We start from the raw sequence: 115,343 nt of genomic DNA on the forward strand, positions 1-115,343 counted from the left end.
CCGCGCCAGCGCCGTGCGCGTGCGCCGCCTGCCGCTGATGAAGGAACTGCTGCGCCTGCTGTGAGTGCGGCAGGACGGGATCCGCGGGACCGGCACCCCGATGGCGAAGGCTGCAGGAAAACGGGGCCGTCCGATGGCGGCCCCGTTCCGTCTGACTCGCCGAAGCCGTCCGGCCTGCACGGCCGGACGGCGCATCGGGTTACTGGCAGGTCGGGAACTTGAACGACGCGATGCGCGTGTTCCAGTTGAACGAGCCGGTGCTCTTCAGGTACTCGGTGGTGTACCAGAACGTGCAGTCGTCGACCGGGTCGACGGTCATCGCGCTGTAGTCGCCCCAGCGCGACAAGTTGTTGCCGCTTTGCGAACCCAGGCCCTCGATGATGCTGCTCTCGGCCTGCATCGTGCTCAGCGTATCGGTGCTCAGGCGGCCGGTGTAGCGGACCGCCGGGTGCAGCGCGCTGCTGGACGTGCTGTAGCCAAGCGCCATGTCGCCCATCTTGTCCATCGCCACCGAACCCATCCAGCGGTAGCTGGTGTCCGGCGAGAAGGTCGACTGCTGGTAGACCACCGGCGTACCGCCCGGGCTGCGGATCTCGTACCAGCGCACCCCGGTATACGGGTTCTTGTGCGTGGTGCCGACCTGGACCGAATGGCTGACCACCAGCGACTCGTGGTCGCCGAAGTTGCGGTAGGCCAGGCGGAACATCAGGCGATCGGCCAGCGAATCAAGCTTCTGAGCCGTGCCTGATTGCGGGATGCAAGTGCCGCCGCCGCAGGCCGCGGCGAACGAGGCCACCGGGATGCTGACCGGTCCGGTCAGCGTGGTGTTGGCGGTGTTCGCCCAGTCGACATGGAACTTCCACAGGTTCAGCTTGCTCGAGCCGAAGTTCATCAGGTAGTTCGGCGAACCGGCCGGCGGCGCGGTGGCGCCGTCGAGGTCGGCCGGCAGCACGCCGCCGAAGCTGCTGGACAGCTGGAAGCACTGCTGCGTGGCTGCGGCGCCGCTCAGCATCGCGTTGCGGTCGTAGGCGCACAGCTTCGCCCCGGCGAACGTGTTGCCGTTGAACATGTTGAACGTTTCGTAATAGGCATCCGGCCAGACGCCCATCTTCGGGTAGTCCGGAAAAATGCTGCCGTACGGGAACGCGTAGCGATAGTAGGCACCGGTGGCATCGCTGGTCGCCGATACCGCAACACACTGGTAGTAAGGTGCGGCAGTCACCGCAAACTGGGAGACGATCCAGCGGCCGGCCGCCTTGTCGTACACCACCGTGGCATCGCCGTCATTGTCGGCTTCGCACGGGCCGCCGAAACCGGACCACAGCGTGTTCGTCGTCACCGGACCGTAGGTCACGGCCTTGGTCGACTTGTCGAACACCGCGAACGCGCTGTTGACTATCTGCACGTACTGGGTGGCGCCGACGGCACCGTTGGTATCCGGTGGGGCGCTGTTGACGGTGAACGTGCCCTGCGGGCCACTGAAGCCCTGGCCCACGCCGTCGAAACCGGCGCCGAGCGCGGGTGCGAAACTGCCGGTGGGACTGCTCTGCACGGCGCCGTCGGTCTGGTTGCCCGGACCGTCGATGAAGGGCAACGGGTGGGCCGGATGCGCATGCGAGTTCTTGGCGAAATCATCCGGACGCGGCATCACGCCGCGCAGCGAATGCAAGGTGTCGTGCTGCACCGCCGGCGTGACCTCGGGACCCGTGGTGACGGTGGCCTGGACACTTCCGGCGATGGCAAGACTGACGGCGGCACACAGCGCGAGGCTGAGGCCGCCGGGCTTGGGCAATGACATAGGTTTCTCCCTCCAGAAAACAGCGTTGGCTTTCTCCGAACCGGATGTGCATGCGGCGAACCGGATCCTGCTGCAGCCGGGTCGCAAGCCCATACCGGTGACGCCTCTCCGCCTCGCGGCATGCGATGCCGCGCCCCCGCGAAGAGGTGCCGGCATATGGCGCCACGCAACTTCCAGCAACCTTTCAATCGGCCGCAATTTCATGCGAATGAGCAGAATGCGCTGCGCAGGCGGACGGTGGTCACAGAAACAGAGGAAGCCGCGCCACAGCCAACCTGCCCTTCGGCAAGGTACCGGTCGCATCGCCAACAAATATGCAGCGCGAAGCGGTGGACAACGGATCAGACCACCCTAACGAGAACCTGACTAACAAGATGTACGTCCAAACGGCGCTTCGGCCGATCCCCGGGCGCTGGACAGTCCGATGGACGAACGAGGTCTTCGGGTGCGGTTATACCCAGGTCCGCATCAGCCACACCGATGCAACAAGACCGTTTATGACCGAAGGAAATCCCCTTGCGGGACGGAAACGCAGTCTGACAACGTTGGACACCACAACACTGACACACACGACGCAACAGAGAGGGCGAAACGATGACCAGCAAAAGCCTGAAAGCTCGAGGCAAGAGCATCAAACGTGCGGTATTGATCGGAAGTCTCCTAAGGAAATGTTAGGCCGCAGTTTCGTCCACACACTCCACTTCGAATTTCCCAGGCTTGCATTGATTCACTCACGGCTAAACCGCACGAGAACCAGCGACTTCATACGCAGTGAAGCTTCGCTCCAGCAACCCACACTTATTCGCCGCCGCACGCCATGGTTCGATGTGAGGCGCTTGGAGATGCCGATTCAAGCTCGCTTGATCGGGCCACAGTTCAGAAAACCTGACAAGGCCAAGATCAAACGGATCTTCCGCCACATCGTAGGCGAGACACCCGTCACTGTTGTATGTAGCCTCGATGAGAGCTCTCAAATGCGGAAGAACGTCGGCAATCCTTTCCGGCGGAAATCTAAGTATTCCGAATACGGCGACTTTTGGATTCACGGGCTCTCCTTTCGTCTGCATGTGCTTGTTCTGCGGCCTAACGCTCATGCCTTCCAGTTTCTCTACTGTAGTCGCCGAGAATCCGGCGCGCATGCCCGATAACGCTTTGGTGTCAGCAGCACCGCTATTTAGCAGGGGCCGCACGCCGGACCTCACACCCTGTTCCCTCAATGCCGTGCCGCAGATATTGCGGAGCCAACCACCCTGCCGCGCTTCAGTGAAACTGGTCGCTCGCCGGCACCCACGAGCTGGATGACGGCGCGGGGCCGGCTGGCTTCACCGGCAGCATGATGCCCTCGCAGCCGGGCGGCGGCGGGCTGCCGGCGACGCGGGCGGCGGCGCATTCGGCGCTGTTGTCGAACCTGACCATCGGCGCCGGGGCGACGCTGCTGGCCGCCGGTACGGGTGTTGCCACGGGATTGGCCGGCGCCAGGTGCAGGCGCTCGTAGACTTTGTCGTCGACCGGCTTCGCGGGGGGATCGGGGTTGTCGCAGCCGAACAGGGCGATCGGCAGCAGCGGCATCACCGTGCATTCCACGCGCACGCCGCGCGGCAGGTGGAAGGTGTGGCTGACCGCGGTTTTCTCGACGGCACGGCGCAGCGCGGTGTCGATCGAGCTTTCGCCTTCGGGCGCCCAGTCCTTTTCGAAACGGGTCGGCTGGTAGCCGATGTTCGGCGTGCCGTGGCTCATGATCTCGGTGTCGCCGCTCGGCTTCAGTTGCACGTAGCTGCCAAGCGCGCCCTGCTTTTCGCCCTGCTCCGCACCGGGCTGGTTGCCGCCGGGCTGGTTGCCGCCGGGCTGGCCCTCGCCCGGCTGCTTGCCGTTGCGGCCCTGGTCGCTGCCTTGGCGCGCCGCGGGTTGTGCGGTGGCGGTGCTGGTACTGGCGCTTTCCGGTGCGGCAACCACGCCTTCGGGCTTGCCGGGCGTGGCCAGGTCGCTGCCTTGCGGCGTGGCGTCGGGGGCGCGGCTGACGTCGCGCCCGCTGCCGGTTTCGGTCGGGCTGGGCGCAGCCTGCTCGGTCGTCGCGGGCGACGACGACTCCGCCGGCGGACTTGTTGCTGGCGGGGCCGGCGTGGCGGCGGCAGCGACGGCGGGCGGCGCACTCAACTGCGGTCGCTCGATGGACGGCTGGACGGCTGTTTGCCGCGCCGTGTCGGCGACCTCGATCTTCGCACTCGGCGCCTGCGGTTCGACCCGCGCCGGGGCTGGCGGCGCCAGCGGCACGGCCTCGAGTTCCGCTTCGGCCACGGCGACCGCCGGTGCCTGCACCTGCGGCTTCTCGATCGGCACGGTCGGCGTCGGCACGTTCAGTGGCGCCTGCACGTTCACGCTCGGCGAAGCCTGCGCGGGCAGCGGGACGGGCTGCAATTCGGGTACCGGCGGCGCGGCGGGAAGCTGCGCACGGGCCGGCGTCACGCTGGCCGGCACGCTGGACTTGGGCACCTCGGTATTCAGCGCGATGCTCGATACGGCGATCGGCGGCGCTGCCTGCGGCGGTACTTCCGGCAGCGCCAGCGACGGCGGTGGCGGCATCGGGCGGTTGCCTTCCAGTTGCGGCTTGCGTACCGACTCGGGCTGGAATTTCGGCGGCACCGGCGGTTGCATGGCCGGCGTCGGCAGCGTCACGGCCGGCGGCTCGCCGGCCAGCGGGATGGGCTGCAGTTCCGGCGTCGGCGCCGGTTGCGGCAGGCTCACCGGCGCCGGCGGGGCAGCGACCGGCTGCGGTGTCGGCGCGTGCGCCTTCGCGGCCTTCGCGATCACCGGCGTCGCTGTGGCCGCAGCCGGCTTCGGCGCGATCACGGCCGTGGTGTTCGCACTGCGTTCGCTGCTCGGTGCGGGTCGGCTGCTGCGGCCCTGGTGGCGCGGGCCGCGCTCTTTGGGCGGCGTGCCGCGCACCGGTGGCGGTGGCGGCGGTTCGGGCGGCTCGATCAGGCGTACCTGCAGCAACTGCTGCCGCGATTCCGGCGGCGGCGCCAGCTCGTACGCCGGGCCGAGCACGAAGCCGAACAGGAAGATCAGATGCACCAGCAGCGCGCCCGCCATGGCGAGGATGCGCAGGCCGCGTTCGCGCGGGCGCGGACGGGTACGCTGGTGATAAACCCGGGCCCGCGTGGCCGCCGCCAGCGGCGAATTCAGCATCACCCGCGCAGGATTGACGGGGCGGCCGGCGGCGGGTTGATCCGGGGGTGGCAAGGGCATGCGGCCAGTGTAATGGGCGCACCTGCTTATTAGTGTTGCCGGGCGGCTCCGGCGGCGCGTTCGCGCAGTTCGGCGTCGACCGCGCGATTCGGCGTGTCGACTGGGCAGCCCCATGCCAGCGGTTTGCCGGCACGGTACATCGCGATGCACGCTTCTTCGCTGGGTTTCGGCGGCGCATGCGCGTCGCCGGCCAGCGGCTTCGCCGGCGCCATGCTGAGGCGCTCATCGCCGTCCTTGGCCGAAGGCGCTGGCGGCGGGTCGCCGCCGCAGCCGCCGGCCAGCATGGCGAGCGAAACGCCACAGTGGATGCGCACGCCGCCGGGCAGGCGGATGGTCTTCTTCACCGTGGTCTTGTCCACCAGCTTCTGCAACGCGCTGTCGATCGCATTGCCGTTGCTGTTCCAGTCCTTCTCGAAGCGGGTGGCTTGATAGGTGACCGGGCTGCGGTGCTGCATGATCCGCGCGTCGCCCTGCGGCAGGTGCTGCACGTAGTCGGGCGCGGGCGCGCTGGCAGCGGCCGCGGGCAGCAGCGGCTGGCCATGTTCGTCATACAGGCGCGACGCGGCCGGTGCCGGCGTGGGCACCTGCAGAGTCATCGCGCTCTTCGTCGGCGGCTCGTGCGGACGGGGCGGCACGCGGAGCCTCGGTGGCGCCGGCGTGGCCGGCGGTGGCGGTGCGGCCGCGGTGTCCGGTGCGCGCGTGATGAAACGCACTTGCAGCACGTCGTCCGCTTGCGTGCGCACCGTGGTCCGGATCGTCGGCGGCCGCATCTGCTGCCAGATCACCAGCACGAACAGCGCATGCAGCAGGCCGGCCACCACCAGCGCCAGCCAGTGCTGGCGGCGCTCGTGCCGCGGCTCGCGCCAGCGCCGTTGCCGCAGCAGCGCCCGCGCCGCGCCGTCCAGCGGACTCAGGCCGCGACCCGGCAACTGGCCGGGTTCCGGATCCGGCGGTGGGCGGTGCTGGGCAAGCTGCTGCGGACGGACGATGACGGTGCCTCGCGGAGGGTGACGACGGACAGGATGGCCGATGGCGCTTGAACCTCCGCCGAGCGACAGGCGGCTGGCGGGCCACGACGTCTGATTGAGACCGCCGCGGCGCGGCGCCGGTTCCCCGCACTGCAGCTTGACCGCACCGGTGGTTCGCTCAAGGCTAGGCGGACGGTGCCACGCGCCGTCTCTCCGCCATGACCGCCCTTGCCCGGTGCACGCCACGCCCTGCACAAGCGCAAGACGACCATGACGGCCCGCCATCGTCAGCCGCCAACGCGCGGCCTCGTGCGGCGCCGTTCATGCCACGAGGCCACGCCCTGCATGGGAGGGTCGCATCGTGACGTATTCCACGGAAAGCATCCGCAACATCGCGCTCGCCGGACACGCCGGCGTGGGCAAGACCACGTTGTTCGAAGCGCTGCTGCTGGCCGGCGGCGTGATCCAGACGCCGGGTACGGTCGAGCGCGGCAATACGGTGTCGGACAGCGACACGCAGGAAAAGGCGCGCGTCCACTCCATCGACAGCTGCATCGCGCACCTCGATCATGGCGACTGCCGCCTCAACCTGATCGACACCGCCGGCTACGCCGACTTCCGCGGCGGCACGCTGGCGTCGCTGTCCGCCGTGGAAACCGTGGCGGTCGTGGTCAATGCGGTCAACGGCATCGAGCACGGCACCCGACGCATGATGATGCACGCGAAGGCGCGCGGCTTGGCGCGCGTGCTGGTGATCAACAAGATCGACTACGACGGCGCCAAGCTGGCCGCACTGGTGGACGCGCTGCGCGAGGAATTCGGCAACGAATGCCTGCCGGTGAACCTGCCCGCCAACCGTGGCAACCGGGTACTGGATTGCTTCTTCCACACCGAGGGCGCCACCGATTTTTCCTCGCTGGCCCAGGCGCACCAGCGCATCCTGGACCAGGTGGTCGAGGTCGACGAAACCGTGATGGACCGCTACCTGGAGGCCGGCGAAGGCGCGCTGACGCCGCAGCAGCTGCACGACGCGTTCGAGCAGTGCCTGCGCGAAGGCCACCTGGTGCCGATCTGTTTCGTCAGCGCCCGCACCGGCGCGGGCGTGCCCGAACTGCTGGACGTCGCCGCGCGCCTGCTGCCGAACCCGGCCGAGGGCAACCCGCCGCCGTTCGCGCGCGGCGACGGCACGCCGCTCAAGGTCAGCGCCGATCCCGCGGCCCACGTGATCGCCGACGTGTTCAAGATCGTCAACGATCCGTTCGTGGGCAAGCTCGGCGTGTTCCGCGTGTGGCAGGGCACGATCCGCCGCGACAGCCAGCTGCTGGTCGACGACGGCCGCAAGCCGTTCAAGGTCGGCCACCTGTTCCGCCTGCAGGGCAAGACCCACGTGGAGATCGAGGCGGCGATTCCCGGCGACATCGCCGCGGTGGCGAAGGTGGAGGAGATCCATTTCGACGCGGTGCTGCACGATTCGCACGACGAGGACCTGATCACGCTGGCGCCGCTGGCGTTTCCGTCGCCGATGTTCGGGCTGGCGCTGGAGCCGCGGCACAAGGGCCAGGAACAGAAACTCTCCAACGCGCTGGGGCGGCTGGCCGAGGAAGACCCGTGCTTTCGCGTCGAGCATCACAAGGAGCTCAACGAGACGGTGGTGCGCGGCCTGTCCGACCTGCACCTGAAGGTGATGCTGGAGCGCATGCGCGAGCGCTACGGCGTCGAGGTGGACTCGCACCCGCCGCGGATCGCCTATCGCGAAACCATCGCCGGCCAGGCCGAAGGCCACCACAAGCACAAGAAGCAGACCGGCGGCGCCGGCCAGTTCGGCGAGGTGTTCCTGCGCATCGAACCGCTCGAGCGCGGCGCCGGTTTCGAGTTCGTCGACGCGGTGAAGGGCGGCGTGATCCCCGGCCAGTTCCTGCCGGCGATCGAGAAAGGCGTGCGCCAGGCGATGGAACACGGCGCCGTCGCCGGCTATCCGCTGCAGGACCTGCGCGTGACCGTGTACGACGGCAAGTACCACCCGGTCGACTCGAAGGAAGTCGCCTTCATCAGCGCCGGCAAGAAGGCGTTCCTCGACGCCGTCGGCAAGGCGAAGCCGATCGTGCTGGAGCCGATCGTCAATGTCGAGGTGGCGATCCCCGAGAACAGCGTGGGCGACGTCACCGGCGGCCTCGCCGGCAAGCGCGCGCGCATCCTGGGCACCGACACCCAGCGCGGCGGCGAACTCGTCATCAAGGCGCAGGCGCCGCTGGCGGAGTTGATCGACTACCCCACCGAACTGAAGTCGATGACCGGCGGCCGCGGCCGCTACAGCCTCGACCTCAGCCACTACGAGGCGGTGCCGCCGACCGTGCAGAAGCAGCTCAGCGAGGCGTGGAAGCCGCACGCGGAAGAGGATTGAGGCGCGGCGGTGTTCTCCGCACTGGCGCTATGTGACGTTGCAGAAAACGTAGCGCCTTCTGAAGTCGTCATTCCTGCGAAGGCAGGAATCGCTCTTGTCCCTCGCAACAACAGACATGAACGTATGGCCAGGCGCAAAGGAATTCCTGCCTTCGCCGGAATGACGACAAGAGGGAATGACGGATGATGGTGACGAATAGCGAAGTCGATCGGAGAACGTGAAGTTTGCTACAGCCGGCTGCTGCGCTTCACGGCGAGATAGCGCTCGATCAGCGCGCCGGACAACTCGCTGCAGCTGACGTCCAGCGTGTTCACGCCTTCGCGGCGCAGCGCTTCGTGCACGCGTTCGCGCTCGGCCAGGTAGTGCATCGCGGCGGCGCTGCGGATACCGCTTTCCAGTTCGTCGCCAGGCTCGACGGCGGCGCGGTCCAGCGCCAGTTCGCGCAGGCTGACCAGCATCACCAGGTGGCGTTTCGACAGCATGGTCACGGCCATACGCAGCTCCACGTCGTCCTCGTCGCGCACGTTGGTGATCAGCACCACCAGCGCGCGGCGCTGCTGGTGCGCCTGCAGCGCGCTGGCGGCGGCGAGATAGTCGGTGGCCAGCGGCATCGCCTGCAGGTCGTAGCCGGCGCCGAGCAGCATGTCCATGCCGCCGCTGCCCTGCTGCGGCGGCAGCCAGCGCTGTTCCTGGCCGGTGCAGGCCAGCAGGCCGACCGCGTCGCCCTGGCGCAGCGCGATGCTGGCCAGCGCCAGCGAGGCATTCAATACGTGGTCGAAATGCACCAGCTGATCGTCCTGCGCCAGCATGCGGCGGCCGCAGTCGAGCATCAGCACCACTTGCTGGTTGCGCTCGTCGCGGTACTCGCGCGAGATCAGCCGGCTGCTGCGCGCGGTGGCCTTCCAGTCGATCTTGCGCAGGCTGTCGCCGACGCGGTAGTCGCGCAGTTCCTGGAACTCGGTGCCTTCGCCGCGGCGCCGCTGCAGCCGCGCGCCCACGCTGCGCGAAGCCAGCTCGACGCTCAGCCCGGCCAGTTCCGCCAGCGCGGCAAAATTCGGATACACCCGCACCGTCGACGCCGCGCCGAGCACGCGGTGCGAAGACCAGCAGTGCCACGGCGAACGCAGTTGCACGTGGCAGCCGTCGAACGTGAACTGGCCGCGCGCGTCGGGGGTGACCGCGTAGTCGAGCAGCACGTCGCTGCCCGACGACAACGACACACTGCGCGGCACGCCGCGCACCGCCCAGCCGCTCGGATGCAGGTCGTGCAAGCGCAGCTTCTGCGCACGCGCGGTGGCGCCGCGCAGACGCAGGCCAACCCGAGCTTCCGGACCCAGCGGCATCACCGGCGCCACCTCGCGCTGCACGCTGGGCGACGGCATCCGCCGCAGGCGCCAGCCATCGATCAGCGCCAGTGCCGCGATCAGCCCGCCGCCGGCCAGCCATGCCACGAGCGGCAGCCGGCCGAGGCTGGCCAGCACGCCGAGCACGGTCCAGCCGAGCAGCAGCCACAGCAGGGCGGGCGCGGGTCGCATCATTCGCGCGGTGCCGGCACCTTGTGCAACAGCGCCTTGAGCACGTCGTCGGGACGCTGGCGTTCGAGCAGCGCCTCGGGCGCCAGCAGCAGGCGGTGACGCAGCGCCGGCAGCGCCACCGCGCGCACGTCGTCGGGGGTGACGAAATCGCGTCCGTCGATGGCGGCCTGCGCGCGCGCCAGCCGCGCCAGCGCCAGGCCGCCGCGCGGGCCGGCGCCGCCGATCACGCCCGGCCATTCGCGCGTGGTGCGCACGATGCGCACGGCGTAGTCGGTCACCGCGGCGTCCATGCGGATCGCGGCGACGCCCTGCTGCAGGGCCACCAGCCCGGCCTGGTCCAGCACCGGCTTCACCTGCGCCACGTCGAGGTCGGAAGCGACCTTGCCGTTGACCACGCCGGCGACCATGCGGCGTTCGTCCTCCAGCGTGGGATAGCCGATCGTCACCTTGATCAGGAAGCGGTCGAGCTGCGCCTCGGGCAGCGGATAGGTGCCTTCCTGCTCGATCGGATTTTGCGTGGCCACCACCATGAACGGCGCCGGCAGCGCGAAGCGGCGGCCCTCGATGGTCACCTGCCCTTCCTGCATCGATTCGAGCAGCGCGGCCTGGGTCTTCGCCGGCGCGCGGTTGATCTCGTCGGCCAGCAGCAGGTTCGCGAACACCGGACCACGGCGGATCTGGAAGCGCTCGGTCTTCGGGTCGTAGATCGCGTGGCCGGTGACGTCGGCCGGCATCAGGTCGGGAGTGAACTGCACGCGCCCGAAGCTGCAGCCGACCGACGCGGCCAGCGCGCGCACCAGCAGGGTCTTGCCCAGCCCGGGCACGCCTTCGATCAGCACGTGGCCGGCCGCCAGCAAGGCCAGCAGCACCTGGTCGAACACCTCGGCCTGGCCGATGAAGGCGCGCGCCACCTGCGTGCGCAGGGCGCGTGCGTGCTCACCGAGCTCGGCGATCGAAAGCGGTGCCGGCGGCGTGGCCGGAGCGGCGAGGGTCTCGGTGGTCATGGGCGGCTCCTGAGTCGGGCCAGGGTGATGATGGAAGCGCGAAACGCCGGCGCGTTCGCGGGTGACTGGAAGGCCTGGGCGATCTGCGCGGCGTCGAGCTCGCTGCGCTCGGCCAGGCGCGCGTACAAGGCATCGCCGTTGAGCATCGCGCAGGCCGGGTCGCGCCGGCGCAGGCGCGCCAGTACCGTCTGGCAGGCCAGGTTGTGCAGGCTGCGGCCGCCGTCGCGGCGATACAGGAACTCGCCGGCGGCCTGCACGTGTTCGAGCAGCGCGCGCCGATGCAATGCCGGCGCCGGCATCAGCGGACCCAGCCGTGCGCTGCGCATCGCCATCCACGCGGCCAGCAGCACGGCCAGCGCCAGCAGCGCGGGCCAGCCCTTGACCGACAGCCATGCCAGGAAGGCGGGTCCGTCCAGCGCGTAGACCAGGTAGATCACCCCGTGTCCGCGGTTCGGCGCCAGCAGGCGCCAGGCGAACTGCTGCGCCGCGGCCTGTTTCAGCTGGTTGCGCGAGAGCGCGCTGAAGCTGCTCAGCACGCTCACCGTGCCCTTGCCCAGCCGGGTGCGCGCGAACAGATAGCCGTCCTGCGCGTCGCCGATCGCCGCATCCACCGCCGCGCCCGCCGGCTCGAGCCGGAAGCGCTGGCCGCAGAGCGAAACGCCACCCTTGTCATCCGCGGCCGCGGCCACGCGGAGCGTGCGGCAGACGTAATCTGCCGGGCGCGGATCGAGCAGGCCCAGCGCCTCGAACAAAGGCGTGCGCATGGCCGCCGCGGTGGTTCCCGGCGACAGCAGCAGATGGCCACCGCCATGCACCCACGCGGCGATCCGTGTGGCATCGTCCACATCGACCCGCGCCACGTCGTCGCCGAGCAGCAGGGTGTCGCCGGGCTTCAGCGGCATCTTCTGCGGGTCCAGCGTGGTCAGCGAACGCGTCGGCAGGTTCAGTCGGTTCAACGTCCGGTCCAGCGCGAAGAAACGGTTGTAGCGCGCCTCGCCATGCGCGGCCACCGGCTCGGTGACGTCCTTGCGCTCGAACGTGGCAAAGAAGCCGCCGACCAGCAGCAGCGCGCCCAGCACCAGCAGGCTCGCCAGGAGCGTCTTGCGATTCATGCCGGCGCCCCCGCCTGCGCCGGCCAGCCGCTCAGCAGTTGTTCGATCGCGGCATCGTCCGGATAGCGTCCCGCATACGCGGCGAACTGCCAGGTGCGCACGATCGCGATGACGCGTTGCGCGCGTGCGGGGTCCTCGATCGCCGCGGCTCGGCGCAGCCAGTCCGCCTCGGTCGCATCGGCCGACAGCGGCAGTTGCAACAGCTGCGCGGTGCGCTCCACACAGCCGCGATACAGCAGCGCCAGCGCCTCGCGCCGGTGTCGCGCCTGCCACAGCGCGCGGATCGCGCCGGCCAGGTCGGCCGGCAGCGGGGCCGACGCCACGGCACTCGCCTGCAGGCCGTGCGCCAACGCCGGTGCCGGCTCGTCCGCTGCCGGCGCCAGCCGCCCGCGCCGGCGCCAGGCGAACCACGCCAGCGCACCGGCAGCGCCGATCAGCAGCAGCCACAGCAGCCCCTTGAACACCGCCGCCAGCACGCGAGCCAGGATCGGGAACGGCATCTCCTGCACGCGCGTGTCGGGCTTCGGCGTGTACTTGAACATCCAGCGGCGGACCTTGTGCTCGCCGCCGAAACACGGGTCGCGATAAACCTCCGCCACGGCTTCGGCGAAGCGCAGGTCCGCACTGTCCGGTGCCTGGCCGAATACCTTGTCCAGGCTGGACACGACCGGCTTCGGCGGTGCTTCCGCGGCCGCCGCACGCACGGACAGCGGCAACGCGCCGGCGCACAGCAGCAGCACGCCGAGCACCTTGCCCAGCCCCTGCAGCCGCGCGCGCAGGCGGCGAAACGCCAGGTCGATGTCCCACGCCTCCAGTTGCGTGCGCCGGTTCAGATACAGCGCGAAGCCGCAGGCCACGTACAGCGGCTCGATCGCGCTCATCGCCAGATAGGCCACGGTCGCACCCAGTAGGATCCAGCGGGTCAAGGCGTCGTGCACGTCGCGGCCGAAGAAATCGGACAGCGATTCCGGCCGCCATTCGTGCGGTATCAGCAGCAAGGCCAGCAGCCAGACGCTGAGGAACAACACCAGCTCGAACTGCAGGCAGCCGTAGGTGAGCAGGCTGGTGTCCGCCACGATGCGCCGGCGCAGCACCTTCCAGCGCGCGGAACGTTGCTTGCGCGGCGCGCCTTCGAGCAGGTCCAGCGGCAGGCGCAGTGCGCGGCTGCTGTCGACGCGCAGCCAGGTCAGCCCGGCGATCGTGCTGCGCCAGCTCCACTGGCGCTGGCCGCGCAGGGTTTCGCGCCAGGTTGGCGCGCGGTCGAACACCGCGCGCGACAGCACATACAGCGGCAGGCGATCGAACAGCGGCTTCAGCCACCACACCAGCACCAGTCCCAGCCACGGCAACCCCAGCAGCACGCCCAGCGCATTGCACAGCACGAACACCGGCGCGGTGAACGCGAACCAGGCGGACCACACCGCCGCCGCATTCGCGCGCAGCATCGCGGCGCCCAGGTCCAGCGCCTCGCGCGGCGCGCGCGGCCGCAACACCACGCTGATCCGTTCAAGCTCCATGCGTGCCCGCCCTGCCGCCGCGCCACAGCCAGCCCAGCACCAGCACCCACATCAGCGCGCCGCTGCCGAACTTCAGCGCATCCGGCAAGGCCGCGATCGACGACCAGTACGCCTCGATGAAGGCCGCCACCAGCAGCATCGCGAACGCGCCCAGCGCCAGTTGCGCGCCGACCCAGCCGGCCGCGACCAGGGCCGGGCCGCGCCGCTGCCGCCCCGGCGCCAGCAAGGTCAGGCCGAGCTGCAGGCCGGCGCCGCCGGCGATCACCAGCGCGCTCAGTTCGAACGCCGAATGGCCCACCACGAAACGCCAGAACGGACCGCCGTAGCCGATCGCGGTGAGATGCCCGGCGACGCCGCCGATCAGCACGCCGTTGGCGCCGAGCACGTAGATCGCGCCGACGCCGAAGAACAGCCCCGAGGCGAACGTGCGGAACGCGATGCTCACGTTGTTCATCACGTAGTAGCCGAACATCTGCAGGTCGGTGCCGCTGCTGCGACCGATGTGCGCGTTCGCCGGGTCGTACATCTTCTCGAACTGCGCCAGCTGGGCGCTGCTGAAGAGCGTGTGCGCCAGCTCCGGGCGCAGCTGCAGCAACACCAGGACGAACAGCGCCGGCAGGTAGAACAGCGCCGCCGCCGCGGCCATGCAGCGCCACTGCGCACGCACCAGCCGCGGAAATCCGGCCACCAGGAAACCCGCCACGCGATGCCAGCGCGGCGCCGGCGGCCGGTACAGCACGCGATGCCCCTGCTGCACGATGCGCTGCAGCCGCTCGGTGACTTCATGGCTGTAGCCGCGCCCGCGCGCCAGCGCCAGGTGGTGGCACAGGCGCCGGTACGACGGCGCGAAATCCAGCGTCTGTTCCTGCCGCAGGGTGCGTCTTGGCTGCCGGTCCAGTGCACTCAGCCACGACTGCAGGCTGTCCCACTCACGACCGTGCAGGGCCACGAAGCGCTCCTGCTTCATGCGCGCCCCAGCAGCCAGTTGGCATGCGCGACCAATTGCCGTATCGCCGCGGTGTCGCGCTGCCCGGTCAACGGCGTGAGCAGGTTGGCCAGTTCCTCCTGCCGCTGCACGGTGAGCTGGCCGGCGCGCTCGGCAAACTCCACCAGCGCCGCCTGCTCGTCGGCCGCCAGCACCAGCGGCAACGGCAGCGCGGCCAGCATCGGCACCTGCTGGCCGGCCGGCAGGTCCTGCGCGTGGATCACCATGGTGCCCGCCACGATGTCGCCGAGCCGGCGCGCATGCGGGTCGATCAGCGTACTGGCCAGGCCCACGCCGTACACGCCGGGCAGCGCATCCACCACGCGCAGCAGGTTGCGCACCACCGACGGCAGCCAGGTCACCGGCGTGCCGTCCGCGTTGACCACGCGCAGGCCCAGCGCGCGCTTGCCCAGGGTCTGCCCGTCCAGCCACACCTCGCACACCACCGAGTACGCCCACAGCAGCGCGAACATCAGCAGCATGGCCAGCCCGTTGCCGCCCTTGCCGAACAGCGACAGCGGAATCATCGCGATGAAGAACACCGCCAGGCGCAGGAACAGGTCGACCGTCCACGCCTGCGCGCGCGGCAACGCGCCGGCCGCACGCAGGCGCAGCGAGACGCCTTCGGGCGTCTCGATCTCGCGCACGGTGTCGATCATCAGATGTCGACGACGATGGTGTCGGCGACCAGGTCGTGCAGGCAGCGGCGGTCCTTGCCGAAGATCAGCAGCGGGTCGACCAGGCCGATCAGCCTGCCCACGAACGGGATCACGCCGATCAGGCCGATCGGCACCACCCGCAGGAAGATGTAGCGGGGCAGGCTGACGCGGTTGCCGTCGGTGCGCACCACGGCGATGTCCAGCGCGCGCTTGCCGATGGTCTGGCCGCTCCGGTGCAGCATCAGGCAATTCACCACCACCACGCCGATCATCAGGGCAAGGCCGAGCAGGATCACGCCCACCATCGGCGCGGAGGGCTTGAGCCCCTTGCTGACATCGCCGGCCATCGTGGCGCCCCAGATCATCGGGGCGAGCCAGATGACGTTGACCAGGCCATCCAGCAGCGCCGCGCCGAGGCGCTTGCCGCGCCCGGCCTTGCGGTTTTCCAGATCGTACGCATCCCACGCGGCCACATCGTCGACCACGGCCGCCGGCGCGGCATACGGATTGGTTTCCATCGCTTCCTTCCCCTTGTTGCCGTCCTCGCCGCCCTCCCCCATGTCGGGCAACGTTGGCGAGTATAGAAGCGAATTTTGACCGCTGGCTACCGCTTCGGCTTGAGCAGGGTGCCGCTGCATTTCGGCGACCCGCACAGGCACTTCCACAGCTTCTTCAGGCGCGCCGTGTGCGGCACGTCGAGCACGATGCCGTAGTCGTAGGTGAGCTCCTCGCCCGGCTTGATGTTGCGGAGCGCCTCGATCACCACGCGGTCCCGGCGCGGGTCGCCGCTGGCGCTTTCCTCGACCAGTGCGCGGCAGTTCGGCGCGCAGCTGTGGTTGATCCAGCGCGCGCTGTTGCCGCCCTGGTTGGCGTCGATGATGTAGTCGTCGTTCAGCGTGAACAGGAAGGTGTGCCCGGTCTCGCCGCCGTCGCCGTACAGATCATCGGCCTGCGCATGGGTCAGCAGCTTGCCCTTGTATTCGATGATTTCCTCGCCCTTGGCGATCGGGGCGGTGGCGAACACGCCGTTGCCGTGGATCGGCGAGCGGCGTGCAACAAAGCGTCGTGACATGCGGCGGAACCCTGCGGATGAAAGTGGAGGCGGCGATGATGCCCGTTTGCGGGTGGCCGCGAAACCTTCGCCGGGTGCACCACGCGAAAGCATGGCTCGCAGCTGCTGCGATCGTGCCGGCACGGTCGAACTCCATGACGGTTCCGCCCGCGCTGTCGGCGATCATCCGCCACGACTGGCGCCAACCCCCTCGATCGCGGTTAGAATCGGTATTCAAACGATCGTTTGGAGAAGCCGCGATGCGTCTGCTGCGCTGGATCATCCCCGTCCTGTTGCTGGGCCTGGCCGCCTGTGGTCCGGCGAAGAAGAGCGTGTATCCGCCGACCCTGAGCATCCAGCAACTGGTGGTGCTGCCGGACGGGCAGTGGCAGCTGACCGTGCGCATCCAGAACAACAGCTACGGCGGGATGGACTTCAAGTCGCTGGACGGCCAGTTGCAGCTCGCCGAGCTGGTGCCGGTGCGGCTGCACGCGACGTTCGACCTCGACATTCCCGAGCTTGCCGGCGACGTGATCCAGCTCAACGTGCTGCCCACCGCGGCGATGACCCAGGCGCTGCAGGCGATCGCCGCCAAGGGCAGCGCCGGCGCGCTGGCCTATCGCGTCAGCGGCAGCGCCAGCGCCAAGCCCGAGCAGGAAGCCAAGCCGCGCTCGTTCGACTTCAACGGCAACGACTGGATCTCGCCGGTGCCGGGCATCCCCGACACGTATCGCTAGACACCCCGCTTTCCACCGAAGGAATCACCATGACCGCTTACAAGGCTCCCCTCGACGACCTGCGCTTCGCCCTGTTCGACGTGCTGAACGCCGAACCGACCCTCACCGCGCTGCAGGGCGGCGAAGCACACAGCCGCGACCTGCTCGACGCGGTGCTGGAGGAAGCCGGCCGCCTCAGCGAGCAGTTGCTGGCGCCGACCAACGCGCCCGCCGACGCGGAAGGCTGCCGCTACGACAAGGCCAGCGGGACGGTGACCACGCCGAAGGGTTTCAAGGAAGCGTTCAGGCAGTTCGCCGAAGGCGGCTGGACCGGCCTGACCAATCCGGAAGCCTACGGCGGCCAGGCGCTGCCCGGCGTGCTCGGCACCGCCACCACCGAGATCTTCCAATCCGGCAACCTGGCCTGGAGCCTGTACCCGCTGCTGTCCGAAGGCGCCACCCACGCCATGGAACTGCACGGCGAAGAATGGCAGCGCGAGCGTTTCATGAAGCCGATCATCGAAGGCCGCTGGACCGGCACGATGTGCCTGACCGAGCCGCAGGCGGGTTCCGACCTGGGCCTGCTGAAGACCCGCGCCGAACCGGGTGATGGCAATACTTACAAGATTACCGGCACCAAGATCTTCATCAGCGCCGGCGAGCACGACCTCACCGAGAACATCGTGCACCTGGTCCTGGCGCGCCTGCCCGACGCGCCGGAAGGCAGCCGCGGCATCTCGATGTTCATCGTGCCGAAATTCAAGGTCAACGAAGACGGCTCGCTGGGCGCGCGCAACAGCGTCGCCGCCGGCGCGATCGAGCACAAGATGGGCATCCACGCCTGCTCCACCTGCGTGATGAACTTCGACGGCGCCGAGGGCTACCTGATCGGCAAGCCGCACAAGGGCCTCGCCGCGATGTTCACCATGATGAATGCGGCGCGCCTGTCGGTCGGCGTGCAGGGCCTGGCGCTGGCCGAGCGCGCGCTGCAGAACAGCCTCAACTACGCGCGCGAGCGGCTGCAGTCGCGCGCGCTGTCCGGCCCGAAATTCCCGGACAAGCCGGCCGACAACCTGCTGGTGCAGCCGGACGTGCGGCGCATGCTGCTGACCCAGCGCGCGTTCGTCGAAGGTTCGCGCGCACTGGTGCTGTACACCGCGCTGCAGACCGACATCGAACATCGCGCGACGGACGCAGCCGCCCGGCAGAAGGCCGGCGAGCTGGTCGCGTTCCTGATCCCGATCGCCAAGGGCATGACCACCGAACTGGCGCAGGAGTGCACCAAGGAAGCGCTGCAGATCTACGGCGGCCACGGCTACATCGCCGAGAACGGCATGGAGCAGTTCGTGCGCGACGCCCGCATCATCACCCTGTACGAAGGCACCACCGGGATCCAGGCGGCCGACCTGCTGGGCCGCAAGATCCTCCAGCTGCAGGGCATTGGCGCGAAGCACTTCCTGCAGGAGATCAGCACGTTCTGCCAGCAGCACAGTGCGGATGCCGCGCTGCGCGGCCTGATCGGCCCGCTCGCCGTCGCCACGAAGGAGTGGAGCGACCTCACCGTGAGCCTGGCCCAGCGCGTGCAGGCCAACCCGGAGGAACTCGGCGCGGCGGCCACCGACTACCTGTACTACTCCGGCTACGTCACCCTCGCCTACCTGTGGGCACGCAGCGTGGCCGCCGCCGAAGCCGGCACGCAGTCCGCCGCGTTCAAGCAGGCCAAGCGCGACACCGCCGCGTTCTACTTCGCCCGCATCCTGCCGCGCACCCTGGTGCACAAGGCGGCGATCGAGTCCGGGGTGACGACCCTGCCCGACATCGCCTGAAGCATCGCTCCGTCACGCGTGCCCGAAAAGCTCGGCCAGTCTGGGCTTTTCGGGCTGGTGCGCAGGCACGCCGCGGGCCGGTGGGTGACGCTGGCGTTCATCTGGAGCTGATACGCTCGTGCCGGCGGGAAGCAGGCTGGGGGTGGCATGAACACCGGCGCATTCACAATCTCCATCGATTTCGAGCTCTACTGGGGTGTGCGCGACACGCGCAGCCTCGATGCTTACCGCGAGCATCTGGATGGCGCCCGGCAGGCCATCCCGCGCATGCTGGGCCTGTTCGAGCAGCATCGCATCCACGCCACCTGGGCGGCCGTGGGCTTCCTGTATTGCCATGACCGCAACGAGGCCTTGTCGGCGGCCCCGCCCGAACGGCCCGACTACGACAACCACGCGCTCTGCCCGTACCGCTACCTGGAACAGTCGACGGATATCGACGAGCGCTACCATTTCGCGCCCGCACTGATCGACCTGGTCGCCGCGACACCGCACCAGGAAATAGCGACCCATACGTACTCGCACTACTACTGCCGGGAAGCCGGCCAGACGGCCGCGACGTTCAGGGCCGATCTCGCCGCCGCCATCCGCATCGCGGCGACGCGAGGCATCACCCCGCGCAGCCTGGTGTTCCCCCGCAACCAGTGGCACCCCGACTACCTGGCGATACTGGCGGAACACGGCATCACGGCCTATCGCGGCAACGAGCACGGCTGGCTGTATGCCGCGACCGACAACGTCGGGCAGAACGCCGTGCGCCGCATGGGCCGCCTGCTGGACAGCTACATCAACCTCAGCGGCCACCACACGTACACGCTGGAAAGCTGCGCCGGCACGCCTCCGTTCAACTTCCCGGCCAGCCGTTTCCTGCGCCCCCACGAGCCGCGCCTGGCCTGGCTGGACGGCCTGCGGCTGCGCCGGATCAAGCGCGCCATGCGCCACGCCGCCCGCCATCATGAAATCTTCCACCTGTGGTGGCATCCGCACAATTTCGGCGTCGACACCGACCGGAACATGCACTTCCTGGAGCAGGTGATCGAGGAGTTCGAACGCCTGCGCCGCGATGACGGCATGCGTTCGCTGGGCATGGCCGAACTCGCCGACGCACTGGCTGCGCGATGAACCGACGGCTTCCGCGCATCGCCATGCTGTGCGGCGACGGGCCGTCGTCGTGGTTCATGTACAACGCGCTGGCCGGCGAGGCGGAGGTTCTCGCCGTGGTGGTGGAGCGCAAGCCGTCGTCCCGGGCCATGATCCGGCACCGGCTGCGCCAACTGGGCTGGTTCACGGTCATCGGCCAGCTGGCCTTCATCGCGTTCAACCGATTGCTGGCACGACTCCAGCGCCGCCGCATCGACGAGCTGATCCTTCGCTACGGGCTGCAGGCCGACTTGCCGCCGGCAGCCATCACCCACCGGGTGCACAGCGTCAACACGGCGGCGGTGCGGCGGCTGCTCAGGAAGCTCGACGTCGACGCGGTAGTGGTGAACGGCACACGGATCATTTCGCGCGCCGTGATCGAGTGCATCGACCGCCCCTTCATCAACACCCACGTCGGCATCACCCCGCGTTACCGCGGCGTGCACGGCGGCTACTGGGCACTGGTCCGCGACGATGCCGAAAACTGCGGCGTCACCGTACACCTGGTGGACACCGGGGTGGACACCGGCGGCGTGCTGTACCAGCAACGGATCCACGTCGAGGGCAGCGACGGCTTCAATACCTATCCGCTGCACCAGCTGGCCGGCGCCATCCCGCTGATGAAACAGGCCTTGCGCGACGTGGTCGACGGCACCCTCACCCGTCGCGACGGCGTCGGCCCCTCCGGGCTCTGGTATCACCCCACCCTCGGTCAATACCTCAAGTATCGGTTTTCGAAGTCGGTCAAATAGAGCGCACCCAACGAGGCGCGGGTCCGCCGTCGATGAACCCGGGCATGCCCGGCCGGGAAGGATCAACGTGGCGCGCTCACCGTCGGCCCGCGTCGGCCAGTGTGCCGAAAAGCGTCAGCTTTTCTTCAAGGGCGGCAGCTCTTGGGCACGCTACGGCCGGGAAGTACCTTGAGAGGTGGCGCCGTTGAACCGCAGATACTGCTGGATCAGTGCCTCATGGGCGTCGGCCACCTGCAGCAGTTCCCGCGCCAGCGCTTCCTGCGCATTGACGGTATTTGCCGGCGATGGCGCCACCGCGGCCGATGCCCTGGTCGCCGCCCGCGGCGGTGCCGCAGGCTCGGCCGACTCGGCTTCGATCAGATAGGTGATGTCGTAGGCAAGGTCGCTCATGCGATCAGTCAAGCAATAGGCTTGCCAAGGTCCGCGGGCTCATCCGCGGCCATCATTGCGGTTACGCTAGGCCACTTCGTCCGCAGGGGGAATCACCGTGAAACCGAGTCGACGCATGGGCTGCCTGAAGCCGATCCTGTTCGCCCTGCTGCTCACCCTGGGCGGCACGCTGCAGGCCGCCGGGACGCCGCAGGCGAAGTACCCGGACTACCCCAGCGAGACGCCGGCGAAGTTCGTGCCGTCCACCGCCGGCTTCGACTACGTGAAGCGCGACGTGATGATCCCGATGCGCGACGGCGTGAAGCTGCACACCGTCATCCTGGTGCCGAAAGGTGCCAGCCACGCCGGCATCCTGCTCACCCGCACCCCGTACGACGCCAACGCGCTGACCACGCACAGCATGAGCGGCCATCTCGGGCCGATGCTGCAGGGCTACGACAACGCCGCCGACGTCATCGTCGAGGACGGCTACATCCGCGTGGTGCAGGACATCCGCGGCAAGTACGGTTCCGAAGGCGACTACGTGATGAACCGGCCGCTGCACGGGCCGCTGAATCCCACCCCGGTGGACGACGCCACCGACACGTACGACACCATCGACTGGCTGGTGAAGAACATCCCCGAGTCGAACGGCAAGGTCGGCACGCTGGGCATTTCCTACGACGGCTTCGAGCCGCTGATGGCGCTGTTCAACCCGCATCCGGCATTGAAGGTCTCCGTGCCGATGAACCCGATGGTCGACGGCTGGATGGGCGACGACTGGTTCCACCACGGCGCGTTCCGCCAGCAGAACCTGAGCTACGTCTACGAGCAGGTCGCCAGCCGCGACAACTCGATCAAGTGGTGGACCAGCTACCACGACGAGTACGACTTATTTCTGCACTACGGTTCCGCCGGCGCGCTGGCCGACGCCTACGGCATGCGCCAGCTCGGCTTCTGGAACAAGCTGCTGGCGCACCCCGCCTACGACAGCTTCTGGAGCGACCAGGCGGTGGACAAGCTGCTCGCCAGGGAGCCGCTGAAGGTGCCCGTGATGCTGGTGCACAGCCTGTGGGACCAGGAAGACATCTACGGCGCGCTCGCCGTGTACCGCGCGATCAAGCCCAAGGACAGCAGCGGCGACATGGTCAAGCTGGTGATGGGCCCGTGGCACCACGGCCAGGAGATCGACGAGGGCAGCTCGCTCGGCGCGATCCGCTTCGGCAGCGACACCGCGAAGTATTTCCGCGAAAAGATCCTGCGTCCGTACCTGGCGCAGTACCTGAAAGATGGCGCGCCGAAGGCCGGCCTCGCGCCGGTCACCGCGTACCAGACCGGCAGCAACCAGTGGCAGCGGCTGCCGCGCTGGCCGCTCGCCTGCGAGAACGGCTGCGCCGCGAAAAGCCGCGCGCTGTACCTGCAGGCTGACCACAAGCTCGGTTTCGGCGCACCCGCCGGCGGCGATGCCTACGACGAGTACGTGTCCGACCCCGCCCACCCTGTGCCGTTCCGCGCGCGACCGATCCAGCCGATCGGCTACGGCGACGGCCAGACCTGGTCGCAATGGCTGGTCGACGACCAGCGCGAAGCCTCTGGCCGCACCGACGTGCTTACCTACGTCAGCGACGCGCTCACCGCACCGCTCACCATCAGCGGCGCGCCCGAAGTGAACCTGATCGCCTCGACCAGCGGCAGCGACAGCGACTGGGTGGTCAAGCTGATCGACGTCTATCCCGACCAGGTCGCCGAGCAACCGGAGATGGGCGGCTACCAGCTCGCCGTGGCGATGGACATCTTCCGCGGCCGCTACCGCGAAGGCTTCACCGAAGCCAAGCCGGTCGCCGCCAACCAGCCCCTGCCCTACCGCTTCGCCCTGCCCGCCGCCAACCACGTCTTCCTGCCCGGCCACCGCATCATGGTGCAGGTGCAGTCCAGCTGGTTCCCGCTGTACGACCGCAACCCGCAGACCTTCGTGCCGAACATCTTCCTGGCCAGGCCGACGGATTACGTGAAAGCCACGCAGCGCGTGTACCACGCACCGGCGCAGGCGAGTTTCATTGCGCTGCCGGTGGTGGGCGGCTGAGCGTGCGAAGGATGATCGGCAGCGGCCGCAGACTCAAGGCAGGAGCATCAAGCGCGCGCGGCTGACGGGGAGCCCCCCAAGGAGCTGCCGGGACTCTCCGCGAAGAGCTTGAATGCGGAATCGTCCCAGTCATGACCATGCCAGCCGCCGCTCTTAGATGGCGGCGGGAAACCGGTGCGGCAGTAGCCCCGTGTGGCCGAGAAGTCGAAGATAGCGTGGACATAGCCATTGATGAGCAGGACTGCTCTGACGTCTTGGACCCCCCGCGGGGCATGTGCACGGCACGTTCCGGTGCCCTATCCGTTGCGTCAATCTCGAATCCCGCTTTGCGCGCCGACGCCGTCGCTTTTTTCGGCGCCGTCGTGCGCGATAGCTTCAATGTCGCCGCCGGAAGTGGCGGCGATGAGGCCCGATACTGTCGCTGCAGGCAACGGCGATGCGACGACGTCCGGCGAAGCGGATGGAGAGTGCGTTGCGCAGGCTACTGGAGCTCCTGAGCAGGGCGTGGCCTTCCAGCGCCGACGGCATCACGTCACTGCCAAGCGCGGTGTCGCGGTACGTCTGCGCTGAAGCGACCGCGCGCAGTGCGGCTGCACCGCGACATCGCCTCGGCGCAACCACCTCATCTGCGCGCATTCTTGGGTACGGTTGCGCTGACGCAGCGTCCCCGTCCGCCTGCGTCAACGCAATGCCTGGTTATGAGCTCTGCTCAGGACCGCGCGGCTTTGGTTTCGGCACCACCACGATCTCCAGGGAGAACCGCGATGGCGGTTTCGGTACCACGATGGTGCAGACGCTGACGCTCTGGACGTCGTCGCGGCCGCCGAGGTCGATGTCGTAGGTGCCGGGTTTGATGGTGGGGTTTTCACTCATGTCGTTCTCCGGGTGGGTGCCCCTTGCTCGCGCGCGAGGCGGGTGGTTCCGCGCCGGGACTCCTGCCTGCCGTCCCCGGCGGAGACAGCAGGCCCAGACGACGGAAGGTGAGGTTGCTCGCGATCACCGTTTCGGCGATGCCCGCCGCACGGGCCGCCGCCAGCCGCTGGCGGGCCGGCTCGATGTCGCCCAGCAGCGCCAGCGTTTCCGCATTCTGCAACGCCACTTCGCCGGGCTGGCCGGGCAGCGATTCGGCGCGCTTGATCAGCATGCGGGCGCTGGCCGCGTCGCCCAGCACGACCTGGTAAAGGCCCAGCAAGGCGACCGCGCTGGCATCGTTCGGCTGGACCTTCAGGTAAGCCTCGGCGCGGGCCGCGGCTTGCTCATACGCCTTGTGCACATCCGCGGCACTGGCTCGCGGATCCGCCCGCAACGCGTCACCCAGATTGCCCCAGGTCCTGAAGTCCTGCGGGTCCAGCACGGTCGCCTGGCGCCGCAGATCGACCGCCGCGGCGTAATCGCCCGCCTGGTACTTGAGCAATCCCAGATTGGTCAAGGTGGCCGCCGCCGGCTCGAGCGCGATCGAGTGCTCCAATGCCTGCTCGGCGTCGGCATTGTTGCCCGCTGCCATGTACAGCGCGCCAAGCGTGCCCCACAGAATGGCGTCGCCCGGCCGCCGCCCCACCGCTTCGCGGAAGGAGATCACCGCCCCCGGCACGTTGCCATCGAGATACTGCTGATAGCCGATCTGGGCCAGCACGGCAGGATCGCCGGGACTCAGTTGCAGTGCCTGCTGGAACTCCTGCGCGGACAGATCGTGCTGGCCTCCGGCCGCGTAGACCTGGGCGGCACCGATATGCGCACGAACCTGCAAGGCCGGTGCCCGCGAACTGTTGCGGTAGTACTGCAAGGCACGCTCGGCATCGCCGGCTACGCGATACAGGTCGCCCATTGCCAGATCCACCTCGGGCAGCGTCGGATCCATCTGCGCAGCACGCTGGCAGGCGAGCTTGGCATTGTCGAAGGCCTCGGCGCTGTGCTTGCTTTCAAGGCGCCAGATTTCGGCCCGGCAGATCCCCGCTTGCGCCTTGGCGAACCCGCTGTCCTCCTTCAGCGCCTGGCCGAAGCGCTCGATCGCCTTGTCGGCGGTGTCGGACGAGGGTGCGCGATGCAGCAGATTCAGGCCCTGCAGGTAGATGTCGAAGGCGGCCTCGTTATGCGTGGGCGTCAAGCGCTTCGCCAGGGCATCGCTCTCGCCGGGAATCGCCCCCAGCAGCGCATGCACTACCTCGCCGGCGATCTCGCTCTGGGTATCGAACACACCGGAGAGCTCGCGGTCGTAGGTATGGCTCCACAGCGTGAACCCGGTGACGGTGTCGGACAGGCGGGCGGTGATGCGGATGCGCTGGCCTTCGCGGCGCACGCTGGCATCCAGGATCGCGGCCACCCCGAGCCTGGTCCCCAGAGCCCTGGCGTCGGCAGCACCGTTCCTAGCGTCCGGCGAAAGCGGTGCGGCGACCTTCAGGCCCTTCACGCCGGCCAGGGCATCGCGCATCTCCTCGGCCAATCCCTCGGCGAAATACTCGTCGCCAGGCTGGCTGCTGAGGCTGGTGAAAGGCATCACGGCGATCGACGCGGCAAACCGCGATGCCGGTGCCGTGGCCCGCTGGATCACGGCCCAGGTGAGCAACGCGCAAGACAGCAGCACCACCAATGCCAGCCAGCGGCGCTGCTTCCAGCGCCGATCGATGATGCCCTGCCCGCGCGCCGGTGTCGGCTCGGGGACGCTCCACGCCGATGCCGGATCGGCCTGCTCCTGCCGGGACAATCCCACTTGCTCATGTTGGCTCGTCGGCAACGCCGGCGGCGCGACCTGCAACCCGGTTGCCGGAACCTCATCGACGCCGGTCCGGTCCGGCGTCGGCGCTGGCGGAGTCCCGGTATCCGCATCGTCCCGCAACTGCCCGATGAAACTGTAGCCCAGGGCATGCCGTGTCTGGATGTAGCGTGGCTGCTGCGGATCGTCGCCCAGCGCGTGGCGCAACTGCGCGATCACCCGGGTCAGCACGCCCGGGGTGACATGGCGATGGCCCCAGACCACGTCGAGCAGGTCGTCGCGGCCGACCAGTTCGCCGGGGTGCTGCAGCAGCGCGAGCAGTACGGCGAAGGCCTTGGGCTCCACCGGCTGGGGCACGCCCGCCCGCAGCAGGCTGTGCGCGGCCGGGTCGACCACGATGTCGTCAAAGCGATAAGGCGTAGCTCCCCCGCTGCGCGCGCCCGATTCCATCCGGTTCATCGGGAAGCCCTCAGGCGATCACATAAACCTCAGCGTTCGCTCATACAAGCCCTGCATCTCCATCATGACTCAAACCGCCGTGCGGTGGAATCTGAGCCTGCGCCGCATTCCGCAGCGCCACTACCCGAGGGTCTGCCATGAACGCCCAGATTGCCACCCTGCAACCCCTGTCAGCCGCCCTGCAGTCGCCCGCATGGAGGAGCCTGAACCGCCCCGCCCGGCGCCACTTCGTCGGCGGCTTCCTTCTCCAGGCCGAAGCGCTGGCCCATTTCAACCAGTTGCTGGCACGGCTGCATCACTTCCCGCTCGATTGCGACCAACTGGCCACGGCGTCGCGCGAGCTGGCGGGTCGATCGGCCGACAACCGGCGTCCGGCGAGCATCGATCAACGCCTGCAACTGGCCAGCGCGGTCGACCGGATGATCGCCGACGCGACCTGGCAGCCGGCCGGCGAAGCCATCGAGCCAGCCCGTGTGGTGATGGACTACGTGCACGGCGATCACAACCTGATTCCGGACAGTGCGCCGCTGGTCGGGCGATTCGACGACGCCATCCTGATCGATGCCGCCTGGCCGCAGCTGGCCGGCGAGATCGACTGCTACCTCGACTACTGCCGCGTGCGCGCGATCGAAGCCGAGCTGCGCGGCTGCGCGGCCGGCGGGTTTGCGTTCACGCGCGAGGACTGGCAGCAGGCCCGCCGCGCCGAAGCCGGCCTGATCGCCCATTGCCGGCGGGTGGGCGAAGAAAGCTACCTGCCTTCGTCAGCGCAGGCATGCTTCCGTGTGCACTGATGCCACCAGCGCCATGCAAGAACCAGTGGCAGGTTCATCGATCCGGATCGATGAACCTGCCATCGCCCGACTCCGTACTTCTGCCCGGTCACGAGACCCCGGTCACGCGGCCCGGATGACAAAATCCGGACCGAACCCGCCATGCTGGCGGATATGGTAGAAGTCGCCTCTGGCACGGATGGCACCGACACCATGCTTCGCCGGCTGCATGCGCGATCCCAGGCCTGCAGCCTGAAATCGAGAACTCGGCAACGGCATGCCGGCCAGCGACTACTTGTGTCGCCGGCGGGATCTGCCAAGGGGAAGGCGCGCGTGTCCGACACCGACATCACCAGCTTGCTTGCACTTGCCCGCGACGGCGAGCCCGCGCAACTGGGCGCCGTGTTCGAAGCGCTGTATCCGGAGTTGCTGCGCCTTGCCAACGCGCGCCTGCACGGCAACGGGGCCACGCTGACCCCGACTGTGCTGGTGCACGAACTGTTCCTGCGGATCACCCAGGGCAAGCCGCTGTCGCTGACCGACCGCAACCACTTCTTCGCGATCTCGGCACAGGCGATGCGCTGGATCCTGGTCGAGCACGCACGCCAGCGCGTCACCGAGAAACGCGGCGGCGGGCAGGTCATGATCAGCCTCGACGACCAGGTCCCGCAGGTGCCGGCGGCGACGACCAATGTGCTGGCGCTGGAAGAGTGCCTGCAGGAGCTGGAAGCAATCAGCCCGCAGCGACGCCGGATCGTCGAGCTGCGCTATTTCGCGGGGCTGGAGTTCAGCGAGATCGCGCGCCTGCTGGCGTGCTCCGAACGCACCGTATACCGCGAGTGGGAGCGTGCCCGCGCATTCCTGCAGGCGATGCTCGACGAGGCCGGTGATGGACGCTGAGACGCTGGCTCACTGGCGGGCAGCCGACACGGCCTTCGATCAGTGGCTGGACCTGCCCTACCACGAACGCGAGGCCTGGCTGGCCGCACAGACGCTGCCGGCGCCGGTGCGGCGGCGGCTCGAGCAACTGCTGGCCGCGCACCGGCAGCCGCGGGCATCGCTGGACCCGTGCGGCGGCGACCTGGCCGGGTGCCGCCTCGGCGGCTGGACCCTGGAAACCGAGCTCGGCCGCGGCGGCATGGCCGTGGTCTATCGCGGCTGGCGCGAGCAGGGCGTGGCGCGGCAGCAGGCGGCGATCAAGATCCTCACCCTCGGCGCGCTCGGCATCACTGGCCGCGACCGCTTCCAGCGCGAGACGGCGATCCTCGCCCGCCTCAACCACCCAAACATCACCTCGCTGATCGACTCCGGCGTCGCCGACGACGGTACCTGCTGGCTGGCGATGCCGCTGGTCGAGGGCGAACGCATCGACCATTGGTGTGAATCGCACGCGCTCGATACGCGCGCGATCGTCCATCTTTGCCTACAGGTCTGCGACGCCGTGGCCTACGCGCACCGCAACCTGGTGATCCATCGCGACCTCAAGCCCTCGAACGTGCTGGTCGAAGTCAGCGGCCACGTGCGCCTGCTCGATTTCGGCGTCGGCCAGTTCACCGACTCCACCGAGGAATGCACGCAGACGATGTTGCGCGCGATGACGCCCGGATACGCGGCGCCCGAACAGCTGCACGGTGCCTTGCCGAGCACCGCCATCGACATCTACGGCCTCGGCGCCCTGCTCCACCGCCTGCTCACCGGATGCACGCCGCAGACGACGGCCGAAAGCAGCCGATCCACCCGGCCTTCGCTGCTGGTCCGCGCCGACAGCGACGCCTGCCACCGCCATTACCTGCCGTTGAAAAACGACCTCGACTGGGTGCTGCTCAAGGCCTTGTCCGAAGCACCGGAGCAACGCTATCACTCGGCCGAGGCGTTGGCCGACGACCTGCGCCGCTGGCTCGGCGGCCTGCCCGTGCTGGCGCAGAAACCGCGGCCGGGCTACCGGTTGCGCAAGTTCGTCGGTCGCCACAAGGTCGGCGTCGCCGCGGCGTGCCTACTGCTGTTCACCCTCGCCGGCGGCGTGGCGACCACGCTGTGGCAGGCGGGCATCGCCAAGGAAGAGGCGGCGAACGCGCGCGTGCAGGCGCAGCGGGCGACCCTGGTGCGCGACTTCCTGCAACACGTCTTCGAATCCACCAACCCGGATGCGGGCGGCATTCCCAGCGCGCTCGACCTGCTCGACGAAGGCGCCAGCCAGGCGCGCGAGAACATCGTCGCCAGCGATCCGCTGGCCGCCGCCGACATCCTCCACCTGACCGGGGTTTCGCGCCTGCGCCTGAACCAGCTCGATGACGCCGCGCGCGACCTCGAACAGGCGCTGGAACTGATGGCTGCCGCGGGCGGCGCCGGGCAAACCCAAGCACGCCAAGCCGGGGCCATCCACAAGGAACTGGCGCGACTGCACCGTGTGCGCGGCAACACAGCCGAAGCGATCCGCCACGCCCGCGCCGCCCTGGCCCTCGATCATCAACTGGGAACACCGGTCGCCGACCATCTGCGTGCCATGAACGCGCTGGGTATGGCGCTGGCGACCACCGCCCCGGCGGAGGCCGAAGCGCTGCACCGGCAGGCGCTGGCACGTATCGCCGGGAGCCCGCTGGAAAATTCGCGGCTGCACCTGGACACGCTCAACGGTCTTGCCGTGTCCATCGCCTTCGCCCGGCCCACGGATTTCGCCGAGCGCATCCAGCTGGAGGAAACACGCCTGCGCCTGGTCCGCGCGCTGGACGGGGAACAGAGTGGCAGTTACGCGTACACCGCCGCCGATGCCTCCACCACGATGCGCAAGGCCGGCCGGCTCGAGCGCGCCGAGGCATTGGCACGGCAGGCGGTGGAGATCACCGATCGCATCTATACCCGGCCCCACCTGCATGCGTCGCTCGCCCACTGCAACCTCGCGGCGTACCTGATGCAACGCGGCCGGCATGCGGATGCCCTCGAACACTACGAGACAAGCAGCGCGATCGACGACCGCATCAAGCGCATGGATCTGCATGCGGAATCCTGCTACCGCGGCCATGCCTATGTACTGACGGCGTTGGATCAACCCGCCCGTGCGGCCGAAGCGCTGGGCCGGAGTTCGGCCATCATCGGCAAGCACGGCTTGACCCACCAGGGCGCCGGCCTCGCCGCCTGCGGCCTGGCCGCCTCGATCCAGTGGCGCCGCGGCAAGGCGGAGGCCGCCACGCAAACGCTCGAAGGCTGCGCGCCGCCGGCCGGGATCGAGCCACCGCTGGCCTACCGGCTGGCGCAGGCCGAGCGGCACGTCCTGGGCAGCAACCACGCGGAGGCGTCACAGCTTCTCGCCGGGCTGCGCAGCGAGCTTCCGCCGGTAAGCCTCGCGCGCGACTGGCAGCGCCCCTGGATGCTGTCGCTGCTGCTGGCCCGGGACACCGGCGATGCGGCCGCCACGACAGAACTACTCGCTGGCCTGGGCGATTTCGCCGGCGTCACCCCGCTGGCGCACTGCGTCGCCGCGACCAGCCGGGCCCGCTGCACGGCGCTGCCGTAGGGCGGCGAGCTACCGGCCGCCGGGCCGCCCGCGATGGCGGCTGTCAGTTTTCGCGCGCAAATCTCGTTTATGGGAGACCCGGACTCGCCGGGCTCGGCCGGGCCGCCGTTTCGGCCCGCCCCAACGAGGGCGCCGCGCATGCACACTTCTTCCATTTTCCTCGCCGCCTCGGCTCTAGCCGTCGGCATCGCTGCCGCGCTGCCGACGGACGCCAGCGCGCAGACCAAGCCCAGGCCCGCGGAGCTGTACATCGACGTGGCGACCCACGCCATGCCCGGCATGCCCGGCATGGGCGGCATCGGCCGGATGGCGAATGCGATGAGCGGCCAGGCCGCCAGCTACGGCATGGCGCGCAGCCCCGGCATGGCCGGCAAGTATCTGGACATCGCCCTGCACAACCGCGAGCGACCCGGCACGCCGGCCAGCCAGTTCGTGCCGAAGGGCCTGCGAGTCGGCGAGCGGATCGACTTGCTGCCCGCGCCGCGTCGCACCGCGACCAACGATTCCGACAGCGCGTCGGCCACTCAGACAGCGGCCGGCGACGGCACCTTCCGGGTGCGCTACTACTGGGGTTGCGGCGAGCAGGTGCGGGCGGGCCAGCCGGCCGAGTACACGATGACAATCCGCAACGGCAAGCCGGCGCAGAGCGGCCGCGCACCCACCCCGCGCCAGGTACCGTCGTCGGGTATCGATCCCGGTCCCGAACACGTGCTGTGGCCGAATCCGTCCAGCCGCAAGACGGTTTCCGCCAAGGGCTCGCTGGTCGGTAGCCACCGCGTGACCAGCGAAGGGCTGCCCGAAACGATGCAGTTCGAGTTGGCTCGCGAGCACGACTTCATGCCCGAGCTGAAACTGCGCAGCGAGAAAAATTCGCAGCAGGGCACGACGCTGCAGTGGGAGGCGGTGGACGGGGCGCGCGCCTATTTCATCCACGCCACCGCGATGGACGGCAACACCATCGTGATGTGGAGCAGCGCCGAGGACGGCTACGCCGGCCCGGAACTGATCGGCTACCTGCCCGAAAAGCAGATCGCCCGGTGGATCGGCTCGCGCACCCTGCTGAACGCTGGCGCGCGCAGTTGCGCCATTCCGCGCGAGGTGTTCGCCGGCAACGGCAACGCCGCGCCGATGCTGCAGATGATCGCCTACGGCAGCGAACGCACCATCCGCCAGCCGGGCTGGAACGTGCACCTGCGCAACAAGTCGACCGCGATGCTGATGTCCTTCGGCGCCGGCGCATCCTCCGCGCCGGTCAAGAGCACGGCCAAGGGCCTGCTGCGCGGGCTGATCGGACGCTGACCGCGTGGCCGGGCGGCGGGCCCGGACACGTCGCACCACTCCCTACTCCTGCGGTGAACGACGGACATGACGACGAACTGGAACCACCTGCTCAAACGCATCGCCATCGCCGTTGGCAAGGGCTTGTGGCGAATGGCCGTACTCCTTTTCGCGCTACTGACCGCAATCGGCACTTTCACCGTCCGCAGGCTGCTGCCGGCCTTGTGGCAGGGGTGGCGGAACACCGTCTGGCCGTTGCTGCGCCGAGGCTACCTGAAGCTGCCGCGGCGTCGCCTCGTCGTCGGCATGGCGGGCCTGCTGCTGGTCGCGACTTGCGTGCTGCTGCTTCGCAGTCCCGGCAATGGCAAGGCGAACCTTTCGGCGCGGACGTCGACGGCCGCCGTCGACACTATGCCGGGCAAGCCGGCGGTGCTCACCTTCGCGCCCGCATCGGCGGCGCCCGGTGCGCCGGTGCTGCTGAGCGGCGTTCCGGTGGTCGCTGACGAGCGCCTCGATGTGCGTGTCGGCGGCCAGCCCGCGGCAGCCCAACGACTGGCCGACGGCAGTATTCGGATTCTCGTGCCGCTGTACCTGGGGCCGGACAACTGGCCGGTGCCCCCGGCGCAACCGCAGCCGGTGGAAGTGCATCGGGGCGGCGTGCTGGCAGCCGCCAGCAAGAGCGGACTGCGGGTCACCGAACTGCAGCGCGCACCGGGCACCACCGCCGGCGTGCAGCGCTCGCTGGCCACAATCACCGGGGCCTACGAGAGCATCCTCACCTCCCTGCCGGTGCAGCGCGAGGAAGATCGCGCCTACCGCCAGGCGACGCTGGCGACGCTGCGAGCCCTGGTCAGCGAAGGCGACCACTCGCTGGCCGCGGTACTCGCCGGCACCTCGCCCTTGCTGGCCGGCGCGGAGGTCGACCTGGAGCTGACCGACGCGCTGCTGGCTTCCAGCGGTGGCGCGGCCTACCTCGACGCCTACGCGACCGCCCTGGCCGGCAAGCCATCGGCGGACGGCGATGCGTCGGCCAGCCCGGCCACGGCGCAGGGCCCGCATCGGCGCGCCGGTCTGAACGTCCTCGCCGTCGCGGCGAAGGCGGCAGGCAACTCGATGGCCGCCACGCTGCAAGCATCCGACCTCGGCTTCCAGCCGCGTTCGTTCAGCGCATCCACCAGCGCTGCAGCCTACACCGGCGACCTGCTGAAATCGGCGGGCCTCCTGACCGCCGCATGGGCGGCCGACTCGGCGCTTGCTGGCGGCAGCGCCTTCGCCACGATGGGGTTGGGAACAGACGGCGATGGCGGTGGCAGCCATTACGTCGTCTCTGGCGGCGGTGTGGCACGCTGCCGGGGCGGCGACGACAAGGCCTTCGAGATCGCCTGCCTGATGCAGGTCCAGGGCGTGCTTTCCGCGTTCACGCTGGAGGTCGTCAAGCCCACGGCCGAGCTCTACGCCAATACCCTTGGGCTGGCGTTCGGCGCGGCGGGCGTCGCCGGCAAGGCGATCCCCGGGCACACCATGGTCAGCGCCCTGCTGACCATCACGAGTTTCGTGATGGAGAAGGTCTCGCTGTCGCTGCTGCCCGCCGAGCTGTCCCGTTTCGAGATCGTCGAACACAAGGGCCTCATGCGCGTGGGCGAGATCGCCAAGGTGACCATCGAGGTAGAGGCGCGGAACCACCCGCAGACCGTTACCGTCATGGATCTGGTGGATCTGACCAAGATGGTCGTCGGGCCGAATATCAAGTTCAACCAGGCGTACAAGGACGCCCTGGTGAGCGTGTTCGATTACACCATCGACATTTACCAGGCCGCACTGCGCGGTTCCGAATACATGCAGCGCGGCTCGACCGCGGGGGTGAACCCCGGCGCGTTCACCATGCCGGCGATGAAGTGGGGCCCGGCCAAGATCACCAGCGACGACTTGGTGACCTTGTTCAGCCAAGACAAGCAAGTGGTCGAGCCGCAGGAAAAGGCACTGGTGTGGGAAGCCAAGGGGTATGGCAAGACAGGCGTGCGCGCGGAGACGCGCGGAGCCGGCGATCGTAGCAAGGTACTCGTCGATCACAGCATGTGCCCCGGTTGCGTCTGGAACGGCGGGGCCTTCGGCGAAGACATACTGGTGGAATCCAAGAAAATCGACGTGGGCGTCAAGCTCGAACCGCTCCCGCGCCACGGCACCGCGCCGATGGAGGTCGAGCTGACCTGGGAAATCGCCGAGGAACTGGAGGACAAAGGTCCGCTGGCCTGCACGGTGGACTTCGGCGACGGCTCACCGGTGGAGCACATCGGCGACTGCCGGAAAACCGACTCCGTCTCGCACGAATACCCATACACCTCGCGCCTGAATGCCGACACCGACGGTGCCTACGTGGCGACAATCAGCCTGGGTGGTTCCCGGCCCGACGGCTCCACCGAAATCTATCCCGACTGGGAGTTCAAGGTTTCGCCGTCCGGCGGCGAAGCTCCCCTCGATACAAAGTTCACCTGGAACATTCCGCTGCCGCCGGACCGGACAGCGCCAAGTTGCGTGCTCGATCACGGTGACGGCTCCAGCCAGCAGACCTTCGACGACTGCACCCGCGCCACCAAGGCCGGGCATCGCTACGAGAAACGGGGCAGCTACGTGGCGACCCTCACCATGGCCAGCGACGGCGCGAAAGACACCAAGACGGCGCCCGTATCCGTCGCCGAAACCGGCACCTGCACGAACCTGCTGGAGGGCAAGACCTGGACGGGCAGCGTGTCCTACAACCAGTCGCGCGACGTCTACGACGATCGCGGCAGACATGCCGTCTACAACTTCGCAGTCAGCCTGAGCGCGGACATGCCGGAAGACACCCGCCGGCAATGGCGCGGTGGCGACTACCTGGTGCGCTACTTCAGCCCCAACCCCAGCGGAACCGCCAACATCACCTACACCGAGGAGGATTACGACGAACGGGGCGCGCTCACCATGTATGACCGATTCACCGGCAACGGCAAGTTGCGGCCGTTCGAGAAGGGCATGTCGGAGGACGGCACGATGCTCATCCTCACCCTGAGGCGCGATTGCACCTATTCGTTCTACCTGCAGGGGCAGGTGTATGGCTCGGGCGAACGATGGGCCGTGATAGGGGACAAGGAGTCGTACGAGGGCCGTCTGTGGCTCCACTCCGTGACGGGCGAGGGACAGGTCACCTCGTCAAGCCAGATCCAGGGAAGTGCCCAGTTCCCGTCGCTCATCCGCTCCCAGATCGAGGACAACTCCTTCGAGAAGACAAGCTGGATAAGCGAGATGAACATCGTCGGCGATGCGCTGGGCGAGGCTGAAATGGGCACGGTCACGGTCCACTGGGACTTCAGGCCGAAAGACTGAAGCCCGCGCGGCCGCCCAGCCTACCGGGCGGCGGATATCTGCAGCCGCAGAATCCGCCGCAACTCCAGGATCGCCGCCGGGGTTTCCTGCACGCTGTGCCATGACGGGATGGCGAGCTCGGAGTCGGCGCCGGCCAGGTGCGCGCTGCGGTACGGCACCACGCCATCGCTGCTGTCCTGCAGCGGGCCCTTCTCTTTGTAGACGCCGACGATGGTGTGGTAACGCACGCGCGGCGAGATCGGCAGGTTCGCCGCGGCGACGATGAACGGGTCGGCGTCGCTGAGGTTGTCGATGCTGTTGGGGATGCGCAGCAACGGGGCGTTGCCGCCTTCGTCGCCGTCGCTCTTGATCAGCTCGGTGATGCTGGCCATTTCCTTCAGCACGCTGACCGGCAGGCGGATCAGGTTGCCGATCCAGCGGGCGAGGCGATGTTGCGCGTAGGGCGTGCCGCGATGCGGCGAGGCCAGGAAGACGGCGCGGTTCACCTGCGGCATCGGGGTGAACTGCAGATAGCGGCTAAGGCGTTCGCGAAAACGGGCGCGCTTCGCCGCCGACAGGTTCGCGCGCAGCGGGATCAGGCTCCACAGCTTGTCGCCGCTGGACGACACCAGCAGGCGCGCGATCACGCCGCCCATGCTGTGTCCGATCAGCACCATGTTTTGCGAGGCACGCGCCTGGCCGGACGGGTCGTAATGTTTCAACGTGGCGTCCAGCGCCTTGCGGATGTTGGCCAGGTTGACCGCAACCGGCAGGTTGGTGGGGTAGTAGACCTCCCACACCTGATAGTTGCGGCGCAGTTCCTCGTCGCCCATCACCTCGTTCGCCACGTTGATCCACGCTTCCGGGCTGCTGGCCAGGCCGTGCAGCATCACCACGGTAAGCCGATCGGGGTCGTACGGCTGCATCAGCAGCACGCGCGGCGTGCGGATGCCGCCTTCGCGTCCCAGCAGCGAACGGATCGACTGGCTGGCGAAACCCGAGCGGGCCAGCCACACGCCGTAGGCCGCGGTGAAGTTCGCGCCCAGCGGCACCACCCGCCCACCCACCGCGATGGTGTCGTCGCGGTAGGGAGCCCGCACCAACAGACGCACCTGCCGCGTCGCCAGCACGTCATCCAGCGTGCCGCCATCGAACACCAGCGCACCGGTCATCGAGACATAGTCGGGTTCGCGCCACGGCACCTCGGCATCGGCTTTCTGCTCCGGTGCAACGGCCACGAAGTCGGAACCGAAGCCGTCGCGCCGATAGACGTTGCGCAGGCCGTTGAAGCGCAGGTTGGCCGCCGGGATCAGCTCCGCCGGCACCCGAGCATCGCCGGCCAGATGCACGTCACTCTGCGGGCGCAGCACGGTCCAGCCGGCCAGCGTGGCATGGGTCCAGCGCGGGTCCAGCCGCGGCAGCTCCAGGAAAAGGCGGCTCATCACCCGCTGCACGGCGAGGTTGTAGAACCCCGTCACCTGCACCTGGCGCAGCTCGAACGCACGCTCGGCGGGCGAGCGCGCGGTGTAGAAGAGATACGCATAGGCGTAGCGCGCGGATTGCAGGAAAGCATCCAGCGTCGCGTCGTCCATCGCCACGCCGGGCTGCGATCGATCGGCCTTGAGCGCCCTGCCCAGCCACAGTTCGGCCAGCGCCGAGAGCCGCTGCTCGTCGGTCAGCCCCGCCGAACGGGCGACGGTACCCGTGCAGCCGGCGAACTCGCGCTGGCAACTGTCGACCGTCAGCGCCACCACGTTGAGCGACTGCACGGTGCGGTCGCTCAGGCGGTTGCTGCCGATCACATCGGCACGCCGCTGGTTGACGTAGTCGTTCGTCTTGACGTGACTCACCCCGACCATCGCGCAAGCATTGAGGCCGAGCAGCCCGATGACGCCCGCGCAGCGCACGATCCAGGCGCACGTTCCGGCTCTCATCGGCCGGCCCCCATCTGCAGTGTCCCCATCGGCGTCTTGTCCTGCGGCCGGACGATGCGGGGATTGTAGCCGCCGCGTCGATGCCTCCGGCATTGTCATGCCGCGGCCAAAGCCGCACGCTTGGGTCGTGGACGGATGCCCGGGAACGAGATGGCGACGAAGGGTGGAATGATCGGCAGGGCGGCGCTCATCGCGGTGGCGGCGATCGCCACCTTCGTCTCCGGCGCCTGGGGCGCCATGGCGCTGTGGTACCAGCTGCCCGGCGGCGCGACCGCGCGCACGCTCGGCAGCGTGTCGTGGGCGCTCGCCGTGATCGCGTTCGCCATCGTCGCGATCAGCCACCGCAGCTGGCTCCCGCTGGGCGCCTACGCGGCGATGTACGCGCTGCTGTTGCTGTGGTGGACGAGCATCGCGCCGTCCAACGCGCGGACCTGGGCCGACGACGTCGCCCGCCAGCTCGGCGGCACGGTAGGCGGCAGCGCCGTCACCCTCCACAACGTGCGCAACTTCGACTGGCGCAGCGACGACGACTACGACGCGCGCTGGGAAACCCGCCATTACGACCTGGACCGGCTGGCCTCGGCCGACGCGGTGCTGTCGTACTGGGGCAGCCGGGCGATCGCCCACGCGATGATCTCGTTCGGCTTCGACGACGGCCAGCGCGTGGTCTTCTCGGTGGAGATCCGCCGGCAGCGCGGCCAGCGGTATTCGCCGATCGGCGGCTTCTTCAAGCAGTTCGAGACGGCCCTGGTCGCCGCCGACGAACGCGACATCATCCGCGTGCGCACCAACGTGCGCGGCGAGGACGACTACCTCTACCCGCTGCGCATGGACCGACCCGCCATGCGCTCGCTGTTCCTCGCCTACGTGCAGGCCGCGAACCGGCTGGCCGGGCAGCCCGAGTTCTACAACACCCTCACCTCGAACTGCACCACCCTCGTCTACCGCATGGCCCGGCAGATCGACCCGGGCCTGCCGTGGGACACCCGCCTGCTGCTGACCGGCTACCTGCCGGGCTATCTCCACGACGTGGGCGCGGTGGACCGGAGCGCGCCGCTCGACGAACTGCGCCGCCGCGGCCGCATCACCGGGCGCGCGCGAAACGCGGCGAGAGACGATTTCTCCCGGGCGATCCGCACGAATGAACCTTGATCCCGCGCGTCAGGCGTTCGGGCCACGGCGGTCGCCTCCCGCCCCACCACGCGATTGAAAGGCAGCCGCCGCGGTCACCCCGCCAGTTCGAAACGCGTCACGCGCCTGACCGGATCGGCCTCGACCAAGCTCACCCTGACGTCGGCGCCGAGCGAAAGGCTCGCGCCGCCGGATACGCTGGCCTCGACCGCCGGGTCGCGCACGATGACCGTGCCCCTGCCCGGGTCGTCATGGGCGACCTCGACGATCGCGCCGTTGAAGACTTCCCCCACGCGCGGCGCCAGCACGGCGGCTTCGGCCAGGTTGAGCACGGCGCTTTCGTACTGGCCGGCGCGATGGCCGGAGGCCTGCATGGTGACCGGCAGGCCCGGCAGCGCGGCCAGCGCCCACGCCGGTATCGGCTGCTTCGCGCACAGCGCCACGCAGATCTCGCCGGTGTAGCGATCGACCAGCCGGCGCAGCGGCGCGGTGGCGTGGGTGTACTGCGCGGCCAGCGCCGAGTGCATCGGCTGCGCGGGCAGCGCGCCGTCGAACGCCGCGTAGCCGGCCCCGCGCAGCACACTGGTGCAGGCGGTCAGCATCGCCACATGCACGTCGTTCGACGGATCCAGCGAACGGATGAAGCCGGGATAATCCAGCCCGGGCGGCCAGGCGATGCCGAGCGCCCGCGCGGTCACGCGCAGGCGCTCGATCGCGCGCGGGCCGGCCGGCGGCAAGGTGCGCAGCAGGCCGACCTTCGCCTGCACCATCAGGTGCGCCGCGGCCATCCCGGTCAGCAGCGAGACCTGCTCGTTCCAGTCCTCGATCGGCATGCGCGCGCGAAACGCCAGCTTCCAGCGGCCGCCGACCACGCTGACTTCCTGCTCCGGCAGCGGCAGGCTGACGCCGCCGCGGGCGAACTCGCGCTGCCGGCGCAGCTCGCCGATCTCGCGCAAGACCGCCCACATCGGCTCGGCCGTGCCGGCGTCGATGCGTTGCTGCACGCCGGCGTAGTCGAGCCGGGCGCGGCTGCTGACCTTCGCGCGCCGCACGTCGACGGCGATGCCTTCGCCGGTCCGGTCCAGGTCGATCGTCCACAACAGCGCCGGCCGCAGCTGGCCGGGCAGCAGCGAGGCGGCATCTTCGGACAGCACCTTCGGATGCAGCGGGATCTTCGCATCCGCGCCGTACAGCGTCTCGCCGCGCCGGTTCGCCTCCAGGTCGACCGGATCGCCGGCGCTGACGAAGGCGGCGACGTCGGCAATCGCGTAGTGCACCCGATAGCCGCCATCGATGCGCTCGACATGCATCGCCTGGTCCAGGTCCATCGAGCCGGGCGGGTCGACGGTCACCAGGGCGATGTCGCTGCGGTCCAGCGCCGGCAGCCGCGGGTTCGCGGCCGCCTGCGCCGCGGCGGCCTCGACTTCCGGCGGAAACGCCGACGGCAGCTTCAGGTCGTCGTGGATGTCGCGCATGCCCTGCGCGAGCACGGGATCCCCGGCAGGCTGGATGTGGAGGCGGCGGGTGGTCGACATGGGCGATTTCCTTGCGTGGATGCCGTTCGGCAAGACGAGGCCGATGCATCGCCCCGGCCTTTGTCGCGCTCCGCAAAATATACACGTGCCGGCAGGGACTACCGCAGCCACCATGCAAGGTGTAGAAACGGCACCGTCACCCCGCCACCGACTCGATCCTCATGACCGACATGTCCCTGCTGATTCGCCTGGCCGAAGAAGACGACGACGATTTCATCCTCGATCAGGTGCCGCGATTCGTGGATTTCACGCTGCCGCCATGGCGGCGCCGCCACGAATGCATCGAGGGCATCCGCAACGACCTGCTGCGCCATCTGGAGGACCAGCCGGCGAACAGCTACCTGTTCGTGGCCGAGGACGAAGACGGCGAACGGGCCGGTTTCATCCACCTGCAGCGCACCGCGGATTTTTTCACCGGGCGCAGCAACTGCCACATCTCCGACATCGCGGTGGCGCCGCAGCACGAGGGGCGTGGCGTCGGCAAGGCGCTGCTGGCGCATGCCGAGACTTGGGCACGCGAACACCAATGCCAGCTGGTGACGCTGGCGGTATTCCCCGGCAACGAGCGCGCCCGCGCCCTGTACGAAGCTGCCGGCTACGCACCCGACCTGCTGCGGCTGGTCAAGCCGGTCCGCTGAACCCGTCCAGCGGAATGCATCAACGAAAGAAGCCGCCCGAGGGCGGCTTCCTTGCGATCAGCGGAATGGAACGATCAGTTCGTGACCGTGCCGGCAGCCGCCTCGGCCTGCTCGCGCACGTCCAGCCGACGGGCCAGGCGGTCGATATTGGTCAGCGACAGCAGGTGCGCATAGATCCAGCCGAGCACGCCTTCGCGCAGGAACTCCTGGCAAGTCTTCTCGTCCAGCGTGCGCAGCTTCTCCTCGTTGACCACGAACAGGCCGTTGAGGTTGATCGACTTGCCCTGCTCGCCGTCCTTGCCCTGTTTCTGCAACTGCACGTTGCGCGGCTCCAGCAGGCCGTGATTGTTCAGCTGCTCCATGAACCACTTGGTGCGCGTGACGTTCTGCTGGAAATCGCCGAGGAAGCCCACGGCATTGGCCAGCAGTTCGCTGTCGGTGCCGTCTTCCTTGAACAGGCGCTGGCCCTCGGTTGCGTTGAAGCCCTCGTAGCGCTCGTCTAGGAACACGGTGAAGTCGTCGCCTTCCTGCCCTGCCGGCTTCTCGGCCAGCACGAACGGGTAGCGGCGCACGAAGGCCGGGACATAGGTGTCCGGCGACCACTGGCCGTCGGCGTCGACGTACAGGTTTTCGTTCTGGCGCAGGCCGAGCAGGGCCACCGGGCCGGCGTCGGCGACGCTGGTACCGGCGAACACGATCAGCAGGTCGCGCGCCGCGATGCCGAACTCGACGCCGGTCAGCGGCACGGAATGCGCGTTCATGGCGAACTTGACGTTCGGCACGGCCTTCATGCGCAGGTCCTTGTGCTCGACACGGTTGAGCGGTACCGGATGCTCGTAGAAAAGAACTTCAGCCACGTTGTCCACCTCTGCCCACCGCCGTGCCGGGTCACCACCAAGCGCCCCTACCAAACCCGGCGCCGGGTCTGTGTTGACTGGCAATCATATCAGTGCTTATCCGCAACGGCGACTGCCCCGCCAGGGGCGCCGCAGCCTCATTTGCATGCGAATTGCAACGGAATTGTTCTATGCTGGCCCCAGACAAGCACCCTGCATTGCCTGAACGCTCTTTCGAAGCCCCTGGCTGAAGGACGATTTACATGCTGATGGAAGTGCCAAGTCGGGCCGACCTCCATGCGACCCGCGTATTGTCACTGGACGCCGCCGGCCGCATCCTCGACTGGATCAGCTGGCAGGAGGCGGTTTGCCTGTACGTCCGTGACGCGGTCGCCTGGACCCTGGGCGACCCCTGCCTCACCGTGCACGGCGGCCACAACCGTCTGCTCGGCGCGCAGAGCCTGCTGCAGCTGCATCCGATCATCGCCAGCACCGGCCACTGCCGCGAGCATGCGATCGACCCGGCACCGGCGCTGACCAACACCGCGCTGTTCGCCCGCGACCGCCACATCTGCCTGTATTGCGGCGAGCACTTCGTCCGCGCCGAGCTCACCCGCGACCACGTGCTGCCGATCTCCAAGCGCGGCAAGGACGAGTGGGAGAACGTGGTCAGCGCCTGCCTCGCGTGCAACCTGAAGAAGAGCAACCGCACCCCGCAGGAAGCCAACATGCCGCTGCTGGCGGTGCCGTACCGGCCGAGCTGGGTCGAGCACCTGATCCTGTCCAACCGCAACATCCTGGCCGACCAGATGGAATTCCTGGTCAGCCGGCTGCCGCGCGACCGGCGCTCCATGTCGATGACCACGCCCGTGGCGGCCTAAGTTCAGTCGGCCGAGTCGTCCTCGCCCTCGTCGTTGTGCATGTCCCTGATGTCCTGTTCGATCGTGGACAGGCTGCCGTAGGCCTGGTGCGCCAGCTTGCAGTAATGCCTGCGGATGCGGTCCAGGTCGTCCTCGTCCAGTTCCTCCAGGTTCAGCAGCGCGTTGTGCGCATGGCTGGTGCGGATCAGTTCGTCCAGCTTGATCTGCAGCGCCGCGGTATCGCGGTTCTGGCTGCTCTGGATCAGGAAGACCATCAGGAAGGTGATGATCGTGGTGGAGGTGTTGATCACCAGTTGCCAGGTGTCGCCATAGCCGAACAGCGGCCCCGTGGCCGCCCATGCCACCACCAGGGTGACGGCCAGGATGAACGCCATAGGCTTGCCGGCCTGACGCGAGGTGCCCTCGGCAAAGCGGCGGAACAGTTTGCGCACGGACATGAGGAATTCCCTGTATCTGGAGAGCCTTGTCCAGCGTCCCCGCACGAACGTGTGCGCCATGTGGAGAGCCTCCTGCAGCGGCCTCGCCATCGTCCGTTCACATGTCCGCCCTTGCCCCGCCCCGCCGCTGGACCAACAATACGCGGATGAACGACCTTTCCCACTACCCCCACCTGGCGTCGATCGAGACGCCGGCCGACCTGCGCCGCGTACCCGATGACGAACTGCCCGCCGTCGCCGACGAGCTGCGCCAGTACCTGATCGAGGCGGTGGCCAGTTCCGGCGGCCACTTCGGCGCGGGCCTGGGCGTGGTGGAACTCACCGTGGCCCTGCACCACGAATTCGACACGCCGCACGACCGCCTGGTGTGGGACGTCGGCCACCAGTGCTACCCGCACAAGATCCTCACCGGCCGCCGCGACCGCATCACCACGATCAAGAAGAAGGACGGCCTGGCGCCGTTCCCGCGGCGCGAGGAGAGCGAGTACGACACCTTCGGCGTCGGCCACTCGTCCACCTCGATCTCGGCCGCGCTGGGCATGGCGCTCGCCGCGCAACGCAAGGGCGACCATCGCAAGGTCGTGGCGGTGATCGGCGACGGCGCGATGACCGCCGGCCTGGCGTTCGAGGCGCTGAACCACGGCGGCGACGCCGAACCGGACATGCTAGTGGTGTTCAACGACAACGGCATGTCGATCAGCGAAAACGTGGGCGCGATGACCAAGATGATGGCCCGCGCGATGGCCAGCCGCCGGCTCAACCAGTTGCGCGAGCGGGCCAAGCGGGCGATGCCGAAGCAGTCTTTCGCCGGCCGCTGGTTCAAACGCTGGGAGGAGCACGCCAAGGGCATGTTCGTGCCCTCGACGCTGTTCGAGGAACTGGGCTTCCACTACACCGGCCCGATCGACGGCCACAACATCCCGAAGCTGCTGCAGGCGCTGCGCACGGTGAAGAACCTGCCCGGCCCGCAGCTGCTGCACGTGATCACTACCAAGGGCAAGGGCTACGCCCCGGCCGAGCAGGCGCAGATCGAATACCACGCGGTGGGCCCGTTCGACCCGCAAGCCGGCGTGATGAAGAAGGCCGCGCCGGCCAAGCCCACCTATACCGACATCTTCAGCGACTGGCTGTGCGACCAGGCCGCCGCCGACGGCCGCCTGTTCGGCATCACCCCGGCGATGCGCGAAGGTTCCGGCCTGGTGCGTTTCTCCAGGGAATACCCCGAGCGCTACTTCGACGTGGCGATCGCCGAGCAGCACGCGGTGACACTGGCCGCCGGTATGGCCTGCGAAGGCGCCAAGCCCGTGGTGGCGATCTATTCCACCTTCCTGCAGCGCGCCTACGACCAGGCGATCCACGACGTGGCGCTGCAGAACCTCGACGTCACCTTCGCGATCGACCGCGCCGGCGTGGTCGGCCCGGACGGCGCCACCCACTCGGGCAGCTTCGACCTCACTTTCCTGCGCTGCCTGCCGAACATGGTCATCATGGCGCCGGCCGACGAGAACGAGTGCCGCATGATGCTGAGCACCGGCTTCCACCACCATGGCCCCGCCGCCATCCGCTATCCGCGCGGCACCGGCCCCGGCGCCGCCATCCACGAGGAACTCGACACGCTGCCGATCGGCAAGGCCGAGCTGCGCCGGCGCGGCCACGGCTTGGCCCTGCTCAGCTTCGGCGCGATGCTGGCACCGGCCGCCACGATCGCCGCCGAGCTCGACGCCACCCTGGTCAACATGCGCTTCGTGAAGCCGCTGGACGAGGCGCTGATCGTGGAACTGGCGCAGACCCACGACGCCTTCGTCACCCTGGAAGACAACGCGGTCGCCGGCGGTGCCGGCTCCGCCGTGGCCGAATGCCTGGCCGCGCACGGCATTACCCTGCCGATCCTGCACCTGGGCCTGCCGGATGCCTACCTCGAGCACGGCAGCCGCGAGGAAGTGCTGACCATGGCCGGCCTCGACCTGCCCGGCATCCGCAACGCGATCCGCGCGCGCTTCCCGCAGCTTGCCGCCGCCAGTATCGCCAGCGCGGGCTGAAATCCGCCGCCCTGCAGGCGGGCGGATCGGCGCGCGACGGCCTACCCGAGGCGCCCGCCGCTGACCCGGTCACGCATCTCCAGATCCTGCGCGGTGAACACCTCCACATAACCCGCCGCGTGCAGCAGCGCGCGGGCGGCTTCGCCCTGGTTCCAGCCGTGTTCGAACAGCAGCCAGGCGTCGGGGTGCAGGTGGGCGCGGGCATCGCGCACGATGCGGCGGATGTCGTCGAGGCCGTCGGGGCCGGAGGCCAGGGCGCTGGCGGGTTCATGGCGCAGGTCGCCTTGCGCCAGGTGCGGGTCGGCGGCTTCGATGTACGGGGGATTGGAGACGATCAGGTCGAAGTGCTGGCCGGCGAGCGGCGCCAGCCAGTCGCCGTGCACGAACGCGACGTTGCCGATGGCATGGCGTTGCGCGTTGCGCCGGGCGACGGCGAGTGCGGCGGCGCTGGCGTCGGTGGCGACCACCCGGGCTCGTGGCCGCTCGCGCGCGATGGCCAGCGCGATCGCGCCGCTGCCGGTGCCGAGGTCGGCCACGCTGCAGGCGGCGGCGAGCGGGAGGCGTTGCAGCGCCAGCTCGACCAGCAACTCGGTTTCCGGGCGCGGGATCAGCGTGGCCGGGCTCACTTCCAGATCCAGCGACCAGAAGCCGCGCCGGCCGGTGATATAGGCCACCGGTTCGCCCGCGGCGCGGCGTTCGACCAAGGCGGCATAAGCCGTCTGGACGTCCATATCCGGCACGTCGTCGGCGTGGGTGAACAGCCAGCTGCGTGGCTGCTGCAGCACGTGCAGCAGCAGCAGCTCGGCGTCGACGCGCTCGCCGAGCCGCTCGGCGGCGACAGCCAGCATGCCGCGGACATCAGGCATGCGGCGGCTCCGACGCCGATGGCGGCAGCTGCGGCGGCGCCGCGCCCGGCTTCGGCGCGGGCTTGCGCCAGTAGCCGCCGCGCGTCCACGCGTCGAAGGCCCAGCGCAGCCAGTCGATCAGCGACCATGCCAGCCACAGCGCCCACGCCAGCATGGCCAGCTTGTACACCCACAGCGAGACGCTGAACACGCCGCCGCCGGGCAGCGCATTGGCGCTCTGGTCGGCGAACCAGCGCAGGTTCCACGCATTGGATGCGTTGCCGGCCACGTGCATGTCTGGCAGGCCGAGCAGGCCCTTCGGCACCGCGCCGATCAGCACCACCAGCGCCAGCAGGGTGAGCAGCGCGAGACCCAGCTGCATCAGGTTGAACTTCGTGCTGCCCAGTTGTTCCGACGGCGTGCTGCGCGCACGCACGCCCAGCAGGATCAGCCACACCACCACCAGCGCGTAGGCGCTCCAGGCGAACGCGGAGAAACCCAACCCCAGCAGCAGCCAGTGGCGGAAGCGCAGCGGCGTCGGTGCGTAACGCGCCAGCAGCCACGCGGCGAACAGCAGCACGACCAGCTGCGACCAGTACAGCACCGCCGGACCGGTGGCCGGCCCCCACGTCCACAGCACCCAGCGATCCTGCGGCAGCTGCAACGCGAGGTCGACGTTCGCCACCGGCGCGTGCAGCGCGAACACCGGCGTGCGCGTGCGTGCGGCGACGCCGTGCGGCTCGCGCAGGCGCAGCGTGTAGTCGTGTTCGCCCGGCAGCAGCGGCAGGCTCAACTTGCCGTCGCGCACGGCCAGGTTGATCGGCTCGCCGTCGCGATTCGCATCGAGCAGTTCGGCACCGGCCGGCAGGCCGATCGCGTGCTCGCCGCCACGCGTGCTGCGCGCGCGCAGGCTCAGCGTGGTTTCGGTGGCACGTTCGCCGGCACGGCTGGTTACCTGCACGCCATCGAACGCCAGGCTGTCGCCGGCGATCGCCACCGGCTTGCTGAAGGCCAGCTGCAGGCTTTCGCCGGGCAGCGGCTGGTACAGCAGCCCGTCGTCGCTGGCGCTGGTCGGCACGCCCTTCGCGTCCACGTGCCACATCGGCGCGGCGTGGATGGCCCACACCTCGGCACGCTCGCCCAGCGCCGGCGCCGTGAGCGCCAGCTTCGTCGCATGATCGAGCCGGCTGCTCCAGCTCACCGCGCCGCTGTTCGCGTTGAAGGTGATGCTGATGCGGCCATCCTTCACCAGCGCGTCGTCGCCCAGCGGGTGCTCGCCCGGCAGCAGCGGCAGCGTGACGCTGAAGCCGCCGTCCTGCGGGGCGATGCGCTCGACCGTGTTCTCGACAGTCCAGTCGATGCCCAACTGCAGGCGGCGGGTCAGCCGCACATAAGGCGGGAAACTCTGCGCGGGCGGCAAGTCCTTGCCGTCGCTGGCGGTACGCATGCGCTGCAAGGCGATGCTGTCGCCCAGCGGGCGGCCGTCGTCGACGCCGGCCAGCGACCAGCCCTGGCCGCTGAACGCGATGCGCTGCGGGCGCAGCACGAAGCGCAGGCTGGCGTTGTCGGTCGCGCCGATGCGGTAGCGCAGGCTGACCCGGTGCACGCCGCGATCCAGCCGCAACAGCAGTTGGTCGCCGCGACGACTCAGCGGTGCATTCGCACGGCCGTCCACGTCGACATCGAGCAATTGCAGGGCGTCGTCGGCTTGCGGCAGCGGCAGCGCGACCGCGGCACCGACATGCGCCTCCAATGCCACATCCAGCGTGTCGCCACTGGCCTGCAGTTGCGCCTGCGCCACGGCGGCGCAGGCCGGCGCGCACTTCGGCGCCTCGGTCAGCCGGTCACGCAGCTGGTTCAGCAAGTCCTGGCTCGGGAGGTTCTGCGCATGCACGCCGGCGGGCAGCAGCGCGATGGCCAGCAAGGCGGCGCCCACCGCACCACCGTCGCGCCAGTCGCGCCAGCGACCGCGCAGAGGCGTCAGCAGCAGCGGCACCAGCTTCGCCAGCAGCAGCGCCAGCAGTCCCACCATGACCACCCGCAGCAACCGTACCAGCCACGCCGGCGCTATCACCAGCCTTGTGCTCTGCTCCGAAGTGACCGGGCCGGACCAGCCGAGCCGGTAGTCGTTGCCCTGGTTCCAGCTCGGCATGCCGGCGCCGGCCTGGATCACGCTGCGGCTGTCGACCTGGTTGTTGCCGGCACTGCCGAGGCTCGGCATCTTCGTTCCCACGACAACGACCGAAGACAGCGCCTGATTCGAACGGTCACTTGCCACCAGGCCGGAGTCTCCCCGTACTTGCCTGTCCTTCATCGCGTCTTCGGCCGACGGTGCGGCGGCGGCCATCTCTTCGACGGGCGGCGGCGGCGCCGGCGCCACCTGTTGCTTCATCTTCATCTGCGCATTCGCATAGGCCTCTTCCCGTGCAGCCTGCTCGGCGTAACCCGCCGAGACGATCCGTACCTGGCTGCCGCCTTCCAGTTGCGGATGCAGCGCGTACTGCAACTGCGCCGCGGCGAACGGCAGGGTCCACAGCACCGCCAGCGCGAAGACCGCCACCGCACCGGCGCGCGCCGCCGCGCGCAGCCGGCCTTCCGGCAAGGCGCGCAGCAGCAGCGCCAGCGCCAGCGTCACGGCCAGCGTCCACAGCGGTGCCGTGTGCTCATGCTGCGCCAGCGCCAGATAGCCGGCCGCCAGCAGCGCCCACGGCCAACCCAGCAGACGGCCGGCGAGCAGCGCGATCAGGGCCACCACGAACAAGTCGAGCAGGCTCCACTGGCCGACCCACGAATCGGGCGAGCGGTCCACGCCGATCGCGCCGAGCAGGCGGTAGCCGTACGGCAGATGCAGGGTGGCGTCGATGCTTTCCAGCGGCAGCTGCCAGCCGGCACTGGGAATCGCGCCGCGATGCGTGGGCAGGCGCAGGCCGGCGTCGAGATCGAGCTGCTGTTCGCGCAACTCGACGCCGCTGCCGCCACCCTCGCCCTGGCTGACCAGCAGCGGCTCGCCGTCCTGGCTGGCCCGCTGCAACTGCCACGGCGCCGCCACGTCGAGGCGCCGGTGATGGCGCAGCTCGCCGCTGAGGCGGTCGGCCACGCTGAGGCCGCCGCCATCGAAGTCCAGCCACAGCTGGCGCTGCAGGTGCAGTTGGTCGCCCTTGCCGCCCTCGTCGCCGCGCGTGCCCTGCTCGACCGCCAGGCCCGCACCGTCGTCCAGCACGAAGGCCGGCAGCTCGCGCCACTCGCCCGGCACGCCGGCCTGCGCGGCATCGGTGGCATTGCCTTCCACCCGGGTGTTGCGCAGGGCTGGATCGTCGTCGTAGCTCCAGATCTCCTGCCGCGGCCACGGCGCCACCGGCAGCTTCAGCGCTACCTTGCCCAGCGGCGCGACGCTGCGCGCGGCCAGCGTGACCGTCCACTGGCCCGGCCGCAGTTGCACGCGCAGCTGGCCATCGCTCTCCAGCCGTGCCGGCAGGTCGCCGGACAAGACGGTGGCCACGAAACCCTCCGGCAATACCGGACCGAGCGCCTGCTCGCGCGCGCTGCCGGTGACGTTGAACTGCAGCTGCGTTTCCAGCGTGGCCGGCAGGCCATCGGCAAGGCGGCGATAGACGCGCAGCGACAGCGCATCGGCGGCGCGCTGCGCGGCGGCGGCTTCGCCCAGGGTGAGCTGTTCGCCGTTGCGTTCGATGCGGGTCACCGCCGCACCCTCGACGCTCAGCGCCACCAGCCCGATCGCCGAAGGTACGCGCAAGCGCGCCGGGCGCGCCGTCCACGGCAGCGTGCCGCGCAATTGATAGTCGCCGGGCGTCAGCCACAGCATCGGCTGGCCGGCGCGCTGCAGCACCGTCGCCGGCTGGTTGTTCGCACTGACCTGCTGCGGCCAGCTCCGCGCGTCACCGGGCAATGCCACCCAACTCGGCGCATCCACGTGCACGTCCAGGCCGAAGCGGCCGCCGTCCTTGCCGGCATCGAGGACCAACCGGCCGGGCCAGGCGCATTGATGGCTGCCGGCATTCGGCGCCTGGGTGGCGAGAAACGGGCAGTCGTGCTGCGGCACGTCGTGCAGCACCCAGCCCTGCCAGTCGCGCAGCGGCGGAGGTACGTCCTGCGCCGGCAACGGCGCCGCCAGCAGCAACCACAGGCCCAGCAGTCCGAGCATTCGAGCGAGCATGCAGTTCTCCCTGTGTGCCGTGCGGCCGGCACAGTGTAAGTGGAACACGACAGGCACACAGCCAGACCGTCCCGTCGACGATTCCGGCGTCAGCGGATGCCGGTCACCGATTCAACGCAGCCGACGGCACAACGGGGTTGCATACCTGCGACGGCGGCACTCACTGGAAAAAGCCGGCATTGGCGTGGCGTTCTCCGCAGGCAAGCAGGCTGGTCACCCCCGATGCAACCGTTCGGGCGCGCGGACAGAGATTCCGGCGCAGTGCTCAGCGGCCGGCCAGGCCCAGGCTCTCGGCGGCCGCCCCACCGGTTCACGACGCCTGCTTTCGCAGCTCGTGGGAGAGGCAAGCCCCTCAGTCCGGCAACGCCCTCGCCAAAGCCGCGAAAAACGCATCGTCATTGATCTCGAAGCGCTTGGTATAGCCGGGTTTCGAACGTGCGCTGAGCACCACAGCCACCAGCCTCCTGCGAGGGTTGATGTGAATGAACTGTCCGTAGATCCCTTCGGCCTGGAAGCTTCCTTTCAGTTCAGGGTCGTCGAGGACCGGAATCCACCACATGTACCCATAGGGAACGATCGTCCCGTCGATCTCGAAAGGCGCGCCGGCCTCCGCGACCCAACTTTCCGGGAGAAGATCGAGGCCTCCGACTCGGCCGCCACCGAGAACGAACTGGCCGAAGCGCGCATAGTCGCGCAGGGTCGCAAACATGCCGCTGCCCGAGATCGCCATGCCGCCGACGGACTCGGTCCACAAACGCGCTTCCGCCTCCATTCCCAGCCTGGACCACAGGCGGGACTGCAGATAGTCAGCCATGTTCATGCCGGTGGCGCCTTCCAGGACCGCGCTGACCACGTAGGATTCGCCGGTGTTGTACTTCCATGACTTTCCGGGTGGTGTCTCGGCGGGAAGGCTTTCCATGAAATCCAGGATGCCGCGCTTCCGCCACTCGATCTGGATGTCCAGCAGCTGCCTGCGTTCCGAGGTCGGATCCTCGTAGGTTTCCCGCCATCGGATCCCCGAAGCCATCCTCAGAAGTTGCCGAACGCTCACGTCCTTGTAGATGCCGCCGACATCGGCGTAGCGGGTCACCGGGGCATCGAGATCGATCAGCCCTTCGCCCGCGGCGACCCCCACCAGAGTCGAAGAAACCGATTTGGCGAGCGAACAGGAGTTCCACATCGTCCGGGCATCGATGCCGAGGGAGTAAGTCTCCACAACGCGCCTGCCGTCCTTCAGGACCATCAGGCCGGCCACGCGGTTGACCGAGAGATAGTCGTACAGGTCGAAAGAGCGGCCATGATCCTCCACACGAAGGTTCTCCAGTGAAAGCCCGGCGCTCTCGAAGGAGGTCGTGTGCGATCCGGGCGCGACGGTCCTCGACGGGAACCAACCGCAGTCGCCCGTCATGGCTTCCATCACCTCGTCCGGCAGGAGGGTGCCGTCGAAAAAGCGCCGGATCTGCGCTTGCGCTTCTGGTTTCATGCTCATTGCAAATCTTCCGAGCCGGCCACCCTGTGGCTGCACGCGGCGCTGCCGCGCAACCGCAGTTCGGCCGCTACACGTGAGGGCCCAGGTCAGGCCCGGTTGTCGGCACCCGGCACGCTGCCGCCCACCCTGCCGGCAGGCGGCCGCTTTCCACGGACGGGATACAGCGCACGAAGTGGTCGTCAGCGACTTCCACCATGCAGGCGTTTTCGACGTCGTACCCTGGAGGTTCGGCGGCCTGCACGTCGAATTCGTAGCCCGGCGGCGGATCCGCGTGCCGATTCGCGAGGGCGGCCAAGGCATAGCGCGACGGCGCGATGCGACGGATGCGTGGAGTCGCCTCCAGCAAGGTGCGGGTATAGGGGTGTCGCGGGTCATCGAAGACGGCATCGCGACCGCCAACCTCCACCAGGCGCCCCTGCTTCATGACCATGACGCGGTCGGCGAGTTCCTCGACCACGTCCAGGTCGTGAGAGATGAACAGGTAGGTCAGCCCATACGCGGAACGCAGCCGCTTCAGCAGGTCGAGTATCTGCCGCTGGATGGACACGTCCAGCGCGGAAACGGGCTCGTCGGCCACGATCAGGTCGCCGCCTCCGACGATCGCGCGCGCGATGCCGACCCGCTGGCGCTGGCCGCCGGACAGCTGATGCGGGTAGCAATCGTGCATGTCTTCGCCAAGCCCGACCTCGGCAAGCATGTCCCTGGCGCGCCGCAATCTTTCAGCGGCAGCGGCGATTCCGCCAGCGCGTAACGGCTCGGCAACAGCCTGCTTGATCGTCATCCGCGGATCCAGGGAGCCGCCGGCGTCCTGGAATATCATCCGTACTTGCGGCCGAGACCCCGCAACATCCTTTCCTCCATCACGTCGTTCGATGCCACTTGCGAAAAGGATTTCTCCCCGGTTCGGCCTATAGAGGCCTACCAAGGCTTTCCCGACGGTGCTCTTGCCCGACCCCGACTCGCCCACCACCGCGAGGACTTCTCCGCTGCGGATGTCGAACGAGACATCCCTCACTGCCCGGACATATTCTTTCCGGGACAGGATCGACTTGCGGCTCTTGCGGAACGCAACGTCGATGTTCCTGACCCGCACGAGCGGGCTCCTCCCGGTCGAGCCTCCGCCGGCGAGGGCGCGTTCCGGGAACGCGTCAAGCAGGGTCCGGGTGTAGTCGACGCGTGGCTGCAGCAGAACCTTGCGCGCGTCGCCCTGGTCCATCACCCGGCCGTCCTTGAGCACCACCGAACGCTCGGCGTACTGCGCGACCATCCCCAGGTCGTGGCTGATCAACAGGATGGCGGTACCGACTTCGCGCGTCAGCTCGACGGCTTGTTCCATGATCTCCCGGCGGACTATCGCATCCAGTGCGGTCGTGGGCTCGTCCGCAATCAGCACGGCAGGGTGGGTCAACAGAACCGACGCGAGCATGAATCTCTGGCGCATGCCCCCCGAGAACTTGCCGGGGTATTCATCGAAGCAGCGCTGCGGATTTTCGATCCTGACGCGCTCGAGCATCGCCAGGCAGCGAAGCCTCGCTTCGTGCGCGTCGACGTCTTCGTGCAGGCGCAACGCCTCCATCATCTGACGCCCCACTTTCAGAGAGGGGTTCAACGATGCCATCGGATCCTGGAACACCGCCGCGATGCTGCCGCCCCTGATCTTTCTCAACTCCCTCGGAGGCGTGGCGGTCAAGCTGTCGCCACGGAGCACGATGTCGCCGCCGGTGCACGCGAGACCGTTCGGCAACAACCGGAGAATGGCCCGCCCGATCGTGGTCTTCCCGCTTCCCGATTCGCCGACCAGTGCGACGATTTCCCCCGGAAGCATGTCGAACGACACGTCGTCGACGATCCTGCGAGCGCCCAGGGTGCTGACCTGGAGGCGATCTACCCGGAGGATAGGCGAACCTGGAGCCATGCTCATGCTTGCTTCATCCTGGGGTCGAGGAGGTCGCGACAGCCATCGCCCAGCAAATTTACGCCCAGCAGCGAAAAGGATATGGCGAGGCCAGGCACGACGGCCAGCCATGGCGCGTCGGCGAAGTAGTTCCTGCTGTCCGACAGCATTCCCCCCCAGCTTGCGGCAGGCGGCGGCAAGCCGAGCCCGAGGAATGAAAGCGCCGACTCGGCCAGCAGCGCCCATCCGAATATGGCCGTGGAGATCACGGTAACCAGACCCACCACGTTCGGCACGACATGCCGCGCCAGCGTGTAGGCCGCGGAGTTCCCCATGATCGAGGATGCCGTGATGTAATCCGCCTGGCGGATGGTCAGGACCCCGGTCCGCACGACGCGGACAACATAAGGTACGTACGCCACGCTCAGCGCGATGACCGGTGCCAGCGACGCACCGGAAAGGAGTGTCGTCATGGCGATCGCCAGGACCAGCGCCGGGAATGCAAGCAGCGCATCCATCACCGCCACCACGAACTTGTCCAGCCAGCCGCCCAGGAATCCGGCGGAAACGCCCACGATCGTTCCGGCCCCGGTCGCCACGAGGGTCGTCAGTCCAGCGATGGCCACGGTGATCGCCGCACCGGACAGGGTACGACTGTAGACGTCCCGCCCCCATTCGTCGCAGCCGAACCAGTGAGACCAGGACGGAGGCGCCAGGCGGTCGGCGGCGTCGATCAGGGTGGGGTCGTACGGCGTTCCGATAGCGCCCATCAGGGCCGCGGCGAAAACGATGACGACGATCGATCCACCAACTACGAGATTCGTCTTCTTCACGGCTCGCTCCAGGTCGACCTACGAGTAACGGACGGCAGGGCAGATGATCGGCGCCGTGAGTTCGAATACCAGGTTCATGAACACGTAACTCATCACGATCACCACCATGCATCCCTGGATGACCGGATAGTCGCGAGCGAACACGGCTTCGACCATGAGGCGACCCAGGCCGGGCAACGAGAACACCGTCTCGATCACGACGGCTCCGCCCAGAAGTCCGCCCAGCGCCAACCCCATCATCGTCCACGTCGGGCCCATCACGTTCGGAAACGCATGACGCCGGGCGACAAGCAACTCCGGAAGCCCCTTCGCGCGCGCGTGCGTGATGTATTCCAATCCCTTCACCTCGATCGTGCTGGATCGGACGAGCCGGACGAATACCCCGGTTTCCACCAGGGCCAGGGTCATGACCGGCATGACCAGATAGCGAATGCCCTGTCCGAAGTCGTCGAACGGGGAGACGTATCCGACTACAGGAAGCAAATCGAGCTTTACCCCGAACACGAGCATCACGATCAACCCAAGCCAGAAGCTTGGAATGGAGAGGAATGCAGTGGCGGCGGCCACGACCGCCGCGTCGGTATGCGTGTTCTGGCGCCATGCCGAGAACATTCCGGCCGGGACGGAAAGCAGGGCCGCGATGGCGACTGCGGGGACAACAAGAAGCGCAGTGACCGAAAAGCTCGAAAACAGCAGGTCGCCGACTGGACTGTCGAGGGCGATCGAACGACCGAAGTCTCCGCCGGAGACCGCCCGTAGCCAGAGCAGGAACTGCACGGTCAGAGGCTTGTCGAGGCCCAGCTTGGCGCGGATGCGCTGTAGCGCCTCGGCGTCGTCGACATCGCCCAGGATGATCTGGGCCGGATCCCCGGGTATCAGGCGGATCATGAAGAAGATCATGAACAGCGATATCAGTATCGTCGGCAGCGCCAGCAACAGCCGGCTCGTTGCGTACCTCATCATCGCGCGCCCTCCCGAACCCGATGCACGCCCCAGTAGCGCGCCCTGCCGAACATCCAGGACTCGAACCCATCGACGTCTTCGCGCACGGCATTGATGTCCGCCGGACTGAACAGCCCGATGTAAGGAACATCCTTCAGCATCAGCAGATGCAGCTGGTCGAACAGCTCGTGCCGCCTTTCTCCGTCGCCGGTACGCAGACTCTGCTCCAGCAACGCCAGCGCCTCTGGGTTGTCCCAGATCCTGCTGGGGTTCCTCGCGCGGTCGCCGAGGATGAACGAGTAGCTGCCCGCGGCATCGGCGCGCGCCGAGAATCCAAACGAAAGGAGCTGGAATTTCCCCGCCCTCCATCGATCCATCTGCGCCGCCCACTCCAGTACTTCGATCCGTATGTTGAGCCCGACCTGCCGGCACATCGCCTGCACCAGAAGAGCCTGGTTGAACATGGCGGGGTAGCGCCGGTTCGTGGACAGCACGATCGGCGCGCCGTCGTAGCCGGCTTCCCGCAGCAGCGCCCTCGAACGCTCGAGATCGGGTTTGCCTCCCAGGATCGAAGCCGGCGGGTGAAACACGCTCGCGTTCGCCACGATGGATGGATTGCCGACCGCAGTGCCCTCGTTGACGATATCCGCCAGCGCATCGCGATCGATCGCCAGCGCGATCGCCTGCCGGATACGCCCGTCCGCCAGGAGGGGGTCCTGGTTCTGCACGAGGATGCCGTAGCTCCCGAGCATGGGCGCGCTGACCAGCCTGACCCGCTTGATGTGCCTGATCTGCCGCATCTCCGCTGCCGGCACTTCGGGCATGACCTCGACCTGGCCCTTGTCCAGCGCCGCGAGTCGGGACGCCGCATCGCGTATGACCAGGAAGGTCAGGTGCTTTTCCAGGGCCTGCTTGGCGCCGGTGTTGCCGTCCCGCGGCTCCGGGCGTGGCAGGTATTCCGGGAATGCCTCCAGCTGGATGGAATCTCCGCGTTTCCACTCCACCAGGCGATACGGCCCGGTCGCGACGGGAACCCGCCACTGGCCCTGCGCGTCGACGGAGGATGGATGGAGAATGGCGCCCGCGCCGCAGTTGATGGCCGCCATCTGGCTGAGAAACAGAGGTTGCGGCCGGTTCAGGCGAAACAACACCTTCAACCGGCCCACGGCGCGCACTTCCTCGACGCGATTGCCGTTGGTTCCGTCGAAGTCGCTCAGGCAGGTCCATCCCGTCGCCGGATCCAGATAGCGACGCCACGACCAGACGACTTCCGCCGAGGTCACCGGCGCGCCGTTGTGGAACTTGAGCCCGTCACGCAACTTGAACAGGTACTCGAGCCCGTCGTCCGACACCTCCATGGATTCGGCCAGCAGCAACCCAGGGGTGCCGTCTTCCCGGTAACCCACCAGCCCTTCCACGATGTGCATCATGACCGTGTCGGTGTTCGCGTCGCGGTTGACACCCGGGTTCGTGCTCCTGATGTCGGAACTCAGCGTGACCAGAAAATGGCGGTTGCCCGAGCTGTCTGCCGCCTCACCACCGCGGCACGCCGCGAGCAACACCAGCAGGACGACTGCAAGCGGCCCGATTGTCCGGCTCAACCACCCCCAGGGGATCGTCGCGTGATGGCGCCGCCGGCTCATGCCTTGCCCGCGCCGACCAGGTTCTTGGAAATTTCGATCTCCTCGCAAAGCCAATCCTGGAAGACCCTCACCTGCACCCTGTCGCTGATGTTCGCCGGCTTGACGAGGTAATAGGAGACGCCGCTCGGCACCGATCGCTCGGATGCCTTGACCAGCTGTCCGTCCCGGATCGCGTCGATGGCGAGCAAATGGTCGCTGATCGCGATCCCGAAGCCCGACTCGGCGGTGCGCAGCGCCATGTCCAGCACGTCGAAGTCGAGCCCGTGGTCGGTATCGATTTCGCCGCCCTCCCAACCGTCGGCCCAGGTCTTCCAGTCCTGGTGGCTGGGCTGTGGGTGCAAAAGCATCTTTCCTGCCAAATCGTCGGCAGTCTCGATCATGCGCCCGCACAGATAGGTCGGTGAACAGACGGGCACCAGGCGCTCTTCGTACAGCTCAACGGCATCCTCCCTCCTCCAGCTCCCCAACCCGAACCGGATGCCGAGCTCGGCATCGTTGTCGCTCGACACCATGTCGTGCCAACGGGTATGGATGAGCACCTTGACGAACGGATAGCGCTCGTTGAACTTGTGCAGGCGCGAATAGAGCCAGCGAATCGCGAAGGTCGGCAGCACGCGCACCTGGATCACGTCCTGGTCCCTGTAGAAGCTGGCGATGGTGGTGGCGATCTGGTCGAACGCGCTCCGGGTGCTCGCTGCCAGCACCGCGCCCGCCTCGGTGATCTCCAGTCCGTTGACGCCCCGATGAAACAAGGTCAGGCCGAGCTGCTGCTCGAGGATCTTGACCTGCCGGCTCACGGCGCTCTCGCTGACGTTCAACGCCGCCGCGGCTTTCCGAATGCTCATCTTCGATGCCACGACTTCGAAGCACTTCAGGGCATTCACCGAGGGCAACCGACGAGTCATCGAAATTCCCCATGGCCGCAAGAATTTGCGAACGATGCTATCACGGACTCGATCGCGCGCTGATCCATACCGTCTTGCTCCTCAGGTACTGGTCCATGGCCTCGGTCCCCTTGTCTCTCGCCAGGGAGCCCGAACGCTTGTAACCGCCGAAAGGGGTCTTGATGTCGCCTTCGGTGAAGCCGTTGACCGCGACCGTTCCGCACTCGAGCGAAGCCGCAAGACGCATCGCCCGATCGATATCGCCCGTGAACACCGTCGCATGCAGGCCGTACTCGGTATCGTTCGCGATGTCGGCGGCCTGCTCCGCATCCTCGATGACCATCGTGCCCAGCACCGGACCGAAGATCTCCTCGCGCGCAATCTTCATGTGGCGTTCCAGCCCGGTGAATACCGTCGGGCCAAGGTAGCTTCCGGGGCCCGCGCGTTCGGCAAGGTCCAGCGCCACGGCGGCCCCTTCCCGCCGGCCCAGCTCGAGATAGGATCTGACGCGCGATCGATGCTCATCGCTCACCAGCGGCCCCATCTCCGTCCGTGGATCCAGCGGATCCCCGATCCGGATCCGCTGGGTACGTTGCATCACGCGATGCAGGAACTCGTCATGGAGCTTCCTGTGAACGAGCTGGCGCATGTTCGCCGAGCAGTTCTGGCCTGCGTTCCAGAACGCGGCCTGCGCCGCGCTCTCGACGAGATCGTCGTCGATCCTGGCGTCGTCCAGAACGATGAAGGCGCTCTTGCCTCCCATCTCCAACCCGACGCTCTTCAGGTTGCTCTCGGCGGCATACCGCAGGAAGCACGAGCCGACGCTCGTCGAGCCGGTGAAAGAGACCGCATCGATGTCCGGGTGGCGGCCGATGGCCGCACCCGCCGTTTCACCCAGGCCCGGCAACACGTTCAGCACGCCATCCGGAATGCCGGCTTCCTGCGACAGTTCGGCAAGTCGAAGCAGGCTGAGAGACGTCTGCTCGGCCGGCTTGACGATGGCCGAGCATCCCGCCGCAAGGGCAGGCGCAAGTTTCCATGCTGCCATGATCAGGGGAAAGTTCCAGGGCAGCACCAGTCCGACGACGCCGACCGGCTCCCTGACGATCATGGCCCATACATCCGGGCCCGCAGGCGCGGTTTTCCCGAAAGTCTTGTCGATCAGCTCGGCGTACCACTGGAGACAGGCCGGAACTTCATCGCCGATCTCGCGCAGGCAGTCGCGGATCGGCTTGCCGCCGTCCATGCTCTCGATGACCGCGAGCTCTTCAGCATGCTTCCGAACCAGTCCCGCCAGGGCAAGCAGGGCCTCTTTCCTGGCTTCCGGAGGACGCCTGCACCAGATTCCTTCACGAACGCTGCGCCTGGCTGCGGACACCGCCATGTCGACGTCATCCCCGCCGCAGTGCGCTACCGTCGCAATCGGCTCGCCCGTGGCGGGATTGATGGACTCGATGACCCTGCCGTCCCGGGCACCGACGAAGCGACCTCCGATGAAGGCCCGGCTCTCCAGCTTCGCTCGTGCCGCGATGGCGTGGTAATCCCGATGCTCACTGACTGGCATGATGGCTCCCTCAAAGCGGTGCGTATGGACTTCCGTACGTGCCTCGCGCGAACCGGCTCAATTGAAACCGTGCCAGATCGATATCGCCGGATCTGCCCGACGCGATGCCCGCCACGACCTTGCCGACGGCCGGGCCCAGGGCAAACCCATGCCCGGAGAAGCCGGTCGTCACGATCAGTCCCGCGATCCCCGTCGAGCCGTCGATGACCGGGATCGCGTCGGGCAGGACATCGATGTTGCCTGCCCACGACTTCCGCACCCTGATGCCGTCCACTGCCTGGAACACCTCCTCGACGCGCGTCGCGACCTTGCGGACGCGGCGTCGGTTCGGGCGGATGAGGGGGGCCCGCGGCTCGACCATGCGCTCGTGCTTGCTCCACGCGATTCTTCCGTACACGTCGCCGACCAGTGCCCCGCCGAGACTCAGGTCGAACGCTCTCTTGTTCGCAAAAAGCCCGGGCATGAAGAAGCCGGCGTACCGGAATACGTCCAGCGTGACGTCGATGTCGGAAGTCGATTCGGCGGCGATGATGCAGGACATGTCCTTGCGCTGGCGGACGCCGACGCCGAACCCGCAGAAGCAGGGCACTGAAAGTTCGCGCACGGGTTCGGTGAGCGAAACAGTGTTTCGGACGACCTTCTGCGGCAGCAGCAATCCGATTTCCGCCAACAGGCGATGGGATGCGGCACCCGCGGCGCAAACGACGACCGGCGCCCGGATGCGGCCCCACTCCGTGGTGACACCGGCGACACGGCCGCCCTCGACGTCGATGCCGTAGGCACCGCAGCGCTCGAAGATTTCAACGCCGGCTTCCGTTGCCGCCTGGGCGAACGCGAGCGTCGCGGTTTCCGGTTCGGCCTGGCCGTCCTGGGCCGTGTACAAGGCGCCGCGCGAAGTCTGTGCAAGGTTGGGAAGCATCGCTTTCACCTCCCTCGGGGAGAGCATCTGCGTCGAAACCCCCGCGCCCCGCACTTCGTCCATCCACTTCTCGAAAGCGGCGGCCTCGCGCTCGTCCGTTGCCGCGAACAGGCACCCGGTCCGGCGCCAGCCCAGCGGACGGCCGAGCTCCGCTTCCAGCGTCGGCCACATCGCGAGCGACGCGACGGCGAGCTGGATTTCGGCGGGATCCCGGTACTGGGAACGGACAAACCCCCAGTTCCGTCCCGACTGTTGCGACGCGACGCGATCCTTTTCGAGAACGACCGTTCTCATGCCGGTACGGGCCAGGTAATAGGCCGACGCCAGACCCATGATGCCGCCGCCGACGACGATGGCGTCGGCACGTTCCGGAAGTCGCTGATGGTCCATGTCGCGGACGCACGCACCATTCGTGAACACCCCTCGAATACGGTTACTTGGACTCATCGACGATTGCGTCCATGTCCATCTCGATGCGGATTTCCGGATCGAAGAGCCACGCTTCGACCGTGGTGCACGCCGGGCAAATGCCGGCGAACGCGTCGGCATAGGCGCGCATCACATCCTCGTAGTCATCGGCGTACGCCAGGTACATGCGCACCCGAACGATCTGGCCGAGGTGTCCGCCTGCCTGCGCCAGCACGGACTCCACGTTCTTGACGAGCTGCGCTACCTGCTCCCTGGCGGAGGCGGCGAGCGTGCCGGTTGCGTAGTCGTATCCCGTCGTTCCGGAGATGAAAAGCTGGTTGCCGACGAGCACGGCGCGGCTGTAGTTGTACTCCTGCTCGAACTTGCTGCCGGACGAGAACAGCTTTCTTGTCGATGGGGGTTTCTTGTTGGGGTTCATCTGGGCTTGCTCCTGGGGTTTTCCGTGCGCGGCTGGTTGGTCGCAGACAAATCATCCGAGTCGCCCGGGCGAAAGCGCCTGCTCGGTCACGCCGCGTTCAAGCACTTCCAACGGCAGCCGGGAGCCCGTCGCGATCGCAGCGATGGATGCCCCCATCGCCGGCGACGTCAGCACGCCGCAGCCGCCTTGCCCGGCGACCCACATGAACTCGGGCCGGTCCAGCGCGCGGCCCAGTACCGGATTCCTGTCGGCGACGAAGTTGCGCAGGCCGGCCCAGCTGCTGATCAACCTGCTCACGTTCAGCGTCGTTTCCCGCTCGATGTTGTCGACGCCCTGGGCGACGTCCAGATCGTCCGGGTACACGTCCCCCGGCGCGGTCAGCACTTCCTCGGCCAGGCTTCCCATGAAGGTCGAGCTCTCGGGCTTCAGGTACCAGCGATAATCCACGTTGCACACGTGCGGCCAGCCCGCCACCGAAACGCCATCCCGAGCGGGAAACGTGAAGGCGGTTCTGCGCATTGGGCGAATCCCGAGCGGGGCAACGCCCGCAAGCCCGGCGACCACATCGACCCAGGCTCCGGCTGCATTGATCAGAAGCGAGCCACTGAACTCCCCCCTCATCGTCGCCACGACCCAATACCGCCCAGTCCATTTGATTGATTCCGCAGCGGCATGGGTCAGCACTTCGGCTCCGTTCGCCTTTGCGCCGCGCAGGTAACTCTGCAGCAAGAGGCCGCCGTCGATGTCCGAAGCTCCTGCTTCGAACACGCCGAGGTCGACACCATCGGTACGCAGCGCGGGGAACAAGTCGAGGGATTCTTTGCAGCCCACGATGCGCGCTTCGGCTCCGGATCCGGCGATGCGATCGGCCAGCGCCTGCAGGCGCTGGCGCTGATCGCTTCGGCCAACCGTAAGGCTTCCGCGCGGCGACAACAGCGGGCGCTCGCAGAATCCAGGCGGCGGCGCATCCAGGAAGGAGCGACTGGCCACGCCCATGGCACGCATGAGATCCGCGGTGATGCCGACCGTGTACTGCTCGGCGGATCTCCCGGAGCTGTGGATGGCCAGCGCAGCCTCGCGCTCCAGCAGGAGCACCTTCGCGTTGCGCGACAGGAAGTAGGCCGCGGAGGCCCCAGCAAACCCGCCTCCGACGATGATCGCGTCGTACTTCATTCCGGATCCGTTGTGTGCACTGAAACGATGGCGCGGGTAATCCGGCGCCAGGTTGTAGGCAGGCCGGCAAGGCGTTGCGATTCGCTAAAACGATGTCGACATGGTCAGCTTGATGGTGCGCGGCGCCCCCTGTTGCAGCAGGCTGGCTCCGGTGGCCGCCCAATAGTCCTTGTCGGCGACGTTGGACACGTAAAGGCGGAACGCCAGGTCATGCTCGTTGACCTTGGTCTCGTAGCTCGCACCCAGGTCGAAAGTCGTGTACGCGGGTACGAAACCGGTGTTTGTCGCGTTGATCGCGCGTTCGCCCGTGTAGAAGGCGCCTGCCGACAAGCTCAGGCCCTCGATCGTGGGGACACGGTACTCGAGGAACACCGAACCGCTGCGCTTGGGCGTGTTCTCGATCCGCTTGCCGACGACCGCCGGGCTGCCTGATGCCTGGACCGCATCCAGCGACATCGCGCCGAGGTAAATCGACAGCCTCTCGGTCAACTCGCCCGAGAGGCTGACCTCGAAGCCCTTGTAGGACGCGATGCCGTCCTGGACGAAGAGGTTCGCCGAGTTGAGGTACGCCGACGCCCGGTCGATGTCGAAATAGGCGGCCGTGAGCAACAGCCCGTTCCTGGGCTCGTACTTGATGCCGAACTCCTTCTGTTCGCTCGTGCGCGCCGGCATGGTCTGGCCGCCATTGGCGGCGATCTGCGGCACGATGCCGCCGGACTCGAGCGCCTCGATGTAGTTCCAGTAGGCGCTCAGCTTCTCGGTCGGCTTGACCATCAACCCGTACGACCAGGTGTCGGGCTTGACCGAATAGTCACCGGTGAGGCTGACATCCTTGTAGTCGGTTTTGCGATACCCCACGATCACGTCCAGCCATTCCTTGTAGCTCGATCGTGTCGTAAGGAACAGGGCCTTTTCGTCGATGCTCGAAAAATTCGCGCGGACGCGTGGCTTGAATGGCTGTGTGGGCACCAGGATCGGGTTGTACAGGTTTTGCGCAAACAGGTATCGCTGGGCCAGCGGCGTGTCGTTGTCGCGGGTGTAGTACGAGAAACCCGCAAGGATGTTGTGTTCGACGGGCCCGGTGACGACCAGGCCCGACAGGTCGCCGCGATAGATCCGGGCTTTGTGGGTGATGTCGGGAAACAAGGCAAGGGACAACGTCCCGTCGCCCGTCTGCATGTCGTAGCCGTAGAACGCCGAGTACTGCCGCGCGGTCTTCAGGTAGGACTCGCCCGCACTGGCGGCCGCGCTCCATTGCGGCGAGATGTCGTAGTTGAGCCGGGCAAGCAGGTTGTACTCGTAGCCGTTCGACAGGAATCCCGGCGAGCCGACGTTGGTGCGGTTGGAGATGGCAGGCGGTACCTGCGTTACGCCGTCGACGGGACTCGGCGCCACCATGTCGGTCGCCTCCGTCACGGTCTTCTTGATGTACTCGCCGTCGAGCTGCAAGGACAAGCGGTCGCTCAGATTCCAGTCGAATGCCTCGGACATGAAATAGCGCTCGCCCTTGCTCCGGTCGACGCCGTTCTCCAGGGAATAGGCCCCAGCGTTGAACCGCGAGCCGCCCTTCGAGAACTTCCGGCTGACGTCCAGGTGCGCACCGTAGCCGCCGTGTCCGTTCGCCGACAGTTCGACCGCGGTCAGCGGCGTGCCCAGATAGCGGGAAGTCACCATGTTGACGATGCCCGACGGCGACGCGAAGCCGTAGAACAAGCCACCCGCGCCCTTGAGGATCTCGATTCGATCCTTGTCTTCCATCGGCATGTCGATGAGGTTGATCACCGGCAACACGCCGTTGAGGCGATAGTTGGTCAGGTTGTCGACGGGGATGCCGCGGATCGAGATGTTGCTGTAGATGTTGGCGTTGATCTGCGACTGCGTCACGCCGGGCGTGTTGCGAACGGCGTCGATGATGCTTCTGGCGTCCTGGGCCTGCAAAAGATCCTTGGTCACGACCGAAACGGTCAACGGCGTGTCCAGCACGCGTGCGTCCCGGAAGGTACCGACCTGGAGATAATCGGAGCTGAAACTGTCGCTGCGGTCGGCAATGACGGTAATCGTCTCGAGTGTTTTCGCCTGACTCCGCTTCTTGGCTGCCGTGCCGTCTTCGCTTACGGAGTCCGTGCTCTGGGCGCCGGCGACGAGTGGTGCGCACAAGGGAAGACAAAGAGCAATGGCCAAGCCGAGCTTCTTTCGCTGAACGTTCATCAGACCCCCTCCAGGAATTACGGCTCATGCACAGTGCGAAAAATTCCTGATCCTGTCGACAAGATTTTTTTGGGAGGGCCCTGAGGTTTTTGACGCTCGTGGAAGGAATGCCGTTTCGTGCGCTTCCTTTGCAGCTGCGTATCCCACGGAAGCCCATGAGGAATACGGTATGGGCTGACGATCGATGCCGGTCGCACCGGCATTCCGGCTTGGCGCACCTCGTGTGCAGGCAGCTCGTGGAATCGTGGTTCCACTTTCCCGAACATCGCTTGCGATTTTTAGGGTCGACACTGCAAACCGTTGCTGCTGTCATGCAGTGGCCCGGTACCGGCAGCATCTCCACCCACGAATATTCCTCGACCGGGCGAGGAAAGCGCGCTGCGGAGATATCTCAATGCATTGGACTTCGAGAGTTTCTGTGAGGTTGGCGGCGGTTGTCTTGGCTTCGATGCTGCTTGCGACGGCGCTGACGCCGATGCAGGCGTTCGCGGGAGAGCAGCACAAACCGCGGCCAGTGTGGCGAGGCTGGAATGCGAGAACCCATGAGGACAAGCAGGCCGAGTACATCCGCTTCCTCAAAAAAATCCACTACGAAGAGCTCAAGGCATGGAAGGCGGCTGGACTGCTGACCGACTACAAGGTGCTGGTCCAGGAGCCGCGCGGGCCGGATGACCCCGACGTGACGATCATGTACCAGTACGCAAACCTCGCTGCGATGGATCGTCCATCGAAACTGTGGGCGGAAGTCAGCAGGAAAGCCCTGGAGAAGTTCAAGAACGATCCGGAGGCGCAGAAGATGATGGCTGAATCGGATTCGCTCAGGCGGTTCATCGGTTGGTCTCCCATGACCAGAGAAGTGGTCTGGGAAGACTGAGGGTGAGGGCATACCTCTCCCATGGCCGTTTGACTGTTCGGATTCGCCCATGACGCACGCAGCGCTGATGGGTCTGCTGATGGCCCTGGCCCTTGGCCCTTGTGCCGCCGGGGAGCCAGTGGTTGTCGATGGCTTCGCGCACGAATCCGGGCATCACGAAGGCGACACAACGCTCGAACTCGCGTACACGGCGGATTACTGGTCCGCCATCTCGGGCGGCGTGGGTCGCCATGATCGCGTCATCGGCAACATGGATCTGGTACTGCCCGCGGACCTGGATCATCTCTTCGACCTGGCAAGGACACGTGCACTGGTCCAGGTCATCTACAACAATGGCGCGTCGTTCAGCGAGGAGGTCACGGGCGATCTGCAAGTCATTTCGAACATCGAAACCGGCACGCGCATGGTACGGCCGTTGCAAGCCTGGATGGAGCATCGAGGGCTCCGGAACAACTGGTCGATCCTGGCTGGAATCTACGACGTGAACAGCGAGTTCGATTCGCTGAATGCGTCAAGAACTTTCCTTTCCGGTGCTCACGGAATGGGAACCGACATTGCGCAGAGCGGTCGCAACGGCCCTTCAATATTCCCCATCACGTCGCTGGGCATCAGGTTCGCGCGGACACTTTCGCCATCGACGGTCCTGCGGATCGCCGTCCTGGACGGGGTTCCCGACGACGCGGAGAACCCGCAGCGCTCGACGATAAACATCAACGCCCGGGAAGGCGCTTTTTCCATCGCCGAACTCGATTTCACCGGCAAATCGATCCGGCTCCTCGGGGGAGCGTGGGGTTACTCGTCGACCCTTCCGGACATCAGGCAGGAGCTTGGGCCACGCTACGGGAAGCACAGGAGCATGGGTGTGTACTTCCGGGGCGAAACGCTTCCAGGCAATGGCACGGGCAGCGGAGCGAAGGCATTCTTTCGCGTTGGGATTGCGTCGGACAGGACGAATGCGTTCGACCGTTTCGCAAGCGTAGGGCTGAGTTGGGCCGGACTGCACGCAAGCAGGCCTGACGATGAGGCCGGCGTGGCGATTCTCTGGGCGGGAAGTGGAGGGCCGCAAAGGGAGCTCATGCGGCACCAGGGCGTGAATGCCTCCGCCAGCGAGTGGGCTGCCGAGCTCACGTACAAGTTCGCCGCGACCGATTGGCTTGCCATCCAACCAAGCGTACAGTTCATTTTCAATCCGGGGCTCGACAGGAATGCGCAAAACATCCTCGCAGCAGGGCTGCGGATTGTCGTTGCGTATGCTCCGTAAGGCTCTTCGGGAGGCAGCGCTGTGCGGCGACTCTCAGCTCATGTCCACCGCTGGACGGGTATAACGATCGGAGTTGCATGTGCGTACCTTGCACTGACAGGGGCGTGGGTCCTCATCAAGCCCCAGCTCAACGCGACGGTCAGCCCGTACCTGCAGACAACCAGCACATGCCAGCGGCCGGCATCGGTCGATCTGATTGCCGCAAGTGCACAGAGGATCCACAGTGCGTCCCGGATCGAGTCGGTGTGGGTGATGGGGAACCCGTCTTCCTCGGTGATCGTGAGGTTCTCCGACCAGGTGCAAGGCTACTTCGATCCTTGTACGGGCCGATTGATCGCGATGCATTCCAGATGGTCCAGCTTCTTCGGGGCAGCAGAGTACATCCATCGACTCCGCTTCATGGGCGAACGCGCCGGGAGATTGCTGGGCGGAACGATCGCGCTGGCCACCTGCCTCCTTCTCGTCTTCCTGGGTCTGTTCACGTGGTGGCCCCGCAGGCTGGCGGCCTGGCCCGCGTCGTTGAAGATCAATTCCGCCTTGAGCGGTCGCGCCCGACTCAGGAACCGTCATTCAGTGACCGGCGTGCTCGTGGCGCCGATCCTCCTTGTCATCACGATCGCGGGCTCCTTCATGGCATTCGATCCCGACAAGCGGGCACTGAATGCCATTCTCGGATCCGCAAGCATCGAATGGCCCGCTGCGGGACCCATCGATCCGCGCGCTCCTCCGGCGATCGACAGCGCATTGGCGAACGCGGCAGGGGTTCTTCATTCGCGCCCACTGCTCACGACCGTCCAGTATCAGCCAAAGCATGGCGTCGTCGAGATCACGGTCATCGAATCGGAAACCCGCAATCCGCGGGGCGTCAGCTTCGTATTCGCCGATGCGCGGTCGGGCAAGATTCTCGGGTACATCCCTTACGCAAGAACGCCGGCAAGCGAGCGCGCCTATTCATGGCTCGTATCTCTTCACCTGGGCCTCGTGGGCGGGCTGGCCGGCCAGGTGTCGACATTTCTCGCGCTCCTCGGATTGCTGTATCTCTTCTATTCCGGAGTTCGCAGTTTCACCGTCCGCAAACGCGCGCAAGCCGTGCCGGTCTCCTCCCGTGAATTCGTCCGAATGCTGGTACGCGATGTGTCCGACGTTTCGCTGGGCGTCAAACGCTTTACGCTGGTTCCGGCCGACAAAGCGCAACTGCCTGAATCCACCCCGGGAGCGCACGTCAGCGTGATGATGGCCAACGGACTGGTGCGTCAATACTCGCTGTGCAACGGCCCGGAGGATATCGGCCACTTCGTACTGGCGGTGAAATTGGACGAGAGAGGGAGAGGAGGCTCCAGGGCCATGCACGACCTCGAGCCTGGGCAGTGCGTGTTCGTCGACCAGCCGCGGAACAACTTCAAGCTGGTGCACACACGGCAAAAATCGCTCTTGCTTGCCGCCGGTATCGGCATAACGCCGATCATCAGCATGGTGAGATACCTCAAGGCGGGAGGCATGCCGTTCGAGCTCCATTACTTCGGCAGAAGTGTCGGTAGCCTTCCCTTTGTCGACGATTTGCGCCAAGCGTGTGGCACGCGGGAATTTTCGCTTCACGTCGGCTTGTCTCGCGAAGAGGTGGGCGAGAAGATCCAGGCATTGATGAAGACAACCAGTTCCGGCGCCCACGCCTATGTTTGCGGCCCATCCGGGTTCATCGCGAAAGCCGAGGCATGTGCCGCATCCGCCGGGCTGCCCGGGCCGCATTTTCATCGTGAATGCTTCAGCAATGATCTCCTGTCGATCGCAACACTTGGCAGTTCATTCAGCGTGACACTGGCGCGCAGCGGCGAAGTCCTGCTTGTGGGACCGGACGAAAGCTTGCTGTCGGCACTGAAACGTCACGGCATCAAGGTGGACAGTTCGTGCGAACAGGGATTGTGCGGAAGCTGCGTGATTGGCGTCCTGTCAGGAGATCTCGACCATCGCGATCTCGTGCTGTCCGATGCGGAGAAATCCCGCGGAAACAGGATCATTGCGTGTGTTTCCAGGTGCAGGGGAAAACTGACCCTCGATCTGTAACACACCATTGGAGGCGCCTGAATAGGCTTGGCCGATCGGTGCGTGCCCGATGAATACCCCGGCCGCCACAAAGCATCAAGGGACCGGCCATGAGCGCGACACGTTCGTACCCAGGCATGTCATTGCCTATGAAGTTTTGAATAGACGTCCCTACGCCCGCCACGATTTCGCGACATCAACGCGCCAAGCGACCCGCTTGAGGCCATGACGACATCTGCCCTCACGCTCCCTCGACGGAAGCTCCTTTCAGAAGCGCGTTTCGATTGCGGCGCTCCATGCACGGGCGCTGATGAACCTGCTGCGCGCCGGGTTCCGCGCGGCTTCACGCATGCAGACGAGCCGGCCCCGCGGTGGCGGACATAGTGGCGCGGAAGAGGGGCGCCGGCATCGTGCTGACCACCACCGTACCCGAGGACAAGGCAGAGAATGCCGATGTACGGCTCGCACCATTTTATTTATGGAATCGACGCCAAAGCGGTGACGACGTGCCGCGGGACATACTGATGGACACCGCCCCAGGCAGAACGGCGATTGCACAGCCGGCGCCATCGCAGCGCGGCTGTCATTGCAGGACTGCCGCGGATACGGCGGCGGTACAGTAGCTACGTTCTCTCGGGCAGGCGCAAAGGAGCGACTCGGGCACCGAAGGCGCATGAAAGCTTTTGCTTCAAAAAAGCAGCAACAAAATCGCAAACACCTACTCAATCCGAAATCGCCAGCACACACTCGTCCGCCCCATAACTCCGGCAGCAAACAGGAAAGATCGACAGCCCGCCCGGCGCGATGGCCGGCCCGAGCAATCCCTCCAGGAAACCGCTGAAGAAACCGCAGCCGGATTGGCCTTCCTCCGCGCACAGGGGGCTGTCGTGGATGTGCAATTGCATACCTTGCTGGTCGACCTCGACCAGCGCGCGCAAGGCAGGGATGCCCAGGCGCTCGACCGCCTCGCGCAGGTCCAGTCCGCCATCCAGCGCGTACTCGCGCCCGAACACCCAAGTGCCCACGCGCCGGCCGGCCAGCGCGAGCGAGGGCTCGCGCGCATCCGCAGCGACCGCATGCCGCAGCGCCAGCAGCTGCGGCAGCACCCGCGGGTAGTCACGCTCCAAATCCCGCAACGCCTTGTCGACCGCCGCCTCGTCCGGCGCCAGCGCAACCGGTTCGACGAACAACGCCGTCTCCACGGACTTCACCGGTGCAGGTGGCCGTGGCGTGGGCTGGATGAACTCGAACTCCGGCTCGGGCGAGGCTGCCTGCCGCGGCGCTGGCGGGCTCGCCACGCCAGGCGATGGAGTGGCCACCGGTACGGCTGGTGTGAACGCAGGCCCTGCCGGCGCCGGCGGCGCCACGACCGTCGGCCGCGCGCGCTTGTGCGAGATCGCGAAATGCGGCCTCGGCTCGTCCTCGGTGTAGGGAAACACCTTGACGCTGATGAAACGATCGCAGCCGTCCAGCGCCGCCTCGAGCGTGCGTCTGGCGCGGGGCGGTCCCCGCACGATCACGCTGAGCAGGATGCCGTGTTCGCCTTGCACCAGGCGTTGCCGCTGCAGCGCGAAGCCACTGGCCAGCGCGAGCCGCCCGACCTCCATCAGCAGCCCCTTCCGGCTTTCCGAGAGGCCCTGGATTTCCAGCTCGATCATCAAGCCCCCTGCAGGTGATGCCGGTGGAACGCATTGTGTGGAACGACGACGACGCATGCAGGGCCATGCACTGCAGCGGAAGGCGCCCGCGATACGTGGAGATTCTAGAACCAACCAGAAGGAACGGGCGATACGGGAGTCAGCTACGGGCGTCCTGCACGCCCCTCTTTTGCCGTTACCCCGGCGGCTTTCAACCGCCGCCGTGGCATCCCGCCGGCGAAGGACGTATCGTCCAACTTCTCCAGAATCAGGCTCCCCATGGCAACCCCGAAGCCCTTCCCCCACGCCGGCTTCCTGAGCCAGCTGGAGCACATCGGCGCATCCGCGCCCGCGAACACGCCGCCATCACTCGCCCGCGTCCCTCTTGTCACGGAGAACTCCGGCCAACCGACGCCAGCCGCTGCCCATCTGCTCCAGTTGCTGAAGGCGCGCAAAGCCATGCTGCAGGCATCGTTCGATACCGAAGTGGTTGCGGATGAGTTGCGGCGGTACCAGAAGTTCGCGCGGCCGGGCCAGCCATCGCCGCACATCGTCCGGCTGCGGCAGCAGCAGGCTGCCGCGCGACAGTCATCGAATCAGTCCAGGCAATCATTCATCAAAGCGGCCGCCGCGTTCGTGCGGGAGGGCGGGATCGAGGTGCCGCCGCGGGTGGCGCTGGAGGCATTCGTCATCGGCTGGATCGAGGCCAATGTGCCGAAGGACGTCGTCGCCGCGACCTGACAACGGCTGGCCGAAGGGTTCTTCGATCCATGCAAACGAAACAGCCGGCACGTTGTGCGTGCCGGCTGTTTCGGTTCCACCTTGCCGCTCAGCGCAGGATCGCGGCCGGATCCTGCTTCGCCTTCAGCGCGCTGCACAGCTGGATCGATTCGCCCGTCTGCGCCAGGCCGCGGCCGATGCCGGCGGCGTCCTTCTCGCGGGTCTTGAAGAACGCCTGCAGGCGATCGTACTCGGCCGTGCTGCAGCCGCCGCCACCGGCCAGCGACGGCAGCCGGCCGCCGGAGAAGCTGCCGGTGCGATCGAGGATCTGCTGGTAGTGGGCGGTGAACCAGGCCCACATCGCGTCGCGCTGGGCCAAGGTGTCGCGGCCGCCGCGCAGCAGCATGCCCATCTCGCCGACCTTCACCGGCTTGGTCAGGGCGAAGTTGCGCACCTGCTCGGTCAGCGCCGGATCCTCCACGCTGGCCAGGCCGCCGAGGATGCCGTTGCGCAAGGCCGGGTCGCTGGTCCTGGGCAGTTCGGCGATCAACGCATCGACCGCGCTCTTGCCGTGTTCCTGCACCGCCACGCCCAGCGCGTCGCCGAGCAGGTCGGGATCGGCGGCGGCCAGGTTCAGACGGCCATCCGCCTTCGGCTTGAGTGCCGCGTCACCCTGTTTGAGCAGGGCCGCACGCACTTCCGGCAGCTTGAAGTCGAACGCCAGCGAGCTGGCCAGGCTGCTGCGCATCAGCGCATCGTCTTCCGGCTCGTTCGCCTTGCGCTGGTAGCCGAGCTGTTCCAGGCGCGGCAGGTAGGCCGCCTTCGCCCATTCGGCGAGGCGGGCACGTTGCGCATCGTTTGCGGCGATGCGGTGGTAGAGCTGCGCCGCCTGGCCCAGCGGCACGGTGGCCACTTCGCGGATTTTCGAAGCGGTCAACGGCTGCAGTGCGGCCAGCATGTCGCCGGCATCGAGGTCGCCATGGCGGAAGCTGGCGCCGATCGCGTCGGCGTAGGCGAGTTGCTCGGCATCGCTGAGCTTGCCGATCTGCTTGACCAGCGCGCCCAGTTCCGACTTGTCGAGGCTGAAGCGGTAATAGCCGCTGGCGTTCGCGTTCGGCATGATCCAGGTCGGCGTGCTGGCGCCGGCCAGCACCATCGAGCCGGTCGCCTTGTCGAGCATTTCGCAAGCCACCTTGCTGCCGTCGGCGGTACCGTAGCGCACGCATACCGGCACTCCCCAGATGCGCTGCGGATCGCCGCTGCTGCCGAGCGGCAGGTAGCGGCTCTGGCTCAGCTGCAGCACGGTCTGGCCGTTTTTCTGTTCCAGCTTCGTGGCCACGTATGGCACGCCGGACTGGTCGAGGAAGCTCTTGAACGCGTGCTTGAACGCGTCGCCCTTGTCCGCCGCGGTGGCGATCGCCGAGACCAGGTCGTCGGCGGTGGCGTTGCCGTACTTCTGGCTCTGGATGTACGCGCGCATGCCCTTCTGGTAGGTCTTCTCGCCCACGTAGTTCTCGAACATGCCGATGACGCTGGCGCCCTTCTGGTAGGTGATGCCGTCGAACGCGGTCATGATGTCGCCGTTGCCGGTGATCGGCTGGCGGATGCTGCGCGCGCTGACCAGGCTGTCATTGTTCATCGCGCCCTGGCCGCCGCGCACGCGGTCGAGGTCGGCGCGGTATTCCGGGTGCACCTGCATGGTCACCTTCTGCTGCATCCAGGTGGCGAACGCCTCGTTGAGCCAGATGTCGTTCCACCATTCGGTGGTCACCGTGTCGCCGGTCCACTGGTGGGCCAGCTCATGCGCGTTGACGTTGAACGAGCCCTGCACGTTGCGCGCCGGCGAATCCTTGTCGATCAGCAGCAGCCAGTCGCGGAAAGTGACCAGGCCCGGGTTCTCCATCGCGCCCGCCTCGAAATCCGGTGCGGCCAGCAGGTCGAGCTTGTCGAACGGATAGCCGAAGCCGTAGTAGTTCTCCAGCGCGTGGATGATGCTCGGCGTTTCGCCCAGCACGTGCTTCATGCGCTGCCCCTCGCCCTTGGCGGCGATGCCGCGCAGTTGCAGCGGCTTGACCCGATAAGCGGTCGGCGAGATGTCCGGGCCGGCGACGATGTCCCACGGACCGACCGCGAACGCGACCAGGTAGGTCGGCAGCGGCAGCGTCTGCGCGAACGTCACGGTCTTCCAGCCCTTGCCGGCCGGCTGCTCCTTCACCTGCTGGGTGTTCGCCACCACGTTTTCGTGGTCGGGCACGGTGATGCTGAGATCGAACGGGGTCTTGAAGCCGGGCTCGTCGAAACCGGGGAAGGCGAAGCGCGCGCTGATCGGTTCCATCTGCGTCATCGCGTACGGCTGGCCCTTGGCGGTGACCTTGTACAGGCCCTGCAGCTGCGCGTTGAGCGGTGCGGTGTACTCGAACCTGAGGGTCAGCTGCTGCGGCTTGAGGCTGCTGCCGAAATCCACCCGCGCCACGCCGGCCTTCGGATCCACCGCGACGTACTTGCCGGCGTGCGCCTTGCCGGCGGCGTCGGTGATCGTCACCTTCGACACCTTCAACTCGGCGCCGTCCAGCCACAGGTGGTCGGAGGCCTGGGTCAGCTTGACCTTGATCGTGGTGGTGCCGGAGAAATCCTGCTGCGCCGGATCGACCTTGAACGCCAGCTGGTACGACTGCGGCACGGCCCAGCCGGGCAAGCGGCCCTGCGGCGCCTGGTCGGCGGTGGCGGCAAATGCCGCGCCACAGCAGGCGGCCAGCGCGGTGAGCAGAAGAGGACGGGCGAGTCGGCGCATGGTGATTTCCCTGGGTACGTGGAGAACCTCCAAAGCTAGAGCCGGCATGACCTTCGACCCAGTGCCAGAAGGCATGCCCGGGGGGCCGGCACGCGTGATCCAGGACCGTCCGCGAGGGAATCCCGAACAAAAAAAACCGGCGACGAAGCAAGCTTCATCACCGGCCGGGGAAGCCCGCGCGCCTGCGGGGGAGAGGGAGGGGGAGCTCCGGCGCGCGGGGTGTCACGAGCACAACGTGGGCACAGGATAGGACCCTCGCTTGCATTGCTCCAATTGATTGTTACCATCCCAGCCATAGCGTATGGCTATTGCCAAGCCGGGACGATCCATGAACCTGCGCGATCTCCAGTACCTGGTGGCCCTGGCCGAACATCGGCACTTCGGCCGCGCGGCCGAGGCCTGCTTCGTCAGCCAGCCCACCCTGTCCACCCAGATCAAGAAGCTGGAAGAGGAACTGGGCGTGCCGCTGGTCGAGCGCACACCGCGCAAGGTGCTGCTGACCGAGGTCGGCCGCGACATCGCCATCCGCGCGCGCGACGTGCTCAACGGGATCGAACAGATCCGCAGCGTGGCCCGGCGCACGCTGGACCCCGAATCCGGCACGGTGCGGTTGGGCATCTTCCCCACCCTGGGTCCGTACCTGCTGCCGCACGCGTTGCCGCTGGTGCGCAAGGCATTCCCCAAGCTGGAGCTGCTGCTGGTCGAGGAAAAGACCGAGGCCGTGCTGCGCCTGTTGCGCGAGGGCAAACTCGACGCCGGCATCCTCGCCCTGCCGCTGCACGAGGACAGCCTGCATACCGAGTTCCTGTTCGAAGAGCCCTTCCTGCTGGCCGTGTCGGAAGCCCATCCGCTGGCGCACAAGCAAGGTCAGCTGAAACTGGCCGACCTGTCCAACCAGAACCTGCTGCTGCTGGAAGACGGCCACTGCCTGCGCGACCAGGCGCTGGAGGTGTGCCACCTTGCCGGCGCCGCCGAACGCAGCGGGTTCCGCGCCACCAGCCTGGAGACGCTGCGACAGATGGTGGCGGCGAACGTCGGCATCACCCTGCTGCCGGTCACCGCCGTGAAGCCGCCCGTGGCGCCGCTGGACAACCTGCACCTGATCGAGTTCAAGGGCCATCCGCCGAGCCGGCGCATCGCCATGGTCTGGCGCAAGAGCTCGGCGATGGACGGCTTCCTGAAACGGCTGGCGGCCGTGTTCCGGCAGTTGCCGACGGATCTGCTGAACCCGCATACGGCAGCCTCGCCTGCGGTACCGGCGGAACCCGTCCGTCCCGCGCGCAAGGCGGCGCGCCGATAGCTGCAGGCTATTTGCCCGATCCAGACAATCAATTTCAGCATTCGCCCGCCGCGCGCTAGGCTCGGCAGGTCACGACCATGAAGGCCGCACTCGCAACCCTCCCAGCCCAACGCCACGAGGTGATGTCATGAGCAACCTGAAAGGATCCAAGACCGAGCAGAACCTGAAGGACGCCTTTGCCGGCGAGTCGATGGCGAACCGCCGCTACCTGTACTTCGCCGCCAAGGCCGACGTGGAGGGCTACAACGACGTCTCCGCGGTGTTTCGCTCCACCGCCGAAGGCGAGACCGGCCACGCCCACGGCCACCTGGAATACCTCGAAGCGGTGGGCGACCCCGCCACCGGCCTGCCGTTCGGCGGCACCCAGCTGAACCTGAAAAGCGCCATCGCCGGCGAAACCCACGAGTACACCGACATGTACCCGGGCATGAGCAAGGCCGCGCGCGAGGAAGGCTTCGACGAGATCGCCGACTGGTTCGAGACCCTGGCCAAGGCCGAGCGCTCGCACGCGAACCGCTTCACCAAGGCGCTGGGCGAACTGGGCTGAGGAACCGCCGAACGAACAAACCGTCATCCCGGCGAAAGCCGGAATGACGGTGATGGTGCGACGTTTTCCTCTCCGATCTCGCCCAACCCGCGGGGAAATGACGATGGCCGATCCCATCCACGAAACGCGCGAAGGCAATCTCGACGCACCCACACGCCACCCGCTGGGCCAGCACGACCCGGCCTTCTGGGACGCCGCGGCGCTGGAAGCGGAAATGGAGCGCGTGTTCAACATCTGCCACGGCTGCCGCCGCTGCGTCAGCCTGTGCCACGCCTTTCCCACCCTGTTCGACCTGGTCGACGCCTCCAAGACGATGGAGATCGACGGCGTCGACAAGGCCGATTACCCCAAGGTTACCGAGCAGTGCTACCTGTGCGACCTGTGCTACCAGACCAAGTGCCCGTATACGCCGCCGCACCCGTGGAACGTGGACTTCCCGCACCTGATGCTGCGTGCCAAGGCGGTGGCGTTCGAGCGTGACGGCGCGCCGCTGTCGTCAAAGATCCTGTCCAGCACGCGCGCCGTCGGCAAGCTCGCCTCGATCCCGGTGGTGGTGCAGGTCGTCAACGCCGCCAACCGCAACCCGGCCGCGCGCCAGCTGCTGGAAAAGACCATGGGCGTCGACGCGAAGGCGCGCGTGCCCGAATACCACGCGCCCACCGCGCGCAAACGCCTGCGCGGCCTCGACGGCAGCGGCGAAGCGGTTCCCGCCGGCCGCACGCGCGGGAGGCTGGCACTGTTCGCCACCTGCTATTGCGACCACTCCGACCCGGTGGTGGTCGAAGACCTCGCCGCGGTGCTGCAGCACAACGCGATCCCGGCCAGGCTGGTCGAACAGGAAAGCTGCTGCGGCATGCCCAAGCTGGAACTGGGCGACCTGCAGACGGTGAAGAAATACAAGGAGCGCAACATCCCGGTGCTGGCGAAGATGGCACGCGAAGGCTGGGACTTCACCGCGGCGATCCCGTCCTGCGTGCTGATGTTCAAGCAGGAACTGCCGCTGATGTTCCCCGACGATGCCGACGTCGCGCTGGTGCGCGAGCGCTTCTTCGATCCGTTCGAATACCTCGCCGAACGGCACAAGGCCGGCCTGCTGCAGACCGACTTCAGGCAGTCGCTGGGCAAGGTCGCCTGGCAGGTGCCGTGCCACCAGCGCGTGCAGAAGATCGGCCCGAAGACGCGCGACATCCTGCAACTGGTGCCAGGCACCGAAATCGTCACCATCGAGCGCTGCTCAGGCCACGACGGCACCTACGGCGTGAAGCACAAGACCTACGCACTCTCGCGCAAGCTGGCCAAACCGGTGGAGAATCGCGTCGAGCAGGCCAACCCCGACCACTTCACCAGCGACTGCCCGATGGCCGGCGGCCACATCGCGCACGGCCTCGACGACAAGCCGGCGGCGGAACATCCGTTGAGCCTGCTGCGCAAGGCTTACGGAATCTGAGCATGGACAAACTCACCCGCACCGACCTGCTCAGCCTGGAAACCTACGCGCAGCAGCGCAACGAGTTCCGTGCCCGCGTGATGGCGCACAAGAAGCAGCGCACGGTGCATCTCGGCGAGCACCTCACGCTGATCTTCGAGGACCGCCTGAGCATCCAGTACCAGGTGCAGGAAATGCTGCGCATCGAGCGCATCTTCGAGGCCGACGGCATCCAGGACGAGCTGGACGCCTACAATCCGCTGATCCCCGACGGCAGCAACCTCAAGGCCACGATGCTCATCGAATATGCCGACGTCGAACAGCGCAAGCGCGAGCTGGTGCGCCTGCGCCATATCGAGCATGCGATCGCGTTGAGCGTGCACGGCCACGCCGCGGTCACCGCCATCGCCGACGAGGACATGGGGCGCAGCAACGACGAGAAGACCGCCGCCGTGCACTTCCTGCGTTTCGAACTCGGCCCCTCGATGATCGCGGACTGGCGCGCCGGCGCCGCGGTCGCGCTGGCCTCGACCCTGCCGGCGATGCCGGTCGAGGCCACCCTCACGTCCGAACAACGGCGCACCCTGGCGGCGGACTTCGCCTGAGCATGCGCAAACTCCTGCTGGCGGCCGTCCTGCTGCTGGTGCTGCTGGGCGCGCTGTCGCACTGGCACCGTCGCCCGCTGCAACCGGGGCCGGGCGTGCTCGCCGCCGAAGTCCCGGTGCAGGTCGACCTCGACCACGGCGCGCAGCTGCAGCGCGGCGACACCACCTTGACCACCCGCGCGCACTTCGACATCACCGCCCGCGTGCTGTCGCGCAAGGACTATTCGTGGGGCGCCGACGCCGACCTGGTGCCGCTGGACCTCGCCCTCGGCTGGGGTCGCATGTCCGACAGCGACGTGCTGGCGAAGATCGACATCACCCAGTCCGGCCGCTTCTACTACTGGCACGTCAAGGCATTCCCGATCCCGCGCCGCGAGATCGAGACCTCCAGCGCGAACATGCACATGATCCCCGCCGACGCGGACGTGAAACGCCAGCTCGAACAGGTCCGCCCCGGCCAGGTCGTGCACATCGAAGGCTTCCTGGTCGACGCCAGCCGCGCCGACGGCTGGCACTGGAACACCTCGCTAAGCCGCGACGACACCGGCGCCGGCGCGTGCGAGCTGATCTACGTGGAGAGCGTCGGCGCGGCCGCGCCCTGAGCGGCCCCATCGCGCGACGCGCCCGACGCGCGGGATTCAGTAACGCAACAGGCTGTGCAGCGGTCTGCCGGCATGCCAGCGGCTGCGTCCCCGCAGCACGGGCAGCTCGATCACCACGCTGGCGCCGAGCAATTCGGCCCCCAGTTCGCTGACCAACGCCGCGGCCGCCGCCAGGGTGCCGCCGGTGGCCAGTACGTCGTCGGCCAGCAGCACGCGCTCGCCGGGCCTGAACGCATCGCGCTGCACCTGCAGCTGGTCGCTGCCGTATTCCAGCTGGTAGTCCACCGTCGCCACCGGCGGCGGCAGCTTGCCCGGCTTGCGCAGCGGCACGAAGCCGGCGTGCAGCTTCTGCGCCAGCGCGGCGCCGAAGATGAAACCGCGCGCCTCGATGCCGCACACCGCCTGCACACTGCTGCCCTGCCACGGCTCGGCCAGCGCGTCGATGCAGCGGGCGAAGCTGCCGGCATTGACGAGCAGCGGGGTGACGTCGCGGAACATCACGCCGGGCCGGGGGAAATCGGGCACGGCGCGGATCAGTGCGGCGATGTCTTGCATGGGATTTCCTCAGGGAATGCGCGCGGCCACGCGACTCAGCAGGGCATGGCCAGCGGGTCGTCCGGCAGGTCATCGTCCTCGATCGCCTGCCGCGCCTCGATGAGCCGGGCCTCGACCTCGCCCACGATGCCGTTGGCGGCGGCCAGGCTCGATTCGGGCACCATCACCGCGATGTAATCCATCGCCGGCAGCTGGCCCACCGCGCCGGTGAGGTACTCGCCGGCAATGAACGCCGGAATGCCGTCGGCCTCCAGCGCATCCTTGACCAGATGGGCATCGAACAGGTTTTCGGCGCGGTAGACGGTGTGCATGCCTGCACGCTAACCCGCACGGCGACGCGGGGCAAGCTGCACCGCCGGGCACGGCCGTCCTGCGCCCGGTGGCGGCGACAGGGTAAACTTGGGCGTTTCCGCTACCGCCTGCGAGTCCAACCCGATGTCGAACGAGAATCCCGCCACTGCACCCGCCAGTCCGACGGCCGCCGTGCATCAGGCGGCTCCGCTGCAGGATTTCATCCGGCAGATCGTTCGCGACGACCTCGCCGCGGGCAGGCACAGCGCCATCCACACCCGCTTTCCGCCGGAGCCGAACGGCTACCTGCACATCGGCCACGCCAAGGCGATCTGCCTGAGCTTCGGCATCGCGAAGGAGTTCGGCGGCTGGTGCAACCTGCGCCTGGACGATACCAACCCGGGCAAGGAAGACCCCGAATTCGTCCAGGGCATCAAGGACGACGTGCGCTGGCTTGGCTTCGAATGGCATGAGCTGCGCCACGCCTCGGACTACTTCGAGGTGTTCTACCGCAGCGCTTGCAAGCTGATCGAGGACGGCGTGGCCTACGTCGACGACCTCAGCGCCGAGGAGATGCGCCAGTACCGCGGCACGCTGACCGAACCGGGCCGCCACTCGCCCTGGCGGGAGCGTTCCGTCGAGGAGAACCTCGACCTGTTCCGCCGCATGCGCGCCGGCGAGTTCGCCGACGGCAGCAAGACGCTGCGCGCGAAGATCGACATGGCCGCTGGCAACATCAACATGCGCGACCCGGCGCTTTACCGTATCCGCAAGGTCGCCCACCAGAACACCGGCGACGCCTGGCCGATCTACCCGATGTACGACTTCGCGCATGCGCTGTCCGACGCGATGGAAGGCATTACCCATTCGCTGTGCACGCTGGAGTTCGAGGACCACCGCCCGCTGTACGACTGGTGCGTGGACCAGGTGGACCTGCCGAACCATCCCGAGCTGTGGCAGCCGGTGGTTGCCGCGGGCCTGGAGGCGAAGCCGGCCAAGCCGCGCCAGATCGAGTTCTCGCGGCTCAACCTGAGCTACTGCATCACCAGCAAGCGCAAGCTGGCGCAGCTGGTGAACGAGAACTTCGTGGACGGCTGGGACGACCCGCGCATGAACACGCTGCGCGGCCTGCGCCGGCGCGGCTTCACCCCGGCCGGGCTGCGCCTGCTGATCGAGCGCGTGGGCGTGAGCAAGCAGAACAGCGTGATCGACTACGCGATCCTGGAGAATTGCATCCGCGAGGATCTGGACGCCACCGCGGCGCGCCGCATGGCCGTGCTCGACCCGCTGAAGCTGGTGATCACCAACCTGCCGGAAGGCCACGAGGAAACGCTGGTCTTCCCGAACCACCCCAAGGACGAGAGCTTCGGCACGCGCGAAGTGCCGTTCGCACGCGAGGTGTGGATCGAGCGCGACGACTTCGCCGAAGTGCCGCCGAAAGGCTTCCACCGGCTGAAGCCGGAGGGCGAAGTGCGCCTGCGCGGCGTCGGCATCGTGAAGTGCGTCGAGATCATCAAGGACGCCTCCGGCAACGTGGTCGAGCTGCATTGCACGCTCGATCCGGAAACCCGCCACGGCCTGCCCGGCGCCGACCGCAAGGTGAAGGGCACGATCCACTGGGTCAGCGCGAAGCACGCGGTGGCCACCGAGGTGCGCCTGTACGACCGCCTGTTCAGCGTGCCCGCGCCGGACAGCGAGGAAGACGGCAAGAGCTGGCTCGACCACGTCAACCCCGAGGCCAAGCGCGTGGTGCGGGCGTGGCTGGAGCCGGCCGCCGCCCGCGTCGAGCCGGAACAGCGCTTCCAGTTCGAGCGGCTCGGCTACTTCGTGGCCGACCGCGTCGACCACCGCGCCGACGCGCCGGTGTTCAACCGCACGGTGACCTTGCGCGACGTCTGGGCCCGGCCGGCCGGCCAGTAAACGGAGCGAAGGCATGCTGCCGCTGCAGATCCATCTCACGTTGCCGCCGTGGATCGGCGACATTGCCGACACCAACCGGCGTTACCAGAGCGACGAGGAACGCGTGGGCCTGGCGATCGAGCTGTCGCGGCAGAATGTGGATCGCGGCGGTGGCGGCCCGTTCGGCGCCGCCGTGTTCAACAGTCACAGCGGCCGGCTGGTCGCTGTCGGGGTGAACCGGGTGGTGCCGCAAAGCTGCTCGGTCGCGCATGCCGAGATGATGGTGATCATGATCGCGCAGCAGCGCCTGGGCCGGCACCGGCTGAACGAGGACGGCGGCCATTACGTGCTGGCCACCAGTTCGCAGCCGTGCTGCCAGTGCTATGGCGCCACCGTGTGGGCCGGCATCGACGAACTGCTGATCGGTGCGCGCTCCGAAGACGTCGAGGAACTCACCGAGTTCGACGAGGGCCCGTTGCCGGCCGACTGGGTCGGCGAACTGACCCGCCGCAGCATCGCCGTGCGCCGTGACATCCTGCGCGACCAGGCCCGCGAGGTACTGGCCACCTACGGCGCCACCGGCACACCGTATTGAGCCGCTGGCGTGCCGCGCTGCCGCTGGTCCTGCTGGTGCTGGCAGGCATCGTCCTGTTTGCCTCCGGCTCGCTGGACCAGTTGAGTCCGCACCAGCTGGTGGCGCACCAGGCCGAGCTGCACGCGCAGATTGCCGGACACCCGTGGCTGACCCGGCTGGCCTTCATCGGGCTGCTGACGCTGACCGTGGCCACCGGGATTCCCGGCACCATCGTGGTGATCCTGGCCGGCGGCTTCGCGTTCGGCGTGGTCGACGCCACGCTGTGCTCGTCGGCCGGGCTCACCCTCGGCTCGCTGATCCTGTACCTGGCCAGCCGTTACGCGTTCGGCCCCGGCAGCCGCCAGCCGCCCGCCTTCGTGGCGCGACTGCACCACGGCTTCGAACGGCACCCAGTGAGCTACACCTTGTTCCTGCGCTTCGTGCCGGTCGTGCCGTTCGGCGCGGTGACCGTGGCGCTGGCGTGGTTGCGCTGCCCGCTGTGGCTGTTCCTCGGCGCCAGCTGGCTCGGCGGCACCGTATCGCTGATCTTCGAAACCTCGATCGGCGCAGGCCTCGGCGACGCCATGGCCATGAGCCAGAACGGCAGCTTCGGCATCGGCCTGTTCATGCACCGCGAAGTGCTGCTGCCGTTGGGCGCGATCGCCCTGCTCGCCCTGCTGCCGCTGCTGATCGAACGCATCACCCGACGGCACCGCCAGGGCCACGGGCGGATCGACTGAAACACCCGCCGGCAGCTGTCAATCCACCCATTTCGCGCTAGTGTTGCGTCGGGTCCGGACCACCCGGATGCATGGGCAAGGGCTGGATCTGGCCCGGCGCGCTGGCGCGGGGTAATGCAGGGGAGGTATGGGGTGGATGGACATGGCGACCAACTCCTGGCCCGCACGCCTGTGGCAGCGCACGTCGCTGATGCAGCGGCTGGCCTTTGTGGCGCTGGTGCCTGCCCTGATCACCGCCGCACTGCTGGTGACCTTCCTGACCCAGCGCCAGCTGTTCAACCTGCGCCAGATGGCGCGCAGCAACGCCGAGGCGATCGCCACCCAGGCGGCCTCGATCAGCCTGCAGCCACTGCGCACGATGCAGCTGCGCGAGCTGGTGCGGATCGCCGACTCGATCGGCGACCTGCCGCACGTGACGCGCGTGCAGATCCGCACCACCGCCGGCCAGATCCTGGCCGACCATCACGAGCCCGACGACAGCCGCGATCCGCAGGAGACCCTGACCGTGGTGCGCGACGTGTTCGATCGCGACCAGCCCGGAAAAGCCGTGCTGGGTTCGGTGCTGGTAAACGTGAGCCTGCACGACGCGATCGTCGCCCAGCACGCAAGCCTGCGCTACGCCCTGGCCGTCCTGCTGTTGAGTCTGCTCGTCGCCGGCGTGATCGGCTGGCAGGCGGCGAGCTGGATCAGTGCGCCGTTGCGCCATCTGGCCGGTGCCGTGCGCCAGCTCGGCCAGGGCGACCGCCAGGTGGCGGTGGCGGTGACCGATCGCACCGAGATCGGCGAGCTGCAGCAGGGTTTCAACCATGCGGCGGCCGCGTTGCACGACGTGCAGCGCGGCATGGAGCAGCAGATCGAACAAGCCACGCAGGAGCTGGCCCGCAAGAACGCCGCGCTGGAAGCGGCCAGCCTGGCCAGGTCGCGCTTCCTGGCGGCCGCCTCGCACGACCTGCGCCAGCCGCTGTACGCGCTGACCCTGTTCTCCTCCGCGCTGGCCGTGGACGAACACGACCCGCAACGGCTGGATCGGATCGCCCACATCCAGGAATGCGTGCAGTCGCTCGACCACCTGTTCAGCGAACTGCTCGACCTGTCGCGGCTGGAAACCGGCGCGGTGCAGGTCGAGATCAGCGAGTTCCCGCTCGACCATGTTCTCGCCGAGGTCAGCCGCAATTTCGACATGGTCGCGGAGCAGCGCGGGCTGCAGCTGACGATCCACCCTACCCGGCTGTGGGTCCGCAGCGACCGCACCATGCTGACCCGCATACTCAACAACCTGGTCAGCAACGCCTTGCGCTTCACCCGCCATGGCGGCGCGCTGATCGGCGCCCGGCGCGCCGGCGATGGGCGGATACGCATCGAAGTATGGGATACCGGCAGCGGCATCGCGCCGGAACATCTGTCCAGCGTGTTCGACGAGTTCTACCGCATCGACGACCGTCCCGATACCGGACTTCATGACGGCTCGCACTCGGGCCTGGGCCTGGGTCTGGTCACCGTGCAACGGCTGGCGGAGCTGCTCGATACCGAGGTCCGGGTAAAGTCCCGGCTCGGTCGTGGCAGCGTGTTCCACTTCCAGCTGCCGATCGCCACCGCACGCTCGGAACCGCCCGCACCCGACGACGACGTATCCGCCGACCTGGCCGGCAAACGCGTGCTGGTCGTGGATGACGACCCGGCCATCCTTTCCGGCATCCGCTTCCTTCTGCGCAGCTGGGGCTGCGACGTGGAAGTGGCCGAGGATCGGCTGCAGGCGCTGGAGGCCGTCGAGAACTGGCCGGGGCCACCCGACATCGTGATCTCCGACCTGCACCTGCGCGGCGGCGAACGCGGCCTGGACGTCTTCGCCGCACTCGACCAGCACTACCTGCGCGATGGCAACACGCCATTCGCGCGCCTGCTGGTCACCGGCGAAACCCGCATCGAGCGCCTGCGCGAAATCATCGCCGCGAAGATTCCGCTGCTGTACAAGCCGGTTTCGCCACAACAGCTGCGCAGCGCGATGATGTCGGTGTGGAGCGTCACCCGCGACGACGACTGAAGCCGCCGGCGGGGACAAAAAAAGAGCGCCCGTCAGGACGCTCTGAAAACTGGTGGGTCGTCCGGGACTCGAACCCGGGACCAATAGATTAAAAGTCTACTGCTCTACCAACTGAGCTAACGACCCATCATTGCAAAACTCAAGCAGACAATTTTACGGGCTGGGCGGCAGCGGCACAAGCAAGCGCACCGGACGCTCAGGCGTAGCGCGTGGGATCGGCCAGCCCCGCCTCGCGGAAACCCTGCGCGCGCAACCGGCAGGCGTCGCAATGACCGCAGGCGCGGCCGTCGCCGTCGGCCTGATAGCAGCTGACCGTGGCGGAGAAATCCACGCCGAGGCGCTGGCCCTCGCGCGCGATGTCGGCCTTGCTCATGCGCATCAGCGGTGCGTGGATGCGGATCCCGGCGCCTTCCACGCCGGCCTTGGTGGCGACGTTCGCCAGGGTCTCGAACGCCTCGATGAAGGCGGGGCGGCAATCCGGATAACCCGAGTAGTCGACCGCGTTGACCCCGCACCAGATGTCGCTGGAACCCAGCACCTCGGCCCAACCCAGCGCGATCGACAGCATGATGGTGTTGCGCGCCGGCACATAGGTCACCGGGATGTCGCTGCTGTCCACGGTGTCCAGCGGCACGTCGATATCGGCGGTGAGCGCGGAGCCGCCGATGCTGCGCAAGTCGATGCCGACGGTCTTGTGCTCGACCGCACCGAGCATCTTCGCGACGCGATCGGACGCGGCCAGCTCCGAGTTGTGGCGCTGGCCGTAGGCCACGCTCAGTGCGTGCACCTGGTAACCCTGCTCGCGCGCCAGCGCGATGGTGACGGCCGAATCCATGCCGCCGGAAACGAGCACGACGGCTTTGCGGGGAGAATTTTCAGACATGTCTTGCATCCACACAGGTGCGACCGGTCACCGGCCGGAAGCGCCACCGGCAACACAGGCCGGCGCGCGGGTTTTCTCGTCGCTTGCGGCAACATGGCCACCGCTTATCTTCCGGCCGCGTCGTTCCACAGCAGCTTGTGCAGCTGCAACTGGAAGCGCACATCCAGCTTGTCGGCGATGATCCACTCGGCCAGGTCGCGTGGCTCGACCGCACCGTGCACCGGCGAGAACAGCACCATGCAGCGATCCGCCAGCGCATGCTCGGCCAGCATCGCGCGCGCCCACTCGTAGTCGGCGCGGCTGGCGATGACGATCTTGATCTGGTCGTGCGGCAGCAGGTGGTCGAGGTTCGACCACAGGTTGCGCTGGCTTTCGCCCGAATCCGGCGCCTTCAGGTCCATCACCTTGCGCACGCGCGGGTCGACCATGGAGACGTCCAGCGCACCGGAGGTTTCCAGCGACACTTCGTAGCCGGCGTCGCACAGCTTGCGCAGCAGGATAAGGCAGCGCTTTTGCGCCAGCGGCTCGCCGCCGGTCACGCAGACGTGCCTGGCGCCATGCGAGGCGACCTCGGCAAGAATGTCGTCGATCGCATGCCAGTTGCCGCCGTAGAACGAGTACTCGGTATCGCACCAGACGCAGCGCAGCGGACAGCCGGTGAGGCGCACGAATACGGTGCGCCAGCCGATCGCGTCGGCCTCGCCCTGGATCGAGTGGAAGATCTCGGTGATGCGCAGGCGCTCGGCAACGGCCGCCGCAGGCGTGCCGGACGCCTCGCGCACGTCATTGCCGCTCATATCGCTACCGCTCAGTTGCCCGACTGCAGTTGCAGGCGCTGCAGGCGTTCCTGGGCCAGGCTGGCCACCTTGGAGCCCGGGTACTTGGTGGTGACCTTGGTCAGCGTGGCCTTGGCCGCCGCGATCTGCTTGAGCTCGAGTTGGCTGTAGCCGACCTTGAGCAGCGCGTCGGGTGCCTTGTCGCTCTGCGGAAACTGGCTGAGCAGCTGCTGGAACGACTCCAGCGCGACCGGGTAATTGGTGGTGGCGTAATACGACTCGCCGAGCCAGTACCAGGCATTCGGCGCCAGCGCATGGTTCGGGTACTGCTGGATGAAGCTGCGGAACTCGCGCGAGGCTTCCACGTAATTGCCCGCGCGAATCGCCTTGAAGGCCACGTCGTAGGCAGCCTGGGCCGCGGCCGGATCGCCGGCGGCGGCGCTGCTGCCGGCCTTGGCCGGCTGGCTTGCCGTGTTGCTGGCGGCCGGGGCGGCGCTGGCCGCGGCGGCCGGGTTGCCGGCCTGCGCCTGCGGGTTGTTGCCTGCTGCAGCGGGGGCGCCCGCACTGCCTCCCTCGAGACGCCCCAGGCGGGCGTCGAGGTCGGTGTACTGGGCCTTGTTCTTGTCATCGAGTGTCTGCAACTGGTGCTGCAGTTCCTCGATCTGTCCCTGCAGCTGCTGCACCTGCGACTGCAGCTGCTGCATCTGGTTGACCATGCCGGTGCCGGACTGGTCCTTGTTCTGTGCCTGCTGTTCCAGGCGCGTGACGCGATCGGCGAGGCTCAGCCGCGAGTCCTGCGCGAATGCCGGGAACGCGAACAGCATGGCGGACGCGATTGCGCCCGCCATGCTGAACCTGGCTGCAAAGCTGTTAGCCAGTCGCTTCATCATTACTGCGCCGTGTAGACGATCTCGACGCGGCGGTTCTTGCTCCAGCAATCCTCGTTGTGCTCACGGCACACCGGCTTCTCTTTGCCGTAGCTGATCACTTCGAGCTGGCTGGCCGAACCACCGTTGGCCTGCAGCGCGTCGGAGACGGCATTGCCACGACGCTCGCCGAGGCCGAGGTTGTACTCGCGGGTGCCGCGCTCGTCGGTGTTGCCTTCGAGACGGATGTGCGAGGTCGGGCGATCCTGCAGGTACTTGGCGTGGCACGCCATGATCTGCTGGAATTCCGGCTTGATTTCGGTCTTGTCGAAATCGAAGTACACGACGCGCTGACGCAGGCAGGCATCGGTATCGAGGTCGGCAGGGGTGTACTTGCCATCAGACACGGGAGCCTGGGCCGGAGCAGCCTGCTCCGGAGCGGGCTGCGGTTTGACTTCCTGCTTCTTGGAGCAAGCGGCCGCGCCTACGCAGAGCAGGGCAACCAGGGCGACGCGAACGGTCTTATTCATGGTGACGTTCCTTACGGGTTGAGTTCCGACAAACGATGACGACTGAGGTTACGGGACAGCTGACGCCGGTCGACCGGCTGTTATTTTGACACGTGAAAGTTCGACAGTGCGCGATTCTGCACGGTCGCCCTGACTGGCCATGACGCGGCAAAGCGCCACAACCGGAAACCGAAACGCGCCGCGAGGGCGCTGTCCGGGCCCATTCCCTGGGCATCACGTTGCCGCACTTGCGTGCAGCAGCATGAAAAATCAACGTTGCCGATATGGCCCCCAGGCGGGTTCGCGCACGTCGCCATCGGAAAGTACGAGGCGCTGGCGAACCAGACCGTCAGCCGATACGGCGTACAACACGCCGCGACGTCCTTCGGTAGCGGCATACAGCAGCATGCTGGCATTCGGAGCAAAACTCGGGGACTCGTCGATCGGGCCCGGCGAGAGAGGACGCACCTGGTCACCCAAGCTGCGGTCCATGATGACAATACGATACACGTTCCCGTTGCCCTGCACCATCGCGATCTGCTTGCCGTCGTAGCTCACCGAGGCGTTCGCGTTGTTCTGGCCCTGGAAACTGATCCGCTGCGGCGTGCCGCCGCTGGCCGGAACCTGGTAGATCTGCGGCCGGCCGGAACGGTCGGAGGTGAAATAGATGCTCTGGCCGTCGGGCGCCCAGACCGGCTCGGTGTCGATCGCCAGGCTGTTGGTCAGCCGGGTTTCGTGGCGGCTGGCGAGGTCCAGCACGAACAGCTCGAGGTTGCCGACGTAGGACAGCGCCACCGCCAGCTTGCTGCCGTCAGGCGACCATGCCGGCGCGCCGTTGATGCCCCTGGCATGGGCGGCCACCAGTTGGCGCGAACCGGTGGTGATGTCCTGCACGTAGATCGACGAGTTGCCGCTCTCGAACGAGACGTAGGCGATCTTGCGGCCGTCCGGCGACCACGCCGGCGACAGCAGCGACTCCTTCGATCGCGCCACCACCTGCGGGTTGTAGCCGTCCGAATCGGCCACGATCAGCGAATAGGTGGTGTTGTTGCCGAGGCCGACCGCGGTGATGTAGGCGATGCGGGTCCAGAACGCACCGCGCACGCCGGTGATCTTCTCGTAGACGATGTCCGCGATCTGGTGCGCCACGCTGCGCAGGTCGCCCACCGGCGCCGGCGGCATCTGCTGGTGCAGCAGGCTCTGCTGCTTGTTGACGTCCCACAGCTCGTATTCGACCTGCACCATGCCGTTGCCGGCGTCCTGGACATTGCCGACCACGATGTAGTCCTGCTTCAGCAGGCGCCAAGTGGCGAACTTGATGTCCGACCCCTTGGACGGGAACTCCACGATGTCGCTCTTGGCCAGCGAACGGAACTTGCCGGAACGGTTGAAATCGTTGCGCATCACGTCGGCGATGTCGGTCGACAACGGTGCCCCGCCGGCCTGCGCGAACGGCACCACCACGATCGGGGTGGCGGTCTTGACGCCGCCGACGATGTCGACATTCAACGACTGGGCGGCCGCCGGGCCGGCGAACAACGCCACCGCCGCCAGCAGGATGATGGCGAAGCTTGAGCTGAATTTGCGCATGGGCTTGATCATTGCGGCCTGAATGTGAAGGTGAGGTTGCGCTGGAACACGCTTTCAAAGCCCTTGTAGGGCAAGGTCTTGGTGCGCAGTACCGCATTCTCGACCGAACGCCGGCCAGCATCGTCATACGGGCAGCTGGAATCGACGGTGGCACTCATCACGTCACCGCCGGGCGACTGCACGATATGAACCTGGCACGGAACTGCCGGTATGTTATCCGGCCTTAACCAGTTCGGCGTGACCGCATTCTGAATGGCCGCTGCATATTCGTCGGCGAGACTGCTGTTCTGGCTGTTGTTGCCGGTCTGGCGCTGCGCCGCGTTGGGCAGGTCGGGGGCGCCGTTGTCCTGGGCGTTCTTCAGGTCCTCCAACTGCTGCTTGGCCTGCTTGGCCCGGCTGTCGAGCCTGCGGGTCTGCTGCGCCGCCGCGTCCATTTTGGCCAGCAGGTCGTCGATCTGCTTCTGCTTTTCCTGCTTCTGCTTGACCGCCTGCGCATCCAGCTCGGCCTGCCGCTGGCGCTGCTTTTCCTCCTGCAGCTGTTTCGCTTCCTCGGCCTTCAGCGCGGCCTCCTCCACCACCCGCTCCTGGTCCTTGAGGTCGGGCTGCTTGGGCGGCGGCGGCAGGGTCTTCACCTCCGGCGCCTCGATCTTGGGCGGCGTCGGGGGCGGCACGGTCGGCGGCGGCGGGGTGGAATCGGGCACCGGCTTGACCTTCACCGCCTTCGGCGGCGGGCTGCCGGTGGGCCCGATCAAGGTCGCCTCGATGATCTGGCCCTGCAGTTCCAGCGGCTTCGAGCAGGTGATCGGATTCATCCACGCCGGCAGGTGCAGCGCGTTGAACACGTTTTCGTAGGTCGAACACGGCAGGACCGCGAGGAACAAAAACCCCACGATGCCGATGTGCAGGATGGCGGAAAGTACGACCGCCTTCGGCGTCGCCTTACTTTCGTCCATTGGACGTGCTCTTGCCTTGCTCAGGCTGGCCCATCAAACCCACCTTGGCCACGCCGGCCTGCTGCAGGTCGGCAAGCACTTTGAACACGCCGCCGTAGGCGCCGCGCTCGTCGCCGCCGACCAGCACGCTGACCTCGGGGTTCTGGCGCACGAAGGCGCCCACCTTGAGCTTGAGCGTGTCCTCGTCGACCAGTTCCTTCTTGGCGCCGCTCAGGGTCAGGTAGAGCTGGCCGTCCTGCAGCACCGAGACCAGCACCGGGTCCTTCTTCTGCTGCAGCGACTTGGCATTGGCCTGCGGCAGCTGCACGTCGACGCTGGAATTCATCATCGGCGTGGTGACCATGAAGATGATCAGCAGCACCAGCATCACGTCAATGTACGGCACCACGTTGATTTCGGATTTGAGCTTGTAGCGCCGCTGGCGCCCGGAGGTTCGCATGGCCGCTCTCCGCTCAGGCGACGTCGTCGGTCTGGATCTGCCGCTGCAGCACGGAGGAGAACTCCTCCTGGAACACGTCGTAGCGCGACGCGATGCGTTCGACCTTGGTGGCGTAGCGGTTGTACGCCCACTGCGCCGGAATCGCCGCGAACAGGCCCATCGCGGTGGCGATCAGCGCCTCGGAGATGTGCGGCGCGACCACCGCGATGGTCACGTCCTTCATGTCGCCCAGGCCCTGGAACGCGCCCATGATGCCCCACACGGTGCCGAACAGGCCCACGTACGGGCTGATCGAGCCGACGTTGGCGAGGAATTCCAGGTTGCGCTCGAGCAGGCCGATCTCGCGCGTGCCGGCCACCTGCATGGCCCGCTCGGAACCCTCGATCGCGCTGCGCGGGTCGTGGGTCTTGCGCTGGCGCTGGCGCGCGAACTCGCGGAAGCCCGACTCGAAGATGTTCTCGATGCCGCCGGTGCCGCCGTTGCGGTTGCTGACCTCGCGGAACAGCTGGGCCAGGTCGCCGCCGGACCAGAAGCGTTCCTCGAACTCCTCGGCATTCTCCATCGCCGCCTTGGTCTGCGAGTACTTGCGGATGATGATCACCCACGACAGGAACGAGAACACCAGCAGGATCAGCAGCACCAATTTTACCGGCACGCTCGAATCCGCGACCAGCGTGAATACATTCAGTCCACCGTTCATTGCTTGCAGGTTCTCCGCCAGTCGGCTTGATTGTCTAGGGTGCGGGTCGCGGGATCAGGTCGGCCGGAATCGGGGCCGGCCGCATGCGCCCGAGGTCCACGCAGGCCACCCGGACGCTTGCGCGGATCAGGCAACTGCCGTCCGTCTTCGTGATCGTCTGGGTGAACAGGATACTGGCTGCGCGCCGTTCTTTGACCTCGACCGTTACCGACAGTTCATCATCCAGCAGGGCGGGCCCGAGGAAGTCGATGTGCATGTCGCGCACCATGAAGGCCAACCCGGTGGCCTGCTTGAACGCCATCTGGTCGACGCCGAGCGCGCGCATCCACTCGCTGCGGGCGCGCTCCATGAAGCGCAGATAGCCGGCGTGGTAGACCACTCCGCCGGCGTCGGTGTCTTCCCAGTAGACGCGCACTTTCCAGCTGAAAGGCGGCTTCGGAGCAAGCTCAGGCATCGTCGGTCCCGCTGTCGAACAGGTCGGCGGGCTGCGCCTGCCGTGGCGGCGGAGTCAGTCCCAGGTGGCGCCAGCCCCTGGCGCTGACCATGCGGCCACGGGCGGTGCGCACCAGGTAGCCCTGCTGGATCAGGTACGGTTCGACCACGTCCTCCAGCGTGCCGCGGTCCTCGCTCAGCGCGGCAGCCAGCGACTCCACCCCGACCGGGCCGCCGTCGAAATTCTCGATGATCAGGCCGAGCAGGCGCCGGTCCAGTTCGTCGAAACCTTCCGGGTCGATCTTCAGCATGTCCAGCGCGGCGCGGGCCGCCGCCAGCGTGATTTCGCCGCCGGCGCGTACTTCGGCGTAGTCGCGCACCCGGCGCAGCAGGCGGTTGGCGATGCGCGGCGTGCCGCGCGAGCGGCGGGCGATTTCCTGCGCGCCTTCCGGCGCGCAGGCGATGCCGAGGATCTTCGCCGCACGGCGCACGATCGCGGCGAGCTCGTCGGCGGTATAGAACTCCAGCCGCTGCACGATGCCGAAGCGGTCGCGCAATGGCGCGGTGAGCATGCCGGCGCGGGTGGTCGCGCCGATCAGGGTGAACGGCGGCAGGTCCAGCTTGATCGAGCGCGCGGCCGGGCCCTCGCCGATCATGATGTCGATCTGGAAGTCCTCCATCGCCGGGTACAGCACTTCCTCGACGATCGGCGACAGGCGGTGGATCTCGTCGACGAACAGCACGTCGTTCGCCTCCAGGTTGGTCAGCAGCGCGGCCAGGTCGCCGGCGCGCTCCAGCACGGGGCCGGAGGTGGAACGCAGGTTGACCCCCAGCTCGTTCGCGATGACATGGCTGAGCGTGGTCTTGCCCAGGCCCGGCGGGCCGAAGATCAGCACGTGGTCCAGCGCCCCGCCGCGCTTCCTGGCCGCCTCGATATAGATCGACAGCTGCTCGCGCACCGCCTGCTGGCCCAGGTATTCGGCCAGCCGCTTCGGCCGGATGGTGGCTTCCAGCGCCTCGTCGTCGAGCTGGGCGGCGGCGGTGATGATGCGGGCTTCGGTCATTCAAATGCCGGGAATAGGGAATGGGGAATCGGGAAACTTCCGAGTCCCGGCGATTCTACTATTCCCTATTCTCGATTCCCTATTCCCGGCAGCTCAGATCTCGACCTGGGCACCGAGTTCGATCAGCCGGTTGCCGGGAATCTGGAAGAACGCCGTCGCCGGCATCGCGTTGCGCGACAGGAACGCGAACAGCTTGTCGCGCCACAGCGCCATGCCGGGGCGGCGCGCGTCGGCCACGATGGTCTCGCGCGACAGGAAGAAAGTGGTGTCCATCATGTCGAAGCCGAGGCCCTCGCGCGTGCATTGGGTGAGCGCCAGCGGGATGTTCGGGTCCTCGGCGAAACCGAAGCGCAGCTCCAGCCCGAAGAAATTGCCGGCCATCGGGGTGATCGCGATGCGCTCGTCGGCCTCGGCCACCGGGGTTTCCAGCGTCTCCACCGTCAGCAGCACGTTGCGTTCGTGCAGCACCTTGTTGTGCTTGAGGTTGTGCAGCAGCGCATGCGGCACGGCGTGCTGGTTCGCGGTGAGGAAGATCGCCGTGCCCGGCACGCGCAGCGGCGGATGCTCGGCGATGTTCTCGATGAACGGCGCCAGCGCCAGCCCACCCTGCTTGATCTCGCGCACCACCAGCTCGCGGCCGCGGCGCCAGGTCGTCATCACGCTGAACAGCACCACGCCGAGCACCAGCGGGAACCAGCCGCCGTGCGCCACCTTGAGCAGGTTCGCGCCGAAGAACGACAGGTCGATGATCAGGAACAGCACGCCCACCAGCACCACCGTCAACCAGCTCCAGCGCCAGCGCTTGCGCGCCACCACCAGCGCCAGCAGCGTGGTCATGGTCATGGTGCCGGTCACCGCGATGCCGTAGGCGGCGCCCAGGTTGTCCGAGCTGCGGAAGCCGAGCACCGCCAGGATCACCAGCACCATCAGCATGCGGTTGACCCACGGCACGAAAATCTGTCCGGACATCTCGCGCGAGGTGTGCACCACCGCCAGCCGCGGCGAATAGCCCAGCGACATCGCCTCGCGGGTCATCGAGAACGCGCCGGAAATCACCGCCTGCGACGCGATCACCGCCGCCGCCGCCGACAGCACGATCATCGGATACAGCAGCGACGGCGGCACCATCAGGTAGAACGGGCTGGAGATCGCCAGCGGATCGCCCAGCAGCAGCGCGCCCTGGCCGAAGTAATTGAGCAGCAGCGCCGGCAGCACGAAGCCGAACCAGGCCAGCCGGATGGGCTTCTTGCCGAAGTGGCCCATGTCGGCGTACAGCGCCTCGGCGCCGGTCAGCGCCAGCACCACGCCGCCGAGCGCGATGAAGGAGGTATCGCCGTGGCTGACGAAGAAGCGCATTGCGTGTACCGGGTTGATCGCGTACAGCACCTGCGGGTTGGCGATGATCTGGCGCGCGCCGAGCACCGCCAGCACCACGAACCACAGCGTCATCACCGGCGCGAACGCCTTGCCGACCTTGTGCGTGCCGTGCCGCTGCACCGCGAACATGCCCAGCAGGATCGCCAGCGCGACCCACACCACGTACTTGCCCAGGCCGGGCGCGGCCACCTGCAGGCCCTCGACCGCGCCGAGCACCGAGATCGCCGGGGTGATCACGCCGTCGCCGTAAAACAGCGCCGCGCCGAAGATGCCGAAGCCGGCCAGCACCCAGCGCGCGCGCGCCGAACCGCTCATCGAGCGCTGCGCCAGCGCCATCAGCGCCATGATGCCGCCTTCGCCCTTGTTGTCCGCGCGCATCACGAAGGTGACGTACTTCAGCGACACCACCATGATCAGCGCCCAGAACACCAGCGACAGCACGCCCAGCACCGCCGGCTCGGTCGGCGTCATGCCGTGCGTGCCGAGGGTTTCCTTCATGGTGTACAGCGGGCTGGTGCCGATGTCGCCGAACACCACGCCGATCGCACCCAGCGCCAGCGTCCGCAACCGGCGCCGGGTCTCTGCCGGCGATTCGCCCTGCATGGTCTGCTGTCCCACGATCAGCTCCCGAGCGCCGCGCGCAGTGCCTTGCGGATGATCGCTTCGGCGTCGTCGCCCTCGGCGGCGACCTTCTGCACCAGGCGGCTCACCTCGACCGGCTTGTAGCCCAGCTGCTGCAGCGCCACGGTCGCTTCGCCGGCGGCATCCAGCGGCGCGCCGGCCGCATGCAGCGTGGCGCCGGGCATGCCGGACATGCCATCGAGGCGATCGCGCAGCTCCACCACGATGCGCTCGGCGGTCTTCTTGCCGATGCCGGGGATCTTGGTCAGCGCGACCACGTCGCCGGCCTGCACCAGCCGCGCGAAGTGATCGGTGGACACGCCGGACAGCACCGCCAGCGCGATCTTCGCGCCGATCCCGCTGACCTTCAGCAGGTTGCGGAACAGCGTGCGTTCGGCTTCGTGCAGGAAGCCGTACAGCGTGATGCTGTCTTCCTTCACCGCGTGATGGATGAGCAGGACCACTTCCTTGCCGAGGCCCGGCAGGTCGTAGATCGTCGACATCGGCGCCTCGACCTCATAGCCGACGCCACCCACCTCGACCAGCAGCGACGGCGGCTGCTTGCTTATCAGGATACCGCGCAGACGTCCGATCATCGGCGCCGCCTCCCTGCCTCGTTCATCGCCGGCGCCCTCACCGGCGCCGCCTCCAGGCCGCGCGCGGGATGCCGACGCGGGCCAGGCTGGCGCGGGTGTGCGCATGCGCCACCGCCACCGCCAGCGCATCGGCGGCATCGGCCTGCAGCGGCCCCTTGAGGCCGAGCAGCACGCCGATCATGTGCTGTACCTGGGTCTTGTCGCCGCGACCGCTGCCGACCACGGACTGCTTCACTTCGGTTGCTGCGTATTCGTGCACCACGATCCCCTGGCTGACCACCGCGCAAATGGCGGCGCCGCGCGCCTGCCCAAGCTTCAACGCCGAATCCGGATTACGCGCCATGAACACGCGCTCGATCCCGCACTCGGCGGGCTGATGCGTGGCGATGATGTCACACAGTTCGTCAAAGATGCGTTTCAGGCGCAGCGGGAACGTGGCCTCGCCGGCCACCGCCAGCGCGCCGTGAAAGACGTGGGTGAGCTTGCCCGCGTCGTCCACGTCGATGATGCCCACGCCAGTACGCTGGCTGCCGGGATCGATGCCGATAATGCGGGTCATCACGATGCGATGCGAAGGCGCGAGGCCTCCGACTTATTCGGCGGTCCCGGAGGGCAGCAAGGCGTTGTGCGACACCTCGCTCACGTCGTCCAGCGCGTCGAGCTTCTCGAGCAGGTCGAGCAGCTGCTCCAGCGCCTCCTCCGGCACTTCGACGCGATTGTTCGGACGCATCACCACGCCGGCGTGCTGGGCGCTCAGCCCGGCCGCGATCAGCCCCTGCTGCACCGCCTCGAAGTTCTCCGGCGTGCACAGCACGATGCTCTCGCCGTGCTCGTTGAGCACGTCGTCGGCACCGGCTTCCAGCGCCGCCTCCAGCACCTTCTCCTCGGCAGCCGCGTCGCCGCCGGTGGCGAACACCAGTTCGCCGCAACGGGTGAACTGGAATGCCACCGAGCCCGAGGTGCCGAGGTTGCCGCCGTGCTTGGTCAGCGCGTAGCGCACGTCGGCCACGGTACGGGTGGGGTTGTCGGTGAAGCACTCGATGATCAGCGCGATGCCGGCCGGGCCGTAGCCCTCGTAGCGCAGCTCCTGCATGTCGGCGCCGCCGTCGGCGCCGGAGCCGCGCTTGACCGCGCGCTCGATGGTGTCCTTGGTCATGTTCGCCGACAACGCCTTGTCGATCGCCGCACGCAGGCGCGGGTTGCCGCCAGGGTCGGCCACCCCGGCGCGCGTGGCGACGGTGATCTCGCGGATCAGCTTGGTAAACACCTTGGCGCGCTTGGCGTCTTCGGCGTTCTTGCGACCTTCGATGGACGGGCCTCTACCCATGACGATTCCTGCACGAAGCGATTGGACAAGCGGCCAATTTTACCTGAATTCGGCCGTCGTGCCGGCCGCATCGCCATCGCCGTACCGCGACACGGCGACTCAGCCGGGAGCGCCCGTGAACTGCCCATTCCGCAGGAATTCCGCCACCAGCCGTGCCACCTCCTGCGAGAACAGCAGGCCGGTATGGTTCGCCTCGACCACGCAATGCGCGGTCAGTCCGGCCAGGCGGGTTTCCTCCACCGCCACGGTGCCATCGTGCTCGCCGACGAAATGGCCGAGCATGGCGCCGAGACCCAGCGGCATGCGCCCAGCGATCACGCCGACCTCGCGCGGTCCGTCCCAGCGCTCGAAGCCTTGTTGCAGCAATTCGCGGTTATGCCCCAGCAGCACTTCGCCGCCACGCCCCCAGGCGGCGAAACCGCGCGCGGCGGCGCTGCCTTTCAGCGGCGAGCCCAGGCAGACGATGCGGCCAGGCGGCAGATCGGCATCGAGACAAGCGCGCAAGGCCAGCAAGCCGCCGAGACTGTGGCCGACCAGGTGCACCGCATCGGCCTCCCCGGCCAGCGCGGCCATGCGCGCCTGCAAGCGGTCCAGGATGCGCTGCTGGGTGGCCGCCACGCTCAGGTAATCGAAGCGGTGCACGCGGAAGCCCGCCTCGATCAGCCGGCGGTGCAGCATGGACAGCGCGAAACCGCGCATCCACAGGCCGTGCAGCAGGATCACGTGCTCGCTCATGGCGTGTCGCCGAAAGGTCGCACGGGAAACTGTCGGCGGATCAGCCGACAGTCTCCTTGACGGTCGCCACGCGCACATGCAGCTCCTTCAGTTGCGCGTCGCTCACCGTCGACGGCGCGTCGGTCATCAGATCCTGCGCGCTGGTGGTCTTGGGGAACGCGATGACGTCGCGGATCGACTCGGTGCCGGCCAGCAGCGCCGCGATGCGGTCGATGCCGAACGCCAGGCCGCCATGCGGCGGCGCGCCGAATTTCAGCGCCTTCAGCAGGAAGCCGAATTTCATCTCGGCCTCCTCGGCACCGATGCCGAGCAGGTCGAACACCGTGCTCTGCATCTCCGGCCGGTGGATGCGGATCGAGCCGCCGCCGATCTCGTTGCCGTTCAGCACCATGTCGTAGCCGCGGCTCACCGCGTTGTGCGGATCGGCACGCAGCTGGGCGGCGTCATCCACTTTCGGCGCGGTGAACGGATGATGCAGGGCCACGAAGCGCTGCGCCTCGGCGTCGTATTCGAACATCGGGAAGTCGGTGACCCACAGCGGTTTCCAGCTGTCCTCGACCAGGCCGCGATCCTTGCCGACCTTCAGCCGCAGCGCGCCCATGAAATCGCTGACGGTCTTCCACGCACCGGCGCCGAAGAACACGATGTCGCCGCTCTGCGCGGCGGTGGCTTTCAGCACGCCGTCCAGCGCCGCGTCGTCGAGGAACTTCGCCACCGGCGAGTTTATGCCTTCACGGCCTTTCGCCAGGTCCTCGACCTTGAGCCAGGCCAGGCCCTTCGCGCCGTAGCGCGAGGCGTATTCGGCCAGGCCGTCGATGTCCTTGCGCGACAGCGTGCTGCCACCTGGCACGCGCAACGCGGCAACACGGCCGCCCGCATCGTTGGCCGGCTCGGCGAACACCTTGAACTCGATGTGCTTCACCGCCTCGGCGACGTCGACCAGCTCCAGCGCGATGCGCAGGTCCGGCTTGTCCGAGCCGAAGCGACGCATCGCATCCATCCACGTCATGCGCGGGAACGCGGCATCGAGTTCGACGCCCTGCACTTCCTTGAACACGTGGCGGATCAGTTCCTCCACGAAGTCCTGCACGTCCTTTTCCTCGACGAAGGCGAACTCCAGGTCGAGCTGGGTGAACTCCGGCTGGCGGTCGGCGCGCAGGTCCTCGTCGCGGAAGCAGCGCGCGATCTGGTAGTAGCGGTCGAAGCCGGCCACCATCAGGATCTGCTTGAACAGCTGCGGCGACTGCGGCAGCGCGTAGAACTGGCCCGGATGCACGCGGCTGGGCACCAGGTAGTCGCGCGCGCCCTCCGGCGTGGCCTTGGTCAGGATCGGCGTCTCCACGTCCTGGAAGCCGCGCTCGTCCAGGTAACGGCGCAGCGCCTGCACCAGCTTGATGCGCTTCCTCATCATCGCCTGCATCTCGGGGCGGCGCAGGTCGAGGTAGCGGTAGGTCATCCGCATGTCCTCGTTCGGGTTCTCGTGCAGCGCGAACGGCAGGTCCTTCGCGGCGTTGAGCACCTCGACCGTGTCGGCCAGCAACTCGATCGTGCCGGTCTTCAGCTTGTCGTTGACCGACAGCCGCGGGCGGATCATGCCGGTGACACGCAGGCAGTACTCGCTGCCGATCCCGTTGGCGACGGCGAACGCCGCGGCGTTCTCCCGCTCGATCACCACCTGGGCCAGCCCCTCGTGGTCGCGCAGGTCGACGAAGGCGACGTGCGCCTGCAGGCGGATCTTGTTGACCCAGCCGCACAGGGTGACGGTCTGGCCGATCAGCGACTCATCGATGAGGCCGCAGTAATGCGTGCGCATGCGCTTGAAACTCCGGGCGGGCCGCAGGGCGGCCGAAACAGATGGAAAAGACCCGGAATGTTACCACCGCCGTGGCGGGCGGGGCTCCGGACCGGCGGGCCCGGAACCGCTCACCAGCGACGGTCGACCACGAACTGGCCGCGACAGCCGTGGTTCACCCACACGCCGGCGCGGTTCCAGCCCCAGCTGTAACCCTCGCTGCAGCGGGCATCGGACATCTGCTGCACCAGCCGCACGCGGCCACGGCGACCGACGTCGACCTGGCACATCTGGTAGCGCTTCTTGTTGCTGTCGCACTGCAGGCGGATCTGCCGATCCCAGCCCGGGCCCGGCTGCCAACCTGCGTAGCCGGGGCCGCCATGACCGGGACGGCCATAACCGGGACGGCCGCCATCGGCCTCGGCGAACAGGCCGCGACAACCGCGATCCACCCACAGGCCCTGGCGGTCCACGCCCCAGCTTTCCCCGCGGATGCAGGCGCCTTTCGATTCCTGCCGGGCCAACCGGGCGTCGCGCCACGGCATGGCACAACGGTTGAACTTGCCGTTGATGCTTTCGCAGCGGATCGATGCATCGCCCTGCCGGGACTGGGCATGGGATGCCGCCGGCAACGACAGCACGCCGAGCAACGCCGCCGCGGCGCCGAGCAGAAACCTGGATGAAAGATGCATGTGCCTGTCCCCCGGGAAGTTGCCGCCAACGCTATCGCAGAAAGACCCAACCCTGCTTGAACATCGCCCATGAGGCGGCGTGCGCCGATGCTCAGTCGCCGCTGGCGGGCTTGGCCGCGGGCGCTGGCGATGCCGCCGGCACGCTTGCGGCAGGCTTGGCGTCGGCTCCGCCGCCATCGGCCAGGTTGTGCTTCTTCTCGCCGTTCTTCTTGAAGTCGGTTTCGTACCAGCCGTTGCCGGCAAGCCGGAACGACGGCGCGCTGACCATCCGCCGCAGGTGCGGCGCGTCGCAGGCGGGGCAAACGGCGGGATCGGTATCGGACAACTTCTGCAGGCGGTCGAAGCGATGGCCGCAACTGCCGCATTCGAATTCGTAGATGGGCATGGAAACTCCGTACACGCCGGTCATCATGGGGCCGGCAACGGACCATTATCGGGCCGCACGGATGGATTTCAACGTGCCAGGCGGCGCATGGCGACGACCATGCCGCGGCAGTAGCCTGCGAAGCGGACAAACACGGGCCAGGCTACCGGCTTCATGCGCGGCCCTCTTGCATGATCAAAGATGATGATCGGGCATTTGGCCTGATAGACGTCTATACGTCTATTGACGAATCCATGGCACGCCGCTAGCCTGCATTTGCTGCGCCGCAGCAATCCATGAACCTGGAGAGTTCTCATGAGCAAACGTTCCAACCCGATCGCTTCGGCATGGCTTCCCGCTGCGGTGCTGCTGGCCCTGGCCGGGAATGTCGCCGCGCAGGATGCCACCCAGCCCGCCCCGGCCAAGGCCAAGAACCTCAGCACGGTGATCGTCACCGGCACACGCGCCGACAATCGCACCGAGAGCAGCTCGCTGACCCCGATCGACGTGGTCTCCGCCAAGGTGCTGCAGCAGACCGGCACCGGCGAGCTGTCCACCGCGCTGGCGCGCATCATCCCGTCGCTGACCTTCCCGCGCCCGTCGGCCGCGGACACCGCCGACTCGCAGCGACCGGCGCAACTGCGCGGCCTGTCGCCCGACCAGGTACTGGTGCTGGTAGACGGCAAGCGCTGGCATCCGGGCGCCATCATCGTCACCAACGGCGTGCTCGGACGCGGCTCGCAGGCGGTGGACCTCAACACCATCCCCATGGCGGCGATCGACCACATCGAAGTGCTGCGCGACGGCGCCTCGGCCCAGTACGGTTCCGATGCGATCGCCGGCGTGATCAACGTGGTGCTGAAGAAGGGCGCCACCGGCGGCGACGTGGAACTCAGCGGCGGCCAGTACTCGGCCGGCGACGGCCAGATCTGGCAGAGCTCGGCCAACTTCGGCCTGCCGTTGAACAACGACAAGGGCTGGCTGCGCTTCAGCCTGCAGGAGGGCAACCAGAACATCACCAACCGTGCCGGCGTGGATCGCCGGCGCCCGCAGGACGGCGTGCGCCAGCGCTTCGGCGATCCGGCCGTGCGCGACCACAACCTGTTCCTCAACAGCCAGTACGACCTCACGCCGGGCGTGCAGCTGTACGCGTTCGGCCACTACGGCAAGCGCGACAGCACCTCGACAGCATTCTTCCGCAGCGTGGACAACAGCAACTCGGCACCCACGATCTACCCCGACGGCTACCTGCCGCTGGAGAACGCGGACTCGACCGACCAGTCGCTGGTGGCCGGCCTGCGCGGCAAGACCGCCGGCGGCTGGCGCTGGGACATCAGCGGCAACTACGGCGCCAACCGGGTCTCGTACGCCACCGAAAACAGCGTGAACCGCGCCTTCCTCAATGACTTCGGCAGCAGCCCCACCCGCTTCCACGACGGCATCCTGAAAGCCACCCAGCAGTCGTTCGACATCGACCTCGCCAAGGAACTGTCGGTGGGCTGGCTGCCCAACCCGGTCACCCTGGCCTTCGGCACCGAGTACCTGCGCCAGAGCTACGAGATCGTCGCCGGCGACCCGGCCTCCTACTACGTGGGCACGTCCGGCGTATCCGGCGGCGCGCAGGGCTTCGGCGGCTACCAGCCGGCCAACGCCGGTTCGCATGCCAGGCACAGCGTGGCCGAATACCTGAGCCTGGAGACCAACCTCACCGACCGCCTGGGCACCTCGCTGGCCGTGCGCCACGAGGATTACTCGGACTTCGGCACCACCACCTCCGGCTCGCTGGCCGGCCGCTTCGACTTCACCGACCGCTTCGCCCTGCGCGCCAGCGCCTCCACCGGCTTCCGCGCGCCCTCGCTGGCGCAGCAGTTCTACGCGTATACGCAATCGCTGTACTACGGCCCGGGCAATGCGCCTCCCGGCCTGGCCCCGGGCATCTACAACACCGGCCTGGTCGGCGCCACCAGTCCCATCGGGCTGCTGCTGGGCGGGCAACCGCTGAAGCCGGAGAAGTCGCGCAACTACACCGCCGGCCTGGTGTGGAACCCGGTCGATCCGCTGAACCTCAGCGTGGACATCTACCAGATCACCATCAGCGACCGCATCACCCTGTCCAGCAACCTGGCGATCACCGCACCGGCCGTACAGGCCTATCTGGCGGCGAACGGCATCACCAACACCAACTACAGCAGCATCGCCTACTTCACCAACGCGGTGGACACGCGCACGCGCGGCGTCGATCTGGTCGGCAGCTACCTGTTCGACCTCGGCCAGGCCGGCACGCTGCAAACCACGCTGAGCTACAACTACAACAAGAACAAGGTCACCGACGTCAAGCCGAATCCCGCGATCCTGGATTCGCTGGGCCTGAACCTCAAGCGCATCGACCGCCGCGACCAGTACGGCCTGCTCGCCGATACCACGCCGCGCAGCAAGCTGATCCTCAACGGCCTGTACAGCGTCGGCAACTGGGGCTTCAACGGCACGCTGACCCGCTACGACAAGTTCACCGCCTACAATTCCTCCAACCCGGCGTTCGATCAGACCTACGGCAGCAAGTGGCTGCTGGACCTGGCGCTGAACTACAGCCTCGACCGCTGGACCTTCAGCCTCGGTGCCGACAACGTGTTCAACACCCATCCGGGCAAGGCTTCCGCCGCACTCAACAACGACAACAACGGTACCTTCCCCTACTCGGTGTTCTCGCCGTTCGGTTTCAACGGCGCCTATGTCTACGGCAAGGCGGCGTACCGCTGGTAAGGTAAGCCCCCGCCGCAGGAAAAGAGAAAAGCCCCGGCCAGACCGGGGCTTTTCATTGCCGGCGCCCTCGGTGCCGCGGCCACCGGCGCCAGCCACCCTCATGTCATCCCCGCCGCCAGCCATTGACGGACTTCGCTGACAGCTTATGTCGCCCGCGCCGACAGCCGGGAGGACGGCAGCTCCGGATAATCACCCCGCCCAACGTCAAGTGACGACCCTGACGGCCCGTCACTTGACAACGCCAATCCAGCATGGACAGCATCCCCCGTGTTCGCGCGACGGCATCCTCGCCCGCCGCCTGCGCGACACTCGCCATCCGGCACCAGGGGGATCCAGTACACGACTTGGCACGGCGCAATAGCGCCGGCGTCAGCGCAGGACCGGCAACTGATTGGGGACAGCATCACGCCATCAACTGGAGGGGAATCCATGAAACCTGTGAACCGTACAAGCATGCTGGGCGCGGCACTGGCCCTGGCACTGACCGCAAGCGGTGCCGCCGTGGCCCGCGAGGCGCCGACGATGACCGTCGCCGTGATCGATTTCACGAACGAGACCAGCTCCGCCAACTGGTGGAACGGCGACGTGGGCAGGCAGCTTGCCGACGTGCTCAGCAACGAGCTGAGCGCCACCGGCGACTTCAAGGTGATCGAACGGCAGAAAATCGACGCCGTACTGGCCGAGCAGGACCTGGCCGCCTCTTCCCGCATGCGTCCGGGCAGCACCCCGCACACCGGCAACATCACCGGCGCCCAGTACCTGGTCACCGGCAGCGTCAGCGCCTATACCGAGGACACCTCCAACACCGGCGGCGGCCTCAATATCGCCGGCTTCCGGGTGGGCGGCGGCAAGTCGGAGGCGTACATCGCGATCGACCTGCGCGTGGTCGACGCGGAGACGTCCGAAGTGGTGTATTCGCGCACCGTCGAGGGCCGCAGCTCCAGCGGCGGCATGAACCTGCGTGGCTACGTCAGCGGGGTCGGCGGCGACTTCGCCCATGCGAAGAAGACCCCGGCCAGCAAGGCGGTACGCGCGGCGCTGATCGAGGCCACCGACTACCTGGACTGCACGATGGTCAAGCGCGACGGCTGCGAAGCCCGCTACGAGCAGAAGGAACAGCGTCGGCGCCAGAGCAGCAAGGACACGCTCGACCTCGACTGACGGCTTGCGGTGGAACCGTGCGGCGAACCGGGGAAGCCCCGGCGCCGCACGGCGTGGCGGACGCGGCGCTCCTTAGCCTTTCTCGCAGGCCGCGGAGCAGTTCCACGCCACCCCGACCGGCCCGCTTCAACCTTTGCGGAACACCAGCTGCCCGCCCTCGGCGGCGACCTCCACCGTGTCGCCGGACTGGAAGCGGCCTTCGAGAATCTGCTTCGCCAGCGGGTTCTCCAGCTGCTGCTGGATCGCCCGCTTCAGCGGCCGCGCCCCGTACACCGGGTCGAAGCCGACGTTGCCGAGCAAGGCCAACGCAGCGTCGCTGACCTCCAGCTTCAGCTGGCGCTCGGCGAGGCGCTTTTCCAGATAGGCCAGCTGGATCCGCGCGATCGCGCGGATCTGCGCCTTGTCCAGCGGGCGGAACACCACGATCTCGTCGAGCCGGTTGATGAACTCCGGACGGAAGTGCGCCTGCACCACGCCGAGCACCGAGGCCTTCATCTGGGTGTACTGCTCTTCGGCATCGCCGTTGCCTTCGGCCGCGTCCTGGATCATCTGCGAACCGAGGTTCGAGGTCATCACGATGACCGTGTTGCGGAAGTCCACGGTGCGGCCCTGGCCGTCGGTGAGGCGGCCGTCGTCGAGCACCTGCAGCAGGATGTTGAACACGTCCGGGTGCGCCTTCTCGACTTCATCGAGCAGGATCACGCTGTACGGCCGGCGCCGCACCGCCTCGGTGAGGTAGCCGCCTTCCTCGTAGCCCACGTAGCCCGGCGGCGCGCCGACCAGCCGGCTCACCGAGTGCTTCTCCATGAACTCGCTCATGTCGATGCGCACCATCGCGTCGGTGGTGTCGAACATGAACTCGGCCAGCGCCTTGCACAGCTCGGTCTTGCCCACGCCGGTGGGGCCGAGGAACAGGAACGAGCCGTTCGGCCGGTTCGGATCGGACAGGCCGGCGCGCGAGCGGCGGATCGCGTCGGACACGGCGTGCACCGCTTCGTCCTGGCCGACCACACGCTTGTGCAACTGGTCTTCCATGTGCAGCAGCTTGTCGCGCTCGCCCTCGAGCATCTTGCTGACCGGGATGCCGGTCCAGCGGCTGACCACCTCGGCGATTTCCTCGGCGGTGACGCGGGTCTGCACCAGCTTGAAATCCTGCGTCTCGGCGGCCTGTGCCGCGGCGAGCTGCTTCTCCAGTTCCGGCAGCCGGCCGTACTGGATCTCGCTCATCTTCGCGTAGTCCTGCCGGCGCTGGGCGGCATCCAGTTCCTGCCGCGCCTGCTCGATCTGCTCCTTCACCCGGGTCGTGCCCTGCAGTGCGGCCTTCTCGGATTTCCAGATCTCGTTCAAGTCGGAGAACTCGCGCTCCAGCTTGCCGATGTCGGTTTCCAGGTCGGCCAGGCGCTGCTTCGACTCGCTGTCCTTTTCCTTTTTCAGCATCTCGCGCTGGATCTTCAGCTGGATCAGCCGGCGCTCCAGCCGGTCGAGTTCCTCCGGCTTGGAGTCGATCTCCATGCGGATGCGCGAGGCGGCCTCGTCCATCAGGTCGATCGCCTTGTCCGGCAGCTGGCGGTCGGCGATGTAGCGGTGCGACAGCGTGGCCGCGGCGACGATCGCCGGGTCGGTGATCTCCACGCCGTGGTGCACCGCGTAGCGCTCCTTCAGCCCGCGCAGGATCGCGATGGTGTCCTCCACCGAGGGCTCGCCCACGAACACTTTCTGGAAGCGCCGTTCCAGCGCGGCGTCCTTCTCGATGTACTTGCGGTACTCGTCCAGCGTGGTGGCGCCGATGCAGTGCAGCTCGCCGCGCGCCAGCGCCGGCTTGAGCATGTTGCCGGCGTCCATCGCGCCCTCGGCCTTGCCGGCGCCGACCATGGTGTGCAGCTCGTCGATGAACAGGATGATCTGGCCTTCGTTCTTGGCCAGGTCGTTGAGCACCGCCTTCAGCCGTTCCTCGAACTCGCCGCGGAACTTCGCGCCGGCGATCAGCGCGCCCATGTCCAGCGCCAGCACGCGGCGGTCGCGCAGGCCCTCGGGCACCTCGCCCTTGATGATGCGCTGGGCCAGGCCCTCGACGATCGCGGTCTTGCCCACGCCGGGCTCGCCGATCAGCACCGGGTTGTTCTTGGTGCGCCGCTGCAGCACCTGGATGGTGCGGCGGATCTCCTCGTCGCGGCCGATCACCGGATCGAGCTTGCCCGACTCGGCGCGCGCGGTCAGGTCGATGCAGTATTTCTCCAGCGCCTGGCGCTGCTCCTCGGCGTTCTCGCTCTGCACCTTCTCGCCGCCGCGCAGCTTCTCGATGGCTGCCTCGAGATTCGGCTTGGTCGCGCCCGCCGCCTTCAGCGCCGCACCCAGTTCGCCCTTGTCGTCCAGCGCCGCCAGCACGAACAGCTCGCTGGCGATGAACTGGTCGCCGCGCTGCTGCGCCAGCTTGTCGGTGAGGTTGAGCAGGCGGTTGAGGTCGTTGCCCAGGTTGATGTTGCCCTCCTGCCCGCTGACCTTCGGCAACCGTTCCAGCATGTCGTTGACGCGCTGCTGCAGCGCCGGCACGTTGACCTGCGCATGGGTCAGCATCGGCGCGGTCGAGCCGCCCTGCTGGTTGAGCAGCGCGGCCATCACGTGCACCGGTTCCAGCATGTTGTTGTCACGGCCCACGGCCAGCGACTGCGCGTCGGCCAGCGCCTGCTGGAAACGCGAAGTGAGTTTGTCCATTCGCATGTCGATGATCCCGCCTGGTGATTTGCGTCTTGAGGAATTGACGGCGCCCCCGTCACTGCCTGCAAAAATGTGGGCACGGCATGACGAATCAAGTTCGCCGGATACCGCCGATCCGGCGCCCCGCAAGGCGATTTTCACATTCGGTTTGTTACGGTGACGACGATGTCAACGGCCACTCCCGCTATCGCTCGCGCGCCCCACGATCCGCTGCCGCCGCCTCCGCTGCCCGACGCCGGCACGCGCTGGGCGATCTTTCTCGACGTCGACGGCACCCTGCTCGACTTCGCCGACGACCCGCTGGCGGTGCGTCCGGATGCCGCACTGCTGAGGCTGCTGCATGCCTTGCACCGAAGGCTCGACGGCGCGCTGGCGCTGGTCAGCGGTCGCGAGCTGGCCGACCTCGACCGCCTGTTCGCCGCCTCGCACTGGGCCGCCGCCGGGCTGCACGGACTGCAGCTGCGCCATGCCGATGGCAGCCGCCGGGACTTCGCGGTCGCGCCGGCGCAGCAAGCGCGCATGCGCGATGCCGCACACACGCTGGCTGCACGCTTCGACGGCGTGCAGCTGGAAGACAAGCGCGCCGCGATCGCCCTGCATTGCCGCCGCGCTCCGGCGCAGTTGCCGGCCCTGCACGAGGCGGCGATCGCCGTGATGACGCACCTGCCCGGCTACGAACTGCAGCCGGGCAACCTGGTGCTGGAGTTCAAGCCCGCCGGCGTGGACAAGGGCCGCGCGGTGCTGGAATTGCTGCAGCACGCACCGTTTGCCGGTCGCCGGCCGGTCTACCTGGGCGACGACCTCACCGACGAACACGCGTTCGCCAGCATCAACGCCCGAGACGGGCTCAGCGTGCGGATCGGCATGCGCGAACCGAGCCTGGCCGCCTTCACCTTGCCCGGCCCCGCTGCGGCGGAAGCCTGGCTGACCCGCGTCCTGGACGCGCTGACGCACGGAGCCCCCATCCATGCCCGACTCCAAGGAGACCCCACTCGCCAGCCTTGAGCTTGGCGTGATCGGCAACGGCAGCGTCGCCGCCCTGATCGACAAGCAGGCGCGCATCGTCTGGTGCTGCCTGCCGCGCTTCGATGCCGACGCCAGCTTCTGCGCCCTGCTTTCGCCGACGGTCGGGGGCGGCGACTGGGCGATCGAGCTGGAGGATTTCGAACGCGCCGAGCAGTTCTACCTGACCAATACGGCGGTGCTGGTGACGCGCCTGTTCGACCACCATGGCGGTGCCGTCGAAATCACCGACTTCGCGCCGCGTTATCGCTTGAACGGACGCTTCTACCACCCGGAAATGCTGACGCGCCGGGCGACCCCGATCAGCGGATCGCCGCGCGTGCGCATCCGGATGCGCCCGTTGTGCGACTACGGCGCGCGCATCGCGCAAACCACCTCGGGCAGCAACCACATCCGCTACCTGCTCAGCGACGTGGTGCAGCGCCTGACCAGCGACGTGGCCACGCCGCTGATCGAGCGCGGCCTGCCGTTCGGCCTCGACCGGCCCGCGCATTTCGTGTTCGGCCCGGACGAAACCCTCGACGACAACGTGGGCGATTTCGTCCACCTGGCGCTGGAGCGCACGCTGGACTACTGGCGCGAATGGGCACGTTACCTGTCGGTTCCGTACGAGTGGCAGGCCGCGGTGATCCGCGCGGCGATCACGCTGAAGCTGTGCCAGTACGAGGCCACCGGCGCGATCGTGGCCGCGCTGACCACCTCGATCCCGGAGTCGGACGGCACCGCACGCAACTGGGATTACCGCTACTGCTGGCTGCGCGACGCCGCCTTCACCGTGCGCGCGCTCAACCGGCTCGGCGCCACGCGCACGATGGAGGAGTACATCCGCTACACCTTCAACCTGATCGCCAACAAGGACACCCGCGAAGTCGGCCCGGTGTTCGGCATCACCTTCGAGGCCGAACTGCCCGAGCGCCAGGTGGACACGCTCCGAGGCTATCGCGGGATGGGGCCGGTGCGGGTCGGCAACGACGCCTGGCGGCAGCGCCAGAACGATGTCTACGGCTCGGTGGTGCTCGCTTCGGCCCAACTGTTCTTCGACTGCCGGCTCGAGCATCGCGGCGACGAGGTGACGTTCCGCCGGCTCGAACGGATGGGCACGATGGCGCTGCGCATGGCCGAGCAGACCGATGCGGGGCTGTGGGAATACCGCGGCCGCACCGCCGTGCACACCTATTCCGCCGCGATGTGCTGGGCCGCCTGCGACCGCCTGGCGCACATCGCCACCGAACTGGGGCTGGGCGATCGCGCACGCTACTGGCACGAGGAAGCCGTGCAGCTGCATGCCCGCATCGAGGCGCGCGCATGGAACGAACGGCTTGGCCATTTCGTCGACGCCTACGACGGCGAACACCTGGACGCCAGCCTGCTGCTGCTTGCCGACATCGGCTTTCTCGAGGCCGCCGATCCACGCTTCGTCGCCACCGTCGACGCGATCGGCACAGCCCTGGGCCGCAACGATTACCTGTTCCGCTACATCGCGCCGGACGATTTCGGCGCGCCGGAAACCAGCTTCAACATCTGCACGTTCTGGTACATCGAGGCGCTCGCCGCCACCGGCCGCAAGGAACGGGCGCGGGCGATGTTCGAGCACATGCTGAAGCAGCGCAACGCGCTGGGCCTGCTGTCCGAGGACATCGCGCCGGGCACCGGCGAGCACTGGGGCAACTACCCGCAGACTTATTCGCTGGTCGGCCTGATCCAGGCCGCAATGCGGCTGTCGCGGCGCTGGGAGGACGCGCTGTGAGCACGCCGCGCCAAGCCGGTGCCCGCCTGGTCGTGGTGTCCAACCGCGTCGCGCTGCCGCGCCAGAACGCCGCCGGCGGCCTCGCTTCCGCGCTGCAGGCGGCACTGCGCGAGCGTGGCGGCCTGTGGTTCGGCTGGAGCGGCAAGCTCGCCGCCGAAACGGCGACCCAGGTACACCGGCTGCACGATGCGAAAGTCGACTACGCCACCATCGACCTGTCGCGTACCGACCACGACGACTTCTACGCCGGCTTCGCCAACGGCGCGCTGTGGCCGATGCTGCACTACCGGCCCGACCTGGTCGATTACCGGCGCAGCCATCTGCACGGCTATCTGCGGGTCAATGAAGCCTTCGCCGAGCGGCTGCAGCAGCTCATCGCGCCCGATGACGTCGTCTGGGTGCACGACTACCACCTGATCCCGCTGGCCGCGATGCTGCGCCGGCGCGGCGTGAAAAACCGCATCGGCTTCTTCCTGCACACGCCGCTGCCCGCCGCCGGCCTGCTGATCGCGCTGCCCAACCACCGCGAGCTGCTGGAAACCCTGGCCAGCTACGACCTGATCGGCGTGCACACCACCCGCGACCTGCGTGCACTGGAAGACTATTTCCTGCACGAGACCGGCGCCACGATGCGCCGCGACGGGCGCATGCGCAGCGCGAACGGGCGCCTGTTCCGCGGCACCGCCTTCCCGATCAGCATCGACACCGCCGGCATTGCCGAAGCGGCACGCAGCGCCGGCTCGAACCGCGAGATCGGCCAGCTGCGCGACAGCCTGGAAGGCCGCTCGCTGATCATCGGGGTCGACCGGCTGGATTATTCCAAGGGCCTGCCGCAGCGCTTCCAGGCCTATGCGCGGCTGCTGGAACGCGCGCCCGAACTGCATCGGCGGATCACCTTCCTGCAGATCGCGCCGCCCTCGCGCGGGGCGGTGCTGGAATACCGGCAGATCCGCCGCGAACTGGAACGCAGCGCCGGCCACATCAACGGCAAGTACGCCGCGCCGGACTGGGTGCCGATCCGCTACATCAACAAGTCGTTCCCGCACCGCCTGCTCGCCGGCTACTACCGCAGCGCCCGGGTCGGCCTGGTCACGCCGCTGCGCGACGGCATGAACCTGGTCGCCAAGGAGTACGTGGCCAGCCAGGACCCCGACGATCCCGGCGTGCTGGTGCTGTCGCGCTTCGCCGGCGCCGCGCAGGAACTCACCGACGCGCTGCTGGTGAACCCCGCCGACACCGAGGAAGTCGCCGATGCCCTGCAGCAGGCCCTCAACATGCCGCTGGCCGAACGCCGCCAGCGCTGGAACGCGATGATGGCGGTGCTGCGGAAAAACGACATCACGGCCTGGTGCAATGCGTTCCTGCAGGCCTTGTGCCGCTGACGCTCCCGCCCGCGCCGGTTCGCGCTTATGCCAGCCAGATCAGGCTGGCGAAGCGGCCGCTGCGGGCGCCCTCGCGGCGGTAGGAATAGAAGCGCGGATCGGCATGCGTATCGAAGCCGCCGCCGTGGATCCGGGTGACGCCCGCCGCCGCCAGCCGCTGTCGCGCCAGCCCGGCCAGGTCGCAGCGCCAGTGGCCCGGCCGGGTCGCCACGAAACATTCGGCGGCAGCCGCAGCGTGCGCCACGAACGCGGCGCGGACCTCCTCGCCCACCTCGTACGAAGCCGCGCCGATGCACGGCCCCAGCCACGCCAGCAGCCGCGCCGGCGGGGTTCCCAGCTGGGTCAGGGTCGCCTCCAGCACGCCGCCGGCCAGGCCGCGCCAGCCGGCATGCGCCGCGGCGATCTCGCTGCCGTCGTCGGCGCAGAACAGCACCGGCAGGCAGTCGGCAGTGAGGATCGAAAGCACGGTGCCGGGAATGTGCGAGACCGCCGCGTCCGCCTGCGGCTCGTCCGTGCTGGGCAACGGCCCCAGCTGGGCCACGTTGACGCCGTGCACCTGGCGTAGCCAGCGCGGTGCGGCCGGCAAGGCCAGCGCCTGCTGCAGCGCGCTGCGGTTGGCGTCGACCGCGTCGGCCGAATCGCCGCTGCGCAGGCCCAGGTTGAAACGATCGAACGGCGGCGCGGAGATGCCCGGCCCCTGGCGTGTGGTGATGGCCGCATGTACCTGCGGAGGCGCCGGCCAGTCGGGGAAAATCCAGGTCTCGGTCATTATTTCGGGATTCGGGATTCGGGATTCGGGATTCGGGATTCGGGATTCGGGATTCGGGATTCGGGATTCGGGATTCGGGATTCGGGATTCGGGATTCGGGATTCGGGATTCGGGATTCGGGATTCGGGATTCGGGAAGCATCGCACATGCGCCGGCGGCATTCCCTGCGCCTGCCCTCAGTAGTGATCCGAACCGTGCTCGGCCAGATCCGCACGCAGCGCCTCGATCAGCGCCAGTTGATCGGCCGGCCGCTCGGCGCCGAACGACAGCGCCTCGCCGGTGGCCGGATGGGTGAACGACAGCTTCTCGGCATGCAGCGCCTGCCGGCGGAAACCGCGCAGCGTGGCGATCAATTCCGACGAGGCGCCCTTGGGCAGCTTCAGGCCGCCGCCATACAGCGGATCGCCGACCAGCGAATGGCCGATGTGCGCCAGGTGCACGCGGATCTGGTGGGTGCGGCCGGTCTCCAGCTGGCACTGCAGCAGGCTGTGTGCCCGGAAGCGTTCGCGCAGGCGGTAGTGGGTCACCGCGCGTTTGCCGTCTTCCTCGTCGCGCACTGCCTGGCGCAGGCGGTCGCCCATGCTGCGGCCGATCGGCGCGTCCACCGTTCCGCCGGCCACCATCGTGCCGAGTACCACCGCCTCGTACTGGCGCTCCACCTCGTGGCGCGACAGCAGGTCGACCAGCGCGGTGTACGTCGGCAGCGTCCGCGCCACCACCATCAGCCCGGAGGTGTCCTTGTCCAGCCGGTGCACGATCCCGGCGCGCGGCAGTTCGGCCAGTTTCGGATCGTGGTGCAGCAGTGCATTCAGCAGGGTGCCGGCCGGATTGCCGGCGCCGGGATGGACCACCAGCCCGGCCGGCTTGTCCAGCACCAGCAGGTGTTCGTCCTCGTGCACGATGGCCAGCGCGATGTCCTCCGGCGCGCTGGACACCTCGTTTTCCAGCTCGACCTGCAGGCATACCCGCTCGCCGCCCCGCAGCAGCTGCCGCGGCGGCGCCTGCACGCCGTCCAGGGTCACCGCGCCGGACTTGATCCAGCCGCTGAGCCGCGAACGCGAATAATCGGGGAACATCTCGGCCAGAGCCTGGTCGAACCTGCGTCCCGCCGCGCCCCGCGGCACCTCCGCTTCGTGCCGGATCGTGGTCATGCCGGCCTCCACGGGCCGTGGCCGGTTTCGGCTATCATGCCTTTTCGCTCAAACATCTGAATTCTTTCCTTATGCGCCCAACAATCGACTCGCCCAAGCTGCCGATGTCCAAATTGCCCGTTCTGAAAGTGCTTGTGGTGCTGGCGCTCGCCGTGTCGATGAGCGCATGTTCGATGTTCAAGTCGAAACGCGAGTCCATCGACACGATGCCGCTGGTCGCGCTGTACGACAACGCGCATGCCTCGCTGCAGAACGCCGACTACGCGGCCGCCACCAAGGCCTACCAGCGCCTGATCGCGCGCTTCCCGTCGGGCGAATACAACGAGCAGGCCCAACTCGAGCTGGCCTACGCACAATACAAGGACAACCAGCCGGATGATGCCTTGTCGACCGTGAACCGCTTCATCAAGACGTATCCGACCAACAAGCACGTCGATTATGCCTATTACCTGCGCGGCCTGATCAATTTCGATCGCACCAGCGGCGTGATCGAGCGCTTCATCAACCGCGAAGGCTCGCAGGCGCGCCGCGACCAGGGCTACAACCTGCAGTCGTTCGACGACTTCTCCGAGCTGTCGCGGCGCTTCCCGGACAGCGCTTACACCGCCGACGCGCGCCAGCGCATGATCTACCTGCGCAACATCCTGGCCCAGTACGAGATCAACGTGGCCGAGTTCTACCTGCGCAACAAGGCCTACATCGCCGCGGCCGATCGCGCGCAGTACGTGATCGAGCACTACCAGCAGGCCCCGCAGGCCGGCGACGCGCTGGCCATCCTCACCCGCAGCTATCTGGCGCTGGACCAGAAGACCCTGGCCGACCAGAGCCGCCAGGTGCTGGCGCTGAACTATCCGAACCACCCCTACCTGACCGACGCCAAGTGGCCTCATGCGCCTTCCACGCTGCGCAAGTTGGTGCCGTTCTCGGGGCATCACTGAGCGGAACGCTGCGCGAAACGACGAAGCCGGCGAGCGATCGCCGGCTTTTTTATGGAGATTTCGCAAGTCCCGCACCCTCACCCCAACCCTCTCACCCGCAAGGGGACTCCCTTCGGTCGCCGGAGGGAGAGGGGGCGGATGTGCCATGCGGGTTCGGCTTCGTTGATATCACGGTGACCCTTCGCTTCGAGGGTCAACGCCAGCCTGAAGTAATGGGATAGCGCCGTTCGCGGCCGAATGCGCGGGTGGTCACGCGCGGGCCCGGCGCCGACTGCCGGCGCTTGAACTCGTTCAGCAGCACCAGCCGCACCACCCGGCGCACCACGTCGGCATGGAAGCCCTGCGCCACGATCTCCGCCTGCGACTGCTCGCGCTCGATGAAGCGTTCGAGGATCGCGTCCAGTTCGTCGTACGGCGGCAGCGAATCCTGGTCGGTCTGGTTGTCGCGCAGTTCGGCCGACGGCGGGCGTTCGATCACTTCGTTCGGGATTGGGGATTCGGGATTCGGGATTCGCGAAAAGCCGTTGTCTTGCGAGGATGCGCTCTGCCGGATTCCGAATCCCGAATCCCGAATCCCGGCCTTATTGCGCCAGCGCGACAGCCGGTACACCACGGTCTTGTAGACGTCCTTCAGCGGCGCATAGGCACCGCACATGTCGCCGTACAAGGTGGCGTAGCCGACCGCCATCTCGCTCTTGTTGCCGGTCGCCAGCAGCAGCCGGCCGTGCTTGTTGGACAGCGCCATCAGCATCGCGCCGCGAATGCGCGACTGCAGATTCTCCTCGGTGGTGTCGGCGTCTTTGCCGGCGAACGCCGGGGTCAACGCCGCGATGAACGACTGGTAGGTCGGCTCGATGTCGATCACGTGGTAGTCCACGCCGAGCCGCTCGGCCTGCGCGCGTGCGCCGTCCAGCGACAGCTGCGAGGTGTAGCGGGTGGGCATCATCACCGCGGTGACCCGCTGCGCGCCCAGCGCGTCGACCGCCAGCGCCAGCGTCAGCGCGGAGTCGATGCCGCCGGACAGGCCCAGCAGCACGCCGCCGAAGCCGTTCTTGTCGATGTAGTCGCGGGTGCCGCGCACCAGTGCCGCGTACAGCGTCGCCTCCAGCGAGGCATCGGCAGCGACCGGCCAGTCTTGCGCCGACAGGGTGCGTGCGGCCGGATCGAACTCGGCCCACAGCAGCGCATCGACGAAGGCCGGCGCGCGCGCGGCGATCGAGCCGTCGCCGTTCACCAGCAGCGAACCGCCGTCGTAGACCACCTCGTCCTGGCCGCCGACCAGGTTGAGGTAGGCGATCGCGCAGCCGGTTTCGCGCGCCCGCGCCTGCAGCACGGCTTCGCGCTCGGTCTGCTTGCGCTCGTCCCATGGCGAGGCGTTGATCACCACCAGCAGCTCGGCACCGGCCGCCGCGGCCTGCGCCGCGGGCTCCGGCTGCCACACGTCCTCGCAGATCAGCAGGCCGACGCTCACGCCGTCGATCACGCCCGTGACCGAGGCATGGCCGGGGCGGAAATAGCGCTTGTCGTCGAACACGCCGTAGTTCGGCAGCGCCTGCTTGTGCGCGGTGCACTCCACCCTGCCGCCGCGCAGCAGGCTGGCCGCGTTGAATACCTCGCCCTCGCTGTGCGGGTGGCCGACCAGGGCGGCGATGCCGTTGGTCGCCGCCGCCAGCGCGGCCAGTTCGCTGTCGCAGGCGGCCAGGAAGCTCGGCCGCAGCAGCAGGTCCTCCGGCGGATAGCCGCTCAGGGTCAGTTCGGGAAACACCACCAGCGCGGCGCCGCCGCTGCGCGCCCGCGCGATCAGGTCGCCGGCTCTGGCGGCATTCGCCGCCACCGCACCGACCGGAAAATCGTATTGGGCCAGTGCCAGACGCAGCCTTGCCATGTAGCGTGCTCCCAGAATGACGAAGGCCGCGACACGAATCGCGGCCTTCGCATTTTAGAGCACTACGGAGCCGACTTACTTCTTCATCAACTTGGCAAGCGCCCTGCCCAGATCCGCCGGC

93 protein-coding genes and 1 tRNA gene (2 of these 94 running past the window's edge) are annotated in these 115,343 nt (G+C 67.5%); 35 read left to right on the plus strand and 59 right to left on the minus strand.

Going from position 1 to position 115,343, the window contains the following annotated elements; genetic code table 11:
• Positions 1–64: the end of a molybdopterin cofactor-binding domain-containing protein gene (locus tag KK131_RS15510; RefSeq protein WP_214557625.1), read on the plus strand. 2,195 nt of this gene lie to the left of the window's left edge; only the last 64 of its 2,259 coding nucleotides appear in the window; its start codon lies beyond the left edge, outside the window; its stop codon occupies positions 62–64.
• A 135-nt stretch (positions 65–199) separates the two neighbouring features.
• Here the strand turns inward: KK131_RS15510 and KK131_RS15515 are convergent, their stop codons facing one another.
• The 3 genes from KK131_RS15515 to KK131_RS15530 form a co-directional block, all read right to left on the minus strand.
• The gene (locus KK131_RS15515) at positions 200–1,798 is read right to left on the minus strand and encodes a hypothetical protein (RefSeq protein ID WP_214557626.1); all 1,599 of its coding nucleotides are present in this window, start codon (positions 1,796–1,798) and stop codon (positions 200–202) included.
• Between the two features lie 1,260 nt (positions 1,799–3,058).
• Positions 3,059–5,044, minus strand: a complete 1,986-nt coding sequence (locus KK131_RS15525; protein ID WP_250887325.1) for a hypothetical protein — start codon at positions 5,042–5,044, stop codon at positions 3,059–3,061.
• A gap of 29 nt (positions 5,045–5,073) precedes the next feature.
• Positions 5,074–5,973, minus strand: a complete 900-nt coding sequence (locus KK131_RS15530; RefSeq protein ID WP_250887326.1) for a hypothetical protein — start codon at positions 5,971–5,973, stop codon at positions 5,074–5,076.
• Between the two features lie 400 nt (positions 5,974–6,373).
• Between KK131_RS15530 and fusA the strand changes: the two genes are divergently transcribed.
• Positions 6,374–8,413: an elongation factor G gene (fusA, locus tag KK131_RS15535; RefSeq protein WP_214557628.1), complete on the plus strand. Its 2,040-nt coding sequence runs from the start codon at positions 6,374–6,376 to the stop codon at positions 8,411–8,413.
• A gap of 227 nt (positions 8,414–8,640) precedes the next feature.
• Here fusA and KK131_RS15540 read toward each other — a convergent pair whose 3' ends face one another.
• The 8 genes from KK131_RS15540 to KK131_RS15575 form a co-directional block, all read right to left on the minus strand.
• Positions 8,641–9,948, minus strand: coding sequence for a DUF58 domain-containing protein (locus KK131_RS15540; protein ID WP_214557858.1), 1,308 nt, complete (start codon positions 9,946–9,948; stop codon positions 8,641–8,643).
• Positions 9,948–10,952, minus strand: coding sequence for an AAA family ATPase (locus KK131_RS15545; protein WP_214557629.1), 1,005 nt, complete (start codon positions 10,950–10,952; stop codon positions 9,948–9,950). The genes KK131_RS15540 and KK131_RS15545 overlap by 1 nt, the downstream gene beginning before the upstream one ends.
• Positions 10,949–12,064, minus strand: a complete 1,116-nt coding sequence (locus KK131_RS15550; protein WP_214557630.1) for a DUF4350 domain-containing protein — start codon at positions 12,062–12,064, stop codon at positions 10,949–10,951. Before KK131_RS15550 ends, KK131_RS15545 begins: the two co-directional genes overlap by 4 nt.
• Entirely contained in the window at positions 12,061–13,581 is a 1,521-nt protein-coding gene (locus tag KK131_RS15555; protein ID WP_214557631.1) for a DUF4129 domain-containing protein, read from the minus strand. Before KK131_RS15555 ends, KK131_RS15550 begins: the two co-directional genes overlap by 4 nt.
• The gene (locus tag KK131_RS15560) at positions 13,571–14,548 is read right to left on the minus strand and encodes a stage II sporulation protein M (RefSeq protein WP_214557632.1); all 978 of its coding nucleotides are present in this window, start codon (positions 14,546–14,548) and stop codon (positions 13,571–13,573) included. The genes KK131_RS15555 and KK131_RS15560 overlap by 11 nt, the downstream gene beginning before the upstream one ends.
• Positions 14,545–15,225: an RDD family protein gene (locus KK131_RS15565; RefSeq protein WP_214557633.1), complete on the minus strand. Its 681-nt coding sequence runs from the start codon at positions 15,223–15,225 to the stop codon at positions 14,545–14,547. Before KK131_RS15565 ends, KK131_RS15560 begins: the two co-directional genes overlap by 4 nt.
• Positions 15,225–15,743: an RDD family protein gene (locus KK131_RS15570; RefSeq protein WP_214557634.1), complete on the minus strand. Its 519-nt coding sequence runs from the start codon at positions 15,741–15,743 to the stop codon at positions 15,225–15,227. Before KK131_RS15570 ends, KK131_RS15565 begins: the two co-directional genes overlap by 1 nt.
• A gap of 86 nt (positions 15,744–15,829) precedes the next feature.
• The gene (locus KK131_RS15575; protein WP_214557635.1) at positions 15,830–16,297 is read right to left on the minus strand and encodes an SET domain-containing protein-lysine N-methyltransferase; all 468 of its coding nucleotides are present in this window, start codon (positions 16,295–16,297) and stop codon (positions 15,830–15,832) included.
• A gap of 239 nt (positions 16,298–16,536) precedes the next feature.
• Here KK131_RS15575 and KK131_RS15580 point away from each other — a divergent pair, with 239 nt between their 5' ends.
• The 4 genes from KK131_RS15580 to KK131_RS15595 all read left to right on the plus strand — a co-directional run bounded on the left by KK131_RS15580 (position 16,537) and on the right by KK131_RS15595 (position 20,707).
• Positions 16,537–17,013: a hypothetical protein gene (locus KK131_RS15580; protein ID WP_214557636.1), complete on the plus strand. Its 477-nt coding sequence runs from the start codon at positions 16,537–16,539 to the stop codon at positions 17,011–17,013.
• Positions 17,014–17,042: 29 nt separating this feature from the next.
• Positions 17,043–18,818 carry an acyl-CoA dehydrogenase C-terminal domain-containing protein gene (locus tag KK131_RS15585; RefSeq protein ID WP_214557637.1) on the plus strand — a complete coding sequence of 592 codons (1,776 nt, stop codon included), beginning with the start codon at positions 17,043–17,045 and terminating at the stop codon, positions 18,816–18,818.
• Positions 18,819–18,965: 147 nt separating this feature from the next.
• Positions 18,966–19,937 carry a polysaccharide deacetylase family protein gene (locus tag KK131_RS15590; RefSeq protein WP_214557638.1) on the plus strand — a complete coding sequence of 324 codons (972 nt, stop codon included), beginning with the start codon at positions 18,966–18,968 and terminating at the stop codon, positions 19,935–19,937.
• Positions 19,934–20,707 (plus strand): formyl transferase, encoded by a 774-nt coding sequence (locus KK131_RS15595; RefSeq protein ID WP_250887327.1) that lies wholly within the window; start codon positions 19,934–19,936, stop codon positions 20,705–20,707. The genes KK131_RS15590 and KK131_RS15595 overlap by 4 nt, the downstream gene beginning before the upstream one ends.
• A gap of 150 nt (positions 20,708–20,857) precedes the next feature.
• Here the strand turns inward: KK131_RS15595 and KK131_RS15600 are convergent, their stop codons facing one another.
• The gene (locus tag KK131_RS15600; protein ID WP_214557639.1) at positions 20,858–21,097 is read right to left on the minus strand and encodes a hypothetical protein; all 240 of its coding nucleotides are present in this window, start codon (positions 21,095–21,097) and stop codon (positions 20,858–20,860) included.
• Between the two features lie 115 nt (positions 21,098–21,212).
• Between KK131_RS15600 and KK131_RS15605 the strand changes: the two genes are divergently transcribed.
• Positions 21,213–23,159: a CocE/NonD family hydrolase gene (locus KK131_RS15605; protein WP_214557860.1), complete on the plus strand. Its 1,947-nt coding sequence runs from the start codon at positions 21,213–21,215 to the stop codon at positions 23,157–23,159.
• Between the two features lie 696 nt (positions 23,160–23,855).
• Here KK131_RS15605 and KK131_RS15615 read toward each other — a convergent pair.
• The gene (locus tag KK131_RS15615; protein ID WP_214557640.1) at positions 23,856–24,032 is read right to left on the minus strand and encodes a hypothetical protein; all 177 of its coding nucleotides are present in this window, start codon (positions 24,030–24,032) and stop codon (positions 23,856–23,858) included.
• Positions 24,025–26,328, minus strand: coding sequence for a winged helix-turn-helix domain-containing protein (locus KK131_RS15620; protein WP_214557641.1), 2,304 nt, complete (start codon positions 26,326–26,328; stop codon positions 24,025–24,027). The genes KK131_RS15615 and KK131_RS15620 overlap by 8 nt, the downstream gene beginning before the upstream one ends.
• A gap of 137 nt (positions 26,329–26,465) precedes the next feature.
• Between KK131_RS15620 and KK131_RS15625 the strand changes: the two genes are divergently transcribed.
• The 5 genes from KK131_RS15625 (at position 26,466) to KK131_RS15645 (ending at position 35,247) form a co-directional block, all read left to right on the plus strand.
• On the plus strand, positions 26,466–27,119 hold the full coding sequence (locus tag KK131_RS15625; RefSeq protein WP_214557642.1) for a hypothetical protein: 654 nt from the start codon (positions 26,466–26,468) through the stop codon (positions 27,117–27,119).
• A 312-nt stretch (positions 27,120–27,431) separates the two neighbouring features.
• Positions 27,432–27,998 carry an ECF-type sigma factor gene (locus KK131_RS15630; protein ID WP_214557643.1) on the plus strand — a complete coding sequence of 189 codons (567 nt, stop codon included), beginning with the start codon at positions 27,432–27,434 and terminating at the stop codon, positions 27,996–27,998.
• Positions 27,988–30,609 (plus strand): serine/threonine-protein kinase, encoded by a 2,622-nt coding sequence (locus KK131_RS15635; RefSeq protein ID WP_214557644.1) that lies wholly within the window; start codon positions 27,988–27,990, stop codon positions 30,607–30,609. The genes KK131_RS15630 and KK131_RS15635 overlap by 11 nt, the downstream gene beginning before the upstream one ends.
• Positions 30,610–30,747: 138 nt before the next feature.
• The gene (locus KK131_RS15640) at positions 30,748–31,908 is read left to right on the plus strand and encodes a hypothetical protein (protein ID WP_214557645.1); all 1,161 of its coding nucleotides are present in this window, start codon (positions 30,748–30,750) and stop codon (positions 31,906–31,908) included.
• A 66-nt stretch (positions 31,909–31,974) separates the two neighbouring features.
• Positions 31,975–35,247, plus strand: a complete 3,273-nt coding sequence (locus KK131_RS15645) for a PKD domain-containing protein (RefSeq protein ID WP_214557646.1) — start codon at positions 31,975–31,977, stop codon at positions 35,245–35,247.
• 20 nt (positions 35,248–35,267) lie between these two features.
• Here the strand turns inward: KK131_RS15645 and KK131_RS15650 are convergent, their stop codons facing one another.
• Positions 35,268–37,160 (minus strand): alpha/beta fold hydrolase, encoded by a 1,893-nt coding sequence (locus KK131_RS15650; protein WP_214557647.1) that lies wholly within the window; start codon positions 37,158–37,160, stop codon positions 35,268–35,270.
• A gap of 150 nt (positions 37,161–37,310) precedes the next feature.
• Between KK131_RS15650 and KK131_RS15655 the strand changes: the two genes are divergently transcribed.
• Positions 37,311–38,312, plus strand: coding sequence for a DUF4105 domain-containing protein (locus KK131_RS15655; protein WP_250887328.1), 1,002 nt, complete (start codon positions 37,311–37,313; stop codon positions 38,310–38,312).
• Positions 38,313–38,386: 74 nt separating this feature from the next.
• Here the strand turns inward: KK131_RS15655 and KK131_RS15660 are convergent, their stop codons facing one another.
• Positions 38,387–39,826 (minus strand): RNB domain-containing ribonuclease, encoded by a 1,440-nt coding sequence (locus KK131_RS15660; protein WP_214557648.1) that lies wholly within the window; start codon positions 39,824–39,826, stop codon positions 38,387–38,389.
• Between the two features lie 161 nt (positions 39,827–39,987).
• On the opposite strand from KK131_RS15660, the gene KK131_RS15665 reads away from it, so the two are divergent.
• Entirely contained in the window at positions 39,988–40,464 is a 477-nt protein-coding gene (locus tag KK131_RS15665; RefSeq protein ID WP_214557649.1) for a GNAT family N-acetyltransferase, read from the plus strand.
• Between the two features lie 74 nt (positions 40,465–40,538).
• Here KK131_RS15665 and KK131_RS15670 read toward each other — a convergent pair whose 3' ends face one another.
• On the minus strand, positions 40,539–41,321 hold the full coding sequence (locus KK131_RS15670; protein ID WP_345777268.1) for a SapC family protein: 783 nt from the start codon (positions 41,319–41,321) through the stop codon (positions 40,539–40,541).
• Positions 41,322–41,563: 242 nt separating this feature from the next.
• Between KK131_RS15670 and KK131_RS15675 the strand changes: the two genes are divergently transcribed.
• Entirely contained in the window at positions 41,564–42,181 is a 618-nt protein-coding gene (locus tag KK131_RS15675; protein WP_214557651.1) for an HNH endonuclease, read from the plus strand.
• A 2-nt stretch (positions 42,182–42,183) separates the two neighbouring features.
• On the opposite strand, the gene KK131_RS15680 is transcribed toward KK131_RS15675, so the two are convergent.
• Positions 42,184–42,618 carry a low affinity iron permease family protein gene (locus tag KK131_RS15680; RefSeq protein WP_214557652.1) on the minus strand — a complete coding sequence of 145 codons (435 nt, stop codon included), beginning with the start codon at positions 42,616–42,618 and terminating at the stop codon, positions 42,184–42,186.
• 146 nt (positions 42,619–42,764) lie between these two features.
• Between KK131_RS15680 and dxs the strand changes: the two genes are divergently transcribed.
• On the plus strand, positions 42,765–44,657 hold the full coding sequence (gene dxs / locus KK131_RS15685; protein WP_214557653.1) for a 1-deoxy-D-xylulose-5-phosphate synthase: 1,893 nt from the start codon (positions 42,765–42,767) through the stop codon (positions 44,655–44,657).
• A gap of 41 nt (positions 44,658–44,698) precedes the next feature.
• Here dxs and prmC read toward each other — a convergent pair whose 3' ends face one another.
• The 13 genes from prmC to KK131_RS15750 form a co-directional block, all read right to left on the minus strand.
• Entirely contained in the window at positions 44,699–45,523 is an 825-nt protein-coding gene (prmC, locus tag KK131_RS15690; protein WP_214557654.1) for a peptide chain release factor N(5)-glutamine methyltransferase, read from the minus strand.
• Positions 45,516–49,676 carry a hypothetical protein gene (locus tag KK131_RS15695; protein ID WP_214557655.1) on the minus strand — a complete coding sequence of 1,387 codons (4,161 nt, stop codon included), beginning with the start codon at positions 49,674–49,676 and terminating at the stop codon, positions 45,516–45,518. Before KK131_RS15695 ends, prmC begins: the two co-directional genes overlap by 8 nt.
• 352 nt (positions 49,677–50,028) lie before the next feature.
• Positions 50,029–51,165 carry a serine hydrolase gene (locus KK131_RS15700; protein ID WP_214557656.1) on the minus strand — a complete coding sequence of 379 codons (1,137 nt, stop codon included), beginning with the start codon at positions 51,163–51,165 and terminating at the stop codon, positions 50,029–50,031.
• A 67-nt stretch (positions 51,166–51,232) separates the two neighbouring features.
• On the minus strand, positions 51,233–53,086 hold the full coding sequence (locus KK131_RS15705) for an ABC transporter ATP-binding protein (protein ID WP_214557657.1): 1,854 nt from the start codon (positions 53,084–53,086) through the stop codon (positions 51,233–51,235).
• Positions 53,083–53,892: an ABC transporter permease gene (locus tag KK131_RS15710; protein WP_214557658.1), complete on the minus strand. Its 810-nt coding sequence runs from the start codon at positions 53,890–53,892 to the stop codon at positions 53,083–53,085. The genes KK131_RS15705 and KK131_RS15710 overlap by 4 nt, the downstream gene beginning before the upstream one ends.
• Positions 53,893–53,910: 18 nt before the next feature.
• Entirely contained in the window at positions 53,911–54,828 is a 918-nt protein-coding gene (locus KK131_RS15715) for an ABC transporter permease (protein WP_250887329.1), read from the minus strand.
• Between the two features lie 23 nt (positions 54,829–54,851).
• The gene (locus tag KK131_RS15720) at positions 54,852–56,477 is read right to left on the minus strand and encodes an ABC transporter substrate-binding protein (RefSeq protein ID WP_214557660.1); all 1,626 of its coding nucleotides are present in this window, start codon (positions 56,475–56,477) and stop codon (positions 54,852–54,854) included.
• Positions 56,474–57,382 (minus strand): LysR substrate-binding domain-containing protein, encoded by a 909-nt coding sequence (locus KK131_RS15725; RefSeq protein ID WP_214557661.1) that lies wholly within the window; start codon positions 57,380–57,382, stop codon positions 56,474–56,476. The genes KK131_RS15720 and KK131_RS15725 overlap by 4 nt, the downstream gene beginning before the upstream one ends.
• Positions 57,383–57,422: 40 nt before the next feature.
• Positions 57,423–58,925 (minus strand): aldehyde dehydrogenase, encoded by a 1,503-nt coding sequence (locus tag KK131_RS15730; protein ID WP_214557662.1) that lies wholly within the window; start codon positions 58,923–58,925, stop codon positions 57,423–57,425.
• 10 nt (positions 58,926–58,935) lie between these two features.
• Positions 58,936–60,234, minus strand: coding sequence for an FAD-binding oxidoreductase (locus KK131_RS15735; protein WP_214557663.1), 1,299 nt, complete (start codon positions 60,232–60,234; stop codon positions 58,936–58,938).
• Between the two features lie 43 nt (positions 60,235–60,277).
• Positions 60,278–60,691 carry a RidA family protein gene (locus KK131_RS15740; RefSeq protein ID WP_214557664.1) on the minus strand — a complete coding sequence of 138 codons (414 nt, stop codon included), beginning with the start codon at positions 60,689–60,691 and terminating at the stop codon, positions 60,278–60,280.
• 51 nt (positions 60,692–60,742) lie between these two features.
• On the minus strand, positions 60,743–61,864 hold the full coding sequence (locus KK131_RS15745) for an FAD-binding oxidoreductase (RefSeq protein ID WP_214557665.1): 1,122 nt from the start codon (positions 61,862–61,864) through the stop codon (positions 60,743–60,745).
• An 84-nt stretch (positions 61,865–61,948) separates the two neighbouring features.
• The gene (locus tag KK131_RS15750) at positions 61,949–64,072 is read right to left on the minus strand and encodes a TonB-dependent siderophore receptor (RefSeq protein WP_214557666.1); all 2,124 of its coding nucleotides are present in this window, start codon (positions 64,070–64,072) and stop codon (positions 61,949–61,951) included.
• A gap of 439 nt (positions 64,073–64,511) precedes the next feature.
• Here KK131_RS15750 and KK131_RS15755 point away from each other — a divergent pair, with 439 nt between their 5' ends.
• From KK131_RS15755 to KK131_RS15765, 3 genes are read left to right on the plus strand one after another with little or no spacing between them, the layout of a single operon-like run.
• Positions 64,512–64,946 carry a hypothetical protein gene (locus KK131_RS15755; protein WP_214557667.1) on the plus strand — a complete coding sequence of 145 codons (435 nt, stop codon included), beginning with the start codon at positions 64,512–64,514 and terminating at the stop codon, positions 64,944–64,946.
• A gap of 49 nt (positions 64,947–64,995) precedes the next feature.
• The gene (locus KK131_RS15760) at positions 64,996–66,207 is read left to right on the plus strand and encodes a carbohydrate porin (protein WP_214557668.1); all 1,212 of its coding nucleotides are present in this window, start codon (positions 64,996–64,998) and stop codon (positions 66,205–66,207) included.
• A gap of 21 nt (positions 66,208–66,228) precedes the next feature.
• Entirely contained in the window at positions 66,229–68,268 is a 2,040-nt protein-coding gene (locus KK131_RS15765) for a PepSY domain-containing protein (protein ID WP_214557669.1), read from the plus strand.
• Between the two features lie 701 nt (positions 68,269–68,969).
• Here KK131_RS15765 and KK131_RS15770 read toward each other — a convergent pair.
• On the minus strand, positions 68,970–69,905 hold the full coding sequence (locus KK131_RS15770) for a hypothetical protein (protein ID WP_214557670.1): 936 nt from the start codon (positions 69,903–69,905) through the stop codon (positions 68,970–68,972).
• A 258-nt stretch (positions 69,906–70,163) separates the two neighbouring features.
• On the opposite strand from KK131_RS15770, the gene KK131_RS15775 reads away from it, so the two are divergent.
• A complete protein-coding gene (locus tag KK131_RS15775) occupies positions 70,164–70,625 on the plus strand; it encodes a hypothetical protein (RefSeq protein ID WP_214557671.1) in 462 nt (153 codons plus the stop codon).
• 88 nt (positions 70,626–70,713) lie between these two features.
• On the opposite strand, the gene KK131_RS15780 is transcribed toward KK131_RS15775, so the two are convergent.
• Positions 70,714–73,395: a M1 family metallopeptidase gene (locus tag KK131_RS15780; protein WP_214557672.1), complete on the minus strand. Its 2,682-nt coding sequence runs from the start codon at positions 73,393–73,395 to the stop codon at positions 70,714–70,716.
• Positions 73,396–73,723: 328 nt separating this feature from the next.
• On the opposite strand from KK131_RS15780, the gene KK131_RS15785 reads away from it, so the two are divergent.
• The 5 genes from KK131_RS15785 (at position 73,724) to KK131_RS15805 (ending at position 77,875) form a co-directional block, all read left to right on the plus strand.
• Entirely contained in the window at positions 73,724–74,695 is a 972-nt protein-coding gene (locus tag KK131_RS15785) for a LysR substrate-binding domain-containing protein (RefSeq protein ID WP_214557673.1), read from the plus strand.
• Between the two features lie 127 nt (positions 74,696–74,822).
• Positions 74,823–75,242, plus strand: a complete 420-nt coding sequence (locus KK131_RS15790) for a rubrerythrin family protein (RefSeq protein WP_056389959.1) — start codon at positions 74,823–74,825, stop codon at positions 75,240–75,242.
• 103 nt (positions 75,243–75,345) lie between these two features.
• Positions 75,346–76,689, plus strand: a complete 1,344-nt coding sequence (locus KK131_RS15795; RefSeq protein WP_214557674.1) for a heterodisulfide reductase-related iron-sulfur binding cluster — start codon at positions 75,346–75,348, stop codon at positions 76,687–76,689.
• A 2-nt stretch (positions 76,690–76,691) separates the two neighbouring features.
• The gene (locus KK131_RS15800) at positions 76,692–77,273 is read left to right on the plus strand and encodes a DUF3501 family protein (RefSeq protein ID WP_214557675.1); all 582 of its coding nucleotides are present in this window, start codon (positions 76,692–76,694) and stop codon (positions 77,271–77,273) included.
• 2 nt (positions 77,274–77,275) lie between these two features.
• On the plus strand, positions 77,276–77,875 hold the full coding sequence (locus tag KK131_RS15805) for a hypothetical protein (protein WP_214557676.1): 600 nt from the start codon (positions 77,276–77,278) through the stop codon (positions 77,873–77,875).
• Between the two features lie 36 nt (positions 77,876–77,911).
• Here KK131_RS15805 and KK131_RS15810 read toward each other — a convergent pair whose 3' ends face one another.
• Complete coding sequence (locus KK131_RS15810) at positions 77,912–78,430, minus strand: adenine phosphoribosyltransferase (protein ID WP_214557677.1); 519 nt, start codon at positions 78,428–78,430, stop codon at positions 77,912–77,914.
• Positions 78,431–78,465: 35 nt separating this feature from the next.
• Positions 78,466–78,741: a DUF2007 domain-containing protein gene (locus KK131_RS15815; RefSeq protein WP_214557678.1), complete on the minus strand. Its 276-nt coding sequence runs from the start codon at positions 78,739–78,741 to the stop codon at positions 78,466–78,468.
• Between the two features lie 124 nt (positions 78,742–78,865).
• Between KK131_RS15815 and KK131_RS15820 the strand changes: the two genes are divergently transcribed.
• The 4 genes from KK131_RS15820 to KK131_RS15835 all read left to right on the plus strand — a co-directional run bounded on the left by KK131_RS15820 (position 78,866) and on the right by KK131_RS15835 (position 83,975).
• Positions 78,866–80,641, plus strand: coding sequence for a glutamine--tRNA ligase/YqeY domain fusion protein (locus KK131_RS15820; RefSeq protein ID WP_214557679.1), 1,776 nt, complete (start codon positions 78,866–78,868; stop codon positions 80,639–80,641).
• Positions 80,642–80,654: 13 nt separating this feature from the next.
• On the plus strand, positions 80,655–81,215 hold the full coding sequence (locus tag KK131_RS15825; RefSeq protein WP_214557680.1) for a nucleoside deaminase: 561 nt from the start codon (positions 80,655–80,657) through the stop codon (positions 81,213–81,215).
• Positions 81,212–81,934: a VTT domain-containing protein gene (locus tag KK131_RS15830; RefSeq protein WP_214557681.1), complete on the plus strand. Its 723-nt coding sequence runs from the start codon at positions 81,212–81,214 to the stop codon at positions 81,932–81,934. Before KK131_RS15825 ends, KK131_RS15830 begins: the two co-directional genes overlap by 4 nt.
• 142 nt (positions 81,935–82,076) lie before the next feature.
• Entirely contained in the window at positions 82,077–83,975 is a 1,899-nt protein-coding gene (locus tag KK131_RS15835; protein WP_250887330.1) for a hybrid sensor histidine kinase/response regulator, read from the plus strand.
• Between the two features lie 50 nt (positions 83,976–84,025).
• On the opposite strand, the gene KK131_RS15840 is transcribed toward KK131_RS15835, so the two are convergent.
• The 19 genes from KK131_RS15840 to KK131_RS15930 form a co-directional block, all read right to left on the minus strand.
• Positions 84,026–84,101: transfer RNA gene (locus KK131_RS15840), tRNA-Lys, on the minus strand.
• Positions 84,102–84,171: 70 nt separating this feature from the next.
• Positions 84,172–84,858 (minus strand): 7-cyano-7-deazaguanine synthase QueC, encoded by a 687-nt coding sequence (gene queC, locus KK131_RS15845; RefSeq protein ID WP_214557683.1) that lies wholly within the window; start codon positions 84,856–84,858, stop codon positions 84,172–84,174.
• A 104-nt stretch (positions 84,859–84,962) separates the two neighbouring features.
• On the minus strand, positions 84,963–85,655 hold the full coding sequence (queE, locus tag KK131_RS15850) for a 7-carboxy-7-deazaguanine synthase QueE (protein ID WP_214557684.1): 693 nt from the start codon (positions 85,653–85,655) through the stop codon (positions 84,963–84,965).
• Positions 85,656–85,666: 11 nt separating this feature from the next.
• The gene (gene ybgF, locus KK131_RS15855; RefSeq protein WP_214557685.1) at positions 85,667–86,482 is read right to left on the minus strand and encodes a tol-pal system protein YbgF; all 816 of its coding nucleotides are present in this window, start codon (positions 86,480–86,482) and stop codon (positions 85,667–85,669) included.
• A gap of 41 nt (positions 86,483–86,523) precedes the next feature.
• The gene (gene pal, locus KK131_RS15860; protein ID WP_214557686.1) at positions 86,524–87,030 is read right to left on the minus strand and encodes a peptidoglycan-associated lipoprotein Pal; all 507 of its coding nucleotides are present in this window, start codon (positions 87,028–87,030) and stop codon (positions 86,524–86,526) included.
• Positions 87,031–87,279: 249 nt separating this feature from the next.
• The gene (gene tolB / locus KK131_RS15865) at positions 87,280–88,611 is read right to left on the minus strand and encodes a Tol-Pal system beta propeller repeat protein TolB (protein ID WP_214557687.1); all 1,332 of its coding nucleotides are present in this window, start codon (positions 88,609–88,611) and stop codon (positions 87,280–87,282) included.
• Complete coding sequence (gene tolA / locus KK131_RS15870) at positions 88,608–89,552, minus strand: cell envelope integrity protein TolA (RefSeq protein ID WP_214557688.1); 945 nt, start codon at positions 89,550–89,552, stop codon at positions 88,608–88,610. Before tolA ends, tolB begins: the two co-directional genes overlap by 4 nt.
• A complete protein-coding gene (gene tolR / locus KK131_RS15875) occupies positions 89,539–89,991 on the minus strand; it encodes a protein TolR (RefSeq protein ID WP_214557689.1) in 453 nt (150 codons plus the stop codon). Before tolR ends, tolA begins: the two co-directional genes overlap by 14 nt.
• Before the next feature lie 13 nt (positions 89,992–90,004).
• Positions 90,005–90,691, minus strand: a complete 687-nt coding sequence (gene tolQ / locus KK131_RS15880; protein WP_214557690.1) for a protein TolQ — start codon at positions 90,689–90,691, stop codon at positions 90,005–90,007.
• A gap of 34 nt (positions 90,692–90,725) precedes the next feature.
• Positions 90,726–91,145 carry a tol-pal system-associated acyl-CoA thioesterase gene (gene ybgC, locus KK131_RS15885; RefSeq protein ID WP_214557691.1) on the minus strand — a complete coding sequence of 140 codons (420 nt, stop codon included), beginning with the start codon at positions 91,143–91,145 and terminating at the stop codon, positions 90,726–90,728.
• Positions 91,138–92,187 carry a Holliday junction branch migration DNA helicase RuvB gene (ruvB, locus tag KK131_RS15890; RefSeq protein WP_214557692.1) on the minus strand — a complete coding sequence of 350 codons (1,050 nt, stop codon included), beginning with the start codon at positions 92,185–92,187 and terminating at the stop codon, positions 91,138–91,140. The genes ybgC and ruvB overlap by 8 nt, the downstream gene beginning before the upstream one ends.
• A gap of 93 nt (positions 92,188–92,280) precedes the next feature.
• Positions 92,281–94,167 carry a potassium transporter Kup gene (locus KK131_RS15895; RefSeq protein ID WP_214557863.1) on the minus strand — a complete coding sequence of 629 codons (1,887 nt, stop codon included), beginning with the start codon at positions 94,165–94,167 and terminating at the stop codon, positions 92,281–92,283.
• A 17-nt stretch (positions 94,168–94,184) separates the two neighbouring features.
• Complete coding sequence (gene ruvA / locus KK131_RS15900; protein WP_214557693.1) at positions 94,185–94,781, minus strand: Holliday junction branch migration protein RuvA; 597 nt, start codon at positions 94,779–94,781, stop codon at positions 94,185–94,187.
• A 37-nt stretch (positions 94,782–94,818) separates the two neighbouring features.
• The gene (ruvC, locus tag KK131_RS15905; protein ID WP_214557694.1) at positions 94,819–95,340 is read right to left on the minus strand and encodes a crossover junction endodeoxyribonuclease RuvC; all 522 of its coding nucleotides are present in this window, start codon (positions 95,338–95,340) and stop codon (positions 94,819–94,821) included.
• Positions 95,341–95,373: 33 nt separating this feature from the next.
• Positions 95,374–96,108, minus strand: coding sequence for a YebC/PmpR family DNA-binding transcriptional regulator (locus KK131_RS15910; RefSeq protein ID WP_214557695.1), 735 nt, complete (start codon positions 96,106–96,108; stop codon positions 95,374–95,376).
• A gap of 99 nt (positions 96,109–96,207) precedes the next feature.
• Complete coding sequence (locus tag KK131_RS15915) at positions 96,208–96,843, minus strand: alpha/beta hydrolase family protein (RefSeq protein ID WP_214557696.1); 636 nt, start codon at positions 96,841–96,843, stop codon at positions 96,208–96,210.
• A 40-nt stretch (positions 96,844–96,883) separates the two neighbouring features.
• A complete protein-coding gene (gene aspS, locus KK131_RS15920; protein WP_214557697.1) occupies positions 96,884–98,656 on the minus strand; it encodes an aspartate--tRNA ligase in 1,773 nt (590 codons plus the stop codon).
• Positions 98,657–98,766: 110 nt separating this feature from the next.
• The gene (locus KK131_RS15925) at positions 98,767–99,327 is read right to left on the minus strand and encodes a DUF3011 domain-containing protein (RefSeq protein WP_214557698.1); all 561 of its coding nucleotides are present in this window, start codon (positions 99,325–99,327) and stop codon (positions 98,767–98,769) included.
• A gap of 91 nt (positions 99,328–99,418) precedes the next feature.
• Entirely contained in the window at positions 99,419–99,712 is a 294-nt protein-coding gene (locus tag KK131_RS15930; protein ID WP_214557699.1) for a zinc ribbon domain-containing protein, read from the minus strand.
• A 294-nt stretch (positions 99,713–100,006) separates the two neighbouring features.
• Between KK131_RS15930 and KK131_RS15935 the strand changes: the two genes are divergently transcribed.
• The gene (locus KK131_RS15935) at positions 100,007–102,451 is read left to right on the plus strand and encodes a TonB-dependent receptor (protein WP_214557700.1); all 2,445 of its coding nucleotides are present in this window, start codon (positions 100,007–100,009) and stop codon (positions 102,449–102,451) included.
• A gap of 429 nt (positions 102,452–102,880) precedes the next feature.
• Positions 102,881–103,612: a CsgG/HfaB family protein gene (locus KK131_RS15940; RefSeq protein WP_214557701.1), complete on the plus strand. Its 732-nt coding sequence runs from the start codon at positions 102,881–102,883 to the stop codon at positions 103,610–103,612.
• A gap of 126 nt (positions 103,613–103,738) precedes the next feature.
• Here the strand turns inward: KK131_RS15940 and clpB are convergent, their stop codons facing one another.
• Positions 103,739–106,330, minus strand: a complete 2,592-nt coding sequence (gene clpB, locus KK131_RS15945) for an ATP-dependent chaperone ClpB (protein WP_214557702.1) — start codon at positions 106,328–106,330, stop codon at positions 103,739–103,741.
• Positions 106,331–106,492: 162 nt separating this feature from the next.
• Between clpB and otsB the strand changes: the two genes are divergently transcribed.
• From otsB to otsA, 3 genes are read left to right on the plus strand one after another with little or no spacing between them, the layout of a single operon-like run.
• Entirely contained in the window at positions 106,493–107,332 is an 840-nt protein-coding gene (otsB, locus tag KK131_RS15950) for a trehalose-phosphatase (RefSeq protein WP_214557703.1), read from the plus strand.
• Positions 107,295–109,097: a glycoside hydrolase family 15 protein gene (locus KK131_RS15955; protein ID WP_214557704.1), complete on the plus strand. Its 1,803-nt coding sequence runs from the start codon at positions 107,295–107,297 to the stop codon at positions 109,095–109,097. The genes otsB and KK131_RS15955 overlap by 38 nt, the downstream gene beginning before the upstream one ends.
• Entirely contained in the window at positions 109,094–110,479 is a 1,386-nt protein-coding gene (otsA, locus tag KK131_RS15960; RefSeq protein WP_214557705.1) for an alpha,alpha-trehalose-phosphate synthase (UDP-forming), read from the plus strand. Before KK131_RS15955 ends, otsA begins: the two co-directional genes overlap by 4 nt.
• A 25-nt stretch (positions 110,480–110,504) precedes the next feature.
• Here otsA and pgeF read toward each other — a convergent pair whose 3' ends face one another.
• Positions 110,505–111,248, minus strand: a complete 744-nt coding sequence (gene pgeF / locus KK131_RS15965; protein WP_214557706.1) for a peptidoglycan editing factor PgeF — start codon at positions 111,246–111,248, stop codon at positions 110,505–110,507.
• Between the two features lie 176 nt (positions 111,249–111,424).
• Positions 111,425–112,399, minus strand: a complete 975-nt coding sequence (rluD, locus tag KK131_RS15970) for a 23S rRNA pseudouridine(1911/1915/1917) synthase RluD (protein ID WP_214557707.1) — start codon at positions 112,397–112,399, stop codon at positions 111,425–111,427.
• Positions 112,400–112,470: 71 nt separating this feature from the next.
• Here rluD and KK131_RS15975 point away from each other — a divergent pair, with 71 nt between their 5' ends.
• Positions 112,471–113,337 carry an outer membrane protein assembly factor BamD gene (locus KK131_RS15975; RefSeq protein WP_214557708.1) on the plus strand — a complete coding sequence of 289 codons (867 nt, stop codon included), beginning with the start codon at positions 112,471–112,473 and terminating at the stop codon, positions 113,335–113,337.
• A gap of 193 nt (positions 113,338–113,530) precedes the next feature.
• Here KK131_RS15975 and KK131_RS15980 read toward each other — a convergent pair whose 3' ends face one another.
• Positions 113,531–115,222, minus strand: a complete 1,692-nt coding sequence (locus KK131_RS15980; protein WP_214557709.1) for an NAD+ synthase — start codon at positions 115,220–115,222, stop codon at positions 113,531–113,533.
• Between the two features lie 75 nt (positions 115,223–115,297).
• Positions 115,298–115,343: the end of a succinate--CoA ligase subunit alpha gene (sucD, locus tag KK131_RS15985; protein WP_214557710.1), read on the minus strand. It continues 830 nt past the right edge of the window; 46 of the gene's 876 nt are visible here — the last part of the coding sequence; its start codon lies off the right edge, out of view; it ends in the stop codon at positions 115,298–115,300.

The organism is Rhodanobacter sp. LX-99, from assembly GCF_018599185.1.
Classification (GTDB): Bacteria; Pseudomonadota; Gammaproteobacteria; order Xanthomonadales; family Rhodanobacteraceae; genus Rhodanobacter.

Bases quoted from the DNA above. Each gene is read 5' to 3' on its own strand.
- KK131_RS15515 (WP_214557626.1), bottom strand. From the start codon at position 1,798: ATGTCATTGCCCAAGCCCGGCGGCCTCAGCCTCGCGCTGTGTGCCGCC.
- KK131_RS15525 (WP_250887325.1), bottom strand. From the start codon at position 5,044: ATGCCCTTGCCACCCCCGGATCAACCCGCCGCCGGCCGCCCCGTCAAT.
- KK131_RS15540 (WP_214557858.1), bottom strand. From the start codon at position 9,948: ATGCGACCCGCGCCCGCCCTGCTGTGGCTGCTGCTCGGCTGGACCGTG.
- KK131_RS15545 (WP_214557629.1), bottom strand. From the start codon at position 10,952: ATGACCACCGAGACCCTCGCCGCTCCGGCCACGCCGCCGGCACCGCTT.
- KK131_RS15550 (WP_214557630.1), bottom strand. From the start codon at position 12,064: ATGAATCGCAAGACGCTCCTGGCGAGCCTGCTGGTGCTGGGCGCGCTG.
- KK131_RS15555 (WP_214557631.1), bottom strand. From the start codon at position 13,581: ATGGAGCTTGAACGGATCAGCGTGGTGTTGCGGCCGCGCGCGCCGCGC.
- KK131_RS15560 (WP_214557632.1), bottom strand. From the start codon at position 14,548: ATGAAGCAGGAGCGCTTCGTGGCCCTGCACGGTCGTGAGTGGGACAGC.
- KK131_RS15565 (WP_214557633.1), bottom strand. From the start codon at position 15,225: ATGATCGACACCGTGCGCGAGATCGAGACGCCCGAAGGCGTCTCGCTG.
- KK131_RS15570 (WP_214557634.1), bottom strand. From the start codon at position 15,743: ATGGAAACCAATCCGTATGCCGCGCCGGCGGCCGTGGTCGACGATGTG.
- KK131_RS15575 (WP_214557635.1), bottom strand. From the start codon at position 16,297: ATGTCACGACGCTTTGTTGCACGCCGCTCGCCGATCCACGGCAACGGC.
- KK131_RS15580 (WP_214557636.1), top strand. From the start codon at position 16,537: ATGCGTCTGCTGCGCTGGATCATCCCCGTCCTGTTGCTGGGCCTGGCC.
- KK131_RS15585 (WP_214557637.1), top strand. From the start codon at position 17,043: ATGACCGCTTACAAGGCTCCCCTCGACGACCTGCGCTTCGCCCTGTTC.
- KK131_RS15590 (WP_214557638.1), top strand. From the start codon at position 18,966: ATGAACACCGGCGCATTCACAATCTCCATCGATTTCGAGCTCTACTGG.
- KK131_RS15595 (WP_250887327.1), top strand. From the start codon at position 19,934: ATGAACCGACGGCTTCCGCGCATCGCCATGCTGTGCGGCGACGGGCCG.
- KK131_RS15600 (WP_214557639.1), bottom strand. From the start codon at position 21,097: ATGAGCGACCTTGCCTACGACATCACCTATCTGATCGAAGCCGAGTCG.
- KK131_RS15605 (WP_214557860.1), top strand. From the start codon at position 21,213: ATGGGCTGCCTGAAGCCGATCCTGTTCGCCCTGCTGCTCACCCTGGGC.
- KK131_RS15615 (WP_214557640.1), bottom strand. From the start codon at position 24,032: ATGAGTGAAAACCCCACCATCAAACCCGGCACCTACGACATCGACCTC.
- KK131_RS15620 (WP_214557641.1), bottom strand. From the start codon at position 26,328: ATGAACCGGATGGAATCGGGCGCGCGCAGCGGGGGAGCTACGCCTTAT.
- KK131_RS15625 (WP_214557642.1), top strand. From the start codon at position 26,466: ATGAACGCCCAGATTGCCACCCTGCAACCCCTGTCAGCCGCCCTGCAG.
- KK131_RS15635 (WP_214557644.1), top strand. From the start codon at position 27,988: ATGGACGCTGAGACGCTGGCTCACTGGCGGGCAGCCGACACGGCCTTC.
- KK131_RS15640 (WP_214557645.1), top strand. From the start codon at position 30,748: ATGCACACTTCTTCCATTTTCCTCGCCGCCTCGGCTCTAGCCGTCGGC.
- KK131_RS15645 (WP_214557646.1), top strand. From the start codon at position 31,975: ATGACGACGAACTGGAACCACCTGCTCAAACGCATCGCCATCGCCGTT.
- KK131_RS15650 (WP_214557647.1), bottom strand. From the start codon at position 37,160: ATGAGAGCCGGAACGTGCGCCTGGATCGTGCGCTGCGCGGGCGTCATC.
- KK131_RS15655 (WP_250887328.1), top strand. From the start codon at position 37,311: ATGGCGACGAAGGGTGGAATGATCGGCAGGGCGGCGCTCATCGCGGTG.
- KK131_RS15660 (WP_214557648.1), bottom strand. From the start codon at position 39,826: ATGTCGACCACCCGCCGCCTCCACATCCAGCCTGCCGGGGATCCCGTG.
- KK131_RS15665 (WP_214557649.1), top strand. From the start codon at position 39,988: ATGACCGACATGTCCCTGCTGATTCGCCTGGCCGAAGAAGACGACGAC.
- KK131_RS15675 (WP_214557651.1), top strand. From the start codon at position 41,564: ATGCTGATGGAAGTGCCAAGTCGGGCCGACCTCCATGCGACCCGCGTA.
- KK131_RS15680 (WP_214557652.1), bottom strand. From the start codon at position 42,618: ATGTCCGTGCGCAAACTGTTCCGCCGCTTTGCCGAGGGCACCTCGCGT.
- dxs (WP_214557653.1), top strand. From the start codon at position 42,765: ATGAACGACCTTTCCCACTACCCCCACCTGGCGTCGATCGAGACGCCG.
- prmC (WP_214557654.1), bottom strand. From the start codon at position 45,523: ATGCCTGATGTCCGCGGCATGCTGGCTGTCGCCGCCGAGCGGCTCGGC.
- KK131_RS15695 (WP_214557655.1), bottom strand. From the start codon at position 49,676: ATGCTCGCTCGAATGCTCGGACTGCTGGGCCTGTGGTTGCTGCTGGCG.
- KK131_RS15700 (WP_214557656.1), bottom strand. From the start codon at position 51,165: ATGAGCATGAAACCAGAAGCGCAAGCGCAGATCCGGCGCTTTTTCGAC.
- KK131_RS15705 (WP_214557657.1), bottom strand. From the start codon at position 53,086: ATGAGCATGGCTCCAGGTTCGCCTATCCTCCGGGTAGATCGCCTCCAG.
- KK131_RS15720 (WP_214557660.1), bottom strand. From the start codon at position 56,477: ATGAGCCGGCGGCGCCATCACGCGACGATCCCCTGGGGGTGGTTGAGC.
- KK131_RS15725 (WP_214557661.1), bottom strand. From the start codon at position 57,382: ATGACTCGTCGGTTGCCCTCGGTGAATGCCCTGAAGTGCTTCGAAGTC.
- KK131_RS15730 (WP_214557662.1), bottom strand. From the start codon at position 58,925: ATGCCAGTCAGTGAGCATCGGGATTACCACGCCATCGCGGCACGAGCG.
- KK131_RS15735 (WP_214557663.1), bottom strand. From the start codon at position 60,234: ATGGACCATCAGCGACTTCCGGAACGTGCCGACGCCATCGTCGTCGGC.
- KK131_RS15740 (WP_214557664.1), bottom strand. From the start codon at position 60,691: ATGAACCCCAACAAGAAACCCCCATCGACAAGAAAGCTGTTCTCGTCC.
- KK131_RS15745 (WP_214557665.1), bottom strand. From the start codon at position 61,864: ATGAAGTACGACGCGATCATCGTCGGAGGCGGGTTTGCTGGGGCCTCC.
- KK131_RS15750 (WP_214557666.1), bottom strand. From the start codon at position 64,072: ATGAACGTTCAGCGAAAGAAGCTCGGCTTGGCCATTGCTCTTTGTCTT.
- KK131_RS15760 (WP_214557668.1), top strand. From the start codon at position 64,996: ATGACGCACGCAGCGCTGATGGGTCTGCTGATGGCCCTGGCCCTTGGC.
- KK131_RS15770 (WP_214557670.1), bottom strand. From the start codon at position 69,905: ATGATCGAGCTGGAAATCCAGGGCCTCTCGGAAAGCCGGAAGGGGCTG.
- KK131_RS15775 (WP_214557671.1), top strand. From the start codon at position 70,164: ATGGCAACCCCGAAGCCCTTCCCCCACGCCGGCTTCCTGAGCCAGCTG.
- KK131_RS15780 (WP_214557672.1), bottom strand. From the start codon at position 73,395: ATGCGCCGACTCGCCCGTCCTCTTCTGCTCACCGCGCTGGCCGCCTGC.
- KK131_RS15785 (WP_214557673.1), top strand. From the start codon at position 73,724: ATGAACCTGCGCGATCTCCAGTACCTGGTGGCCCTGGCCGAACATCGG.
- KK131_RS15790 (WP_056389959.1), top strand. From the start codon at position 74,823: ATGAGCAACCTGAAAGGATCCAAGACCGAGCAGAACCTGAAGGACGCC.
- KK131_RS15795 (WP_214557674.1), top strand. From the start codon at position 75,346: ATGGCCGATCCCATCCACGAAACGCGCGAAGGCAATCTCGACGCACCC.
- KK131_RS15800 (WP_214557675.1), top strand. From the start codon at position 76,692: ATGGACAAACTCACCCGCACCGACCTGCTCAGCCTGGAAACCTACGCG.
- KK131_RS15805 (WP_214557676.1), top strand. From the start codon at position 77,276: ATGCGCAAACTCCTGCTGGCGGCCGTCCTGCTGCTGGTGCTGCTGGGC.
- KK131_RS15810 (WP_214557677.1), bottom strand. From the start codon at position 78,430: ATGCAAGACATCGCCGCACTGATCCGCGCCGTGCCCGATTTCCCCCGG.
- KK131_RS15815 (WP_214557678.1), bottom strand. From the start codon at position 78,741: ATGCACACCGTCTACCGCGCCGAAAACCTGTTCGATGCCCATCTGGTC.
- KK131_RS15820 (WP_214557679.1), top strand. From the start codon at position 78,866: ATGTCGAACGAGAATCCCGCCACTGCACCCGCCAGTCCGACGGCCGCC.
- KK131_RS15825 (WP_214557680.1), top strand. From the start codon at position 80,655: ATGCTGCCGCTGCAGATCCATCTCACGTTGCCGCCGTGGATCGGCGAC.
- KK131_RS15835 (WP_250887330.1), top strand. From the start codon at position 82,077: ATGGCGACCAACTCCTGGCCCGCACGCCTGTGGCAGCGCACGTCGCTG.
- queC (WP_214557683.1), bottom strand. From the start codon at position 84,858: ATGTCTGAAAATTCTCCCCGCAAAGCCGTCGTGCTCGTTTCCGGCGGC.
- queE (WP_214557684.1), bottom strand. From the start codon at position 85,655: ATGAGCGGCAATGACGTGCGCGAGGCGTCCGGCACGCCTGCGGCGGCC.
- ybgF (WP_214557685.1), bottom strand. From the start codon at position 86,482: ATGGCGGGCGCAATCGCGTCCGCCATGCTGTTCGCGTTCCCGGCATTC.
- pal (WP_214557686.1), bottom strand. From the start codon at position 87,030: ATGAATAAGACCGTTCGCGTCGCCCTGGTTGCCCTGCTCTGCGTAGGC.
- tolB (WP_214557687.1), bottom strand. From the start codon at position 88,611: ATGATCAAGCCCATGCGCAAATTCAGCTCAAGCTTCGCCATCATCCTG.
- tolA (WP_214557688.1), bottom strand. From the start codon at position 89,552: ATGGACGAAAGTAAGGCGACGCCGAAGGCGGTCGTACTTTCCGCCATC.
- tolR (WP_214557689.1), bottom strand. From the start codon at position 89,991: ATGCGAACCTCCGGGCGCCAGCGGCGCTACAAGCTCAAATCCGAAATC.
- tolQ (WP_214557690.1), bottom strand. From the start codon at position 90,691: ATGAACGGTGGACTGAATGTATTCACGCTGGTCGCGGATTCGAGCGTG.
- ybgC (WP_214557691.1), bottom strand. From the start codon at position 91,145: ATGCCTGAGCTTGCTCCGAAGCCGCCTTTCAGCTGGAAAGTGCGCGTC.
- ruvB (WP_214557692.1), bottom strand. From the start codon at position 92,187: ATGACCGAAGCCCGCATCATCACCGCCGCCGCCCAGCTCGACGACGAG.
- KK131_RS15895 (WP_214557863.1), bottom strand. From the start codon at position 94,167: ATGCAGGGCGAATCGCCGGCAGAGACCCGGCGCCGGTTGCGGACGCTG.
- ruvA (WP_214557693.1), bottom strand. From the start codon at position 94,781: ATGATCGGACGTCTGCGCGGTATCCTGATAAGCAAGCAGCCGCCGTCG.
- ruvC (WP_214557694.1), bottom strand. From the start codon at position 95,340: ATGACCCGCATTATCGGCATCGATCCCGGCAGCCAGCGTACTGGCGTG.
- KK131_RS15910 (WP_214557695.1), bottom strand. From the start codon at position 96,108: ATGGGTAGAGGCCCGTCCATCGAAGGTCGCAAGAACGCCGAAGACGCC.
- KK131_RS15915 (WP_214557696.1), bottom strand. From the start codon at position 96,843: ATGAGCGAGCACGTGATCCTGCTGCACGGCCTGTGGATGCGCGGTTTC.
- aspS (WP_214557697.1), bottom strand. From the start codon at position 98,656: ATGCGCACGCATTACTGCGGCCTCATCGATGAGTCGCTGATCGGCCAG.
- KK131_RS15925 (WP_214557698.1), bottom strand. From the start codon at position 99,327: ATGCATCTTTCATCCAGGTTTCTGCTCGGCGCCGCGGCGGCGTTGCTC.
- KK131_RS15930 (WP_214557699.1), bottom strand. From the start codon at position 99,712: ATGCCCATCTACGAATTCGAATGCGGCAGTTGCGGCCATCGCTTCGAC.
- KK131_RS15935 (WP_214557700.1), top strand. From the start codon at position 100,007: ATGAGCAAACGTTCCAACCCGATCGCTTCGGCATGGCTTCCCGCTGCG.
- KK131_RS15940 (WP_214557701.1), top strand. From the start codon at position 102,881: ATGAAACCTGTGAACCGTACAAGCATGCTGGGCGCGGCACTGGCCCTG.
- clpB (WP_214557702.1), bottom strand. From the start codon at position 106,330: ATGCGAATGGACAAACTCACTTCGCGTTTCCAGCAGGCGCTGGCCGAC.
- otsB (WP_214557703.1), top strand. From the start codon at position 106,493: ATGTCAACGGCCACTCCCGCTATCGCTCGCGCGCCCCACGATCCGCTG.
- KK131_RS15955 (WP_214557704.1), top strand. From the start codon at position 107,295: ATGCCCGACTCCAAGGAGACCCCACTCGCCAGCCTTGAGCTTGGCGTG.
- pgeF (WP_214557706.1), bottom strand. From the start codon at position 111,248: ATGACCGAGACCTGGATTTTCCCCGACTGGCCGGCGCCTCCGCAGGTA.
- rluD (WP_214557707.1), bottom strand. From the start codon at position 112,399: ATGACCACGATCCGGCACGAAGCGGAGGTGCCGCGGGGCGCGGCGGGA.
- KK131_RS15975 (WP_214557708.1), top strand. From the start codon at position 112,471: ATGCGCCCAACAATCGACTCGCCCAAGCTGCCGATGTCCAAATTGCCC.
- KK131_RS15980 (WP_214557709.1), bottom strand. From the start codon at position 115,222: ATGGCAAGGCTGCGTCTGGCACTGGCCCAATACGATTTTCCGGTCGGT.